Annotated in this window: 117 protein-coding genes, 1 tRNA gene and 2 pseudogenes (2 of these 120 only partly in view); 92 read left to right on the top strand and 28 right to left on the bottom strand. The window is 66.7% G+C overall.

The window, feature by feature from the left end:
- A protein-coding gene (gene rpoC, locus F1599_RS07115) for a DNA-directed RNA polymerase subunit beta' (protein ID WP_149319751.1) crosses the window boundary here: on the top strand, positions 1 to 726 show its 3' portion. The gene continues 3525 nt to the left of window position 1, outside the view; 726 of the gene's 4251 nt are visible here — the last part of the coding sequence; its start codon lies off the left edge, out of view; it ends in the stop codon at positions 724 to 726.
- 177 nt (positions 727 to 903) lie between these two features.
- Here the strand turns inward: rpoC and F1599_RS07110 are convergent, their stop codons facing one another.
- Positions 904 to 1326: a hypothetical protein gene (locus F1599_RS07110; protein WP_150082629.1), complete on the bottom strand. Its 423-nt coding sequence runs from the start codon at positions 1324 to 1326 to the stop codon at positions 904 to 906.
- Between the two features lie 598 nt (positions 1327 to 1924).
- On the opposite strand from F1599_RS07110, the gene recQ reads away from it, so the two are divergent.
- The 36 genes from recQ (at position 1925) to dsbD (ending at position 26584) form a co-directional block, all read left to right on the top strand.
- Positions 1925 to 3775 carry a DNA helicase RecQ gene (recQ, locus tag F1599_RS07105; protein ID WP_150082628.1) on the top strand — a complete coding sequence of 617 codons (1851 nt, stop codon included), beginning with the start codon at positions 1925 to 1927 and terminating at the stop codon, positions 3773 to 3775.
- A gap of 428 nt (positions 3776 to 4203) precedes the next feature.
- On the top strand, positions 4204 to 4581 hold the full coding sequence (gene rpsL, locus F1599_RS07100; protein ID WP_006576501.1) for a 30S ribosomal protein S12: 378 nt from the start codon (positions 4204 to 4206) through the stop codon (positions 4579 to 4581).
- 203 nt (positions 4582 to 4784) lie between these two features.
- Entirely contained in the window at positions 4785 to 5255 is a 471-nt protein-coding gene (gene rpsG, locus F1599_RS07095; RefSeq protein ID WP_006576502.1) for a 30S ribosomal protein S7, read from the top strand.
- A gap of 119 nt (positions 5256 to 5374) precedes the next feature.
- Positions 5375 to 7483 (top strand): elongation factor G, encoded by a 2109-nt coding sequence (gene fusA / locus F1599_RS07090; RefSeq protein WP_149319748.1) that lies wholly within the window; start codon positions 5375 to 5377, stop codon positions 7481 to 7483.
- Positions 7484 to 7565: 82 nt separating this feature from the next.
- Positions 7566 to 8756: an elongation factor Tu gene (gene tuf, locus F1599_RS07085; protein WP_053822680.1), complete on the top strand. Its 1191-nt coding sequence runs from the start codon at positions 7566 to 7568 to the stop codon at positions 8754 to 8756.
- Positions 8757 to 8839: 83 nt separating this feature from the next.
- Positions 8840 to 9148, top strand: a complete 309-nt coding sequence (gene rpsJ / locus F1599_RS07080; protein WP_006576248.1) for a 30S ribosomal protein S10 — start codon at positions 8840 to 8842, stop codon at positions 9146 to 9148.
- 339 nt (positions 9149 to 9487) lie between these two features.
- Positions 9488 to 10138, top strand: coding sequence for a 50S ribosomal protein L3 (rplC, locus tag F1599_RS07075; protein WP_006576247.1), 651 nt, complete (start codon positions 9488 to 9490; stop codon positions 10136 to 10138).
- A gap of 11 nt (positions 10139 to 10149) precedes the next feature.
- Complete coding sequence (gene rplD / locus F1599_RS07070; RefSeq protein WP_149319747.1) at positions 10150 to 10770, top strand: 50S ribosomal protein L4; 621 nt, start codon at positions 10150 to 10152, stop codon at positions 10768 to 10770.
- On the top strand, positions 10767 to 11081 hold the full coding sequence (gene rplW, locus F1599_RS07065; RefSeq protein ID WP_006576245.1) for a 50S ribosomal protein L23: 315 nt from the start codon (positions 10767 to 10769) through the stop codon (positions 11079 to 11081). The genes rplD and rplW overlap by 4 nt, the downstream gene beginning before the upstream one ends.
- Before the next feature lie 2 nt (positions 11082 to 11083).
- Positions 11084 to 11914 (top strand): 50S ribosomal protein L2, encoded by an 831-nt coding sequence (gene rplB / locus F1599_RS07060; RefSeq protein ID WP_149319746.1) that lies wholly within the window; start codon positions 11084 to 11086, stop codon positions 11912 to 11914.
- 22 nt (positions 11915 to 11936) lie between these two features.
- The gene (gene rpsS / locus F1599_RS07055; RefSeq protein ID WP_006576244.1) at positions 11937 to 12212 is read left to right on the top strand and encodes a 30S ribosomal protein S19; all 276 of its coding nucleotides are present in this window, start codon (positions 11937 to 11939) and stop codon (positions 12210 to 12212) included.
- A 9-nt stretch (positions 12213 to 12221) separates the two neighbouring features.
- Positions 12222 to 12551, top strand: a complete 330-nt coding sequence (rplV, locus tag F1599_RS07050; RefSeq protein ID WP_061956552.1) for a 50S ribosomal protein L22 — start codon at positions 12222 to 12224, stop codon at positions 12549 to 12551.
- A 9-nt stretch (positions 12552 to 12560) separates the two neighbouring features.
- Entirely contained in the window at positions 12561 to 13358 is a 798-nt protein-coding gene (rpsC, locus tag F1599_RS07045; RefSeq protein ID WP_023264853.1) for a 30S ribosomal protein S3, read from the top strand.
- A 2-nt stretch (positions 13359 to 13360) separates the two neighbouring features.
- Entirely contained in the window at positions 13361 to 13777 is a 417-nt protein-coding gene (rplP, locus tag F1599_RS07040) for a 50S ribosomal protein L16 (protein WP_006576240.1), read from the top strand.
- A gap of 11 nt (positions 13778 to 13788) precedes the next feature.
- Positions 13789 to 13983, top strand: coding sequence for a 50S ribosomal protein L29 (gene rpmC, locus F1599_RS07035; protein WP_006576239.1), 195 nt, complete (start codon positions 13789 to 13791; stop codon positions 13981 to 13983).
- A complete protein-coding gene (gene rpsQ, locus F1599_RS07030) occupies positions 13980 to 14258 on the top strand; it encodes a 30S ribosomal protein S17 (RefSeq protein ID WP_149319745.1) in 279 nt (92 codons plus the stop codon). Before rpmC ends, rpsQ begins: the two co-directional genes overlap by 4 nt.
- 291 nt (positions 14259 to 14549) lie before the next feature.
- The gene (gene rplN / locus F1599_RS07025; RefSeq protein WP_006576237.1) at positions 14550 to 14918 is read left to right on the top strand and encodes a 50S ribosomal protein L14; all 369 of its coding nucleotides are present in this window, start codon (positions 14550 to 14552) and stop codon (positions 14916 to 14918) included.
- Positions 14919 to 14927: 9 nt separating this feature from the next.
- A complete protein-coding gene (gene rplX / locus F1599_RS07020) occupies positions 14928 to 15236 on the top strand; it encodes a 50S ribosomal protein L24 (RefSeq protein WP_006576236.1) in 309 nt (102 codons plus the stop codon).
- Between the two features lie 25 nt (positions 15237 to 15261).
- Entirely contained in the window at positions 15262 to 15804 is a 543-nt protein-coding gene (rplE, locus tag F1599_RS07015; protein WP_006576235.1) for a 50S ribosomal protein L5, read from the top strand.
- Between the two features lie 9 nt (positions 15805 to 15813).
- Positions 15814 to 16119, top strand: a complete 306-nt coding sequence (rpsN, locus tag F1599_RS07010; protein WP_006576234.1) for a 30S ribosomal protein S14 — start codon at positions 15814 to 15816, stop codon at positions 16117 to 16119.
- A gap of 27 nt (positions 16120 to 16146) precedes the next feature.
- Complete coding sequence (gene rpsH, locus F1599_RS07005; RefSeq protein WP_006576233.1) at positions 16147 to 16542, top strand: 30S ribosomal protein S8; 396 nt, start codon at positions 16147 to 16149, stop codon at positions 16540 to 16542.
- A 9-nt stretch (positions 16543 to 16551) separates the two neighbouring features.
- Positions 16552 to 17085 (top strand): 50S ribosomal protein L6, encoded by a 534-nt coding sequence (gene rplF / locus F1599_RS07000; protein ID WP_149319744.1) that lies wholly within the window; start codon positions 16552 to 16554, stop codon positions 17083 to 17085.
- Positions 17086 to 17096: 11 nt separating this feature from the next.
- Complete coding sequence (rplR, locus tag F1599_RS06995) at positions 17097 to 17453, top strand: 50S ribosomal protein L18 (RefSeq protein ID WP_149319743.1); 357 nt, start codon at positions 17097 to 17099, stop codon at positions 17451 to 17453.
- Between the two features lie 20 nt (positions 17454 to 17473).
- Positions 17474 to 17992: a 30S ribosomal protein S5 gene (rpsE, locus tag F1599_RS06990; protein WP_006576230.1), complete on the top strand. Its 519-nt coding sequence runs from the start codon at positions 17474 to 17476 to the stop codon at positions 17990 to 17992.
- A gap of 14 nt (positions 17993 to 18006) precedes the next feature.
- Positions 18007 to 18189 carry a 50S ribosomal protein L30 gene (rpmD, locus tag F1599_RS06985; protein WP_006576229.1) on the top strand — a complete coding sequence of 61 codons (183 nt, stop codon included), beginning with the start codon at positions 18007 to 18009 and terminating at the stop codon, positions 18187 to 18189.
- Positions 18190 to 18221: 32 nt separating this feature from the next.
- The gene (gene rplO / locus F1599_RS06980) at positions 18222 to 18656 is read left to right on the top strand and encodes a 50S ribosomal protein L15 (protein WP_006576228.1); all 435 of its coding nucleotides are present in this window, start codon (positions 18222 to 18224) and stop codon (positions 18654 to 18656) included.
- A 46-nt stretch (positions 18657 to 18702) separates the two neighbouring features.
- Positions 18703 to 20046 (top strand): preprotein translocase subunit SecY, encoded by a 1344-nt coding sequence (secY, locus tag F1599_RS06975; RefSeq protein WP_149319742.1) that lies wholly within the window; start codon positions 18703 to 18705, stop codon positions 20044 to 20046.
- A 22-nt stretch (positions 20047 to 20068) separates the two neighbouring features.
- Positions 20069 to 20287, top strand: coding sequence for a translation initiation factor IF-1 (gene infA / locus F1599_RS06970; protein ID WP_006577442.1), 219 nt, complete (start codon positions 20069 to 20071; stop codon positions 20285 to 20287).
- A 32-nt stretch (positions 20288 to 20319) separates the two neighbouring features.
- Positions 20320 to 20436 carry a 50S ribosomal protein L36 gene (rpmJ, locus tag F1599_RS06965; RefSeq protein WP_006160433.1) on the top strand — a complete coding sequence of 39 codons (117 nt, stop codon included), beginning with the start codon at positions 20320 to 20322 and terminating at the stop codon, positions 20434 to 20436.
- Positions 20437 to 20455: 19 nt separating this feature from the next.
- A complete protein-coding gene (rpsM, locus tag F1599_RS06960) occupies positions 20456 to 20821 on the top strand; it encodes a 30S ribosomal protein S13 (protein WP_006577443.1) in 366 nt (121 codons plus the stop codon).
- 25 nt (positions 20822 to 20846) lie between these two features.
- Positions 20847 to 21248, top strand: coding sequence for a 30S ribosomal protein S11 (gene rpsK, locus F1599_RS06955; protein WP_023264857.1), 402 nt, complete (start codon positions 20847 to 20849; stop codon positions 21246 to 21248).
- A gap of 283 nt (positions 21249 to 21531) precedes the next feature.
- Positions 21532 to 22155: a 30S ribosomal protein S4 gene (gene rpsD, locus F1599_RS06950; RefSeq protein ID WP_006577444.1), complete on the top strand. Its 624-nt coding sequence runs from the start codon at positions 21532 to 21534 to the stop codon at positions 22153 to 22155.
- A 178-nt stretch (positions 22156 to 22333) separates the two neighbouring features.
- Positions 22334 to 23314 carry a DNA-directed RNA polymerase subunit alpha gene (locus tag F1599_RS06945; protein ID WP_149319741.1) on the top strand — a complete coding sequence of 327 codons (981 nt, stop codon included), beginning with the start codon at positions 22334 to 22336 and terminating at the stop codon, positions 23312 to 23314.
- Between the two features lie 163 nt (positions 23315 to 23477).
- Positions 23478 to 23873 (top strand): 50S ribosomal protein L17, encoded by a 396-nt coding sequence (gene rplQ, locus F1599_RS06940; RefSeq protein WP_006577446.1) that lies wholly within the window; start codon positions 23478 to 23480, stop codon positions 23871 to 23873.
- Positions 23874 to 24005: 132 nt separating this feature from the next.
- Positions 24006 to 24347 carry a divalent-cation tolerance protein CutA gene (cutA, locus tag F1599_RS06935; RefSeq protein ID WP_149319740.1) on the top strand — a complete coding sequence of 114 codons (342 nt, stop codon included), beginning with the start codon at positions 24006 to 24008 and terminating at the stop codon, positions 24345 to 24347.
- A 329-nt stretch (positions 24348 to 24676) separates the two neighbouring features.
- Entirely contained in the window at positions 24677 to 26584 is a 1908-nt protein-coding gene (dsbD, locus tag F1599_RS06930) for a protein-disulfide reductase DsbD (RefSeq protein ID WP_223819520.1), read from the top strand.
- A 91-nt stretch (positions 26585 to 26675) separates the two neighbouring features.
- Here dsbD and F1599_RS06925 read toward each other — a convergent pair whose 3' ends face one another.
- The 3 genes from F1599_RS06925 to yihA all read right to left on the bottom strand — a co-directional run bounded on the left by F1599_RS06925 (position 26676) and on the right by yihA (position 30090).
- A complete protein-coding gene (locus F1599_RS06925; RefSeq protein WP_149319739.1) occupies positions 26676 to 27998 on the bottom strand; it encodes a magnesium transporter CorA family protein in 1323 nt (440 codons plus the stop codon).
- Positions 27999 to 28008: 10 nt separating this feature from the next.
- Entirely contained in the window at positions 28009 to 29001 is a 993-nt protein-coding gene (gene hemB, locus F1599_RS06920; protein WP_150082627.1) for a porphobilinogen synthase, read from the bottom strand.
- A 297-nt stretch (positions 29002 to 29298) separates the two neighbouring features.
- Positions 29299 to 30090, bottom strand: coding sequence for a ribosome biogenesis GTP-binding protein YihA/YsxC (yihA, locus tag F1599_RS06915; protein ID WP_223819519.1), 792 nt, complete (start codon positions 30088 to 30090; stop codon positions 29299 to 29301).
- Positions 30091 to 30370: 280 nt separating this feature from the next.
- Between yihA and F1599_RS06910 the strand changes: the two genes are divergently transcribed.
- The 6 genes from F1599_RS06910 (at position 30371) to msrQ (ending at position 37283) form a co-directional block, all read left to right on the top strand.
- Positions 30371 to 31030, top strand: a complete 660-nt coding sequence (locus tag F1599_RS06910) for a c-type cytochrome (RefSeq protein WP_149319737.1) — start codon at positions 30371 to 30373, stop codon at positions 31028 to 31030.
- 147 nt (positions 31031 to 31177) lie between these two features.
- Positions 31178 to 33394 (top strand): cytochrome c biogenesis protein ResB, encoded by a 2217-nt coding sequence (locus F1599_RS06905; RefSeq protein ID WP_150082626.1) that lies wholly within the window; start codon positions 31178 to 31180, stop codon positions 33392 to 33394.
- A 10-nt stretch (positions 33395 to 33404) separates the two neighbouring features.
- Positions 33405 to 34613: a c-type cytochrome biogenesis protein CcsB gene (ccsB, locus tag F1599_RS06900; RefSeq protein ID WP_223819518.1), complete on the top strand. Its 1209-nt coding sequence runs from the start codon at positions 33405 to 33407 to the stop codon at positions 34611 to 34613.
- A 161-nt stretch (positions 34614 to 34774) separates the two neighbouring features.
- Entirely contained in the window at positions 34775 to 35236 is a 462-nt protein-coding gene (locus F1599_RS06895; protein ID WP_150082625.1) for a COG4315 family predicted lipoprotein, read from the top strand.
- 213 nt (positions 35237 to 35449) lie between these two features.
- Positions 35450 to 36454 (top strand): protein-methionine-sulfoxide reductase catalytic subunit MsrP, encoded by a 1005-nt coding sequence (gene msrP, locus F1599_RS06890; protein ID WP_150082624.1) that lies wholly within the window; start codon positions 35450 to 35452, stop codon positions 36452 to 36454.
- 52 nt (positions 36455 to 36506) lie between these two features.
- Positions 36507 to 37283 (top strand): protein-methionine-sulfoxide reductase heme-binding subunit MsrQ, encoded by a 777-nt coding sequence (msrQ, locus tag F1599_RS06885; protein WP_150082623.1) that lies wholly within the window; start codon positions 36507 to 36509, stop codon positions 37281 to 37283.
- Positions 37284 to 37317: 34 nt separating this feature from the next.
- On the opposite strand, the gene lysA is transcribed toward msrQ, so the two are convergent.
- Positions 37318 to 38577 (bottom strand): diaminopimelate decarboxylase, encoded by a 1260-nt coding sequence (lysA, locus tag F1599_RS06880; protein ID WP_150082622.1) that lies wholly within the window; start codon positions 38575 to 38577, stop codon positions 37318 to 37320.
- A 429-nt stretch (positions 38578 to 39006) separates the two neighbouring features.
- On the opposite strand from lysA, the gene cyaY reads away from it, so the two are divergent.
- Positions 39007 to 39342 carry an iron donor protein CyaY gene (gene cyaY / locus F1599_RS06870; protein ID WP_149319730.1) on the top strand — a complete coding sequence of 112 codons (336 nt, stop codon included), beginning with the start codon at positions 39007 to 39009 and terminating at the stop codon, positions 39340 to 39342.
- Between the two features lie 162 nt (positions 39343 to 39504).
- On the opposite strand, the gene F1599_RS06865 is transcribed toward cyaY, so the two are convergent.
- A complete protein-coding gene (locus F1599_RS06865; protein WP_149319729.1) occupies positions 39505 to 41883 on the bottom strand; it encodes a penicillin-binding protein 1A in 2379 nt (792 codons plus the stop codon).
- A 481-nt stretch (positions 41884 to 42364) separates the two neighbouring features.
- On the opposite strand from F1599_RS06865, the gene F1599_RS06860 reads away from it, so the two are divergent.
- The 9 genes and pseudogenes from F1599_RS06860 to F1599_RS06820 all read left to right on the top strand — a co-directional run bounded on the left by F1599_RS06860 (position 42365) and on the right by F1599_RS06820 (position 57115).
- The gene (locus tag F1599_RS06860; protein ID WP_150082621.1) at positions 42365 to 43303 is read left to right on the top strand and encodes a PilN domain-containing protein; all 939 of its coding nucleotides are present in this window, start codon (positions 42365 to 42367) and stop codon (positions 43301 to 43303) included.
- Positions 43290 to 44492, top strand: a complete 1203-nt coding sequence (locus F1599_RS06855; RefSeq protein ID WP_150082620.1) for a pilus assembly protein PilP — start codon at positions 43290 to 43292, stop codon at positions 44490 to 44492. Before F1599_RS06860 ends, F1599_RS06855 begins: the two co-directional genes overlap by 14 nt.
- 401 nt (positions 44493 to 44893) lie before the next feature.
- Positions 44894 to 46285, top strand: a pseudogene (locus F1599_RS06850) (type IV pilus secretin PilQ); the annotation flags it as partial.
- 227 nt (positions 46286 to 46512) lie between these two features.
- Positions 46513 to 47130 carry a shikimate kinase gene (locus F1599_RS06845; RefSeq protein ID WP_150082636.1) on the top strand — a complete coding sequence of 206 codons (618 nt, stop codon included), beginning with the start codon at positions 46513 to 46515 and terminating at the stop codon, positions 47128 to 47130.
- Complete coding sequence (gene aroB / locus F1599_RS06840; protein WP_149319725.1) at positions 47117 to 48223, top strand: 3-dehydroquinate synthase; 1107 nt, start codon at positions 47117 to 47119, stop codon at positions 48221 to 48223. The genes F1599_RS06845 and aroB overlap by 14 nt, the downstream gene beginning before the upstream one ends.
- Positions 48224 to 48283: 60 nt before the next feature.
- On the top strand, positions 48284 to 49420 hold the full coding sequence (locus F1599_RS06835; protein ID WP_149319724.1) for a deoxyguanosinetriphosphate triphosphohydrolase: 1137 nt from the start codon (positions 48284 to 48286) through the stop codon (positions 49418 to 49420).
- A 155-nt stretch (positions 49421 to 49575) separates the two neighbouring features.
- Complete coding sequence (locus tag F1599_RS06830) at positions 49576 to 50292, top strand: transposase (RefSeq protein WP_150082618.1); 717 nt, start codon at positions 49576 to 49578, stop codon at positions 50290 to 50292.
- Positions 50293 to 50804: 512 nt separating this feature from the next.
- The gene (locus tag F1599_RS06825) at positions 50805 to 55514 is read left to right on the top strand and encodes a glutamate synthase-related protein (protein WP_149319767.1); all 4710 of its coding nucleotides are present in this window, start codon (positions 50805 to 50807) and stop codon (positions 55512 to 55514) included.
- Positions 55515 to 55651: 137 nt separating this feature from the next.
- Positions 55652 to 57115 carry a glutamate synthase subunit beta gene (locus tag F1599_RS06820; protein ID WP_149319722.1) on the top strand — a complete coding sequence of 488 codons (1464 nt, stop codon included), beginning with the start codon at positions 55652 to 55654 and terminating at the stop codon, positions 57113 to 57115.
- A gap of 69 nt (positions 57116 to 57184) precedes the next feature.
- Here the strand turns inward: F1599_RS06820 and F1599_RS06815 are convergent, their stop codons facing one another.
- Entirely contained in the window at positions 57185 to 57715 is a 531-nt protein-coding gene (locus F1599_RS06815) for a GNAT family N-acetyltransferase (protein WP_149319721.1), read from the bottom strand.
- A 332-nt stretch (positions 57716 to 58047) separates the two neighbouring features.
- Here F1599_RS06815 and F1599_RS06810 point away from each other — a divergent pair, with 332 nt between their 5' ends.
- The 26 genes and pseudogenes from F1599_RS06810 to F1599_RS06685 all read left to right on the top strand — a co-directional run bounded on the left by F1599_RS06810 (position 58048) and on the right by F1599_RS06685 (position 79056).
- Positions 58048 to 59229: a Bug family tripartite tricarboxylate transporter substrate binding protein gene (locus F1599_RS06810; RefSeq protein WP_150082617.1), complete on the top strand. Its 1182-nt coding sequence runs from the start codon at positions 58048 to 58050 to the stop codon at positions 59227 to 59229.
- Between the two features lie 299 nt (positions 59230 to 59528).
- Positions 59529 to 60377: an ABC transporter ATP-binding protein gene (locus F1599_RS06805; RefSeq protein ID WP_255650892.1), complete on the top strand. Its 849-nt coding sequence runs from the start codon at positions 59529 to 59531 to the stop codon at positions 60375 to 60377.
- 26 nt (positions 60378 to 60403) lie between these two features.
- Entirely contained in the window at positions 60404 to 61165 is a 762-nt protein-coding gene (gene mlaE / locus F1599_RS06800) for a lipid asymmetry maintenance ABC transporter permease subunit MlaE (protein ID WP_150082635.1), read from the top strand.
- 49 nt (positions 61166 to 61214) lie between these two features.
- Positions 61215 to 61694 carry an outer membrane lipid asymmetry maintenance protein MlaD gene (gene mlaD / locus F1599_RS06795; RefSeq protein ID WP_006575761.1) on the top strand — a complete coding sequence of 160 codons (480 nt, stop codon included), beginning with the start codon at positions 61215 to 61217 and terminating at the stop codon, positions 61692 to 61694.
- A complete protein-coding gene (locus F1599_RS06790; protein ID WP_150082616.1) occupies positions 61691 to 62524 on the top strand; it encodes an MlaA family lipoprotein in 834 nt (277 codons plus the stop codon). The genes mlaD and F1599_RS06790 overlap by 4 nt, the downstream gene beginning before the upstream one ends.
- Before the next feature lie 230 nt (positions 62525 to 62754).
- Complete coding sequence (locus F1599_RS06785; RefSeq protein ID WP_149319718.1) at positions 62755 to 63378, top strand: MlaC/ttg2D family ABC transporter substrate-binding protein; 624 nt, start codon at positions 62755 to 62757, stop codon at positions 63376 to 63378.
- A 164-nt stretch (positions 63379 to 63542) separates the two neighbouring features.
- Positions 63543 to 63950 (top strand): annotated as a pseudogene (locus F1599_RS26590) (STAS domain-containing protein); the annotation flags it as partial.
- A 301-nt stretch (positions 63951 to 64251) separates the two neighbouring features.
- Complete coding sequence (locus F1599_RS06775; RefSeq protein ID WP_149319716.1) at positions 64252 to 65301, top strand: ABC transporter ATP-binding protein; 1050 nt, start codon at positions 64252 to 64254, stop codon at positions 65299 to 65301.
- Between the two features lie 77 nt (positions 65302 to 65378).
- Positions 65379 to 66149: an ABC transporter permease gene (locus F1599_RS06770; RefSeq protein ID WP_149319765.1), complete on the top strand. Its 771-nt coding sequence runs from the start codon at positions 65379 to 65381 to the stop codon at positions 66147 to 66149.
- 67 nt (positions 66150 to 66216) lie between these two features.
- Entirely contained in the window at positions 66217 to 66489 is a 273-nt protein-coding gene (locus F1599_RS06765) for a BolA family protein (RefSeq protein ID WP_149319715.1), read from the top strand.
- A gap of 16 nt (positions 66490 to 66505) precedes the next feature.
- On the top strand, positions 66506 to 67759 hold the full coding sequence (gene murA / locus F1599_RS06760; protein ID WP_150082614.1) for a UDP-N-acetylglucosamine 1-carboxyvinyltransferase: 1254 nt from the start codon (positions 66506 to 66508) through the stop codon (positions 67757 to 67759).
- 15 nt (positions 67760 to 67774) lie between these two features.
- Positions 67775 to 68437: an ATP phosphoribosyltransferase gene (gene hisG / locus F1599_RS06755; protein ID WP_149319713.1), complete on the top strand. Its 663-nt coding sequence runs from the start codon at positions 67775 to 67777 to the stop codon at positions 68435 to 68437.
- Positions 68438 to 68468: 31 nt separating this feature from the next.
- On the top strand, positions 68469 to 69797 hold the full coding sequence (hisD, locus tag F1599_RS06750) for a histidinol dehydrogenase (RefSeq protein ID WP_149319712.1): 1329 nt from the start codon (positions 68469 to 68471) through the stop codon (positions 69795 to 69797).
- 54 nt (positions 69798 to 69851) lie between these two features.
- Positions 69852 to 70952 (top strand): histidinol-phosphate transaminase, encoded by a 1101-nt coding sequence (gene hisC, locus F1599_RS06745; RefSeq protein ID WP_150082613.1) that lies wholly within the window; start codon positions 69852 to 69854, stop codon positions 70950 to 70952.
- Between the two features lie 4 nt (positions 70953 to 70956).
- The gene (gene hisB, locus F1599_RS06740) at positions 70957 to 71544 is read left to right on the top strand and encodes an imidazoleglycerol-phosphate dehydratase HisB (RefSeq protein WP_150082612.1); all 588 of its coding nucleotides are present in this window, start codon (positions 70957 to 70959) and stop codon (positions 71542 to 71544) included.
- 144 nt (positions 71545 to 71688) lie between these two features.
- Positions 71689 to 72342 (top strand): imidazole glycerol phosphate synthase subunit HisH, encoded by a 654-nt coding sequence (gene hisH, locus F1599_RS06735; protein WP_150082611.1) that lies wholly within the window; start codon positions 71689 to 71691, stop codon positions 72340 to 72342.
- 90 nt (positions 72343 to 72432) lie between these two features.
- On the top strand, positions 72433 to 73179 hold the full coding sequence (gene hisA, locus F1599_RS06730; protein WP_149319709.1) for a 1-(5-phosphoribosyl)-5-[(5-phosphoribosylamino)methylideneamino]imidazole-4-carboxamide isomerase: 747 nt from the start codon (positions 72433 to 72435) through the stop codon (positions 73177 to 73179).
- 80 nt (positions 73180 to 73259) lie between these two features.
- Positions 73260 to 74030: an imidazole glycerol phosphate synthase subunit HisF gene (gene hisF / locus F1599_RS06725; RefSeq protein WP_149319708.1), complete on the top strand. Its 771-nt coding sequence runs from the start codon at positions 73260 to 73262 to the stop codon at positions 74028 to 74030.
- 2 nt (positions 74031 to 74032) lie between these two features.
- Positions 74033 to 74440: a phosphoribosyl-AMP cyclohydrolase gene (gene hisI / locus F1599_RS06720; RefSeq protein WP_149319707.1), complete on the top strand. Its 408-nt coding sequence runs from the start codon at positions 74033 to 74035 to the stop codon at positions 74438 to 74440.
- Entirely contained in the window at positions 74440 to 74832 is a 393-nt protein-coding gene (locus tag F1599_RS06715) for a phosphoribosyl-ATP diphosphatase (protein WP_150082610.1), read from the top strand. Before hisI ends, F1599_RS06715 begins: the two co-directional genes overlap by 1 nt.
- Before the next feature lie 85 nt (positions 74833 to 74917).
- Positions 74918 to 75325 (top strand): DUF4870 family protein, encoded by a 408-nt coding sequence (locus F1599_RS06710; protein ID WP_223819515.1) that lies wholly within the window; start codon positions 74918 to 74920, stop codon positions 75323 to 75325.
- A 74-nt stretch (positions 75326 to 75399) separates the two neighbouring features.
- On the top strand, positions 75400 to 75756 hold the full coding sequence (locus F1599_RS06705; protein ID WP_149319705.1) for a histidine triad nucleotide-binding protein: 357 nt from the start codon (positions 75400 to 75402) through the stop codon (positions 75754 to 75756).
- A 151-nt stretch (positions 75757 to 75907) separates the two neighbouring features.
- A complete protein-coding gene (gene tatA / locus F1599_RS06700) occupies positions 75908 to 76150 on the top strand; it encodes a Sec-independent protein translocase subunit TatA (protein WP_149319704.1) in 243 nt (80 codons plus the stop codon).
- A gap of 145 nt (positions 76151 to 76295) precedes the next feature.
- Positions 76296 to 76811 carry a Sec-independent protein translocase protein TatB gene (tatB, locus tag F1599_RS06695; RefSeq protein ID WP_150082609.1) on the top strand — a complete coding sequence of 172 codons (516 nt, stop codon included), beginning with the start codon at positions 76296 to 76298 and terminating at the stop codon, positions 76809 to 76811.
- Between the two features lie 125 nt (positions 76812 to 76936).
- Entirely contained in the window at positions 76937 to 77725 is a 789-nt protein-coding gene (gene tatC / locus F1599_RS06690) for a twin-arginine translocase subunit TatC (protein WP_149319702.1), read from the top strand.
- 236 nt (positions 77726 to 77961) lie between these two features.
- Positions 77962 to 79056 (top strand): porin, encoded by a 1095-nt coding sequence (locus tag F1599_RS06685; RefSeq protein ID WP_149319701.1) that lies wholly within the window; start codon positions 77962 to 77964, stop codon positions 79054 to 79056.
- A 501-nt stretch (positions 79057 to 79557) separates the two neighbouring features.
- Here F1599_RS06685 and F1599_RS06680 read toward each other — a convergent pair.
- Positions 79558 to 80748, bottom strand: coding sequence for a Do family serine endopeptidase (locus F1599_RS06680; RefSeq protein WP_150082608.1), 1191 nt, complete (start codon positions 80746 to 80748; stop codon positions 79558 to 79560).
- 19 nt (positions 80749 to 80767) lie between these two features.
- Here F1599_RS06680 and F1599_RS06675 point away from each other — a divergent pair, with 19 nt between their 5' ends.
- Positions 80768 to 81514 (top strand): Nif3-like dinuclear metal center hexameric protein, encoded by a 747-nt coding sequence (locus F1599_RS06675; RefSeq protein WP_150082607.1) that lies wholly within the window; start codon positions 80768 to 80770, stop codon positions 81512 to 81514.
- A gap of 76 nt (positions 81515 to 81590) precedes the next feature.
- Here the strand turns inward: F1599_RS06675 and mscL are convergent, their stop codons facing one another.
- Positions 81591 to 82022 (bottom strand): large conductance mechanosensitive channel protein MscL, encoded by a 432-nt coding sequence (gene mscL, locus F1599_RS06670; RefSeq protein WP_149319698.1) that lies wholly within the window; start codon positions 82020 to 82022, stop codon positions 81591 to 81593.
- Between the two features lie 232 nt (positions 82023 to 82254).
- On the opposite strand from mscL, the gene petA reads away from it, so the two are divergent.
- From petA to F1599_RS06640, 6 genes are all read left to right on the top strand, one after another.
- A complete protein-coding gene (gene petA / locus F1599_RS06665) occupies positions 82255 to 82872 on the top strand; it encodes a ubiquinol-cytochrome c reductase iron-sulfur subunit (protein WP_149319697.1) in 618 nt (205 codons plus the stop codon).
- 2 nt (positions 82873 to 82874) lie between these two features.
- The gene (locus tag F1599_RS06660) at positions 82875 to 84278 is read left to right on the top strand and encodes a cytochrome b (protein ID WP_149319696.1); all 1404 of its coding nucleotides are present in this window, start codon (positions 82875 to 82877) and stop codon (positions 84276 to 84278) included.
- 26 nt (positions 84279 to 84304) lie between these two features.
- A complete protein-coding gene (locus tag F1599_RS06655) occupies positions 84305 to 85048 on the top strand; it encodes a cytochrome c1 (protein ID WP_150082606.1) in 744 nt (247 codons plus the stop codon).
- 236 nt (positions 85049 to 85284) lie between these two features.
- Positions 85285 to 85896 (top strand): glutathione S-transferase N-terminal domain-containing protein, encoded by a 612-nt coding sequence (locus F1599_RS06650; RefSeq protein ID WP_006575790.1) that lies wholly within the window; start codon positions 85285 to 85287, stop codon positions 85894 to 85896.
- A gap of 54 nt (positions 85897 to 85950) precedes the next feature.
- On the top strand, positions 85951 to 86445 hold the full coding sequence (locus tag F1599_RS06645; protein WP_150082605.1) for a ClpXP protease specificity-enhancing factor: 495 nt from the start codon (positions 85951 to 85953) through the stop codon (positions 86443 to 86445).
- An 80-nt stretch (positions 86446 to 86525) separates the two neighbouring features.
- A tRNA-Thr gene (locus F1599_RS06640) sits at positions 86526 to 86601 on the top strand.
- 85 nt (positions 86602 to 86686) lie between these two features.
- On the opposite strand, the gene F1599_RS06635 is transcribed toward F1599_RS06640, so the two are convergent.
- Positions 86687 to 87382, bottom strand: coding sequence for a FadR/GntR family transcriptional regulator (locus F1599_RS06635; RefSeq protein WP_150082604.1), 696 nt, complete (start codon positions 87380 to 87382; stop codon positions 86687 to 86689).
- Positions 87383 to 87515: 133 nt separating this feature from the next.
- Complete coding sequence (locus tag F1599_RS06630) at positions 87516 to 88847, bottom strand: MFS transporter (RefSeq protein WP_150082603.1); 1332 nt, start codon at positions 88845 to 88847, stop codon at positions 87516 to 87518.
- A gap of 201 nt (positions 88848 to 89048) precedes the next feature.
- Between F1599_RS06630 and F1599_RS06625 the strand changes: the two genes are divergently transcribed.
- Positions 89049 to 89612 carry an ureidoglycolate lyase gene (locus F1599_RS06625; protein ID WP_150082602.1) on the top strand — a complete coding sequence of 188 codons (564 nt, stop codon included), beginning with the start codon at positions 89049 to 89051 and terminating at the stop codon, positions 89610 to 89612.
- Positions 89613 to 89735: 123 nt separating this feature from the next.
- Here the strand turns inward: F1599_RS06625 and F1599_RS06620 are convergent, their stop codons facing one another.
- Positions 89736 to 90128: a hypothetical protein gene (locus F1599_RS06620; protein ID WP_150082601.1), complete on the bottom strand. Its 393-nt coding sequence runs from the start codon at positions 90126 to 90128 to the stop codon at positions 89736 to 89738.
- On the bottom strand, positions 90121 to 90354 hold the full coding sequence (locus F1599_RS06615; RefSeq protein WP_149319763.1) for a DUF2164 family protein: 234 nt from the start codon (positions 90352 to 90354) through the stop codon (positions 90121 to 90123). The genes F1599_RS06620 and F1599_RS06615 overlap by 8 nt, the downstream gene beginning before the upstream one ends.
- 476 nt (positions 90355 to 90830) lie before the next feature.
- Here F1599_RS06615 and F1599_RS06610 point away from each other — a divergent pair, with 476 nt between their 5' ends.
- The 3 genes from F1599_RS06610 to F1599_RS06600 all read left to right on the top strand — a co-directional run bounded on the left by F1599_RS06610 (position 90831) and on the right by F1599_RS06600 (position 93407).
- On the top strand, positions 90831 to 91715 hold the full coding sequence (locus F1599_RS06610) for a glycosyltransferase family 2 protein (RefSeq protein ID WP_150082600.1): 885 nt from the start codon (positions 90831 to 90833) through the stop codon (positions 91713 to 91715).
- Positions 91716 to 91878: 163 nt separating this feature from the next.
- Positions 91879 to 92154 (top strand): type II toxin-antitoxin system Y4mF family antitoxin, encoded by a 276-nt coding sequence (locus tag F1599_RS06605; protein WP_150082599.1) that lies wholly within the window; start codon positions 91879 to 91881, stop codon positions 92152 to 92154.
- Complete coding sequence (locus F1599_RS06600; RefSeq protein WP_150082598.1) at positions 92154 to 93407, top strand: type II toxin-antitoxin system HipA family toxin; 1254 nt, start codon at positions 92154 to 92156, stop codon at positions 93405 to 93407. The genes F1599_RS06605 and F1599_RS06600 overlap by 1 nt, the downstream gene beginning before the upstream one ends.
- 12 nt (positions 93408 to 93419) lie before the next feature.
- On the opposite strand, the gene F1599_RS06595 is transcribed toward F1599_RS06600, so the two are convergent.
- Positions 93420 to 93656, bottom strand: a complete 237-nt coding sequence (locus F1599_RS06595; protein WP_150082597.1) for a hypothetical protein — start codon at positions 93654 to 93656, stop codon at positions 93420 to 93422.
- Positions 93657 to 93937: 281 nt separating this feature from the next.
- Here F1599_RS06595 and ettA point away from each other — a divergent pair, with 281 nt between their 5' ends.
- Positions 93938 to 95605, top strand: a complete 1668-nt coding sequence (gene ettA / locus F1599_RS06590) for an energy-dependent translational throttle protein EttA (RefSeq protein WP_150082596.1) — start codon at positions 93938 to 93940, stop codon at positions 95603 to 95605.
- 88 nt (positions 95606 to 95693) lie between these two features.
- Here the strand turns inward: ettA and F1599_RS06585 are convergent, their stop codons facing one another.
- The 14 genes from F1599_RS06585 to F1599_RS06520 form a co-directional block, all read right to left on the bottom strand.
- Positions 95694 to 96470, bottom strand: a complete 777-nt coding sequence (locus tag F1599_RS06585; RefSeq protein ID WP_150082595.1) for an enoyl-CoA hydratase/isomerase family protein — start codon at positions 96468 to 96470, stop codon at positions 95694 to 95696.
- Positions 96471 to 96508: 38 nt separating this feature from the next.
- A complete protein-coding gene (locus F1599_RS06580; protein WP_150082594.1) occupies positions 96509 to 98065 on the bottom strand; it encodes a class I adenylate-forming enzyme family protein in 1557 nt (518 codons plus the stop codon).
- A gap of 28 nt (positions 98066 to 98093) precedes the next feature.
- On the bottom strand, positions 98094 to 99866 hold the full coding sequence (locus F1599_RS06575) for a long-chain-fatty-acid--CoA ligase (protein WP_150082593.1): 1773 nt from the start codon (positions 99864 to 99866) through the stop codon (positions 98094 to 98096).
- Between the two features lie 140 nt (positions 99867 to 100006).
- Complete coding sequence (locus F1599_RS06570; protein WP_150082592.1) at positions 100007 to 101173, bottom strand: acyl-CoA dehydrogenase family protein; 1167 nt, start codon at positions 101171 to 101173, stop codon at positions 100007 to 100009.
- 19 nt (positions 101174 to 101192) lie between these two features.
- Positions 101193 to 102017, bottom strand: a complete 825-nt coding sequence (locus F1599_RS06565) for an SDR family NAD(P)-dependent oxidoreductase (protein ID WP_150082591.1) — start codon at positions 102015 to 102017, stop codon at positions 101193 to 101195.
- Between the two features lie 58 nt (positions 102018 to 102075).
- The gene (locus tag F1599_RS06560) at positions 102076 to 102495 is read right to left on the bottom strand and encodes a MaoC family dehydratase (protein WP_150082590.1); all 420 of its coding nucleotides are present in this window, start codon (positions 102493 to 102495) and stop codon (positions 102076 to 102078) included.
- 13 nt (positions 102496 to 102508) lie between these two features.
- On the bottom strand, positions 102509 to 102952 hold the full coding sequence (locus F1599_RS06555; protein ID WP_150082589.1) for a MaoC family dehydratase N-terminal domain-containing protein: 444 nt from the start codon (positions 102950 to 102952) through the stop codon (positions 102509 to 102511).
- A 3-nt stretch (positions 102953 to 102955) separates the two neighbouring features.
- Positions 102956 to 104140, bottom strand: coding sequence for a lipid-transfer protein (locus F1599_RS06550; protein ID WP_150082588.1), 1185 nt, complete (start codon positions 104138 to 104140; stop codon positions 102956 to 102958).
- Positions 104141 to 104287: 147 nt separating this feature from the next.
- Positions 104288 to 105280 carry a tripartite tricarboxylate transporter substrate binding protein gene (locus F1599_RS06545; RefSeq protein ID WP_149319679.1) on the bottom strand — a complete coding sequence of 331 codons (993 nt, stop codon included), beginning with the start codon at positions 105278 to 105280 and terminating at the stop codon, positions 104288 to 104290.
- Between the two features lie 210 nt (positions 105281 to 105490).
- On the bottom strand, positions 105491 to 106519 hold the full coding sequence (locus F1599_RS06540; protein WP_149319678.1) for an AraC family transcriptional regulator: 1029 nt from the start codon (positions 106517 to 106519) through the stop codon (positions 105491 to 105493).
- Positions 106520 to 106837: 318 nt separating this feature from the next.
- Positions 106838 to 107977: a metallophosphoesterase gene (locus F1599_RS06535; RefSeq protein ID WP_150082587.1), complete on the bottom strand. Its 1140-nt coding sequence runs from the start codon at positions 107975 to 107977 to the stop codon at positions 106838 to 106840.
- 237 nt (positions 107978 to 108214) lie between these two features.
- The gene (locus F1599_RS06530; RefSeq protein ID WP_150082586.1) at positions 108215 to 109546 is read right to left on the bottom strand and encodes an MATE family efflux transporter; all 1332 of its coding nucleotides are present in this window, start codon (positions 109544 to 109546) and stop codon (positions 108215 to 108217) included.
- Between the two features lie 199 nt (positions 109547 to 109745).
- Positions 109746 to 110267, bottom strand: a complete 522-nt coding sequence (locus F1599_RS06525) for a winged helix-turn-helix transcriptional regulator (RefSeq protein WP_150082585.1) — start codon at positions 110265 to 110267, stop codon at positions 109746 to 109748.
- 141 nt (positions 110268 to 110408) lie between these two features.
- Positions 110409 to 111332: a LysR family transcriptional regulator gene (locus F1599_RS06520; protein WP_150082584.1), complete on the bottom strand. Its 924-nt coding sequence runs from the start codon at positions 111330 to 111332 to the stop codon at positions 110409 to 110411.
- A 159-nt stretch (positions 111333 to 111491) separates the two neighbouring features.
- Here F1599_RS06520 and F1599_RS06515 point away from each other — a divergent pair, with 159 nt between their 5' ends.
- Positions 111492 to 111631 carry the 5' portion of an acyl-CoA synthetase gene (locus F1599_RS06515; protein ID WP_150082583.1) on the top strand. Its footprint extends 1366 nt past the window's final position, so the window shows 140 of its 1506 coding nt (coding positions 1-140); the start codon lies at positions 111492 to 111494; the stop codon falls past the right edge of the window.

Genomic DNA, 111631 nt, shown 5'->3' with positions numbered 1-111631 from the left:
ACCAAGGGCAAGCAGCGTCTGGTCATTACCGACCTCGACGGCAATGCGCACGAGTTCCTGATCGCCAAGGAAAAGCAGGTGCTGGTCCACGACGGTCAGGTGGTGAACAAGGGCGAGATGATCGTCGAGGGTCCGGCGGATCCGCACGACATCCTGCGCCTGAAGGGCATCGAGGAGCTGGCGCACTACATCGTCGACGAGGTGCAGGACGTCTATCGTCTGCAGGGCGTGAAGATCAACGACAAGCACATCGAAGTGATCGTGCGTCAGATGCTGCGCCGTGTGCAGATTGTCGATGTCGGCGACACCAAGTTCATCCCGGGTGAACAGGTGGAGCGCTCGGAGCTGCTGGACGAGAACGACCGCGTGATCGCGGAAGGCAAGCGTCCGGCAACCTACGAGAACCTGCTGCTCGGTATCACCAAGGCGTCGCTGTCGACCGACAGCTTCATCTCGGCGGCATCGTTCCAGGAAACGACGCGCGTGCTGACCGAAGCCGCGATCATGGGCAAGACCGACGACCTGCGTGGTCTGAAGGAAAACGTGATCGTGGGTCGTCTGATCCCGGCCGGTACGGGCCTGGCCTACCACCGCGCCCGCAAGGCGCGCGAGGCGGCCGAGCGCGAACGCGCCCAGGCGATCTCCGAAGAAGAGCAGTCGCTCTTCATGGAGCCGTCGGAGGTGCATGCCACCACCGAGAACGGCGGCGATACGCCGGCGGTCTGAGGCCGATGCGGTAACGCTGCGGCAAAGAGGCTGTAGCGAGGCCGCTGTAGTACGGTCGCTGCAGTACGGTCGCAGCAGCAAGCCAGTAGTGAAAAGCCCGGTGCGAGAAATCGCACCGGGCTTTTTTTTGGCCGCCTGACGTTGGAGTCAACGCCAGGACCAAACGCGCGATGCCGCCTACACGTAGGCGCGCGCCGCTACGGTGATCGCCGCCGACTGCGCCGGGACCGCATCGCCGGCGGCGAAGCCAACCGGCTTCTCCAGCGTCTCCATGATCAGGTCGGACAGCACGCCGAACTGGCGCGAGCCCAGCTTCTGGCCATATTGCTTCAGGAGGGCATCGATCGGCACGCCCGCGTTGCGCAGCGACTTGATCTCCGAATCGCTCAGCGTCGCGGTTTCGTAGTTGCCGCTCTGCTGCGACAGCTTCGCCAGTTCATCGGCCTTTTCGCGGTAGAACTTCGCGGCGGCGAACAGGTCCAGGTCGCCGCCGGCGCTGACGGCAGCCGCCTCGGCGGCGCCGACGAGGTTCGACTCCTGCGCCGCGGTCGCGAGCGGCTGGACCGGGTGTTGGGGATGGGAAATGGGCGAGACAAGCATGGGAAAGCTCCAGGAAACTCCAAAAGGCCGCGTCCAAAAGACCGCGTCCAAAACACTGCGATGGTTCTGATCGTCGTCATCGTTGCTTGAACAACGATTGGACGAGGCAGATCTTCGTCGTCGCAACGGGGCGCTGTCTTACGGTTTCCGGAGCCGACTTGGGATTCTCGAATACATCACCGTCCGCCACGCAAGCACCAGACGAAAATCGAAAATCCGCGACGTTGGGGTGTGATACGGCGAAGACCTGATTCCGGCGGCCGTATCCACGTGGCAGCCGACGCGCGCGGCAGGGGCGCGGCAGGGGGCGCGGCAAGAGCACGGCCGGGGGCACGGCAGGAGCACGGCAGGAGCACGGCAGGAGCACGGCAGGAGCACGGCAGGAGCACGGCAGGAGCACGGCAGGGGCACGGCAGGAGCACGGCAGGAGCACGGCAGTGGCGCAGCAGTGGCGCAGCAGGGCGCGGCGAGGCGGGATGCCACGCCGGCGCGGCGATGGCCGACGATGGCGGGCGCCGTCACGATTCGAAGCGATCGGAAGCCGGTGCGGTGGTATGGTTACGCCTTTCCGACACCTTGCCCCGTTTCCGCAGTTGCTATGTCCCTTGCCCTGGCGATTCTGAAGGATGTTTTCGGCTATCACGCCTTCCGCGGCCGCCAGGCGGAAATCATCGAGCACGTGGCCGAGGGCGGCGATTGCCTGGTGCTGATGCCGACCGGCGGCGGCAAGTCGCTGTGCTACCAGATTCCGGCGCTGCTGCGCCAGCGTGCCGGCCACGGCGTCGGCATCGTCGTGTCGCCGCTGATCGCGCTGATGCAGGACCAGGTCGCCGCGCTGACCGAAGCCGGCGTGCGGGCCGCGGTGCTGAACTCCACGCTGACCGGCGCGGAGGCGTCGGCGGTCGAGCGCGACCTGCTGGCCGGGCGCCTCGAGATCCTGTACGTCGCGCCGGAGCGGCTGATGACGCCGCGCTTCCAGGACCTGCTCGACCGCACCCGCGTGGGCCTGTTCGCGATCGACGAGGCGCACTGCGTGTCGCAGTGGGGCCACGACTTCCGGCCGGAATACATCCAGCTGTCGGTGCTGCACGAGCGCTTCCCGCAGGTGCCGCGCATCGCGCTGACCGCGACGGCGGATGACGTGACGCGGCAGGAGATCGTCGAGCGCCTGGCGCTGGACGATGCGCGCGTCTTCCTGTCGAGCTTCGATCGTCCCAATATCCGCTATCGCATCGTCGAGAAGGACAACGCCCGCCAGCAGCTGCTGGCCTTCATCAAGGCCGAGCACATGGCCGCGGACGGCACGCACGACAGCGGCATCGTCTACTGCCTGTCGCGCCGCAAGGTCGAGGAGACCGCCGACTGGCTGCGCGGCCACGGCATCAATGCGCTGCCGTACCACGCCGGCATGGACGCGGCCGTGCGGCAGCAGCACCAGGCGCGCTTCCGCGACGAGGAAGGGCTGGTGATGGTGGCCACGATCGCCTTCGGCATGGGCATCGACAAGCCGGACGTCCGCTTCGTCGCCCACCTCGACCTGCCCAAGAGCATGGAGGGCTATTACCAGGAGACCGGCCGGGCCGGGCGCGACGGCCTGCCGGCCAATGCCTGGATGGCCTATGGCCTCGGCGACGTGGTGCAGCAGAAGCGGATGATCGACGAATCGGAGGCCGACGAAGCGCACAAGCGCGTGTCGTCGGCCAAGCTCGACGCCTTGCTGGGCCTGTGCGAGACCGCCGGCTGCCGGCGCGTGCGCATCCTCGCGTATTTCGGCGAGGCGAGCGAGCCCTGCGGCAACTGCGATACCTGCCTGGAGCCGCCGGCCACGTGGGACGGCACGCGCGAGGCGCAGATGGCGCTGTCCTGCGTCTACCGCACCGCCCAGGCCAGCCGCGTGCACTTCGGCGCGACGCATCTGATCGACGTGCTGCGCGGCAACGCCACCGAGAAGATCCGCCAGTGGGGCCACGACAAGGTGTCGACCTTCGGCATCGGCGCGGACCGGTCGGTGTCCGAATGGCATGCCATCTTCCGCCAGCTGATCGCGCACGGCCTGCTGGTGATCGACCATGGCGGCCACGGGGCCCTGCTGCTGGGCGAATCGGCGCGCGCGGTGCTCAAGGGCGAGACCAGCATCACGCTGCGCCGCCAGGTCAGCAAGCCGGCCCGGGGCGAGCGCGGCAGCACCGGGCGCGGCAACCGCGTCGACCATACCGCGCAGATGGACGAACAGGCGCTGGCCAACTGGGAGGCGCTGCGGCGCTGGCGCGCCGAAACCGCGCGGGAGCACGGCGTGCCGGCCTATGTGATCTTCCACGATGCGACGCTGGCCCAGTTGGCGCGCAGCGCGCCCGACAGCATGGCGGAACTGGCGGAGGTGCCGGGTATCGGCGCGGCCAAGCTGGAACGCTATGGCGACGAGCTGCTGGAAGTGCTGCAGAAGGCATGAACTGCGGCCCGGCCGCAGGCGGGTTGCCGGATCCCGGAGGTCCTACACGACACCGGCGGGGGCGGCCGTCTCATAAAGCGATTTGCTCGAGGTAAACCGCTTGACCGCTGATCGGTGCGCTGCTAGCATGCCGGATTCGAGTTTTTGGCTTCGGATTTCGCTCGCGCGTCGTTTGGTGGCACCCAGTGTCCGGCGATCGCCCCGGCAGACAGGTCATCGCCGACCTGGCCGGCCCAGCGGGATCCCAGGCGAGCTCGCGCTCTTTGGCAAGCCTGGTTGTTCACACAGTCCCGTCCCAGAGCGTTCTGCTCACCTGCTCCCGCCCAAAACCCGTCCTACCGTTTCGTCGATCGTCGTCGCGCTTGCTGGCGTGCCGCCGGTTCGTCGCCGAAGCGGTGTTTTTTTGTAAAACCAAGCTGGATTGAACAATGCCAACTATCAACCAACTGGTTCGCAAGCCGCGCGTCTCTGAAGTCATCAAGAGCAAGAGCCCGGCGCTTGAGAACTGCCCCCAACGCCGTGGCGTGTGCACCCGCGTGTACACCACCACGCCGAAGAAGCCGAACTCGGCACTGCGTAAGGTCGCCAAGGTGCGCCTGACCAACGGTTTCGAGGTCATCTCGTATATCGGCGGTGAAGGCCACAACCTGCAGGAACACTCGGTCGTGCTGATCCGCGGTGGTCGTGTCAAGGACTTGCCGGGTGTGCGTTACCACATCGTGCGCGGCTCGCTCGACCTGCAAGGCGTCAAGGACCGCAAGCAAGCGCGTTCGAAGTACGGCGCGAAGCGTCCGAAGGCTGCCTGAGCCAGCAACACAAGCGATGGTGGCTGGCGCCCAGCGTCATGTTGCTGTCAACAAGCGGCGGTACAACGGCCAGTTTGCTGCGCCGTGCCGTCGAGTAAGTGGTCCACCCGGCGAATTTGCCGCGCCCCTGGCGCAGGAAGGCAAGCTAGTTGGTGGCCAGAGCGCGGAAGAACCCGCACTCAACTGAATCCAAAGGAAAGAAGATGCCACGTCGTCGTGAAGTCCCCAAGCGGGAAATCCTGCCTGATCCGAAGTTCGGTAACGTCGAAGTTGCCAAGTTCATGAACGTGCTGATGCTGGACGGCAAGAAGTCGGTTGCCGAGCGCATCGTTTATGGCGCGTTCGACCAGATCGAAAAGAAGGCAGGCAAGGCCCCCATCGAAGTGTTCTCCGTTGCGATCAACAACGTGAAGCCGGTGGTGGAAGTGAAGAGCCGCCGCGTCGGTGGCGCCAACTATCAGGTTCCGGTCGAAGTCCGTCCGTCGCGTCGTTTGGCATTGGCGATGCGTTGGCTGCGTGAGGCCGCGAAGAAGCGTAGCGAGAAGTCGATGGCGCTGCGCTTGGCTGGCGAACTGCTTGAGGCAGCGGAAGGTCGTGGCGGCGCGATGAAGAAGCGCGACGAAGTGCACCGCATGGCCGAAGCCAACAAGGCGTTCTCGCACTTCCGCTTCTAAAGCGCGCGGGATTCGCAGTTGGTTGCCGGGCGGGCTGTGTTTTTACACATCTCGCCCGTTTGTGTTAGGGGCGTAGGCCAAGAGATGCCGGCGCCTCACTGACGAATTAGAGGATTAAAGTGGCTCGTAAGACTCCCATCGAGCGTTACCGCAATATCGGTATCTCGGCTCACATTGACGCGGGTAAAACCACCACCACCGAGCGCATCCTGTTCTACACCGGTGTGAACCACAAGATCGGTGAAGTGCACGATGGCGCCGCCACGATGGACTGGATGGAGCAGGAGCAGGAGCGTGGTATTACCATCACCTCCGCTGCCACCACCGCCTTCTGGAAGGGCATGGCCGGCAACTACCCCGAGCACCGCTTCAACATCATCGACACCCCGGGCCACGTGGACTTCACCATCGAGGTGGAGCGTTCCATGCGCGTGCTGGACGGCGCCTGCATGGTGTACTGCGCCGTGGGCGGCGTGCAGCCGCAGTCGGAAACCGTCTGGCGTCAGGCCAACAAGTACGGCGTGCCGCGTCTGGCCTTCGTCAACAAGATGGACCGTACCGGTGCCAACTTCTTCAAGGTCTACGAGCAGCTGAAGACCCGCCTGAAGGCCAACCCGGTGCCCGTGGTGGTGCCGATCGGCGCTGAAGACGGCTTCCAGGGCGTGATCGACCTGCTGGAAATGAAGGCGATCATCTGGGACGAAGCCAGCCAGGGCGTGAAGTTCGAATACAAGGACATCCCGGCCGAGCTGCAGGCGACCGCTGACGAATGGCGCGAGAAGATGGTCGAGTCCGCCGCCGAAGCCAGCGAAGAGCTGATGGAAAAGTACCTGGGCGGCGAAGAGCTGACCCGCGCCGAGATCGTCAAGGCGCTGCGTGACCGTACCATCGCCTGCGAAATCCAGCCGATGCTGTGCGGCACCGCGTTCAAGAACAAGGGCGTGCAGCGCATGCTCGACGCCGTGATCGACTTCCTGCCGTCGCCGGTCGATATTCCGCCGGTCAAGGGCGTGGACGAAAGCGACGACGAGAAGAAGCTCGAGCGCAAGGCCGACGACAACGAGAAGTTCTCGGCGCTGGCGTTCAAGATCATGACCGACCCGTTCGTCGGCCAGCTGATCTTCTTCCGCGTCTACTCGGGCAAGATCAATTCGGGCGACACCGTGTACAACCCGGTGAAGCAGAAGAAGGAGCGTCTGGGCCGTATTCTGCAGATGCACGCCAACCAGCGCGAAGAAATCAAGGAAGTGCTGGCCGGCGACATCGCCGCCGCGGTGGGCCTGAAGGATGCCACCACGGGCGACACGCTGTGCGATCCGTCGGCACCGATCGTGCTCGAGCGCATGGTGTTCCCGGAGCCGGTGATCTCGCAGGCGGTCGAGCCGAAGACCAAGGCCGACCAGGAAAAGATGGGCATCGCCCTGAACCGCCTGGCCGCCGAAGACCCGTCGTTCCGCGTGCGTACCGATGAAGAATCGGGCCAGACGATCATTTCGGGCATGGGCGAGCTCCACCTCGAAATTCTGGTCGACCGCATGAAGCGCGAATTCGGCGTGGAAGCCAACATCGGCGCGCCGCAGGTGGCCTACCGCGAAACCATCCGCAAGAAGGCCGAGGACGTCGAAGGCAAGTTCGTCAAGCAGTCGGGCGGCCGCGGCCAGTACGGCCACGCCGTGATCACGCTGGAACCGCAGGAGCCGGGCAAGGGCTTCGAGTTCGTCGACGCCATCAAGGGCGGTGTGATTCCTCGCGAATACATCCCGGCGGTCGAGAAGGGTATCAGCGACACGCTGCAGGCCGGTGTCCTGGCGGGCTTCCCGGTGGTGGACGTGAAGGTCACGCTGACGTTCGGTTCGTACCACGACGTGGACTCGAACGAAAACGCGTTCCGCATGGCCGGCTCGATGGCTTTCAAGGAAGCCATGCGCAAGGCCAGCCCGGTTCTGCTCGAGCCGATGATGGCCGTGGAAGTGGAAACGCCGGAAGACTACACCGGTACCGTGATGGGCGACCTGTCGTCCCGCCGCGGCATCGTGCAGGGCATGGACGACATGGTTGGCGGCGGCAAGATCATCAAGGCCGAAGTCCCGCTGTCGGAAATGTTCGGTTATTCGACCGCGCTGCGCTCGGCCACGCAAGGCCGCGCCACCTACACCATGGAATTCAAGCACTACGCCGAGGCACCGAAGAACATCGCCGAAGCAGTGATGGCGGCCAAGGGCAAGTAAACAGGCTGTATGCCGCTGCGCCCGCCAGGGCGTGGCGGCGTGATGAATCCACAAGACTGCATTCCATTAGGAGCTGAAGAAAATGGCAAAGGAAAAGTTCGAGCGGACCAAGCCGCACGTGAACGTTGGTACGATTGGTCACGTTGACCACGGCAAGACGACGCTGACGGCGGCGATTGCGACGGTGCTGGCTTCGAAGTTCGGCGGTGCCGCGAAGAAGTACGACGAAATTGATGCGGCGCCGGAAGAGAAGGCACGCGGTATTACCATCAACACCGCGCACGTCGAGTACGAGACGGCCAACCGCCACTACGCGCACGTTGACTGCCCGGGCCACGCAGACTACGTCAAGAACATGATCACCGGCGCTGCGCAGATGGACGGCGCGATCCTGGTGTGCTCGGCCGCTGACGGCCCGATGCCGCAGACGCGCGAGCACATCCTGCTGGCCCGTCAGGTCGGCGTGCCGTACATCATCGTGTTCCTGAACAAGTGCGACATGGTGGACGACGCCGAGCTGCTCGAGCTGGTGGAAATGGAAGTGCGCGAGCTGCTGTCGAAGTACGAGTTCCCCGGCGACGACACCCCGATCATCAAGGGTTCGGCCAAGCTGGCGCTCGAAGGCGACAAGGGTGACCTGGGCGAAGAGGCGATCATGCGCCTGGCCGAGGCACTGGACACCTACATCCCGACGCCGGAGCGCGCCGTGGACGGCACGTTCCTGATGCCGGTCGAAGACGTGTTCTCGATCTCGGGCCGCGGTACCGTGGTGACCGGCCGTATCGAGCGTGGCGTGATCAAGGTCGGCGAGGAAATCGAAATCGTCGGCATCCGCCCGACGGTCAAGACCACCTGCACCGGCGTGGAAATGTTCCGCAAGCTGCTGGACCAGGGCCAGGCTGGCGACAACGTCGGTCTGCTGCTGCGCGGCACCAAGCGTGAAGACGTCGAGCGCGGCCAGGTGCTGTGCAAGCCGGGTTCGATCAAGCCGCACACGCACTTCACCGGCGAGGTGTACATCCTGTCGAAGGACGAAGGTGGCCGTCACACCCCGTTCTTCAACAACTACCGTCCGCAGTTCTATTTCCGCACGACCGACGTGACCGGCTCGATCGAGCTGCCGAAGGACAAGGAAATGGTCATGCCGGGCGACAACGTGTCGATCACCGTCAAGCTGATCGCCCCGATCGCGATGGAAGAAGGCCTGCGCTTCGCCATCCGTGAAGGCGGCCGCACCGTCGGCGCCGGCGTCGTCGCCAAGATCCTGGACTAAACCAGGCTGTCGGGACGGGTGGCCTCCGCCCGTCCCTGCTACCACCGGGCCGTGACGGCCCATCGCTCTTTTAAGGAAAAATCATGCAGAACCAGAAGATCCGTATCCGCCTGAAGGCTTTCGACTATCGCCTGATCGACCAGTCGGCCGCCGAAATCGTGGATACCGCCAAGCGCACCGGCGCGATCGTCAAGGGCCCGGTTCCCCTGCCGACCCGCATCGAGCGCTTCGACATCCTGCGTTCGCCGCACGTGAACAAGACCAGCCGCGATCAGTTCGAGATCCGCACCCATCAGCGTCTGCTGGACATCGTCGACCCGTCGGAAAAGACCGTCGACGCGCTGATGAAGCTGGACCTGCCGGCTGGCGTGGACGTCGAGATCAAGGTGTAATCGATCCGACGAGACCGGCCGCCCCGCGCGGCCGCTCTGCAGTGGAACGGCGAACGCAAGTTCGCCGTTTTCCTTTTTCGGTGCCGGAACGCCGAAATAGCGACGTATCAACCACGTTGCAACAGCAAAACCCCATTTGCTGAACCCCTTGCCAGATTGCAGTTGCCCTTTCCAGGACGCTGCGATATAGTGTAAGGCTACCCATCTATCTATGGGTATTGGGCTGGCCGTTTTGGCCGCGCGCCGTCTCTTTTGCGCAAGCCCCCGACACCAGAAACACTCAACACGTTTCGTGTATCAATCAGCCCCGGCCAATCGCAGCCGGGAATGGAGCAAACCATGAGCCTTGGCCTTGTAGGTCGCAAGGTTGGCATGACCCGTATTTTCACGGACGACGGTGAAGCAATTCCCGTGACCGTGATCGAGGTCGGCGACAACCGCGTGACGCAAATCAAGACGGACGAGACCGACGGTTATACCGCGGTGCAAGTCACCTTCGGCGCCCGGCGCGCAAGCCGCGTCACCAAGCCGCTGGCGGGTCACCTCGCCAAAGCCGGTGTGGAAGCGGGCGAAGTCATCAAAGAATTCCGCGTGGATGCAGCCAAGGCTGCCGAGCTGCAAGCCGGCGGCACGCTGTCGGTCGACCTGTTCGCGGTCGGCCAGAAGATCGACGTGCAGGGCGTGACGATCGGTAAGGGCTACGCCGGTACCATCAAGCGCTACCACTTCGCGTCGGGCCGTGCCACGCACGGTAACTCGCGTTCGCACAACGTGCCGGGTTCGATCGGTATGGCGCAGGATCCGGGCCGTGTGTTCCCGGGCAAGCGCATGACCGGCCACCTCGGTGACGTCACGCGTACCGTCCAAAACCTGGTCATCGCCAAGATCGACGCAGAGCGCAAGCTGCTGCTGGTCAAGGGCGCGATCCCGGGTTCGAAGGGCGGCAAAGTCATCGTTACCCCGGCCGTCAAGGCCAAAGCTGCGGCTTAAGGAGCGGACACATGGAACTTAAGCTCCTCCAGGACAACGGCCAGATCGGTGCAGGCGTCTCCGCCTCGCCCGAAGTCTTCGGCCGCGATTACAACGAAGCTCTGGTTCACCAGATCGTCGTCGCTTACCAGGCCAACGCGCGTAGCGGCAACCGGAAGCAGAAGGACCGCGAAGAGGTCAAGCACACCACGAAGAAACCGTGGCGTCAGAAGGGTACGGGCCGTGCTCGTGCCGGTATGTCCTCGTCGCCGCTGTGGCGCGGGGGCGGCCGTATCTTCCCGAACTCGCCGGAAGAGAACTTCAGCCAGAAGGTCAACAAGAAGATGTTCCGTGCCGGCATGCGCTCGATCTATTCGCAGCTGGCCCGGGAAGGTCGTATCAACGTGGTAGAGGGTTTCTCCGTCGACGCGCCCAAGACCAAGCTGCTGGCCGACAAGTTCAAGGCCATGGGTCTGGACTCGGTGCTGATCATCACCGACAACCTCGACGAAAACCTCTACCTGGCTTCGCGCAACCTGCCGCACGTGGCGGTTGTCGAGCCGCGCCACGCCGATCCGCTGTCGCTCGTGCACTACAAGAAGGTGCTGGTGACCAAGGCGGCCGTCGCGCAGATCGAGGAGTTGCTCAAATGACGCAAGTAGCCAAGAACGATCATCGTTTGATGCAGGTGCTGCTCGCGCCGGTGGTTTCCGAAAAGGCAACCCTGGTCGCCGACAAGAACGAACAAGTGGTGTTCGAAGTCGCTCGCGACGCCAACAAGGCGGAAGTGAAGGCGGCGGTCGAACTGCTGTTCAAGGTCGAGGTGCAGTCCGTTCAGATCCTGAACCAGAAGGGCAAGCAAAAGCGTTTCGGTCGCTTCATGGGTCGTCGCAACCATGTGAAGAAGGCCTACGTGTCGCTGAAGCCGGGTCAGGAAATCAATTTTGAAGCGGAGGCCAAGTAATCATGGCACTCGTCAAGACCAAGCCGACTTCCCCGGGTCGCCGCTCGATGGTGAAGGTTGTCAACCGCAACCTGCACAAGGGCGAACCGTACGCGCCGCTGCTGGAAAAGCAATTCCAGAAGTCGGGCCGTAACAACAATGGCCACATCACCACCCGTCACAAGGGCGGTGGCCACAAGCATCACTACCGTGTGGTCGACTTCAAGCGCAACGACAAGGACGGCATCCCCGCCAAGGTCGAGCGCCTGGAATACGATCCGAACCGCAGCGCCAACATCGCGCTGGTGCTGTTCGCCGACGGCGAGCGCCGCTACATCATCGCCACCAAGGGCATGGTTGCCGGCCAGCAGCTGATGAACGGCGCGGAAGCCCCGATCAAGGCCGGCAACAACCTGCCGATCCGCAACATCCCGGTCGGTACCACGATCAACAACGTGGAAATGCTGCCGGGCAAGGGCGCCCAGATCGCGCGTGCCGCCGGCGGTTCCGCCGTGCTGCTGGCTCGCGAAGGCGTCTACGCCCAGGTGCGTCTGCGCTCCGGTGAAGTGCGCCGCGTGCATATCGAATGCCGCGCCACCATCGGTGAAGTGGGCAACGAAGAGCACAGCCTGCGCGTGATCGGCAAGGCCGGCGCGACGCGCTGGCGCGGTATTCGCCCGACCGTCCGCGGCGTGGTGATGAACCCGATCGACCACCCGCACGGTGGTGGTGAAGGCCGTACCGCTGCTGGTCGCGATCCTGTGTCGCCGTGGGGCACCCCGACCAAGGGTTACCGCACCCGCAGCAACAAGCGCACTGCCAGCATGATCGTGCAGCGCCGCCACAAGCGTTAATCGGTAGGTAGGAGCTAAACACATGACTCGTTCTGCAAAAAAGGGTCCTTTCTGTGACGCCCACCTGCTGAAGAAGGTGGAAACGGCTGTCAGCGGCAAGGACAAGAAACCCATCAAGACGTGGTCGCGCCGCTCGACCATTCTGCCGGAGTTCATCGGCCTGACGATCGCCGTCCACAACGGCCGTCAACACGTGCCGGTGTACGTCACGGAAAACATGGTCGGCCACAAGCTCGGTGAATTTGCGCTGACGCGCACGTTCAAGGGCCACGCGGCTGACAAGAAAGCGAAGAGGTAAGGTGCCATCATGGAAGTGAAAGCGATTCATCGCGGTGCCCGCATCTCCGCCCAGAAGACGCGCCTGGTCGCCGACCAGATCCGTGGTCTGCCGATCGAGCGCGCGCTCAACATCCTGGCGTTCAGCCCGAAGAAGGCCGCCGGGATCGTGAAGAAGGTGGTCGAATCGGCCATCGCCAACGCCGAGCACAACGAAGGCGCCGACATCGACGAGCTGAAGGTCAAATCGATCTACGTCGACAAGGCAACCTCGCTCAAGCGCTTCACCGCACGGGCAAAGGGCCGCGGCAACCGCATCGAGAAACAAACCTGTCACATCACTGTGACGCTCGGCAACTAAGGAGTCACGATGGGACAGAAGATTCATCCGACTGGCTTCCGTCTGGCCGTCAGCCGTAACTGGGCTTCGCGTTGGTACGCCAACAACACGAAGTTCGCCGGCATGCTGAAGGAAGACATCGAAGTTCGCGACTTTCTGAAGAAGAAGCTCAAGAACGCTTCGGTGGGCCGCGTCGTCATCGAGCGCCCCGCCCGCAATGCCCGTCTCACCATCTACAGCTCGCGTCCGGGCGTGGTGATCGGCAAGAAGGGTGAGGACATCGAACTGCTGAAGGCCGAGCTGCAGCGTCGCATGGGCGTGCCCGTGCACGTGAACATCGAGGAAATCCGCAAGCCGGAAACCGATGCTCAGCTGATCGCCGACTCGATCACCCAGCAGCTCGAGCGCCGCATCATGTTCCGCCGCGCGATGAAGCGCGCGATGCAGAACGCGATGCGCCTGGGCGCCCAGGGCATCAAGATCATGAGCTCGGGCCGTCTGAACGGTATCGAAATCGCACGTACCGAGTGGTACCGCGAGGGCCGCGTGCCCCTGCACACCCTGCGTGCCGACATCGACTACGGCTTCTCCGAAGCGGAAACCACCTACGGCATCATCGGTGTCAAGGTGTGGGTCTACAAGGGTGATCACCTCGGCCGCAACGACGCGCCGGTGGTGGAAGAGCCGCAAGACGAACGTCGTCGTCGCCCGGGTCGTCCGGACGGTCGTCGTCGTGACGGTGAAGGCCGTCCGGGTGGCAACCGCCGCGGTGGCGCTGGTGCCGGTCGCCGCGCTGCGCCTGGCGCAGACGCGAAGAGTGGAGAATAACGATGCTGCAACCGAAGCGCAGAAAATATCGCAAGGAGCAGAAAGGCCGCAACACGGGTAAGGCTACCCGTGGCAACGCCGTGTCTTTCGGCGAATTCGGCCTGAAGGCAATGGGCCGTGGCCGTCTGACGGCTCGTCAGATCGAGTCGGCACGTCGTGCGATGACCCGCCACATCAAGCGTGGCGGCCGCATCTGGATCCGGATCTTCCCGGACAAGCCGATCTCGAAGAAGCCCGCCGAAGTCCGTATGGGTAACGGCAAGGGCAATCCGGAATACTACGTGGCTGAAATCCAGCCGGGCAAGATGCTGTACGAAATGGATGGCGTGAGCGAAGAGCTGGCGCGTGAGGCGTTCCGCCTCGCGGCGGCCAAGCTGCCGATCGCGACCAATTTCGTGGTGCGCCAGGTCGGGACGTAAGGAGAGCAGGGATGAAAGCATCCGAACTTCGCGGCAAGGACGCCGCAGGCCTGAACCAAGAGCTCTCCGAGCTCCTGAAGGCCCAATTTAGCCTGCGCATGCAAAAGGCCACCCAACAGCTGCAGAACACCAGCCAGCTGAAGAAGGTGCGCAAGGACATCGCGCGGGTGCATACCGTGCTGAACGAAAAGGCGAACTCGAAATGACTGAAACTGCACAAACGGAATCGTCGCTTCGCCGTACCCTGGTCGGCCGCGTGGTAAGCGACAAGATGGACAAGACCGTGACGGTCCTGGTCGAAAACCGTGTCAAGCACCCGCTGTATGGCAAGTACGTGCTGCGCTCGAAGAAGTACAAGGCGCATGACGAAGCCAACCAGTACAAGGAAGGCGACAAGGTCGAGATCCAGGAAGGCCGTCCGATCTCGCGGACCAAGTCCTGGGTCGTTTCCCGGCTGGTCGAAGCAGCGCGCGTCATCTAAGAACCAACAGGTTCTCGGTTGACTTGCAGGTCCAGGGTTATGTGCTATAATCCTGGACTTCCGCTTTATTGCGGCCGTCTCTTGTAACACCACCCGGGCGGTCCGTTAAAGCGAACCCCAGGCCTAGCGGCTCCTGACTTGTCACATCGTTCAGACCGCCTGGCACACCGACTTCAAGTTGATCAACCCAAACGGTGACTGGCGCAATGCCGGTGGCCGACGGGACCAAGACTGACCGGCGGGCGTACCTTTTTCGTGGGCCCGGTGGATTAAGTTGGGAAGACAAACACCATGATTCAGACAGAAAGCCGGCTCGAAGTGGCCGATAACACGGGTGCGCGCGAAGTGCTGTGCATCAAAGTGCTGGGTGGGTCCAAGCGCCGCTATGCGAGCGTAGGCGACATCATCAAGGTGACCGTCAAGGACGCAGCGCCGCGCGGTCGCGTGAAGAAGGGCGATATCTACAACGCCGTCGTGGTTCGCACCGCCAAGGGCGTGCGCCGCGCGGACGGTTCGCTCGTCAAGTTCGACGGCAATGCCGCTGTCCTGCTGAACAACAAGCTCGAGCCGATCGGCACCCGTATCTTCGGGCCGGTGACTCGTGAACTCCGTACCGAGCGCTTCATGAAGATCGTGTCGCTCGCACCGGAAGTGCTGTAAGGAGCCGCCATGAACAAGATTCGCAAAGGCGACGAGGTCATCGTCCTGACCGGCAAGGACAAGGGCAAGCGCGGCAAGGTCCAGGCCGTGCTGGGCGACAAGGTCGCCGTCGAGGGCGTGAACGTCGCGAAGAAGCACGCACGTCCGAACCCGATGCTGGGCACGACCGGTGGCGTGATCGACAAGGTCATGCCCCTGCATATTTCCAACGTTGCGCTCGTGGATGCCAATGGCAAGCCGTCGCGCGTCGGCATCAAGCTGGTGGAAGGCAAGCGCGTGCGCGTGCTCAAGACCACCGGCGCCGTCGTCGCCGCTTGATTCTGGGCACGGATAGGAGTTGAGCATGGCAGCACGTCTGCAAGAGCAGTACAAAGAACAGGTCGTTCCGGCCCTGATGAAGAAGTTCGGCTACAAGTCGGTCATGGAGGTGCCCCGCATCACCAAGATCACGCTGAACATGGGTCTGGGCGAAGCCATCAATGACAAGAAGGTCATCGAGCTGGCAGTGGGCGACCTGACCAAGATCGCTGGTCAGAAGCCGGTCGTGACGAAGGCCCGCAAGGCCATCGCCGGCTTCAAGATTCGCCAGGGCTATCCCATCGGTGCGATGGTGACCCTGCGTGGCGAACGGATGTGGGAATTCCTCGACCGTTTCGTCACCGTGGCCCTGCCGCGCGTGCGCGATTTCCGTGGTGTGTCCGGCAAGTCGTTCGACGGCCGTGGCAACTACAACATCGGTGTGAAAGAGCAGATCATCTTCCCCGAAATCGAGTACGACAAGATCGACGCGCTGCGCGGTCTGAACATCAGCATCACGACGACGGCGAAGAATGACGAGGAAGCCAAGGAGCTCCTCGCCGCATTCAAGTTCCCGTTCCGCAATTAAGGGGTAACCGTGGCTAAATTGGCTCTGATTGAACGTGAGAAGAAGCGCGCGAAGCTCGCGGCGAAGTACGCCGAGAAGCGCGCTGCCCTCAAGGCCATTATCGACGACCAAGCGAAGTCGGAAGAAGAGCGTTACGAAGCGCGCCTGGAGCTGCAACAGCTGCCGCGCAACGCCAATCCGACCCGCCAGCGCAATCGCTGCGCGATCACCGGTCGTCCCCGCGGTACCTTCCGCAAGTTTGGCCTGGCGCGTAACAAGATCCGCGAGATCGCCTTCAAGGGCGAAATTCCGGGTCTGACGAAAGCCAGCTGGTAATTACGCACAGGCTACAGGAGAAACAGTATGAGCATGAGCGATCCTATCGCCGATATGCTGACGCGCATCCGCAACGCCCAGGGCGTGCAGAAGGCGTCGGTTGTCATGCCGTCGTCGAAGCTGAAAGTGGCGATCGCCAAGGTCCTGAAGGACGAAGGCTATATCGACGACTACGCTGTCGCCGAGGAAGGCGGCAAGGCACAACTGACCATCGGTCTGAAGTACTACGCCGGCCGTCCGGTGATCGAGCGCATCGAACGCGTGTCGAAGCCCGGTCTGCGCGTGTACAAGGGCCGCAGCGAAATCCCGCAAGTGATGAACGGCCTGGGCGTCGCGATCATCTCGACCCCCAAGGGTCTGATGACCGATCGCGCGGCACGTGCCACGGGCGTGGGCGGCGAAGTCATCTGCTACGTCGCGTAAGGAGTAACCATGTCCCGTGTAGGTAAGGCTCCCATCGCGCTGCCGAAAGGCGCGGAAGTGAATGTGGCGGCCGGCGTGCTCACCGTCAAGGGCCCGCTCGGTACGCTGTCCCAGCCGATTCACAGCCTGGTCAAGGTCAACGTCGAGAACGACACTCTGACCTTCGCCGCCGCTGACGAATCGCGCGAAGCAAACGCTCTGCAGGGCACCATGCGTGCTCTGGTGGCCAATATGGTCAAGGGCGTGACCACCGGTTTCGAGCGCAAGCTGACCCTGGTAGGCGTGGGCTATCGTGCCCAGCTGCAAGGCGCTGCGCTGAAGCTCCAGCTTGGTTTCTCGCACGACGTGATCCATGAGATGCCGGAAGGCGTGAAGGCGGAAACGCCGACGCAGACCGAGATCATCATCAAGGGTGCGGACAAGCAGAAAGTCGGTCAGGTTGCCGCGGAAGTCCGCGCGTACCGTCCGCCCGAGCCCTACAAGGGCAAGGGTGTTCGCTACGCAGACGAGCGCGTCATCCTGAAGGAAACCAAGAAGAAGTAAGGGGTGCAGTGATGAACAAGAAAGACGCTCGTTTGCGCCGTGCACGTCAGACCCGCGCCAAGATTGCCGAGCTGAAGGTCAATCGTCTGACTGTGTTCCGTACGAATACGCATATTTACGCTCAGGTCTACTCGCCGTGCGGCACCCAGGTGGTGGCGTCGGCTTCGACCGTCGAAGCAGAAGTGCGCAAGGAACTGGCCGGCAGCGGTGCCACCACCGCTGCTGCCACCGTGGTCGGCAAGCGCATCGCCGAGAAGGCGAAGGCTGCCGGCGTGGAAACCGTCGCGTTCGATCGCGCCGGCTTCCGCTTCCACGGTCGCGTGAAGGCCCTGGCTGACGCTGCCCGCGAAGCCGGCCTCAAGTTCTAAGCGCTTAAGAGAGATACGTCATGGCAAAGATGCAAGCAAAAGTCCAGCAGGACGAACGCGACGACGGCCTCCGCGAGAAGATGATCTCGGTCAACCGCGTCACCAAGGTGGTGAAGGGCGGCCGGATCCTCGGTTTCGCTGCGCTGACCGTGGTCGGTGACGGCGATGGCCGCATCGGCATGGGCAAGGGCAAGGCGAAGGAAGTGCCGGTGGCCGTGCAGAAGGCAATGGACGAAGCCCGTCGCAAGATGGTCAAGGTCCCGCTGAAGAACGGCACGCTGCAGCACGAAGTCGTTGGCAAGCACGGCGCCGCCAAGGTGCTGATGATGCCGGCGAAGGAAGGTACCGGCGTGATCGCCGGCGGCCCGATGCGCGCGATCTTCGAGGTGATGGGCGTGACCAACGTGGTCACCAAGTCGCACGGCTCGACCAACCCGTACAACATGGTTCGCGCCACGCTGGACGGTCTGCAGAAGATGAGCACGCCGGGCGAAATCGCCGCCAAGCGTGGCAAGTCTGTCGAAGACATCCTCGGTTAAGGCAGGTGAACGAAATGTCGCAGAAAACCGTAAAAGTGCAACTCGTGCGCAGCCTGATCGGCACGCGCGAGGATCATCGCGCCACCGTTCGTGGTCTTGGCCTGCGCCGCCTCAACTCGGTGTCGGAACTGCAGGATACGCCGGCCGTGCGCGGCATGATCAACAAGGTCTCGTACCTGGTGAAGGTCATCGGCTGAGCCTGGACCAAGATCGGGATATGGAGAGCAATATGCAACTGAACAACCTGAAACCGGCCGCCGGTTCGAAGCACGCCAAGCGTCGCGTCGGCCGCGGTATCGGCTCCGGCCTGGGCAAGACCGCCGGTCGCGGTCACAAGGGTCAGAAGTCGCGTTCGGGCGGCTTCCACAAGGTGGGCTTCGAAGGCGGCCAGATGCCGCTGTACCGTCGTCTGCCGAAGCGCGGCTTCACGTCGCTGACCAAGGCGTTCACCGCCGAAGTCACGCTGCGTGATCTGGAGCGCCTGGAAGCGGCCGAAGTCGACCTGCTGGTTCTGAAGCAGGCCGGTCTGGTCAGCGACCTGGTCAAGAGCGCCAAGGTCATCAAGGCCGGCGAGCTGACCCGCAAGGTGACGATCAAGGGTCTGGGCGCCACCGCTGGCGCCAAGGCAGCGATCGAAGCCGCGGGCGGTCAGATCGCGGAGTAAGTAAGCAGATTTCGCAGCATAGGCGAGTCACAAGTCGGAGCATCGTTTGGCCACGGCGAAACCCAATGCAAGCGCACAGGCCAGGAACACGGCGAAGTACGGCGATCTCAAGCGCCGGCTGATGTTCCTGGTGCTGGCCCTGATCGTCTACCGCATCGGTGCGCATATTCCGGTGCCGGGAATCGATCCGGAGCAACTGGCGCAGCTGTTCCAGAGTCAGTCGGGTGGCATCCTCGGGATGTTCAACCTGTTCTCGGGAGGCGCGCTGTCGCGCTTCACCGTGTTCGCGCTCGGCATCATGCCGTACATCTCGGCGTCGATCATCATGCAGTTGCTGACGATCGTGCTGCCGCAGCTGGAATCGCTGAAGAAGGAAGGGCAGGCCGGACAGCGGAAGATCACCCAGTACACCCGTTACGGGACCGTGCTGCTGGCGACCTTCCAGGCGTTCTCGATCGCGGTCGCGCTCGAGTCGCAACCGGGCCTGGTGATCGACCCCGGCATGATGTTCCGCGCTACCGCGGTGATCACGCTGGTGACCGGCACGATGTTCCTGATGTGGCTGGGTGAGCAGATCACCGAGCGCGGACTGGGCAACGGCATCTCGATCATCATCTTCGGCGGTATCGCGGCGGGCTTGCCCAATGCGATCGGCGGGCTGTTCGAACTGGTTCGTACCGGCTCGATGAGCATCATCGCGGCGATCTTCATCGTGGCGATCGTGATCGCGGTGACGTTCGCGGTGGTGTTCGTCGAACGCGGCCAGCGCAAGATCCTGGTGAACTATGCCAAGCGTCAGGTCGGCAACAAGGTGTACGGCGGCCAGTCGTCGCACCTGCCGCTGAAGCTGAACATGGCAGGGGTGATTCCGCCGATCTTCGCATCGTCGATCATCCTGTTCCCGGCGACGATCGCGGGCTGGTTCACGTCGGATTCGACCGGCGCCGTGGGCAGGTTCATCAAGGACCTGGCCGCGACCCTGTCGCCCGGCCAACCGGTGTACATCCTGCTCTATGCTGCGGCAATCGTGTTCTTCTGCTTCTTCTATACGGCGTTGGTGTACAACAGCCGGGAAGTCGCGGACAACCTGAAGAAAAGCGGTGCCTTCATTCCGGGCATCCGTCCTGGCGAGCAGACGACGCGCTATATCGACAAGATTCTGGTGCGACTGACGCTGGCTGGTGCGATCTACATCACACTGGTCTGCCTGTTGCCGGAATTCCTGGTGCTGCGCTGGAACGTGCCGTTCTATTTCGGCGGAACTTCGCTACTGATCATCGTGGTCGTCACGATGGACTTCATGGCCCAGGTTCAGTCCTATGTCATGTCGCAGCAGTACGAGTCGTTGCTGAAGAAGGCCAATTTCAAAGGTAACCTGACTTTGCGCTGAGCCGGGTCAGGACAGGCTAGGTATGGCTAAAGACGACGTCATCCAGATGCAGGGTGAGGTAATCGAAAACCTGCCCAATGCGACCTTCAGGGTGAAGCTGGAAAATGGCCATGTCGTACTGGGCCATATCTCCGGGAAGATGCGGATGCACTACATCCGCATCCTGCCGGGGGACAAAGTTACGGTCGAATTGACGCCATACGATCTGTCACGCGCGCGCATCGTCTTCCGGACGAAGTGAGCCGAAACAGGAATTGAAGGAAGAGGAAAATCATGAAAGTGCTGGCTTCTGTTAAGCGCATTTGCCGCAACTGCAAAGTTATCAAGCGCAACGGTGTCGTGCGCGTGATCTGCTCGTCGGATCCCCGCCACAAGCAACGCCAAGGCTAATCGTAAAGAGGATTGACGAATGGCACGTATCGCAGGGGTTAACATCCCGAATCACAAGCATACCGAGATCGGCCTGACGGCGATTTACGGTATCGGCCGCTCGCGCGCTCGCAAGATTTGCGAGGCCACTGGCGTTCCTTTTGACAAGAAGGTCAAGGATCTGACCGACGCCGACCTGGAAAAGCTTCGTGACGAAGTGGGCAAGGTCACGGTCGAGGGTGACCTGCGTCGTGAAACCACGATGAACATCAAGCGTCTGATGGACCTTGGTTGCTATCGTGGCCTGCGTCACCGCCGCGGCCTGCCGCTGCGTGGCCAGCGCACCCGCACCAACGCCCGTACCCGCAAGGGTCCGCGTAAGGCCGGCGTGGCTCTGAAGAAGTAACGCCCAAGGCAGAGGAAGATAACTAATGGCAAAAGGTCCGAACAACGCCGCCCAGCGCGCGCGTAAGAAGGTCAAGAAGAACGTCGCCGACGGCATCGCGCACGTCCACGCCTCGTTCAACAACACGATCATCACGATCACCGACCGTCAGGGCAATGCCCTGTCGTGGGCGACCTCGGGTGGCCAGGGCTTCAAGGGTTCGCGCAAGTCGACCCCGTTCGCAGCCCAGGTTGCTGCCGAGAACGCCGGCCGCGTCGCGCAAGACCAGGGCATCAAGAACCTGGAAGTGCGCATCAAGGGCCCGGGCCCGGGCCGTGAATCGGCTGTGCGCGCGCTGAACGCGCTGGGCATCAAGATCGCCGTGATCGAAGACGTCACGCCGGTGCCGCACAACGGCTGCCGTCCGCCGAAGCGCCGCCGTATCTAAGCGCCAGGCATCGCCGGACCCGCGTCGGATTTTCCGGGCGCGGGTCCTGTCGTTCTTGTTGTGATAGAATGCCGCGTTTTGTCGGCGAGGCATCCGCGCCAGCGGCTGCTGCCGGACAGATCGTCGGAATTCCGTGCGAATTCATTGTGTGGCGCGCAGCCGTTCGGCCGCGCGCGTTGGATAAGCCCACCGTTCGCCGTCACCGCCCCTCAAGGCGGATGCAGCAGGCGGACTCGCGGCGCGTCGATCCTGGCGCCGCGATCGAATCAGTAAGGAAGATAAAGTGGCACGTTATACCGGCCCGAAGGCCAAACTTTCCCGCCGTGAAGGCACCGACCTGTTCCTGAAGAGCGCGCGCCGCTCGCTCGCCGACAAGTGCAAGCTGGACAGCAAGCCGGGCCAGCACGGCCGTACCTCGGGCGCCCGTACCTCCGACTACGGCACCCAGCTGCGTGAAAAGCAGAAGGTCAAGCGCATCTACGGCGTGCTCGAGCGCCAGTTCCGCCGCTACTTTGCCGAGGCCGACCGCCGCAAGGGCAATACCGGCGAAAACCTGCTCCAGCTGCTGGAAACCCGCCTGGACAACGTCGTGTACCGGATGGGCTTCGGCTCGACCCGTGCCGAAGCGCGCCAGCTGGTGTCGCACAAGGCGATCCTGGTCAACGGCCAGACCCTGAACGTGCCGTCGGCGCAGATCAAGGTCGGTGACGTGGTGTCGATCCGCGAACAGGCCAAGAAGCAGGCTCGTATCGCCGAGTCGCTGTCGCTGGCCGAGCAGTCGGGTTTCCCGAGCTGGGTGGCCGTCGATGCCAAGAAGTTCGAAGGCACGTTCAAGCAAGTGCCGGATCGCGCCGATATCTCGGGCGACATCAACGAGAGCCTGATCGTCGAATTGTATTCGCGTTAATCGCCCGGACCCGTTCGCCTACAACGGCCGCGGCTTGCGATTTCTCGTCGAGCTCCATCTTCAGCCCGGCGCGCTTCGGCGCGCCGGGCTTATTGCCCATCGTACGATGGGTTTTTTCGGGTTCCAGAACTCAGCCTTATCGGTGTAACGAGCCGAGGGTATTGAAAAGGACAACCTAATGCAAACAGCACTCCTCAAGCCAAAAATCATCGCCGTCGAGCCGCTGGGCGATCATCACGCCAAAGTCGTGATGGAGCCGTTCGAGCGCGGCTACGGCCATACGCTCGGTAACGCCCTGCGTCGCGTGCTGCTGTCGTCGATGGTCGGCTATGCCCCGACCGAAGTGACGATCGCTGGGGTGGTCCACGAATATTCCACCATCGACGGCGTGCAGGAAGACGTCGTCAACCTGCTGCTGAACCTGAAGGGCGTCGTCTTCAAGCTGCACAACCGCGACGAAGTCACGGTGTCGCTGCGCAAGGAAGGCGAAGGCGTGGTGACGGCCGCCGATATCGAGCTGCCGCACGATGTCGAGATCATCAATCCCGGCCACGTGATCGCCCATCTGTCGGCCGGCGGCAAGCTGGACATGCAGATCAAGGTCGAACAGGGCCGCGGCTATGTGCCGGGCAACGTTCGCAAGTTCGGCGACGAGTCGAACAAGGTGATCGGCCGCATCGTGCTGGACGCCTCGTTCTCGCCGGTGCGCCGCGTCTCGTACGCGGTCGAGTCGGCCCGTGTCGAGCAGCGTACCGACCTGGACAAGCTGGTGATGAACATCGAAACCGACGGCGTGATCTCGCCCGAGGAAGCGATCCGTCAATCGGCCCGCATCCTGGTCGACCAGCTGTCCGTGTTCGCCGCGCTGGAAGGCACCGAGTCGTCGGCGGAAGCCGCTTCGAGCCGCGCGCCGCAGATCGATCCGATCCTGCTGCGTCCGGTCGACGACCTGGAGCTGACGGTGCGCTCGGCCAACTGCCTGAAGGCCGAGAACATCTACTACATCGGCGACCTGATCCAGCGTACCGAGAACGAGCTGCTGAAGACCCCGAACCTGGGTCGCAAGTCGCTTAACGAGATCAAGGAAGTCCTCGCTTCGCGTGGCCTGACGCTCGGCATGAAGCTCGAGAACTGGCCGCCCGCAGGCCTGGAGAAGTAATCTGCGCGGCGGGCGCCAGCCGGCGTCCGCTGCCAGTCCCTGCCGCCCGGCCAGCGATGGCCAGTCGGCGCAAACCGACTACCGGCCCGCGCCGGCGCGCTCCCGACGGGAATGCGCTGGCGATAGAAGAGCTGGTCAAACACTGATCTAGAAAGGAATCATCATGCGTCACCGTCATGGTTTGCGGAAACTGAACCGCACCTCGTCGCACCGTCTCGCGATGCTGCGCAACATGTCCAACTCGCTGTTCCAGCACGAGCTGATCAAGACCACGCTGCCGAAGGCCAAGGAACTGCGCAAGGTCGTCGAGCCGCTGATCACGCTGGCCAAGAAGGACACCGTCGCCAACCGCCGTCTGGCTTTCGCCCGCCTGCGCGACCGCGACATGGTCACCAAGCTGTTCAACGAACTGGGCCCGCGCTACGCCACCCGTCCGGGCGGCTACACCCGCATCCTGAAGTTCGGCTTCCGTCAGGGCGACAACGCGCCGATGGCGCTGGTCGAGCTGGTCGATCGTCCCGAAGTGACCGAGGCCCCGGCCGAGGAAGCTGCGGAGTAAGACCTTCGCCCCTTCGCCGATCCGACGCGGCGGCCGCCACGGGCGCCGCGGATTGGCGAACCGCTTACAATCGAGCCAGGCAATTGCCTGGCTCTTTTGTTTTTGGGCCGGCGTCATGCAGGAGCGATATCGATGGACGCATCGCAGGTATTGGTGGTGATCACCACGCTGCCGGACGAGGACAGTGCCGCCGCGCTGACCCGCGCGCTGCTGGAGGCCCGGGTGGCCGCGTGCGTGAACCGTTTGCCGGCATGCGAGTCGCAGTACTGGTGGCAAGGGGCGGTCGAGACGGCGCGCGAATTGCCGCTGCTGATCAAGACCACGCGGGCGCGCTACGACGCGCTCGAAGCCGTCATCCGCCAGCACCATCCCTACGATGTGCCCGAGATCGTCGCGCTGCCGGTCGCAGCGGGCCTGCCGGCCTATCTCGACTGGGTACGCGAGCAGACGGCAGGGCCGGACGGCGGCGCGTGAGCCGGCCGCAGGACAGGTCAGGGAAAGACGCGGCGGGACGCCGCCGAACGTAGAGAGATAGGGCAACCGCATAACGCAGGCGTATAGCGCAACCGCATAGTGCAACCGCATGGCGCAACGACCTGGCGCTGCGGCATAGCGCAAACGCAAAGCGCAACGACACAGCGCAACGACATAACGAATAACAGCAGGAACCGACGATGGGCAGCAGCTTGGGGTCGATGGACATGGTCACGGGGCAGGGCGCTCAGCGCTCGCAGCATTCGCAGGGCCTGCGAAGCTGGCAAGGCTGGCAAGCCTGGCAATCGCTGGCCGCGATCGCCCTGGCGATGCTCGCCGTTTGCCTGTGCCTCGGCGCCGGCCCGGCCCGCGCGGCCGACCAGGACGACTTCCTGCCGCCGGAGCAGGCCTTCCGCTTCGCCGCGCGCACCATCGACCCGCGCACCGTCGAGGTCCGCTTCGATGTCGCGCCGGGCTACTACCTCTACCGCGAACGCTTCGCCTTCGCCGCGCAACCGGCGCAGGTCAAGCTCGGCGCGCCCGACCTGCCCGCCGGCAAGGTCAAGTTCGACGAGACCTTCGGCAAGGAGATGGAGACCTACCGCGACACGGTGACGATCCGCGTGCCGGTCGAGTCCGCGCCGGCCGACGGCAAATGGACGCTGATCGTGACCTCGCAGGGCTGCGCCGACAAGGGCCTGTGCTATCCGCCGATGGAGAGCGTGTACGAGGTTGGCGGCGCCGGCATCGGCGCGCTGCTCGGCGGCCGCTCCAATGCGACGCCGGCCAACGCGACATCAACCAACGCGACGCCGGCCAACGCCACATCAACCAACGCCACCTCCGCCATCGCCGCCGCCACGCCGCTGCCCGCCGGCACCGGAACCCGTAGCGCCGCCGCGCAGGCCGACCCCGGCAAGGCCATCGACGACAGCGGCCGCATCGCCGCGACGCTCGCCGGCGGCCACCTGCTGACGATCGTCGCGCTGTTCTTCGGCCTCGGCCTGCTGCTGACCTTCACCCCTTGCGTGCTGCCGATGGTGCCGATCCTGTCGTCGATCGTGGTCGGCGAGCATCTGCATCGCGGCCGCGCCTTCGTCGTGTCGCTGGCCTATGTGCTCGGCATGGCGGTGGTCTACACCGCGGTCGGCGTCGCCGCCGGGCTGATCGGCGAAGGGCTGGCGGCAACGCTGCAAAAGCCCTGGGTGCTGGCGCTGTTTGCCGCGCTGATGGTCGCGCTGGCCCTGTCGATGTTCGGCCTCTACGAACTGCAACTGCCGCAGCGCTGGCAGACGCGCCTGACCGACTCCGCCAATCGCCGCCCCGGCGGCCAGATCGCCGGCGCCGCCGCGATGGGCGCGATCTCGGCGCTGATCGTCGGTCCCTGCGTGACCGCGCCGCTGGCCGGTGCGCTGGCCTATATCGCGCAGAGTGGCGACGCCTGGACCGGCGGCGCCGCGCTGTTCTCGATGGCGATCGGCATGGGCGTGCCGCTGCTGCTGGTCGGCGTCGGCGCCGGCAACCTGCTGCCGCGCGCGGGCCGCTGGATGGAGGCGACCAAGCGCGTGTTCGGCTTCCTGCTGCTCGGCGTCGCGCTGTGGATGATCGGGCCGGTGCTGCCAGCCTGGCTGTCGATGCTGGGCTGGGCGACGCTGCTGCTGGTCGGCGCGGTGTTCCTGCGCGCCTTCGACGGCCTGGGCGCGGACCCGCATCCGGTGGCGCGGCTGGGCAAGGGGCTCGGCGTGCTGTCCGCGCTGGCGGGCGCGATCCTGCTGGTGGGCCTCGCCTCGGGCAGCCGCAATCCGCTGCAGCCGCTGTCGCATCTGGTGGCGGGCGTGCGCGACGGTGCGCCGGCGGCCGAGGCGGTGCGCTTCGAGCGGATCCGCTCGGTGGCCGAGCTCGATGCCCGCATCGCGCAGGCCAGCGCCGCCGGCAAGCCGGTGCTGCTGGACTTCTATGCGGACTGGTGCGTCAGTTGCAAGGAGATGGAGCGCTTCACCTTCAGCGACCCGCGCGTGCAGGCGCGGCTGGCCGACGTGGTGATGCTGCAGGCCGACGTGACCGCCAACAACGCCGACGACAAGGCCCTGCTGAAGCGCTTCGGCCTGTTCGGCCCACCGGGCATCATCCTGTTCGGCGACGACGGGCGCGAGCTGCCGGTGCGGGTGATCGGCTATCAGGCGGCGGGACGCTTCCTGGCGAGCCTGGAACGCGCGTTCGGGCCGGCGGGCGCCTGACGCAAAGACGGGCCCAAAGCTGGGCCCAAAGCTGAGCCCAAAGCTGAGCCCAAAGCTGAGCCCAAAGCCGGGGCCGGCCAGCCGCCCCGAATCACTCCCGCCACAACCAGCGGCCGACCGCCCACATCGCGCCGATTCCCACCACCACCGCACCCATCAGCGAGATCGACCACCAGAAACCGCTGGGCTCCTGCAGCCACGGCATGCGCTCGAAGTTCATGCCGAACACGCCGGTGATCAGCGTCAGCGGCATGAACAGCGCGGTGATCATCGTCAGCATCCGCATGGTGCGGTTGGTCCGGTGCGCGACCGCCGAGAAGTGGATCTGCACCGCGGATTCGATCGAATCCTCGAGGCGCCGCGCATGCGCCAGCACGCGGAGGATGTGTTCCATCACGTCGTTGATTCGCACCAGCAGCACTTCGTCGCGATCGTTGGCAGTGGCGCCGGCCGGGTCGCTGTAGGTGTTGTCGAGCAGGCTGTCGCGGAATTCCTGCAGCGCGTCGCGCTGTTCCTCGCACAGATGTTCCAGCCGGCGCAGCTGGATGCGCGCATCGAGCAGGCCCTCCCAGCTGGAAAAGCCGCTGCGCGCATTGAGCAGCGCACGCTGCCAGCGGTCGAGTTGGCGCGTCAGCGGCGCGCGCAGTTCGAGATAGCGGTCGACCATCGCGTTCAGCAGCCGCAGCATCAGGTCCTCGGGACGCGTCGGCGGACGGATGCCGTGCACCAGCGCCGTGCCGCCATTGGTGCGGACCTCGGGCCGAGGCCCGCGCGTCAGCTCGAGCAGCCGCTGGCGGACCTGCTCGATCGTGCGCGACTGCCCGGGCCGCACGGTGGCCAGCACGTGGTCGAACACGAAGAACGTCACCGGCTGCGTGTCGATGCGGGCGAGCGCGGGCAGGAAGCCGGGCGGATGGCGGCGCGGCTTTGTTGCCGGGGCCGAGGCGCCGGAGGGACCGGCGGTGCCCGCCGCCCCCGTCGCCGCCGACGTCCCCGATGTCCGCGCCGCGGTGTCCGCTCCGCCGTTGTGCGGCGCGCGACTGTTGCCGGCACCCGTGCCGGCGTCGCTCGCATTGCCGCCCACCGCCGCCGGTCCCTCGCTGCCGGCCTCGGCAATCAGCCGGCTGGTCTCGAACGTCAGCTTGCGGAAGATCACCATGTCGTAGGCATGCGTCGTATCGAAGAACGACGGATGCGCGGCATTGGTGGCGTCGGCCAGATGCAGGTCCAGCACCGGTGCGCCGGTCAGCGTCTGCAGGTTGTCGCGCCAGGCCGACGGCGCCGCGCTGACTTCGGCGAGCGTGCAGTCGACCCAGACGAAGCGCGGCGCGGCCTGTTCGGCGAGAAAGGCGCGCGCGGCCTCGAGCGAATCGAGCGGATGGACCTGGCTGGCGGAAAAACCGAGCAGCTGCATGCGCGAGGGATCAGCGCGCCAGCAGGCGGGCGGCGTCGAGGGCGAAATAGGTCAGGATGCCGTCGGCACCGGCGCGGCGGAACGCCAGCAGCGATTCCATCATGACCTTGTCGTGGTCGAGCCAGCCGTTCTGCGCGGCCGCCTTCAGCATCGCGTACTCGCCGCTGACCTGGTAGACGTAGGTCGGGAAGCGGAACTCGTCCTTGACACGCCGGACGATGTCCAGATACGGCATGCCGGGCTTGACCATCACCATGTCGGCGCCTTCCATGATGTCCTGCGCGACTTCGCGCAGCGCCTCGTCGGTGTTGGCCGGATCCATCTGGTAGGTCATCTTGTTGCCCTTGCCCAGATTGGCGGCCGAGCCCACCGCGTCGCGGAAGGGGCCATAGAACGCCGACGCGTACTTGGCCGAGTACGCCATGATGCGGGTGTGGATGTGGCCGGCATCCTCGAGCGCATTGCGCACGGCACCGATGCGGCCGTCCATCATGTCCGACGGCGCGACGATGTCGACGCCGGCCGCGGCCTGCGTCAGCGCCTGGCGCACCAGGATCTCGACGGTCTCCTCGTTCAGCACGTAGCCGTCGGCATCGAGCACGCCGTCCTGGCCGTGGCTGGTGTACGGGTCGAGCGCGACGTCGGTCAGCACGCCCAGTTCGGGGAAGCGGTCCTTCAGCGCGCGCACCGCGCGCGGGATCAGTCCGTCGTCGCGGGTCGCCTCGATGCCGTCGGGCGTCTTCAGCGAGGGATCGATGACCGGGAACAGCGCGATCACCGGGATGCCCAGCTGCACGCATTGCTCGGCCACCGGCAGCAGCAGGTCCACCGACACGCGCTCGACGCCCGGCATCGAGGCGACGGTCTGGCGCTGGCCCTGTCCGTCGAGCACGAACACGGGGTAGATCAGGTTGTCCGGCGACAGGCGGTGCTCGCGCATCAGCCGGCGCGAGAAGTCGTCACGGCGCATGCGGCGGGGGCGGAATTCGGGGAAGGTCGACATGGTGGGATCGTCAGTCAGGGGGACGGCGGAGCGCGGCCGGCCACGATACCTGGGCGATCGCAGCGTCACGGCGAAGGGACCGGATGTGGCAGGGGCTTGGCCTGCCGGGCGGCGGCGTCCCGCGTCCAATAAAAAACTAAACTTTTGTGCGTGCCCGCTATCATACTCGCGGACCCTTTGCGTTGCGCCCCGTGCGTGGCGCGAGGTCCCCCGCTACTCCTCCCTGAGCGGGTACCCGCCTCGCGGCGGGAATATTCCCCCCCGTTGCTTGCAGCGGGGTTTTTTTTGCGCGCTCGCTTACGACGGGGTGCCGTCGCCGCCCGGCTTGCGGTCGGACTCGCCGGGAGGCGTGCTGTCCGGCGCGTCGTCGCCGGCGGCCTCCGGCGCTGCATCGTCCGTTGGCGATGCAGCGGCCGCCGGTGCATCGTTGGTCGCCGGCGCCGCGGCAGGCTGCGCCTCGGGCAGCCCCAGCCATCCGGCGATATGGCGCTGCGCCTCCTCGATGCCGCGGCGCTTCAGGCTCGAGAACAACTGCGCGGTCAGCAAGGGCGGGTTCTCCAGCTGGGATGCATAGTCCGCCAGCACGCGGCGCGTCTCGCGCAGCGCCAGCGCATTCTCGCTGCTGGTTAGCTTGTCCGCCTTGGTCAGCAGCACATGGATCGGCTTGCCGGTGGGCAGAAACCACTCGACCATCTGGCAATCGAGATCGGTGAAGGGCCGGCGCGCATCCATCATGATCACCAGCCCGGCCAACTGCTGCCGGGCCTGCACGTAGTCGCTCAGCAGCGATTGCCAGTGGTACTTGGCCGAGCCCGACACCTGTGCGTAGCCGTAGCCCGGCAGGTCGACCAGGAAGGCCAGCGGATCGGGTGCCTTGACCGGCGCCACTGCAAAGAAATTGATGTGCTGCGTGCGGCCGGGGGTCTTGGACGAGAACGCCAGCCGCTTCTGGTTGCACAGCACGTTGATGGCGGTCGACTTGCCCGCATTGGACCGTCCGGCAAAGGCGACCTCGGGCACGGCGGTGGCCGGCAGGTCGCGCAGATGGTTGACGGTGGTGAAGAAGCGGGCCTGGTGTAGGAGAGACATGAGGGAGAGGCAGGGTCGGGGAGGCCCGCGCGGGAGTGCGCCAAGCGTCTATCCGAGAAGCGATTTATTGTACAATACCGCGGTTAACGGCCTCCCGGCCGGGTGGCGTTCGACGTTCTTTTGGCCTTGTTGGCGGCCGGCATGACCTGATATTGCCGGCCGGCAGTGGTCTGCCAACGGGTCTGTCCCGTCTTTTCGCCCCAATGCGCGTCCTCACCGCAGGCCGGAGGCTGACCGGCACGCGATAGCGAATTCAAAACAATTCAGACAAGGTGTGCGAATGAATGGCATTGCGAAACTTGTGGCTGTCGTAGCACTGGCCTTGCCGGCAACGGCCTTCACGGGTCTGGCCTCGGCCGCCGAGCAAGCCGCCGTCAAGGCGGACCCGGCCAAGGGCGAGACCCTCTACACGCAGGGCGCGCCGGATCGCAATGTTCCCGCCTGTCTGAGCTGCCACGGCGCCAACGGCAACAGCGGCGCCGCGGTCAATCCGAAGCTGGCCGCGCAGCATCCCGAATACAGCGACAAGCAGCTGGCCGACTTCAAGGCCAAGGTGCGCAACAACCCGATCATGACGCCGATCGCCTCGCAGTTGACCGCCCAGGAAATGCGCGACGTCGGCGCCTACCTGGCCCGCCAGACGCTCAAGCCCGCCAGCGCGAAGAACAAGGACACGATCGAGCTGGGCCAGAAGATCTACCGCGCCGGCATCGCCAACAAGGGCGTTCCCGCCTGCGCGGCCTGCCATGGGCCGGCCGGCGCCGGCATCCCGGCGCAGTATCCGCGCATCGGCGGCCAGTTCTCCGAGTACACCGAGGCCCAGCTGGTGGCCTTCCGCCAGGGCGGCCGCAAGAACAACGCGGTGATGGCCGAGGTCGCGGCGCGGATGTCCGATGCCGAGATCAAGGCGGTGGCGGACTACGTCGCCGGCCTGCGCTAAGCTCACCGGTAGCCCCGGGCCGGCCGGCCCTCGCCGGCGCGGTGCGGGGGCGCAACCAACCGGACCGGCGATAATCGAAGAGGGTGGCCCGCGTCAGCGCGCCTCCCTCTTTGTCTTTTGCGCCCCGCGCCTTCAGCCTTTCCTGCCATGCCGACCGCTTCCACTTCGGGCCTGCGCCTGAAGACCCCCCACCGCCTGCTGCGCGATACCGTCGAGCTGGTCTCGTCGATGCGCTTTGCGATCGCGCTGCTGTCGGTGATCGCGATCGCCAGCGTGATCGGCACCGTGCTCAAGCAGAACGAGCCGTACGCCAACTACGTGAACCAGTTCGGCCCGTTCTGGGCCGAGCTGTTCCACGCGCTATCGCTGCAGAAGGTCTACGGCTCGTGGTGGTTCCTGCTGATCCTGGCCTTCCTGGTGGTGTCGACCTCGCTGTGCCTGGTCCGCAATGCGCCGAAGATGGTGGCCGACATGCGCTCGTGGAAGGACCATGTGCGCGAGCGCAGCCTGCGCGCCTTCCACCACCGCGTCGAGTTCGATGCCGCGCCGTCGCGCGCCGGCGCGGTGCAGCGCCTGGGCGCGCTGCTGGCCAACCGTGGCTATCGCGTGCGCCAGGTCGAGCACGACGGCGCCACGCTGCTGGCGGCCAAGGCCGGCGCGGCCAACAAGCTCGGCTATATCCTCGCGCACGCGGCGATCGTGGTGATCTGCATCGGCGGGCTGCTCGATGGCGACATGCTGATCCGCGCGCAGATGTGGTTCGGCGGCAAGACGCCGATCCGCGGCAACGCGGTGATCAACGAGATTCCGCCGCAGCACCGGCTCTCCAGCAGCAACCCGGGCTTTCGCGGCAACGCCTTCGTACCCGAGGGCGCGACCGTGTCGACCGCGATCCTGAACGTTGCCGACGGCGCGCTGGTGCAGGACCTGCCGTTCACGCTGACGCTGAAGAAATTCATCATCGAGCATTACTCGACCGGCATGCCGAAGCTGTTCGCCTCGGACGTGGTCGTCACGGACCGCGCCACCGGCAAGCAGACCGCCGCCACCATCAAGGTCAACGAGCCGCTGATCGTCGACGGCATCGCGATCTACCAGTCCAGCTTCGAGGACGGCGGCTCGCGGCTCAAGTTCGTCGGCTATCCGATGCAGGGCAGCTCGGCGAAGTCCTTCCCGTTTGCCGGCACGGTCGGCAACAGCGCGCCGCTGCAGGGCACCGGCACCGCGGTCGATGCGCAGGGGCTGGCGGTCGAGTTCAGCGACTTCCGGCTGATGAACATCGAGAACGTGACCGATGCCTCGGGCAAGGCCGATGCGCGCGGCGTGGCGACGCGCCCGCTGAACGAGCGCATCGAGGCGCGCCTGGGCGCGGCCGCCAATCCCGAGCGCGAGAAGCAGCTGCGCAATGTCGGCCCATCGGTGCAGTACAAGCTGCGCGACCGCAACGGCCAGGCACGTGAATTCCACAACTACATGGTGCCGGTCCAGCTCGACGGCCAGTCGGTGTTCCTCGCCGGCACGCGCGAAACGCCGAACGAGCCGTTCCGCTATCTGCGCATTCCGGCCGACGAGCAGGGCAGCGTGGCCGACTGGATGCGGCTGCGCGCGGCGCTGCAGGACAGCGCACTGCGCGGCGAGGCCGCCCGCCGTTTCGCGCTGGCGTCGATGCCGGGCGACGACAAGGCCGAGGTGCGGGCGCAGTTGGCCGAGAGCGCGCGCCGCGCACTGGACCTGTTCGCCGGTGCGGCGCGGCACGATGCCGATGCGCCGCCGGGCGGCTTCGCCGCGATCGCGGCCTTCCTCGAGCGCTCGGTGCCGCAGGCCGAACAGCAGAAGGCCGCCGACGTGCTGCTGAAGATCCTGAACGGCTCGATGTGGGAGCTGTGGCAGCTCGCGCGCGAACGCGCCGACCTGCCGGTGGTCGCCAACAGCGCGCAGAGCGGTGCCTTCCTGCAGCAGGCGATCAACGCGCTGTCGGACAGTTTCTTCTACGTCGCGCCGGTGTTCCTGCAGCTGGACGACTTCCAGGAGGTCAAGGCCAGCGTGTTCCAGATGACCCGTGCGCCTGGCAAGAACATCGTGTATCTTGGCTGCCTGCTGCTGGTGCTGGGCGTGTTCGCGATGCTCTATATCCGCGAGCGCCGCGTGTGGGTCTGGGTCAAGGATGCGCAGCCGAATGCGGCCCAGGATGCCGCGCCGGACGATGGCGTGCCACGCGCCGCCGGCAGCCACGTGCTGATGGCAATGTCGACCCAGCGTCGCACCCTGGACTTCGAGAAGGAATTCGCCGCGCTGCGCGAGGACGTGCAGCGTGCCGCGGCGGCAGCGCAGGACGCGCCGCCCGCGGCGCCGGCGACACGGTAGGGATTTCGTCATGTCTTCCAATTCTTCCAAGCTGCACGCCCCCGCCAACCCCACGGCGAACGAAGGGCACGCCCCGGCGGCAGTGGACACCTCATACCTGGAGCCCTCGTTCCTGGGCCGGCTGTCGTGGCTGGACTGGCTCTACGCGCTGTTGCTCGTGGTCGGCGCCGGCATCGGCCTGGCCCGCTACGGCCAGTGGATGGACGGCTACGACAAGGCGGTGCTGATCGGCGCCGTGCCGACCTTCGCGCTGCTGGGCTGGCACTGGAAGCCGGTGCGCGCGCTGATGGCGGGCCTGGCCGTGCTGGCGCTGCTGGCCGTGCAGCTCTACCACGGTGAACTGGCGCGCGCCGAGCAAGCCTTCCTGCTCAAGTACCTGCTGTCGAGCCAGTCGGCCATCCTGTGGATGTGCGCGCTGGTGTTCCTGTCGACGCTGTTCTACTGGGGCGGCCTGCTGGCGCGCTCGCAGACCGGCTACGGCATCGGCCACAAGCTGGCCTGGGCGGCGGTGGTGCTCGGCTTTACCGGCATGCTGGTGCGCTGGTACGAGTCCTACCTGATCGGCCCCGATATCGGCCATATCCCGGTGTCGAACCTGTACGAAGTGTTCGTGCTGTTCGTGCTGATCACCACGCTGTTCCACCTGTACTACGAGGGCCGCTACCGCACCGGCGCGCTGGGCCCGTTCGTGATGCTGGTGGTGTCGGCGGCCGTCGGCTTCCTGCTGTGGTACACGGTCAGCCGCGATGCGCACGAGATCCAGCCGCTGGTGCCGGCGCTGCAGAGCTGGTGGATGAAGATCCATGTGCCCGCCAATTTCATCGGCTACGGCACCTTCGCGCTGGCCGCGATGGTCGCGGTGGCCTACCTGCTGAAGCAGCGCGGCATCCTGGCCGAGCGCCTGCCCGCGCTGGAGCTGCTCGACGACGTGATGTACAAGGCGATCGCGGTCGGCTTCGCCTTCTTCACCATCGCCACCATCCTGGGCGCGCTGTGGGCGGCGGAGGCCTGGGGCGGCTACTGGAGCTGGGACCCGAAGGAAACGTGGGCGCTGATCGTCTGGCTGAACTACGCCGCCTGGCTGCACATGCGCCTGATCAAGGGCCTGCGCGGCGCGATGGCGGCGTGGTGGGCGCTGATCGGGCTGTTGATCACCACCTTCGCTTTCCTTGGCGTCAACATGTTCCTGTCCGGGCTGCACAGCTACGGCGAATTGTGATCGTTGTGATCTGAAGCGCGCTTTTACTGCGTGGAAGCGAGGAAACCTGCCCTTTCGGGCAGGTTTTTTTGATTGGAAAGGGAATAAAGCGGCGCCTGAGGGTGTTTACTGGGAAACACGGCGCCGGTGGGCGGCGCCGACCTTTCCTGGAGACAGACATCATGGCCCTCTCGCGCCTTACCGCTTCCGGTCGTCTTGGCCTTCCCGTCACCGTCGCCGCCGCCATCCTGCTGACCGCCTGTTCCGGCATGGGGATGGGCTCGGGCAGCAGCAGTGCCAGCGCCAGCAGCTCGGCCAGCACCAGCGGCAACATGCCGCCGACCGTCAAGGTCAGCAACGGCGTGCTGACCGACCCGCAAGGCCTGACGCTGTACACCTTCGACCGCGATACCGCGGGCAGCGGCAAGAGCGTCTGCAACGGGCAATGCGCGGTCAACTGGCCCCCGCTGCTGGCGCAGCCCGGCACCTCGGCCACCGGCCAGTACACGATCATCACGCGCGACGACGGCAGCCGGCAGTGGGCCTATCGCGGCAAGCCGCTGTACCGCTTCGCCAAGGACACCAAGCCGGGCGACCGCACCGGCGACAAGGTGATGAACGTCTGGCACATCGCCACGCCGTGAGGTGACTTAACGCGGTGCCGTAACGCGGTGACGTGACCCGGTGCCCTGACCCGGTGACGTACCGCGGCGACGTAAGGCGGTGCCATAAGCCATCGGCGACGGGCGCCGCGGCCCGCCGCACCAAAGGCCGGCCGGCCGGTCCAAACTGTGCCGGCCCGGCGCGATCCGTGGGACCGCCCGGCGCGCCGGTGCTCCGCCAAGCAAGGAACGACGATGTGGATTCCCTCTCCGAAATGGCTGCGCGGCGACGACATTCCGTCCAGCGAGATCACGCCGCCCGAAGCGTTCGCCGCGCGCCGGCGCTGGCTGGCGATGGTCGCGGCCGGCGCGGCCGGCAGCACGCTGGCACCGTGGGCCGCGCGCCAGGCGCTGGCGCAGCAGCCGGGCCGCGGGCAAAAGCTGCCCGCCACGCCCAATCCCGGCTACGTGGTGACCGACAAGCGCACGCCCTACGAGGACGTCACCACCTACAACAATTTCTATGAGTTCGGCACCGACAAATCGGACCCTTCCCGCAATGCGGGTACGCTGCGGCCGCGTCCGTGGCAGGTCAAGGTCGAAGGGCTGGTGCGGCAACCGAAGACGTATGACATCGACGGCCTGATGCGGATGGCGGCGATGGAGGAACGCGTCTACCGGCTGCGCTGCGTGGAGGGCTGGTCGATGGTGATTCCGTGGGTCGGCTTTCCACTGGCCGAACTGATCCGGCGCGCCGAACCCCTGGGCAGCGCCAAGTACGTCGAATTCGTGACGCTCGCCGACAAGAAGCAGATGCCGGGGCTCGGCAGCCCGGTGCTTGACTGGCCGTATCGCGAGGGCCTGCGCCTGGACGAGGCCATGCATCCGCTGACCCTGCTGACCTTCGGCCTGTACGGCGAGGTGCTGCCGAACCAGAACGGCGCGCCGGTGCGCATCGTGGTGCCGTGGAAATACGGCTTCAAGAGCGCGAAGTCGATCGTCGCGATCCGCTTCGTCGACAAGCAGCCGGCCACCAGCTGGAACCTGGCCGCGCCGCAGGAGTACGGCTTCTATTCGAACGTCAATCCGGAAGTCGATCATCCGCGCTGGAGCCAGGCCACCGAGCGCCGCATCGGCGACGACAAGGGCGGCGGCTTCGCAGCGCTGTTCGCGCCCAAGCGCAAGACGCTGCCGTTCAACGGCTATGCGCAGCAGGTCGCCTCGCTGTACCAGGGCATGGATCTGCGCAAGTTCTTCTAGGACGCCAGCCCGGGTCTGCCCAGCCTCCGCCAACGTTCGCCTACGCCGCCGCATGCCTTCCACCGACACGACGCCTGCCGCGCCCCCGGGCGCGACCCATGCCGCCGCGCAGGCAGCGTCGCCGACAGGCGCCCGCCGTTCCGCCGCCACGCCCGGCACGCTGCCGCCGGCGCGGCTGCGCGCGCTGAAGGCGCTGATCTGGGTACTGGCGCTGCTGCCGTTCGCACGGCTCGTGTACCTGGGCGCGACCGGCCAGTACGGCGCCAATCCGCTGGAATTCGTCACGCGCTCCACCGGCACCTGGACGCTGGTGATGCTGTGCGCGACGCTGGCGGTGACGCCGCTGCGGCGCCTGAGCGGCTGGAACTGGCTGCTGCGGATACGGCGCTTGCTGGGCCTGTTCGCCTTCTTCTACGGCACGCTGCATTTCATGCTGTGGCTCGGCGTGGACCGCGGCTTCGATCTGGCCTATATGGCCAAGGACGTGTTCAAGCGTCCGTTCATCACGATGGGGTTTGCCGCGTTCGTGCTGATGGTGCCGCTGGCCGCGACCTCGACGCATGCGATGGTGCGGCGGCTGGGCGGCCGCCGCTGGCAGGCCCTGCACCGCAGCATCTATGCGATCGCGGTGCTGGCGATCCTGCATTACTGGTGGCACAAGGCCGGCAAGAACGATTTCGGCGAGGTGTCGATCTACGCCGCCGTGGTGGCGGCGCTGCTCGGCGCGCGGCTGTGGTGGTGGTGGCGCGGGACGGCGCGCGCCGCTACCACTGCTGCCGCGCCGAGGGAATCCTCGCGGCAGTCGTCGCCGCAGCAGTCGCGGCAGTAGCCGCGGCAGTAGTCGCGCGGCAGTCGTCGGCGCCTTAGCGCGGCAGCAGCTTCTCGTCGCGGAACAGGTCCTCGACGCGCTCGCGGGCGCGCACCAGGTGCACCGCCTCGCCGTCGACCATCACCTCGGCCGCGCGCGCACGAGTGTTGTAGTTCGAGCTCATCACGAAGCCATAGGCGCCGGCCGACATCACGGCCAGCAGGTCGCCGGGTGCGACCGCCAGCGCGCGATCGCGGCCCAGCCAGTCGCCCGATTCGCACACCGGCCCAACGACGTCATAGGTCACGGCCTCGCCCGCATGCGGCACCACCGGCTCGATGCGGTGGAAGGCCTCGTACATTGCCGGGCGCGCCAGGTCGTTCATCGCCGCATCGACGATGCAGAAGTTCTTGGCCTCGCCGGGCTTGAGGAATTCGACGCGCGTCAGCAGCACGCCGGCATTGCCTACCAGCGAACGGCCCGGCTCGAACAGGACCTCCCGATGGCCGTGGCCGCGCTGCGCCACGCGCTCGAGCAGCGTGCGCGCGAAGCCGGTGATATCGGGTGGAGTCTCGTCGTCATAGGTGATGCCCAGCCCGCCGCCGACATCGATATGCGACAGCACGATGCCTTCGCGCTCGAGCGCCTCGACCACGTCGAGCACCTTGTCCAGCGCTTCGATGTAGGGCGAGACCTCGGTGATCTGCGAACCGATATGGCAGTCGATGCCGGTGATCTCCAGGTGCGGCAGCGCGGCGGCCGCGCGGTAGGTCGGCAGCACGTCGTCGAAGGCGATGCCGAACTTGTTGCCCTTGAGTCCGGTGGAGATATACGGATGGGTGCGCGCGTCGACGTCCGGATTGATCCGCAGCGACACGCGCGCGCGCTTGCCGACGCGGCCGGCGACCGCGTTCAGGCGGTCGAGCTCGGGAATCGATTCGACGTTGAAGCACAGCACGTCGTGCGCCAGCGCCAGTTCCATTTCCGCCTCGGACTTGCCCACGCCGGAGAACACGACCTTGCGCGGATCGGCGCCCACCGCTAGCACGCGCTGCAGCTCGCCGCCGGAGACGATGTCGAAGCCCGCGCCAAGCTGTGCGAACACCTGCAGCACGGCCAGATTCGAATTGGCCTTCATCGCGTATTGCACGCGGGCGCGATGGCCCGCGCAGGCGGCGGCGTAGGCCTGGTAGGCGGCGGTCAGCGCCGCGCGCGAATAGACGTAGGTCGGCGTGCCGAACTGCTCGGCGATACGCGCGAGCGGCACCTGTTCGACGGCGAGGGCGCCGTCGCATCGATGGAAAAATGCGGTCATGTTATCGAGCGGCAGGGGCGGCAGGGGCCGCAGGAGCGGACGCAGGCGCGAAGGACGAAGGCGTGCGGGCCGCCGGCGTGCGCGCGGGCATCGGCGCGGCGTCCGGCTGCGACAGGCCGGGATCGGGGACGCTGGGCTGCACCGGCGCGGGCGGGCGCTGCGGCATCACCAGCGGCCCGCGAATGCCGCATCCGCCGAGCAGGGGCATCGCTAGGCCGGCGGCAAACGCCGCTACAATCGCAACACGACGCAACATCGGGTCGTCCTTGGAAACAGGGGTCGAACGGGAGGCGGACCGGAGCAGCCGGGGCCGGGCAACGGTGCCCGCGGGCACTCGGGTCGGCGCCCGGATCGGCCCGCAGAACAATGCATCAGCCCGGAACGGGTCCCGGCAGGGACCGGCCGCGGCTGGCGGTCTTGGAGTGTAGCATGTCCCTTTTGAGCGAAAGCGAGTTCCTGGCGCTGGCGACCGGCGAGCTGGATCGGCTGGAAAGCGCGATCGAGCAGGCCGCCGATTCGGCCGACGCCGATATCGAAATCAACCGCAGCGGCAATGTGATGGAGCTCGAGTTCGAGGACGGCTCGAAGATCATCATCAACAGCCAGGCGCCGATGCAGGAACTGTGGGTCGCGGCGCGCGCCGGCGGCTTCCATTTCCGCCGCGACGGCGAGCGCTGGGTCGACACGCGCGAGGGCACCGAGCTGTACCAGGCGCTGTCGCGCTACCTGAGCCAGCAGGCCGGGACCGCGCTGACGCTGGGCTGATTTTCCGCATAGCGGCGTATCGGCACAACCGCATAACCGCATAACCGCATACCTGCCCCCGTGGCAAGCAAAAAGGCCAGCCCATCGGGCTGGCCTTTTCGTTGTGCGATCGCGCTTTTGCGAGGGCGTTGTGCGATCGCGTCTTGCCATCGGTCGGCCGCATCAGCCGCCGCCGAACATCTCCAGGATGCGGCGCTTTTCCTGCTCCAGATCCGCCGGCGATGGCGCGCCCGGATCGGGCGCCTTGCCGGGCCACGGATCGCCCAGGCCCACCGAGGCCACGCCGGCGCCGCCGGCATTCTCTTCCAGCGTCCAGTCGCCGGCCACCATGACCACGCCTTCCGGCGGCTGGCGGTCCGGGCTCTCGGGCACGCCCTTGAGCATCTTCGACATGTAGCTGATCCAGATCGGCAGCGACAGGCCGCCGCCGGTCTCGCGCACGCCCAGGCTCTTGGGCTGGTCGTAGCCCATCCAGGCCACCGCCACCAGCTTCGGCGTATAGCCGGCGAACCAGGCGTCGACCGCGTCGTTGGTGGTACCGGTCTTGCCCGCCAGGTCGTTGCGCCCCAGGCGCTGCTTGGCACTGTAGGCGGTGCCGGTGCGCACCACGTCGCGCAGCATGCTGTCGGCGATGAAGGCCGTGCGCGCGTCGAGCACGCGTACCGCGTCCTCGCCGGCGCGCTGCGGCTTGGTCTCCGACAGTACGTTGCCGCGCGCGTCGACCACCCGCTGGATCAGGTACGGGTTGATGCGATAGCCGCCGTTGGCGAACACCGAATAGGCGCCCGCCATCTGCAGCGGCGTCACGCTGCCCGAGCCCAGCGCCATCGGCAGGTAGGCCGCATGCTTGTCGGCATCGAAGCCGAAGCGCGTGATGAACTCCTGCGCATACTGCGTGCCGATCGCGCGCAGGATCCGCACCGACACCAGGTTCTTCGACTTGGCCAGCGCGCGGCGCATCGTCATCGGGCCTTCGAAGCGGCCGTCGTAGTTCTTCGGCTCCCACACCTGGCCGCCGGTATCGGGGCCGATCGACAGCGGCGCGTCGTTGATCACGGTCGCCGGCGAGAAGCCCTTTTCCAGCGCGGCCGTATAGATGAAGGGCTTGAAGCTCGAACCCGGCTGGCGCCACGCCTGGGTGACGTGGTTGAACTTGTTGCGATTGAAATCGAAGCCGCCGACCATCGCGCGGATCTCGCCGTCCTCGGGGTTCAGCGAGATGAAGGCCGCCGCCACCTCGGGCAGCTGCGCCACCGACCACGCGCCTTTCTCGTTCTGCACCACGCGGATGATCGCGCCGGGACGGATCTTGACCTTGGGCTGGGCGTTGGCCGCCAGCGACGGCGCGATATAGCGCAGCGCCTGGCCCTCGATCACCACTTCCTCGCCGGACAGCAGCACCGCGCGCACCTGCTTGCTCGATGCCGCGGTGACCACCGCCGAGCGCATGTCGTCGCTGGCCGGATGCTCGACCAGCGCGTCGTCGATGGCCTGCTCGCGCTCGGCCGGATCGGACGGCAGGTCGATGAAGGCCTCGGGGCCGCGATAGCCGTGCTTGCGCTCGTAGTTCATGATGCCGGTGCGCACCGCCTCGTAGGCCGCGTCCTGGTCGGCCTTGGTCAGCGTCGTGTACACCGTCAGGCCGCGCGTGTAGGTCTCCTCGCGGTATTGGGCGTACATCAGCTGGCGCACGATCTCGGCCACGTACTCGGCGTGGGTCGAGAACTCGTTGCCCTCGTTGCGGACCTTCAGCTCTTCGTGCACCGCCTCGTCGTACTGCTGCGGCGTGATATAGCCCAGGTCGCGCATGCGCTGCAGGATGTATTCCTGCCGCACCTTGGCGCGCTTGCGGTTGACCACCGGGTTGTAGGCCGACGGCGCCTTCGGCAGGCCGGCCAGCATCGCGGCCTCGGCCACGGTGACGTCCTTGATGGACTTGCCGAAGTAGACGCGCGCGGCGCTGGAGAAGCCGTAGGCGCGCTGGCCCAGATAGATCTGGTTCATGTACAGCTCGAGGATCTGATCCTTGCTCAGATTCGCCTCGATCTTGTACGCCAGCATCATCTCGTAGATCTTGCGGGTGTAGGTCTTCTCGCTGGACAGGAAGAAGTTGCGCGCGACCTGCATCGTGATAGTCGACGCGCCCTGCGACAGCCCGCCGCGCAGATTGGCCAGGCCCGCGCGCAGCACGCCGATGAAATCGACGCCGCCATGCTCGTAGAAGCGATCATCCTCGATCGCCAGCACGGCTTTCTTCATCACGTCGGGGATCTCGGCGATCGGCACGAAATTGCGCCGCTCCTCGCCGAATTCGCCGATCAGCACGTTGTCGGCGGTGTAGATGCGCAGCGGAATCTTGGGACGGTAGTCGGTCAGTGTGTCGAGCGACGGCAGATTCGGCGCCGCCACCAGAAGCGCGTAGCCGAGCAGCAGGGCCACCGTGACGACACCCGCGGCCATCAGGCCCAGCGCCCAGTAGCTGGCGCGTATCCACAGCGGGCGGCGAGCCGGTTTAGCCGGCTTCTGTTGTGCAGTAGCCATTGGGTAATACCTAGTTGGAGGTGCCCGGATTATATCGCTCGCCTTCGCGGCTCCCGGGCGGGTAGTGCCGTGGCGGGCGCATCCATGCTGTTACAAGATGTAAGGCCAAAAAACGTCGCCGCTCATCGTCGCCGCTCATATCAGTCTGGGCGCCTGCGGCCCAAGCGCAATCGCGCCGTGACTTGCGAAAACCGGCTCGATGGGCATGGCCTCGCATTGCCGGTGCCATGTCCGCCTGCCGAGAATCGGTCCATCGTCGCGCCATCCCGGCGTGCGTGCGGCGTGCGGGCAGCATGCGGGCGGCATGTGAACCGCATGTGTGCCGCATGTGTGCGGGATGTGTGGGACGCGTGGGGCCATGCAGGCAGCACGCGTGCGGCAGGCGCGCGTCGTCGGTCGTGGCGCGGATCGGCGTGATGGGCGAGAACGGGGCAGGCAAACGGGCAGGGCAGGGCGGCGGATTTCGGACAGGCGGTCAGCAGTGGAAGCGCCGGTTAGAGCCGCGATCGCGCCGTCGAGTTCAACGCCGTGCCGGATCGACGAGGGGAGAGGCATCGTGCGGGGGCAGGGAATCTGGCGGAGGGGATGGCATCGCGCGGCGCGTCTGGCACGGCGTCTGGCGCCGCCATCGGTGCGCGATCTGGCGTCGCGATGGGTCCGGGATCGGGCGCCGGATTTGAAGGATCTGGCGCCGCGGCTTGCGCCCCTTTTTGCGCGGCTGCCCGACTCGCTGCGGCCAGGCTGGCGCACCGCAGCCGGCGTGGCCGGGGCGGCCGTGCTGGTCGGCGGCTATGTGCTCGATCGCCGCATCGCGGCCGTCGAGGCAGACAACCGCGCCCTGGCCGAGCGGGCGCGGCAATGGGAGGCGCCGGCGCGCCAGGCCGCCCGGCTGCGGCAGGAAATCGCGGCGGTCAGCCGGCGCGGCGGCGCGCTCGATGCGCTGCTGCACCACCGTGGCCGGCCCGCACGACTGCTCGATGCGCTGGCCCGCCAGGTACCGCGCGGCGTCCATCTGCGCAGCGTCAGCCAGCAGGACGACACGGTGACGATCGAAGGGGTGGCGCGCCATCACGAGCGGGTGGCGGCATTGGTGCGCCAGCTCGCGCCGTTGCCGTGGCTGGCGCGCGCCGAACTGATCGAGTCGCGCTCGGCATCCGTCGGGGCGGGCACGGGCGTCGATCCGACAGCGGCATTTGCGTTCTCGGTGCGGCTGGTCTATCGCCCTGTCGACACGGCAAGCGCGGCAAGCGCGGCAAGCGCGGCAAGCGCGGCAAGCGCGGCAAGCACGGCAAGCACGGCGGCAAGCACGGCAAGCACGGCCGCCAGAGCAGGCAGGGCCGGCAGGGCGGGCGCGGTTGGAACTGGCGCCTCCACGGCAACATCGCCACCGACGGACAGGAGCCCACATGGCGCCGGATGACGAAGACGAGAGCCCGGCCGCCTCGGCATCCTGGCTTGGCCAGTGGGTCGAACGCGATGCGGGAGCGCTGCGCGGGTTTGCCGCAGGGTCCCCGCTGTGGCCCGTCCTCGCCGCCTGCGCGGTGCTGGCGGCCGGCTGGCAATGGCATTGGCGCGACAAGCTGGACTTGCTCGACAGCCGGCAGGCCGAGCACGCGGCGCTGCGCGAGTCCGCCGGGCGACAGGCGGCCGAGGCGGCGAGCGCCGAGCCGTTGCGGCGGCGCCTGGCCGAACTGACGCAGGCGCTGACGAGGCGGGAGCGCCATCTGCCCGACCATGGCGGCATCGACGACCTGCTGGTCACGTTGAGCGCGCTGGCCACCGCCCGCGGGCTGCGGATCGTGCTGTTCCAGCCGCAGGCCGCGGAGGCAGGCGAGGAATTCGCCCGGATTCCGCTGAGGCTGCGCGTCGACGGCGGCTATCGCGAGATCGCGGCCTGGCTGGCCGATATCGCGGCCTTGCCTCGGCTGGTGACGCTGCAGTCGATGCAGTTGGCGGCCGCCAAGGAGGGCAGGGAAAGCAGGGAGCGCAAGGACGGCGGGGACGGCAGGGAAAGCAGGGAGCGCAAGGACGGCGGGGACGGCAGGGACGGGAGGGACGCCGGCGAGTTGACGATGGAGGCGGTCGCGCTGGCCTACCGGGCGCTCGACGTTGGAGAACGCGCCGCGCAGCAGCGGGCGGCGCGTACCTCGCGCGGGAAAGCCGGAAGCCAGCCCCCGCCTTCGATGGCGTGGACGCCCGCGCCGCTGGACGTCGCGCTGCGCCTGCCGTTGCTTGGCGCCCGCCATGCGGGCGACACCGATCCGGCGGCAATCGACCCCTTCGCTTACGCTCGGCTGGCCGCACCGTCATTCGCGCCGCCGGACGATGCGCTCGCGGCGCGTCCGCGCGAGCCGCTCGAGGCGTATGCCCTGGAGCAGATCCGCATGGTCGGCAGCCTGCATAGCGCGGGCCGCGCCTACGGCGTGATACGCGTGGATGGCGCCGATGGCATGGTGGCGGCGTTGCAGGTCGGCCAGCGTCTGGGCCGCCGCGATGGCGTCGTGGTGCGCATCGGCCGGGACGAGATCGTGCTGCGCGAGCGCGTCTGGAACGGAGAGGATCGATGGATCGAGACGACGGCTCGCCTTGCGCTGGATGCGCCGGCATGACGGGGCGCATGCCGCGGCGGCGCGCGTCGTGGACGCTGGCGTTCGCGCTCGCCCTCGCTATCCCGCTCGCCGCTCCGCTGCGCGCGCTCGGCGCGGCCGCGCCTGCCACGCCTGAGCCCGACCCCACCCCCACGTCCGCGCCGACGCTTGCGCCCGTACCCGCGCCCACCACGTCCACCACAACCGCCACGACCGCCACGACCGCCACAACCGCCACGACCGCCACGACCGCCACGACCGCCACAACCGCCACAACCGCCACAACCGCCACAACCGCCACAACCGCCACAACCGCCACAACCGCCACGACCGCCACGACCGCCACGGCCGCCACGGCCGTCAGACCCAGAACGGCCGCAACGCCCGCGTCGCGGCCCGCCGCCGCGGCTTCACCCATGCGCGACCGCCTGTCCCTCAATTTCCAGCGCGTCGATATCCGCGCCCTGCTGCAGGTATTCGCCGATTTCACCGACCTGAACGTGGTGGCCAGCGACAGCGTGCAGGGCAATCTGACGCTGCGGCTCAGGGACGTGCCGTGGGAGCAGGCGCTGCGGATCGTGCTCGATGCGAAGGGGTTGGCGTCGCGGCGCGAGGGCAATGTGCTGTGGGTCGCGCCGCGCGCGGAGCTGGCGGCGCGGGACAGGCAGGAGCTGGAGGCGCGGCAGCAGCTGGCAGATCTCGAGCCGGTCGGCAGCCAGGTGTTCCAGCTGAACTACCAGCGTGCCGACGATGTTCGCCGGCTGCTGCTCGGCAGCGCAACGAGCGCGCCCGCGGCCAGCCTTGGGCCGTATGGCGGATCGCTCGGGCACGGCGGTGCTGCTGGGATATCGGGTGGGGGATCGTCCGGGGGATTTGTTGGAGGATCGGTGGGCGCATCTGCTGGGCGCCTGCTGTCCCGCCGCGGCAGCCTGACGGCGGACGCCCGCACCAACCAGCTGTTCGTCTCCGACCTGCCCGAGCGGCTGCAGCAGATCGCCGCCTTTCTGGCGCGTATCGACGTGCCGGTGCGCCAGGTCATCATCGAGGCCCGCATCGTCGAGGCCGACGACAAGTTCAGCCGCAATCTGGGCGTCAAGCTGGGCTTTGCCGCGCAGTACGGGCGCGGCCGCGTCGCCGATACCTGGACCGACGTGCTGCCCGGCGCGGCCGGCGAGCCCGGGCCCTTGCTCAGTCTGCCGGCCGGCGCGCTGCATGGCGCCGACCCGGGCCATCTGGCGGTCAGCCTGTTCAACAGCGCGGCCAGCCGTTTCGTTGCGCTGGAGCTGTCCGCGCTGGAGGCGGACGGCAAGGGCAAGATCGTCTCGAGCCCGCGCGTGGTGACCACCAACAATATCAAGGCGCTGATCGAGCAGGGCACGGAGCTGCCCTATCAGGCGGCCACCTCCAGCGGCGCGACCTCGGTGCAGTTTCGCAAGGCCAACCTGAAGCTGGAGGTAACGCCGCAGATCACGCCCGAGGGCCAGGTGCTGCTGGACGTCGACGTCAGCAAGGACAGCGTTGGGGTGCAGACCACGCAGGGCTTCGCCATCGACACCAGGCACGTGCAGACCCAGGTGCTGCTCGAGAACGGCGGCACCGCGGTGATTGGCGGCATCTATACGCGCGCCGAGCGCGGCGATGTCGCCAAGGTGCCGCTGCTGGGCGATATCCCGGTGCTCGGCCGGCTGTTCGGCAGCCGCTCGGTCTGGCGCGATCGCACCGAGCTGCTGGTCTTCCTGACCCCACGCATCCTGCGCGATGCCGTCGCGCCGGCACGGGGCCATTCGGGCGCCCCGTTCGGCGGGATGCAGTAGACTGAGGCCCGCAAATGCAGCGGCGGCGCCGGCATGCGGCAGGATCGGGCGATTTTCGCCGGGGATTTGCCTTCCGCGCCGGCCCCGCGCCTGCACGGGTCTTGCCCCGCCGGGCCCGACATAAGAAGATGATGCCGTTTCCAACCCGCGAGCCGCCTGCAGAGCGCCGATCGGCTCGCCGCGAATCCGTGACCGCTTCCCGTCCGAACCTTTTTTTCGTCGGCCTGATGGGCGCCGGCAAGACCACTGTCGGCCGCACCGTGGCCCGCCGCCTCGGCTATGCCTTCGTCGATTCCGACCATGAGATCGAGGCGCGCTGCGGCGTGCGCATCCCGGTGATCTTCGATCATGAAGGGGAGAGCGGCTTTCGCGACCGCGAGGCGCAGATGATCGACGAGCTGACGCAGCGCGAGCGCATCGTGCTCGCGACCGGCGGCGGCGCGGTGCTGCGGCCCGAGAACCGCAGCCGGCTGAAGGCGCGCGGCACGGTGGTCTATCTGCGCGCCAGCCCGCATGACCTGTGGCTGCGCACGCGGCACGACCGCAACCGCCCGCTGCTGCAGACGCAGGATCCGAAGGGGCGTCTCGAGGCGCTGTACGCCGAGCGCGACCCGCTCTATCGCGAGGTCGCCGATTTCGTCATCGAGACCGGCAAGCCCTCGGTAGCGCAGCTTGCTAATATGGTGCTGATGCAACTCGAGATGTCCGGCTGGATCGCCGCGGCCGGCGGCAACGATATCCACGGCGACGCCCGGAGCGATGTCCGCGGCGACGGCGCCGGCGATCCCCACCACGATGCCGACATCGAGCCGGCGCAAGATACCAAGACCGATGATCACGCTTGAAGTCGACCTGGGAGAGCGCAGCTATCCCATCCATATCGGTGCCGGCCTGCTCGACCGCGCCGACCTGCTGGCTCCGCATGTCCGTGGCCGCCACGCCGTCATTGTCACCAACGAGACCGTGGGCCCGCTGTACGCGGCGCGGGTCGAGGCCACGCTGACCGGCCTGGGCAAGATCGTGCGCACGGTGACCCTGCCCGACGGCGAGTCCTTCAAGCACTGGCAGACGCTGAACCTGATCTTCGATGCGCTGCTCGGCGCCGGGGCCGACCGCAAGACCACGCTGATCGCGCTGGGCGGCGGCGTGGTCGGCGACATGACCGGGTTTGCCGCGGCCTGCTACATGCGCGGCGTGCCGTTCGTGCAGATGCCCACCACGCTGCTGGCCCAGGTCGATTCGTCGGTGGGCGGCAAGACCGGCATCAACCATCCGCTCGGCAAGAACATGATCGGCGCCTTCCACCAGCCGCAGGCGGTGATCGCCGATATCGGCACGCTGAAGACGCTGCCGCCGCGCGAACTGGCCGCGGGCCTGGCCGAGGTGATCAAGCATGGCGCGATCGCCGACGCGGACTACTTCGCCTGGATCGAGCAGCATATCGGCGCGCTCAACGCCTGCGACGCCGACATGTTGGCGCTGGCGGTGCAGCGCTCCTGCGAGATCAAGGCCGCGGTGGTGGCCGCCGACGAGCGCGAGGGCGGCATCCGCGCCACGCTCAATTTCGGCCATACCTTCGGCCATGCGATCGAGGCCGGCATGGGCTACGGCGAGTGGCTGCACGGCGAGGCGGTGGGCTGCGGCATGGTGATGGCCGCGGACCTGTCGCTGCGGCTGGGCTTCATCGACATCGAGACGCGCTCGCGCATCGAGCGGCTGGTGGCCGCCGCGATGCTGCCGGTGGTGGCGCCCGACCTGGGCGTGGACCGCTATATCGAGCTGATGAAGGTCGACAAGAAGGCGGAGGCCGGCCAGATCAAGTTCATCCTGCTCAGGAAGCTCGGCGAGGCGCTGATCACCAGCGTGCCCGATGCCGACCTGCGCGCCACGCTGCAGCACGCCGTATTGAAACGTCCCGTCGAGGCACCGGTCGCGTAAGCGGTCGGCCATGCCTCGCAACCCTCAGACGATGCCCGCATCGCCCAACCGGATTGCCGCATGACCGACCTCGAAAGCCATCTCGCCCCCTATGCCGCGCACTCGGCGCAGTCGCGCGGGCGTGTCCATGTCGAACCGGCGTCGTCCTCGCGCAGCGAGTTCCAGCGCGACCGCGACCGCGTGATCCACAGCACCGCGTTCCGCCGGCTCGAATACAAGACGCAGGTGTTCGTCAACCACGAGGGCGACCTGTTTCGCACGCGGCTGACGCACAGCCTCGAGGTGGCGCAGATCGCGCGCTCGATCGCCCGCAACCTGCGGCTGAACGAGGACCTGGTCGAGGCCATCTCGCTGGCGCACGACCTCGGCCACACGCCGTTCGGCCACGCCGGCCAGGATGCGCTGAACGCCTGCATGAAGAACCACGGCGGCTTCGAGCACAACCTGCAGAGCCTGCTGGTGGTGGACGAGCTGGAGGAGCGCTACGGCGGCTTCAACGGCCTGAACCTGACCTTCGAGACGCGCGAGGGCATCCTCAAACATTGCTCGCGCGTCAACGCCGCCGCGCTGGGCGAGCTGGGGCGGCGCTTTCTCGAAGGCACGCAGCCGTCGCTGGAGGCGCAGCTGGCGAATCTGGCCGACGAGATCGCCTACAACAACCACGACATCGACGACGGGCTGCGCTCGGGACTGCTGACGCTGGAGCAGATGGACGAGGTGCCGATGTGGGGCCGCCATCGCGCGGAGGTCATGGCGGCCTATCCGGGCATCAACGGCCGCCGGATGATCAACGAGACGGTCCGCCGGATGATCAACACGCTGATCGTCGACCTGATCGAGACGACCCAGCGCAATATCGCCGCCGCCCGGCCGGCCGATATCGACGCGGTGCGCGCGGCGGGTCCGCTGGTCGCCTTCAGCCCGGCGGTCAGGGAGGAGGCGCAGGCCCTCAAGCGCTTCCTGTTCCGCCATCTGTACCGCCACTACCTGGTGATGCGGATGTCGGCCAAGGCCCAGCGCATCATCAGCGACCTGTTCGAGGCCTTCATGGGCGACCCGCGCCTGCTGCCGCCCCAGTACCAGGCGTCCCATGGCGGCGACCAGCCGCGGCTGATCGCGCACTACATCGCCGGCATGACGGACCGCTACGCGATCCGCGAGCATCGGCGGATGTTTGCGGTCGGCGAGCAGAACTGACGACCGGCCACCAAGCCCGCGCACCAAGCCCGCGTACCGAGGCCGGGCACCAAGCCCGCGCACCAAGCCCAGCAGCTCGCGCACACCAGGTCCGCGCATCAAAAAATAGGGACAGATCAGTTATCATCGCGCCATCGCTCTGACACGATGGCGCCATGGCACGACTTCCCCGCTTCTCCCCGACCGGCCTGCCGGCACTGGTGTTGCAACGTGGCAACAACCGCCAGCCGGTCTTCCTGGGCCCCGACGACTACCGCTTCTACCTCGACTGCCTGCGCATGGCGGCGCGCGAGCACGATCTGGCGGTGCATGCCTATGGGCTGCGGCCCAACCATATCCATCTGGTAGCGACGCCGCGCCGCGACGACGCGCTCAGCCTGACCATGCAGGCGGTGGGCCGCCGCTACGCCCGTTACTTCAATCGCGTGGCCAACCGCACCGGCACGCTGTGGGAAGGGCGCTTCCGCTCGGCGGTGCTGGAGCCGGACGCCTGGATGCTGCCGGCCATGCTCTACGTCGAAGGCAACGCCGTACGGGCGGGCGAGGCCAACACGCCGGACGAGGACCGATGGAGCAGCCACCGCCATCACGTCGGCCTGGAGGCGAGCCCCTTTGTGAGCGATCACTCCGCCTACTGGGCGCTCGGCAACACGCCCTTCGAGCGCCAGTCGCGTTACCAGTCGCTGGCGGCGGAAGGGCTGTCGTCGTCCACGCTGGCCGTGCTGCGCAAGCACGCGCACAGCGGCTGGCCGCTGGGCAGCGAAGCCTTCCTGCGCGGCCTGGAACGGCATGCGGAACGGCGTGTGCAGCCGCTGCCGAAGGGGCGGCCGAAGCGTGCGTCGGCCGAACCCGATGCTGCGGAAGCGTCATGATTCGTGCCTGTCGACGGCAGCCGATGGCGGCCGCGATAGCGGTCTGCAGCAGCGGTGGGCGGTCCCATGGCATGCACAATCGCGATGCCGCGTCCGCCCCGAAATGGTGCAATATTAATGTGTCCCCAATTAATGACCATCACCAAAACAGGGCATGGATTAATATGATCTGACCCCATTTTATTTTTTTGCGGGCCTCGGACGATTCTTTTATATTTGCTCCACCCACATTCATTGTGCGGCGCGTCACGTCCTGTGTACGCCGCTGCGGTCCCCTTCGCTGCCCACCACGTCCGTCCGGACTGCACGCGAACGCCGTTCCGGCAGATGCCACGCGAGGCGCGCTGCCCTCACCGGAATCGAAGCCCGTGGACCAATCGCAAATCCCGCCGGCCGAGCAGGCCCAGTCGCTGATGGCCCAGCAATCGGCTCAGCAAACGGCCCAGCAAACGGCCCAGCAAACGGCCCCGCAACTGGCCGAAGCGCCCGCCGGGCGCCCGCAGGCGCAAGGCATGTACGACCCCGCCAACGAGCATGACGCCTGCGGCGTCGGCATGGTCGCCCATATCAAGGGCAAGAAGAGCCACGAGATCGTCCTGCAGGGCCTGAAGATCCTGGAGAACCTGGATCACCGCGGCGCGGTGGGCGCGGACCACCTGATGGGCGACGGCGCAGGCATCCTGATCCAGATTCCCGACCAGTTCTATCGCGAGGAAATGGCAAAGCAGGGCGTGACCCTGCCGCCGGCCGGCGAGTACGGCGTCGGCATGATCTTCCTGCCGAAGGAACACGCCTCGCGCCTGGCCTGCGAACAGGAGCTCGAGCGCACCGTCCGCCTGGAAGGCCAGGTCGTGCTGGGCTGGCGCGACGTGCCGGTCGACGCGACCATGCCGATGTCGCCGACCGTGCGCAAGACCGAGCCGGTGATCCGCCAGATCTTCATCGGCCGCGGCCGCGACATCATGACGACGGACGCGCTGGAGCGGAAGCTGTACGTGATCCGCAAGACCGCGAGCCACGCCATCCAGGCGCTCAAGCTCAAGCACGGCAAGGAATACTTCGTGCCGTCGATGTCGGCGCGCACCGTGGTCTACAAGGGCCTGCTGCTGGCCAACCAGGTCGGCCAGTACTACCGCGACCTGCAGGACCCGCGCGCCGTGTCGGCGCTGGCGCTGGTCCACCAACGCTTCTCGACCAACACCTTCCCGGCCTGGGAGCTGGCGCACCCGTACCGGATGGTCGCCCACAACGGCGAAATCAACACCGTCAAGGGCAACGTCAACTGGATCAACGCGCGTACCGGCGCGATCTCGTCGCCGGTGCTGGGCGACGACCTGCCCAAGCTGTGGCCGCTGATCTATCCGGGGCAGTCCGATACCGCGTCGTTCGACAACTGCCTCGAGCTGCTGACGATGGCCGGCTATCCGCTGGTCCACGCGATGATGATGATGATTCCGGAAGCGTGGGAGCAGCACACGCTGATGGACGACAACCGTCGCGCCTTCTACGAATACCACGCCGCGATGATGGAGCCGTGGGACGGCCCCGCGGCCATCTGCTTCACCGACGGCCGCCAGATCGGCGCGACGCTGGACCGCAACGGCCTGCGTCCGGCGCGCTTCTACGTGACCGAGGACGACGTCGTGGTGCTGGCCTCCGAGGCCGGCGTGCTGCCGTTCCCCGAGTCGCGCGTGGTGCAGAAGTGGCGCCTGCAGCCGGGCAAGATGTTCCTGATCGACATGGAGCAGGGCCGCATCATCGACGACAAGGAACTGAAGGACAACCTGGCCAACGCCAAGCCCTACAAGAGCTGGATCGACGCCGTGCGCATCAAGCTCGACGAGATCGACGCGAAGCCGGAAGACGTCGCCTCCGAGGCCAAGCCCGCCGCCAAGCTGCTGGACCGCCAGCAGGCGTTCGGCTTCACGCAGGAGGACGTCAAGTTCCTGATGGCGCCGATGGCGCTGTCCGGCGAAGAGGCGACCGGCTCGATGGGCAACGACTCGCCGCTGGCGGTGCTGTCGTCGAAGAACAAGACGCTGTACCACTACTTCAAGCAGCTGTTCGCCCAGGTCACCAACCCGCCGATCGATCCGATCCGCGAGAACATGGTGATGTCGCTGGTGTCCTTCATCGGGCCGAAGCCGAACCTGCTCGAGCTGAACAACATCAACCCGCCGATGCGCCTCGAAGTGTCCCAGCCGGTGCTGGACTTCAAGGACATCGCCAAGATCCGCAACATCGAGCACTACACCGGCGGCAAGTTCCGCTCGTACGAGCTCGACATCTGCTATCCCGCCGAGTGGGGCAAGGAAGGCATCGAGGCGCGCCTGGCCTCGCTGTGCGCCGAGGCCGTCGACGCGGTGAAGTCGGGCTACAACATCCTGATCGTGTCGGACCGCCGCGTCGATCCGTCGCACGTCGCGATCCCGGCGCTGCTGGCCACCTCGGCCATCCACCATCACCTGGTGGAGAAGGGCCTGCGCACGTCCACCGGCCTGGTGGTCGAGACCGGCTCGGCGCGCGAGGTCCATCACTTCGCGCTGCTGGCCGGCTACGGCGCCGAGGCGGTGCATCCGTACCTGGCGATGGAGACGCTGGCCGAGATGGCCGGCGGCCTGTCGGGCGACCTGTCGGCCGAGAAGGCGATCAAGAACTTCATCAAGGCGATCGGCAAGGGTCTGCAGAAGGTGATGTCCAAGATGGGCATCTCGACCTACATGTCGTACACCGGCGCGCAGATCTTCGAGGCCATCGGCCTGTCGCGCGAGCTGGTGCAGAAGTACTTCCACGGGACCGCGTCGAACGTCGAGGGCATCGGCATCTTCGAGGTCGCCGAGGAAGCGCTGCGCCTGCACCGCGACGCCTTCGGCGACAGCCCGGTGCTGGAGAACATGCTCGACGCCGGCGGCGAATATGCCTTCCGCATCCGCGGCGAAGAGCATATGTGGACCCCGGATTCGATCGCCAAGCTGCAGCACTCGGTGCGCGCCAACGAGGGCCAGGGCGCCTACCAGACCTACAAGGAATACGCGAACCTGATCAACGACCAGAGCCGCCGCCACATGACGCTGCGCGGCCTGTTCGAGTTCAAGGTCGATCCGGCCAGGGCGATCCCGCTGGAGGAAGTCGAGCCGGCCAAGGAAATCGTCAAGCGCTTCGCCACCGGCGCGATGTCGCTCGGCTCGATCTCGACCGAGGCGCACACCACGCTGGCGATCGCGATGAACCGCATCGGCGGCAAGTCGAACACCGGCGAGGGCGGCGAGGACGAGAAGCGCTACCGCAACGAGCTGCGTGGCATTCCGATCAAGAACGGCGACACGCTCAAGAGCCTGCTCGGCGACGACGTGGTCGAGCGCGACATCGAGCTCAAGGACGGCGATTCGCTGCGCTCGAAGATCAAGCAGGTCGCCTCGGGCCGGTTCGGCGTGACCGCCGAATACCTGGCCTCGGCCGACCAGATCCAGATCAAGATGGCGCAGGGCGCCAAGCCCGGCGAGGGCGGCCAGCTGCCCGGCCACAAGGTGTCGGACTACATCGGCAAGTTGCGTTATTCGGTGCCGGGCGTCGGCCTGATCTCGCCGCCGCCGCACCACGACATCTATTCGATCGAGGATCTGGCGCAGCTGATCCACGACCTGAAGAACGTCAATCCGCAGGCCGACATCTCGGTCAAGCTGGTGTCCGAAGTGGGCGTCGGCACGGTCGCGGCCGGCGTGGCCAAGGCCAAGGCCGACCACGTGGTGATCGCCGGCCATGACGGCGGCACCGGCGCCTCGCCGTGGTCCTCGATCAAGCACGCCGGCACGCCGTGGGAGCTGGGCCTGGCCGAGACGCAGCAGACGCTGATGCTCAACGGCCTGCGCAACCGCATCCGCGTGCAGGCCGACGGCCAGATGAAGACGGGCCGCGACGTCGTGATCGGCGCGCTGCTGGGCGCGGACGAGTTCGGCTTCGCCACCGCGCCGCTGGTCGCCGAGGGCTGCATCATGATGCGCAAGTGCCATCTGAACACCTGCCCGGTCGGCGTCGCCACGCAGGACCCGGTGCTGCGCAAGAAATTCCAGGGCAAGCCCGAGCATGTCGTCAATTTCTTCTTCTTCGTCGCCGAGGAAGCGCGCGAGATCATGGCGCAGCTGGGCATCCGCAGCTTCGATGAGCTGATCGGCCGCGCCGACCTGCTCGACACCCGTGCCGGCATCGAGCACTGGAAGGCGCGCGGCCTGGACTTCTCGCGCATCTTCTACCAGCCGCCGTTCCCGGGCGACCAACCGCGTTTCCACACCGATACGCAGGATCACGGCCTGGCGCCGGAATCGGGCAAGGCGCTGGACCACGTGCTGATCGCCAAGTCGCGTGCGGCGATCGACAAGGGTGAGCGCGTGTCCTTCATCCAGCCGATCAAGAACGTCAACCGTACCGTCGGCGCGATGCTGTCGGGTGTGGTGGCGCGCCAGTACGGCCATGAAGGCCTGCCGGACGACACCATCCACATCCAGCTGCAGGGCACCGCGGGCCAGTCGTTCGGCGCGTTCCTGGCGCACGGCATCACGCTGGACCTGGTGGGCGACGCCAACGACTACGTCGGCAAGGGCCTGTCGGGCGGCCGCGTGATCGTGCGCACGCCGCACGAGTTCCGCGGCGATCCGACCCGCAACATCATCGTCGGCAATACCGTGCTGTACGGCGCGATCGCGGGCGAGGCCTTCTTCAACGGCGTGGCCGGCGAGCGCTTCGCGGTGCGCAACTCGGGCGCCGTCGCGGTGGTCGAGGGCACCGGCGACCATGGCTGCGAGTACATGACCGGCGGTACCGTGGTGGTGCTGGGCGCCACCGGCCGCAACTTCGCGGCCGGCATGTCGGGCGGCGTGGCCTACGTCTACGACGAGGACGGCCTGTTCGACAAGCGCTGCAACACCTCGATGGTCGCCCTCGAAGCGGTGCTGGGCGCCGCCGACCAGGAGAAGGGCCAGAGCGCGGCGAGCTGGCACAAGTTCGGCGGCAAGCGCCAGCTGGACGAGGTGATCCTGCGCGGCCTGATCGAGCAGCACTTCCGCTTCACCGGCTCGGAGCGCGCCAAGGCGCTGCTGTCGGACTGGACCACGGCGCGCCGCAAGTTCGTCAAGGTCTTCCCGACCGAGTACAAGCGGGCGCTGGGCGAGATGTACGCCAAGGAACAGGCCGCGCGCGACAGCGACCGCGAGGCGATCGCCGCCTGAGGGCGGACACCGCAGCCGGGACGGCGAGGCGGCAACGGTGGCGAATCGCTGCCGCCGCGCCGTCCACCACACCACAATGACCTCACAACGGGGCGCGCGCATCGCGCTGCGCCCCGAGCACAACCCAAGGAAGCGACATGGGCAAGGCGACTGGCTTTCTCGAATTTCCGCGCCAGAGCGAGAGTTACGAACCGGCACCGAAGCGGGTCCGGCATTACAAGGAATTCGTATTCCGGCTGAGCGACAACGAAGCCAAGGTGCAGGGCGCGCGCTGCATGGACTGCGGCATCCCGTTCTGCAACAACGGCTGCCCGGTCAACAACATCATCCCCGACTTCAACGACCTGGTGTATCGCCAGGACTGGAAGTCGGCGATCGACGTGCTGCACCAGACCAACAACTTCCCCGAGTTCACCGGCCGCATCTGCCCGGCCCCCTGCGAGGCCGCCTGTACGCTGGGCATCAATGAAGATCCGGTCGGGATCAAGTCGATCGAGCGCGCGATCGGCGACAAGGCCTGGGAAGAGGATTGGGTCAAGCCGCAGCCGCCGGCGCACAAGACCGGCAAGACGGTGGCCGTGGTCGGCTCGGGCCCCGCGGGCCTGGCCGCCGCACAGCAGCTGGCGCGCGCCGGCCACGACGTCACGGTGTTCGAGAAGAACGACCGCATCGGCGGCCTGCTGCGCTACGGCATCCCCGACTTCAAGCTGGAGAAGGCGCTGATCGACCGCCGCATGGCGCAGATGCAGGCCGAGGGCGTGACCTTCCGCGCCGGCGTGATGGTGACCGACGGCAAGCTGCCGGCAGGCATCAAGAACTACGCGAGCGAAACGATCTCGGCGCAGGAGCTGATGGACCAGTTCGACGCCGTCGTGCTGGCCGGCGGCGCCGAAGTGCCGCGCGATCTGCCGGTGCCGGGGCGCGACCTGCAGGGCGTGCATTTCGCGCTGGAATTCCTGATTCCGCAGAACAAGGAAGTGGCCGGCGACGGCCCCAACGAGATCCGCGCCGACGGCAAGCATGTCGTGGTGATCGGCGGCGGCGATACCGGCTCGGACTGCGTCGGCACCTCCAACCGCCATGGCGCGGTGTCGGTGACCCAGTTCGAACTGCTGCCGCAGCCGCCGGAGGAAGAGAACAAGCCGCTGGTGTGGCCGTACTGGCCGATCAAGCTGCGCACCTCGTCGTCGCACGAGGAAGGCTGCGAGCGCGACTGGTCGGTGGCGACCAAGGAATTCATCGGCGAGAACGGCAAGGTCACCGCACTGAAGGCCTGCCGCGTCGAATGGAAGGACGGCCGCATGCAGGAAGTGCCGGACAGCGAGTTCGTGCTGAAGGCCGACCTGGTGCTGCTGGCGATGGGCTTCACCAATCCGGTGGGCTCGATGCTGGAGGCGTTCGGTGTCGACACCGACGCGCGCAAGAACGCCAAGGCCTCGACCGAAGGCGAGCGCGCCTACTTCACCAATGTGCCGAAGGTGTTCGCCGCGGGCGACGTGCGCCGCGGCCAGTCGCTGGTGGTCTGGGCCATCCGCGAAGGCCGCCAGGCCGCGCGCTCGGTCGATGCCTTCCTGATGGGGCATTCGGAGCTGCCGCGCTGAAGTTGTTCTGTATCGTCCCTCTTCCGCAACGGGAGAGGGACGAATCCCCGGCGGCATCGCCCCGCAGGGCTACGCCCCGAGCTGCCTGCCCATCACCACCGCCCCTTCCCCATAGCGCGACAGCTTCGTCGCCGCTTCCCCGGCCAGCGCCACCGGCGCATACCCCAGCCCCTGCCACCAGCGCGCCGCGCTCTGTACCGCGATCAGCCGGGAGCAGCGCAGGCCGGCCTGCATCGCACCGTGCCTGGCCTTCTCGTACAGCCGTTTCGCCAGCCCTTGCCCCTGTCCGGCGGGCGCCACCGCCATGTCGTGGATGAACCAGGTCAGCGGCGTTTCGTCGGCGGCGAAACCGTCGTGCCGCAGCACGCGGTCGAGCGGCGGCAGCGTCTCGCGCGGCCATGGGTGGGTCAGCAGATAGGCGGCGAGCCGGCGCGGCGCCTCGGCGTGCGCGGCGACCCAGCACAGCGCCGGCGCCAGCGCCAGGCGGCTGGCCAGCGCGTCGGCCGATTCGATCAGTTCGGGGCGGTAGCACTGCGCCTGCACTGCCAGCACATCGGGCAGATCGGCCGCCGCCATCGGCCGCAACAGGAATTCGGACATGGCGCGGATTATAGGGCTCGGCAATCGGCGAGCCGCTTTGCAATGGACGACCGGTCCGCAACGGCGAACGCTTGGTACAAGGGACCGCTCCGCAACAGGGACCACTCCGCAACAGGGACCACTTCGCAACAGGGACCACTCCGCAACAGGGGACCACTCCGCAACCAGGCGGCCGCCCGATGTGCGTCGGGGTTGACCCGGCTATGGTTAACGCGGTCTGTGCTCGCCGGAACCGACTCCGTACAATCGTCCACAGCAAGAACAACGCTGCCTCGCTCACCCCTGTCTGCCAATCCAGGCGCCCCGCCAGCGCGGCGCCCCGGAGGATCTCGATGCCCGAAGTACGCATGCTTGCGCGGCTTTGGCGAGGTAAGGCGACGTTGCACTTCCCCGCCGTGACGGCGACCGGCGCGCGCACTGCGCGGCCGGGCGCGGCTTCCGGCCCCGGGCGCGCGGCGGTCATGATGTGCCTTCTGTCGGCTCTCCTCGGCCCGGCCAGCGACGCGCTGGCCGCACCCCCGGTCGCGCGATCCGCCGCGCCATCCACCGCGCCCGCCACCGCGCCCGCCACCGCGCAATCTGCGGCGCCATCCTCCGCCGCACGCTCCGCCCCGATGTCGTTCCCCGCCCGCCCATTGCGGCTGGTCGTGCCGTTTCCCGCCGGCGGCGTGCCGGACGCCATCGCCCGCACGCTGGCCGAGAAGCTGACCGCCAAGCTGGGCGTGCCGGTCGAGGTCGACAACCGTCCCAGCGCCAATGGCACCACCGCCGGCGACGTGGTCGCCAAGGCCAGCTCCGACGGCCACACGCTGCTGCTGCACCAGTCCACCATGCTGATCCAGTCCGGCGTGGAGCCGCTGCCCTACGACGTGGTGCGCGACTTCACGCCGGTGGCGCGGGTCGCGGCGATGCCGCTGTTCCTGGTGATCGACGCGCGGCTGCCGATCCGCACGGCGCAGCAGTGGCTGGCGGCGGTGCGCGCCAACCCGGGTGCCTACAGCGTCGGCACGGCGCAGGCCGGCACTCCGGCCCATCTGTATGCGGAATACGCGGTGCGCGGCATCCCCAATGGCGTGCCGCTGGTGACTGCCAAGGGCGAGGCGGCGCTGGTGCAGGAGATGCTGGCCGGCCGCATCAGCGCGTGCTTCTGCAACTTCGCGGCGGTCCAGCAGCATGTGCGCGAGGGCACCCTGCGGCTGCTCGGCGTGGCCGGCTCGGCGCGTTCGTCGCTGGCGCCCGGCGTGCCGACACTGCACGAGAGTGGACTCGACGGCTACGGCGCAGGGCCGTGGCTTGGCGTGCTGGCGCCCGCCAAGACCCCGCGCGCGATCGTGGCGAAGCTGGCCACGGTGCTCGACGAGGTGGTGCGCGAGGGGGACGTCGCGCGCCGGCTGGAATCGGTCGGGCTGACGCCGCTGCGCGACTCGCCCGAGGCCTTCGCCACCTCGATCCGCTCGGAATCGATCCAGTGGCAGGTGATCCTGCGGCAGGCCGGCGGACCGGTCGAACCTTGAGTCTCCTCCCACGGCCGGCGTTGCGGGGAAGGGCATCAGGAGGGCGTCAACTGGGAGGGCGTCAACTGGGAGGGCGTCAACTGGAAGGGCGTCAACTGGAAGGGCGCCAACTGGGAGGCGCCAACTGGGAGGCGTCAACTGGGAGGGCGCCGGGCCGCGGGGCACTGCCATGCCTTGGCCCGGAACGCAACCGATTCCGCTTCGTCGCCCGATAGCGCACGTCGCGCCGCGTTGCAGCATTTCATCGCGGGCGCATTGCCCGGCACGCGCCCGGACGAGTATAGGTATTAGCACTTATAATGCCGACCGTCCCTAGCGATGCCAACGTGACTGAAACCACACCCAACCTCGTCGAGCTGCAAGCGGTCGACTTCGCCTATGCGGCGGGCGGCAAGCCCATCCTGTCGGGCCTGTCCATGCGGATTCCGCGTGGCAAGGTCGTCGCGGTCATGGGCGGCTCCGGCTGCGGCAAGACCACCGTGCTGCGGCTGATCGGCGGCCAGGTCCGGCCGCAGCGCGGCCATGTCCGCTTCGACGGCGCCGATATCCCGGCGCTGGACCGCGCCGGCCTGTATGCGGCACGGCGGCAGATGGGGATGCTGTTCCAGTTCGGCGCGCTGTTTACCGACCTGTCGGTGTTCGACAACGTCGCCTTCCCGCTGCGCGAACACACCGACCTGCCCGAGTCGATGATCCGCGACCTGGTGCTGATGAAGCTCAACGCGGTGGGCCTGCGCGGGGCGCGCGACCTGATGCCCGCGCAGATCTCGGGGGGCATGGCGCGCCGCGTGGCGCTGGCCCGGGCCATCGCGCTGGACCCCTCGCTGCTGATGTACGACGAGCCCTTTGCCGGGCTCGATCCGATTTCGCTGGGCCTGACCGCGCGGCTGATCCGCACGCTGAACGACGCGCTCGGCGCCACCACGATCATCGTGTCGCACGACGTGCACGAGACCTTCCAGATCGCCGACTACGTGTATTTCATCGCCGAAGGCCGCATCGCGGCGGAAGGGGAGCCCGAGGCGCTGCGCGCCTCGACCGATCCCTTCGTCCACCAGTTCGTGCATGCCGAGGCCGACGGCCCGGTGCCGTTCCACTACGGCGGGCCGTCGCTCGCCGAGGACTTCGTCGGCGGGGCGGGGCGGTGATGGGCGCACTCTACAACGCAATCGCGATGGTCGGCTCGGCGGTGCGCCAGAGCGTCGAGGGCCTGGGCATGGCCACGCGCATGTTCTTCGCGATGCTGGCGATGTCGCCGTCGATGCTGCGCCGCTTCCGGCTGGTGTCGGACCAGATCTTCTTCGTCGGCAACCTGTCGCTGGTGATCATCGCCGTGTCCGGGCTGTTCGTCGGCTTCGTGCTCGGCCTGCAGGGCTACTACACGCTGAACCGCTACGGCTCCGAGCAGGCGCTAGGGCTGCTGGTGGCGCTGTCGCTGGTGCGCGAGCTGGGGCCGGTGGTGACCGCGCTGCTGTTCGCGGGGCGCGCCGGCACTTCGCTGACCGCCGAGATCGGCCTGATGAAGGCGGGCGAGCAGCTGACCGCGATGGAAATGATGGCGGTGAACCCGCTGCAGCGCGTGGTCGCGCCGCGCTTCTGGGCGGGCGTGATCGCGATGCCGGTGCTGGCGGCGATCTTCAGCGCGGTCGGCATCCTGGGCGGCTACATCGTCGGCGTGCAGCTGATCGGCGTCGACGCCGGCGCCTTCTGGTCGCAGATGCAGGGCGGCGTCGATGTGCGCGACGACGTGCTGAACGGCGTCATCAAGAGCTTTATCTTCGGCATTGCCGTGACGTTTATCGCCTTGTACCAGGGCTACGAGGCCAAGCCGACGCCCGAGGGCGTGTCGCGCGCCACCACCCGCACCGTGGTGATCGCGTCGCTCGCCGTGCTGGGGCTCGATTTCCTGCTGACGGCGCTGATGTTCAGTACCTGAGCCCCGCATGGGCGCCGTCGCATCCCGCTGGTTGAACTAGAGAATTCCGATGAGAAAGAACGCACTCGATTTCTGGGTGGGGCTGTTCGTGGTGGCCGGCTTCGTGGCCCTGCTGTTCCTCGCGCTGAAGGCCGGGAACATGAGCGCCTTCACCTTCGAGGACACCTACACCGTGCAGGCCCGCTTCGACAATATCGGCGGGCTGAAGGCACGTGCTCCGGTCAAGAGCGCCGGCGTGGTGGTGGGCCGCGTCGCGCAGATCAGCTTCGACGACAAGAACTACCAGGCCACGGTGACGATGCACCTGGAGCAGCGCTACCAGTTTCCCAAGGACACGTCGGCCAAGATCCTGACGTCGGGGCTGCTAGGTGAGCAATACATCGGCCTCGAAGCGGGCGGCGATACCGCCATGCTGGCCGACGGCGCGCGGATCACGATGACCCAGTCGGCCGTGGTGCTGGAGAATTTGATCGGGCAGTTCCTATACAACAAGGCGGCCGACGCGGGCGGCACGGGAGCGGAGAAATGAGGGGTTCGGGAGTTCACGGGCGCTGGCTGCTGGCCGGCGCGATGGCGGTCGCCCTGGCGGGCTGCGCGACGGGGCCGGACGCCAATCCGCGCGACCCGCTCGAGCCGTTCAACCGCGAAGTCAACAAGATCAACGAGGACTTCGACAAGGGCGTGATGCGCCCGATCGCCGAGGTCTATGCCGACTACGTGCCGTCGCCGGTGCGCACCGCGGTCAGCAACGTGTTCTCCAACGTCAGCGACGTCTACTCGGCGCTGAACAACCTGCTGCAGGGCAAGCCGACGCGCTTCGCCGAGGACACCATGCGGGTGGCGATCAACACCGTGCTGGGCATCGGCGGCCTGATCGACATCGCCACGCCGGCCGGCCTGCCCAAGTACAAGGAAGACTTCGGCCAGACGCTGGGCGTGTGGGGCGTGCCGCCCGGCCCGTACCTGGTGCTGCCGCTGTTCGGTCCGAGCACGGTGCGCGACACCGGCGGCATGCTGGTCGACCGGCAGGCCGACCCGTCGGCCTACCTGCATCCGGTCTGGATGCGCAATACGCTGATCGGCGTGCGCGTGGTCAGCGCCCGCGCCGAGCTGCTGGGCGCCAGCAGCCTGGTCGAGATGGCCGCGCTGGACCGCTACTCGTTCATGCGCGACGCCTATCTGCAGCGCCGCGAGTACCTGGTCTACGACGGCAATCCGCCGGACCGCGAGGACGATGGCATCGACGGCGACGCCAAGCCGACGCCCCCGAGCTCCGGTTCGGGCGAAAGCCTGCCCGGCCAGACCATGCCGGTGCCGCCGGTGGCGCCGTCGCTGTCGCCCGGGCGGCTTGGCCTGTGAGGGATTGCTGAACACCGACGCTGACCCTGACGCTGAGAGGCGCCGGCGTCACCGCGGTCGACGGGCGGCCCGCCGGCTTTGTGAGCGCCCGGTCACCGCTGCAACAAACTGTGATAACCGGTGCCAGCGCCCCGCGCCCCCGGCACCATGAACTTGCCCGGGGTGCGCGCTCTCCAACTCAACGCACCCCCCCGCCGCCCCCGGCGGAACAAGATAGACAAGGAAAAACCATGTTCAAGCGACTGTTGCTTCCCTTCATCGCCGCCTTCGCCATGGCCGGCGCGGCCATGGCCCAGAGCCCGGACACCTCGACCCCGGACGGCCTGATCAAGGCGCTGGTGGACGACGTGATGGCCACCGTCAAGGCCGACAAGGAAATGCAGGCCGGCAGCATCCCCAAGATCACCGCGCTGGTCGAGCAGAAGATCCTGCCGAACGCCAACTTCCAGAAGACCACGCAGATCGCGATGGGCCGCAACTGGGCGAAGGCGACGCCGGAGCAGCAGAAGCAGATCGTCGAGGAATTCAAGATGCTGCTGATCCGCACCTATGCGGGCGCCGTCTCCCAGATCCGCGACCAGACCGTGCAGTTCCGCCCGTTCCGCGCGGCGCCGGAAGACACCGAGGTCACCGTGCGCACCCAGGTCATCAACAAGGGCGAGCCGATCCAGATGGACTACCGCCTGGAGAAGACGCCGCAGGGCTGGAAGGTCTACGACATCAACGTGCTGGGCGCCTGGCTGACCGAAGCCTACAAGGGCAGCTTCAACACGATCGCCAGCCAGCAGGGTATCGAAGGCGTGATCAAGACCCTGCAGGACCGCAACCGCCAGTTGGCCAGCGCGAAGGGCTAAGCCCGCTGAGCCAGCAGAGCAAGTCGAGCCCTGGCGCGGCTGCCATGCCGTGACGACGCGGCGCAGCACGTGGATGCTGCGCCGCGTTACAATGCCGGCCCGGTGCCAAGCTTCACCCGCACCGGCCGTTTTGCCCCGACCAAGCCCCTTACCGACCGACCGCCTCGATGCTTTCACTCGGAACCTCGCTGACCAACCGCAACGCCGCCGCCGTGCTGCGCGATGCGGCCGCGCGCGTCGCGCAAGGGGAAGCGCAGGTCGATTGCAGCGCGCTCGGACAGGTCGATTCGTCGGCGGTGGCCGTGATGCTGGCGCTGCATCGCGATGCCAGCGCGCGCGGCCGGACCCTGGCGTTCGTCGGCGTGCCGCAGCAACTGGCCGCGCTCGCCAGCCTGTACGGGGTCGATACGCTGCTGGCGCTGTCGCCGCAGGACCCGGCATCGGTGCCGGCGCAAGCGGTTGCCGACATTGCGGCCGAACCTGTCGCCGAACCCAGGGCCGAATCCAGGGCCGAATCCGCGCCTGCTTCGGCCGCCGCCCCCCTCGAGCAAGCCGGCTTGCATCGACATTGAACCGGCATCCGCGGTGAGCGCGAGGCGATGGCCCGCGCCGGCACCGTCGCGATGCCTCGGCGCCGGCCGCCAGCCGACGCCGCGTCCCAAGCGGGGACCTCCTCGCATCCCCTATAATTCCGGGTTATTCGTTCGTCAGCACCGCCCGCGCGCCAACGCGCGATGCGCCTGCCACGCCGGCAGCCGGCAAGCCAGGCGGGCGACCAGTCCGGCAGCTGTATCACCCTCAGGCGGTCCCCGCCATTTCCAGGAGCCCGGCGCGGCAGCGCGACGCTCGCACGCCCGCCAGACGATATCGGCCATGAAAGCCATCGAAATCCAGGATGTCCGCAAGCGCTACCGCAATCTGCAGGCGCTCAAGGGCGTCAGCTTCAGCGTCGAGCGCGGCGAATTCTTCGGCCTGCTCGGCCCCAACGGCGCGGGCAAGACCACGCTGATCTCGATCCTCGCCGGACTGAACCGGGCCGACTCGGGCCAGGTGCGCGTGCACGGCCACGACGTGGTCGGCGATTACCGGGTGGCGCGCCGCATGCTGGGCGTGGTGCCGCAGGAGCTGGTGTTCGATCCGTTCTTCACCGTGCGCGAGACGCTGCGGCTGCAGTCGGGCTATTTCGGCCTGACCCGCAATGACGACTGGATCGACGAGATCATGGCCAACCTGGACCTGACCGACAAGGCCGACGCCAACATGCGGCAACTGTCGGGCGGCATGAAGCGCCGCGTGCTGGTCGCGCAGGCGCTGGTGCATCGTCCGCCGGTGATCGTGCTCGACGAACCGACCGCGGGCGTCGACGTGGAGCTGCGCCAGACGCTGTGGAAATTCATCTCCCGGCTGAACCGCGAAGGTCATACCATCATCCTGACCACCCACTATCTGGAAGAGGCCGAGGCCCTGTGCGACCGCATCGCGATGCTCAAGTTCGGCGAGGTGGTGGCGCTGGACCGCACCAGCAGCCTGCTGAGCCAGTTCGCCGGCCTGCAACTGGTGCTGACGCTGTCGGCCGGCCGTCTGCCGGCCTCGCTGGAGCCGCTGCGGATGCCGTCCAATCCGGGCGAGCGCGCGATCCGGCTGCGGTTGTCCGGCTACCAGGTGGTCGAACCGATCCTCGCGGCTTGCCGCGAGGCGGGCTGCGAAATCGAAGACATGGAAATCAACAAGGCCGACCTCGAGGACGTATTCGTGCAGATCATGGGGAGAGAAGGGCGCAAGCCGGCTTCGCGTGACGCCGGAGCGGACCGCGACGCGGACAGGGACGCTGACGGCGGCGCGAGCGGCGACGGCGGCAAGCGCGCCGCGGCCCCGACCGAACCGGTCAATGCCACCCCTTCCTCGCTGGAGAGCCCGGTATGAAACATCCTGCCGGACTCGATCAGGCGCAACAGGACGCCCGTCACGGCGGCGGCGACGACAGCCGGCACCTGGCGCCGATGGCGGTGGGCGGCCTGGTGGGCTTTCGCACGCTGCTCTACAAGGAAGTGCTGCGCTTCTGGAAGGTCAGCTTCCAGACCGTTGCCGCGCCGGTGCTGACCGCGATCCTCTATCTGCTGATCTTCGGCCATGTGCTGGAGGACCGCGTCCGCGTCTACGACCAGATCAGCTACACCGCCTTCCTGGTGCCCGGGCTGGTGATGATGAGCATCCTGCAGAACGCGTTCGCCAACAGCTCGTCGTCGCTGATCCAGTCCAAGATCACCGGCAACCTGGTGTTCGTTCTGCTGCCGCCGCTGTCGCACTGGGAGATGTTCGGCGCCTACGTGACCGCCGCCATCGTGCGCGGGCTGGCGGTCGGCCTGGGCGTGCTGCTGGTGACGGTTTGGTTCGCCGACCTGCATGTGGCCAATGTCGCCTGGATCGTCGTCTTCGCGCTGCTCGGCGCCGGCATGCTCGGCACGCTGGGCCTGATCGCCGGCATCTGGGCCGAGAAGTTCGACCAGCTGGCCGCCTTCCAGAATTTCCTGATCATGCCGGCGACCTTCCTGTCCGGCGTGTTTTATTCGATCCACTCGCTGCCCGCGTTCTGGCAGACGGTGTCGCACGCCAACCCGTTCTTCTACATGATCGACGGGTTCCGCCATGGCTTCTTCGGCGTCTCCGACGTGTCGCCGTGGTTCAGCCTGGCCGTGGTGGCGAGCGCCTTCGCGGTCGTCGCGGCCATCGCGCTGCGGCTGCTGCAGACCGGCTACAAGCTGCGGCACTGATCTTGCGAGACCAGGCCGGGCCGACACGCGCGAGAGCGGGACGCACACAGACGAAACGAGATTCACCATGCTGCCTACACCGGAACAAGTCAGGGACTACATCGCCCAGGGGCTGCCCTGCGAACACCTCGAAGTGGAGGGCGACGGCCAGCACTTCTTTGCCACCATCGTCAGCGCCGAGTTCGAGGGCAAGCGGCTGATCCAGCGCCATCAGCGCGTCTATGCCGCGCTCGGCGACCGCATGCGGGCCGAGATCCACGCGCTGTCGATGAAGACGCTGACGCCGGCCGAATGGCAAGGCGGGCAGGGCGAACATGCCGGCCAGCCCGGCCAGCGCTGAGCGGCCGCGCATCCTCATGGATCAACTCGAAATCCACGGCAACGGACCGCTGCGCGGCGAAATCCGCGTCTCGGGGGCGAAGAACGCCGCCCTGCCGATCCTGTGCGCGAGCCTGCTGACGGCCGACACGCTGACCCTGGACAACGTGCCTGATCTGCAGGACGTGCGCACCATGCTGGCGCTGCTGCGCCAGATGGGCGTGCAGGTCGAGCAGGACGGCACGCACCTGACGCTGAACGCGGGCGCGATCCTCTCGCCCGAGGCGCCCTATGAAATGGTCAAGACCATGCGCGCGTCGATCCTGGTGCTCGGGCCGCTGGTCGCGCGCCTGGGCGAGGCGCGGGTATCGCTGCCCGGCGGCTGCGCCAGCGGTGCGCGGCCGGTCGACCAGCACATCAAGGGCCTGCAGGCCATGGGCGCCGACATCGCGATCGAGCACGGCTTCATCCACGCGCGTGCGCGCCGGCTCAAGGGCGCGCGCATCGTCACGGACATGATCACGGTGACGGGCACCGAGAACCTGCTGATGGCGGCCACGCTGGCCGAGGGCGAGACCGTGCTGGAGAACGCGGCGCGCGAGCCCGAGGTCACCGACCTGGCCAACCTGCTGGTGAGCATGGGCGCCCGCATCGAGGGCATCGGCACCGACCGGCTGGTGATTCACGGCGTCGAGCGCCTGCACGGGGCCGAGCATCGCGTGATTGCCGATCGCATCGAGGCCGGCACGTTCCTGTGCGCCGCCGCGGCGACGCTGGGCGAGGTGGTGGTGCGCGATGTCCCGCCGGTCATTCTGGACGCGGTGCTCGACAAGCTGGTTGAAGCCGGTGCATCGATCGAGCGCGGCGCCGACTGGGTGCGGCTGTCGATGCGCCAGCGCCCACGGGCGGTCAGCTTTCGCACCTCCGAATACCCGGCCTTTCCGACCGACATGCAGGCGCAGTTCATGGCGCTCGATTGCGTGGCCGACGGCACGGCGCGGGTCACCGAGACGATCTTCGAGAACCGCTTCATGCACGTGCAGGAGCTGAACCGGCTCGGCGCCAATATCGCGGTCGAAGGCAATACCGCGGTGGTGACCGGCGTGCCGCGCCTGTCGGGCGCGCGCGTGATGGCGACCGATCTGCGCGCCTCGGCCAGCCTGGTGATTGCCGGCCTGATCGCCGACGGCGAAACGGTGATCGACCGCATCTACCACCTGGACCGCGGCTACGACCGCATGGAAGACAAGCTGTCCGCCGTCGGTGCGCGCATCCGCCGCATCGCCGGCTGACCCACGAACAAGACGATGAGCCCTTCTCCGAACCAGCTGACCCTGGCCCTATCCAAGGGCCGGATCTTTACCGAAACCATGCCGCTGCTGGCGGCCGCGGGCATCGAGGTCACCGAAGACCCGGAAACCTCCCGCAAGCTGATCCTGCCGACCACCGACCCGGACGTGCGCGTGATCATCGTGCGCGCCTCCGACGTGCCCACCTATGTGCAGTACGGCGCCGCCGACTTTGGCGTGGCGGGCAAGGACGTGCTGATGGAGCATGGGATGGCCGGCCTGTATGCGCCGATCGACCTGAATATCGCCCGCTGCCGCATGTCGGTGGCGGTGCCGGCGGGCTTCGACTATGTCCGCGCGGTACGGCAGGGGGCGCGGCTGGCGGTGGCGACCAAGTATGTGCAGACCGCGCGCGAGCATTTCGCCAAGAAGGGCGTCCACGTCGATCTGATCAAGCTGTACGGCTCGATGGAGCTCGGTCCGCTGGTCGGGCTGGCCGATGCGATCGTCGACCTGGTCAGCACCGGCGGCACGCTGCGCGCCAACAATCTGGTGGAAGTCGAGGAGATCGTGCAGATCTCGTCGCGCCTGGTGATCAACCAGGCCGCGCTCAAGCTCAAGCGCGAGCGGCTGGCGCCGATCCTCGAAGCGTTTGAACGGGCCTCCGCGGCCGTGGCGTGATGCCATGGCCGACGGCCCGGGGAATGGAGTCATGAACGAACAAAGCCTGAACATCCGCCGACTGGACTCGGCCAGCACGGACTTCCCCGTGCGGCTGCGCCAGCTGCTGGCCTTCGAGGCCGGCGAGGACGAGGCCATCGAGCGCGCCGTTGCGCAGATCCTGGCCGACGTCAAGGTGCGCGGCGATGCCGCGGTGCTCGAATACACGATGCGCTTCGACCGTGTCGAAGCCGAATCGCTGGCCGCGCTGGAACTGTCGCCGGCCGAGATGGACGCCGCGCTCGAGGAGCTCGAGCCCAAACGCCGCGCCGCGCTCGAGGCGGCCGCGGCGCGCGTGCGCGCCTACCACGAGAAGCAGAAGATCGAATGCGGCAGCCATAGCTGGGAATACGCGGAGGCCGACGGCACCGTGCTCGGCCAGAAGGTGACGCCGCTCGATCGCGTCGGCCTCTATGTGCCGGGCGGCAAGGCGGCCTATCCGTCATCGGTGCTGATGAACGCGATTCCGGCCCGCGTCGCCGGCGTCAAGGAAGTGATCATGGTGGTGCCGACCCCGGGCGGCGTGCGCAACCCGCTGGTGCTCGCAGCCGCGGCGATCGCCGGCGTCGACCGCGTGTTCACCATCGGCGGTGCCCAGGCGGTCGGCGCGCTCGCATACGGTACCGAGACGCTGCCGCAGGTCGACAAGATCGTCGGCCCGGGCAACGCCTATGTCGCCGCGGCCAAGCGCCGCGTGTTCGGCACGGTCGGCATCGACATGATCGCCGGCCCGTCCGAGATCCTGGTGATCTGCGACGGCAGCACCGACCCGGACTGGGTCGCGATGGACCTGTTCTCGCAGGCCGAGCACGACGAGATGGCGCAGTCGATCCTGCTGTGCCCGGATTCCGGCTATCTGCTCAAGGTCGAGGACAGCATCCGCCGCCTGCTCGACGACATGCCGCGCCGCGACGTGATCGCGGCCTCGATCGGCGGCCGCGGCGCGCTGATCAAGGTACGCGACATGGACGAGGCCTGCGACATCGCCAACGCGATCGCGCCCGAGCACCTGGAGATCTCCGCGCTCAATCCGCGCCAGTGGGCCGAGAAGATCCGCCACGCCGGCGCGATCTTCCTGGGCCAGTTCACCAGCGAATCGCTGGGCGACTACTGCGCGGGGCCGAACCACGTGCTGCCGACCTCGCGCACCGCGCGCTTCTCGTCGCCGCTGGGCGTCTATGACTTCCAGAAGCGCTCGAGCCTGATCGAGGTCAGCGAGGCGGGCGCGCAGATGCTGGGCCAGATCGCCGCGGAACTTGCCTATGGCGAGGGCCTGCAGGCGCATGCCCGCAGCGCCGAATACCGCCTCAAGCGCAGTTGATTTGCCGGGGCGGCCCGCGTGCCGTCCCTTTACTCCCCAACCGAAGAGGAATCCATGTCAGCAGTCGAGCCTTCCCTGATCGAGCGAATCATCCGTGACGACGTCCGCGCCATGGGCGCCTATCACGTGGCCGATTCGCACGGTCTGATCAAGCTCGACGCGATGGAGAACCCGTACCAGTTGCCTGCGCCGCTGCGCGAGCAGCTCGGCAAGCGGTTGGCCGAGGTCGCGCTGAACCGCTATCCGGTGCCGACCAGCGAGGCGCTGCGCGCGCGCCTGAAGCACGTGATGGATGTGCCCGCCGGCATGGAGATCCTGCTCGGCAACGGCTCGGACGAGATCATCAGCATGCTGGCGCTGGCGGTCGCACGGCCGGGCGCCAAGGTGATGGCGCCGGTGCCGGGCTTCGTGATGTACGCGATGTCGGCGCAGTTCACCGGCCTCGAGTTCGTCGGCGTGCCGCTGCGCGCGGACTTCACGCTGGACCGCGCCGCGATGCTGGCCGCGATGGCCGAGCACAAGCCGGCGGTGATCTACCTCGCCTATCCGAACAATCCGACCGGCACGCTGTTCGACGAGCAGGACATGGAGGCGATCGTGCGCGCCGCGCAGGGCGAGGTCTGCCACAGCCTGGTGGTGGTCGACGAGGCCTACCAGCCGTTCGCGCAGCACAGCTGGATGCCGCGGCTGCCGGAGTTCGGCAATCTGCTGGTGATGCGCACCGTGTCGAAGCTGGGCCTGGCAGGCATCCGGCTCGGCTACCTGGCCGGCGATCCGGCCTGGCTCGCGCAGATCGACAAGGTGCGCCCGCCGTACAACGTCAACGTGCTGACCGAGGCGACGGCGCTGTTCGTGCTCGAGCATGTCGACGTGCTCGACGAACAGGCCGCGCAATTGCGTGCCCAACGCGCCAGCGTGGCCGCGGCGATGGCCGCGCATCCGGGCGTTACCGTGTTCCCCAGCGCCGGCAATTTCCTGCTGGTGCGCGTGCCCGATGCCGCGCGAATCTTCGATCGGCTGCTCGCGCGCAAGGTGCTGATCAAGAACGTGAGTAAAATGCACCCATTGCTGGCCAACTGTCTGCGCGTGACGGTCAGCACCCCCGAAGAAAATGCGCAGTTTCTCGAGGCGTTTGCCGCCTCGCTGCAGGATTAGCACCATGCGTGTTGCCGAGGTCACCCGCAATACCTCCGAGACCCAGATCCGCGTCGCGCTGAATCTGGACGGCACCGGACGCCAGCTGCTGGCTTCCGGCGTTCCCTTCCTGGACCACATGCTGGACCAGATCGCCCGCCATGGCATGTTCGACCTCGAGGTCGAGGCCAAGGGCGACACCCATATCGACGACCACCATACGGTCGAGGATGTGGGCATCACGCTGGGACAGGCGGTGGCCAAGGCCATCGGCGACAAGAAGGGCATCAGCCGCTATGGGCACAGCTACGTGCCGCTCGATGAATGCCTGTCGCGCGTGGTGATCGATTTCTCGGGCCGCCCGGGGCTGGAGTTCCACGTGCCGTTCACCCGGGCGCGCGTCGGCAGCTTCGATGTCGACCTGACCATCGAGTTCTTCCGCGGCTTCGTCAATCATGCCGGCGTGACGCTGCATATCGACAATCTGCGCGGCATCAATGCCCACCATCAATGCGAAACGGTATTCAAGGCCTTCGGCCGGGCGCTGCGCATGGCGGTAGAGCTGGACCCGCGCGCGGCCAATACGATTCCGTCGACCAAGGGCACGCTCTGATTTCGATACCGGTCCGATGAAGGGTGGCGGGGTTTTCCTGCTGCCGCCCACGCCGACCGGTTTCTACCGATCTCTACCGGACTCCACCACCCTCCACCGTTTCCGAGGGGACGGCCACGCGATGCCACGGCCGTTTCCAACATCATGACTACGATTGCAATTGTGGATTACGGCATGGGCAACCTGCGCTCGGTGGCGCAGGCGCTGCGCCGTGCGGCGCCCGACGCCGATGTGCGCGTCGTCGATGCGCCCGAGGGCATCCGCGCCGCCGAGCGCGTGGTGCTGCCCGGCCAGGGCGCGATGCCCGACTGCATTGCGGCGCTCAATGCCTCGGGGCTGCGCGAGGCCGTGCTCGAGGCCGCGGCCAGCAAGCCGCTGCTGGGCGTGTGCGTTGGCGAACAGATGCTGTTCGAAGCGAGCAGGGAAAGTAGGGCCGGTGCGGACAGCACGCCATGCCTGGGCCTGATGCCGGGCGAGGTGGTCCGCTTCGAGCTCGACGGCATGACGCAGCCGGACGGCTCGCGCTACAAGGTGCCGCAGATGGGCTGGAACCGCGTTCGCCAGACCCGCCCGCATCCGCTGTGGCAGGGTATTCCCGATCAGAGCTGGTTCTATTTCGTCCACAGCTACTATGTGCAGCCGCGCGATTCCGCCCATACTGCCGGGGAAACCGAATATGGCGTCGTGTTTACCAGCGCGGTGGCCCGGGATAATATTTTTGCCACGCAGTTCCACCCGGAGAAAAGCGCCGCACTCGGCTTGCAGCTCTACCGGAATTTCGTGGACTGGAAGCCCTGATTCACCAAGCCGTTCGACGCAGGCAAGGCCGGGCCGGCAGCGCCGGTCCCGCCAGGACAACCTTTTTACTTCAACACGCTCGTCACGCTTATGTTGCTCATTCCGGCCATCGACCTGAAGGACGGTCAATGTGTACGCCTCAAACAAGGCGATATGGACCAGGCCACCGTCTTCTCCGAAGAGCCCGCCGCCATGGCACGACATTGGGTGGAACAGGGCGCGCGGCGTCTGCACCTGGTCGACCTGAACGGCGCCTTCGTCGGCAAGCCCCGCAATGAGGCCGCGATCAAGGCCATCATCGCCGAGGTCGGCGAAGAGATCCCGGTCCAGCTCGGCGGAGGCATCCGCGACCTGAACACGATCGAGCGGTGGCTGGACGACGGCCTGTCGTACATCATCATCGGCACCGCCGCGGTCAAGAATCCGGGCTTCCTGAAGGATGCATGCTCGGCGTTCGGCGGCCACATCATCGTCGGTCTCGATGCCCGCGACGGCAAGGTCGCCACCGACGGCTGGAGCAAGCTGACCGGCCACGAGGTGATCGACCTGGCGCGCAAGTACGAGGACTACGGCGTCGAGGCGATCATCTACACCGACATCGGCCGCGACGGCATGCTGCAGGGCATCAACATCGATGCCACCGTCAAGCTGGCCCAGTCGGTGTCGATTCCGGTGATCGCGAGCGGCGGCCTGTCGAACATGAGCGATATCGACCGGCTGTGCTCGGTCGAGAGCGAAGGCGTCGAAGGGGTGATCTGCGGCCGCGCGATCTACTCCGGCGACCTGAATTTCGCGGACGCGCAGGCGCTCGCGGACAAACTCGGCGCCGGCCAGTAAGCCGTCGCCATTGCGCCCCCGGGGGGGCGCTGCTGCCCGCGTCGCGCCGTGCCTGCGCGCGCCGCGTGGCAAGGATTCCGATGCTAGCCAAACGTATCATCCCCTGCCTGGACGTGACCAACGGGCGGGTGGTCAAAGGGGTCAACTTCGTTGAATTGCGCGACGCGGGCGACCCGGTCGAGATCGCGCGCCGCTATGACGAGCAGGGCGCGGACGAAATCACATTCCTCGACATCACCGCGACCAGCGACGGCCGCGACCTGATGCTGAACATCATCGAGGCGGTGGCCTCGCAGGTGTTCATTCCGCTGACGGTCGGCGGCGGCGTGCGCACCGTCGAGGACGTGCGCCGCCTGCTCAATGCTGGCGCGGACAAGATCAGCGTCAATTCGTCGGCGATCAGCAATCCGCAGCTGGTGTCGGACGCCACCGCGCGCTACGGCTCGCAATGCATCGTGGTAGCGATCGACGCCAAGCGCAGCTCGGCACCGGGCGAGCCGCCGCGCTGGGAAGTGTTCACCCACGGCGGGCGCAAGGCCACCGGCCTCGACGCGGTCGAGTGGGCGCGCGAAATGGCGCGCCGCGGCGCCGGTGAGCTGCTGCTGACCAGCATGGACCGCGACGGCACCAAGAGCGGCTTCGATCTCGAACTGACCCGCGCGGTCAGCGACGCGGTCGGCGTGCCGGTGATCGCCTCGGGCGGCGTCGGCGGGCTGCAGGACCTGGCCGACGGCATCCGCATCGGCCATGCCGACGCGGTGCTGGCGGCGAGCATCTTCCACTACGGCCAGCACACGGTGGCCGAGGCGAAGGCATTCATGGCCCGCGAGGGCATTCCGATGCGGGTTTGACGATGCAAAAGAAGTGGCTCAACAAGGTCAAATGGGACGACCACGGCCTGGTGCCGGTGATCGTGCAGGAAGTCGGCTCCAACGACGTGCTGATGTTCGCCTTCATGAATCGCGAGGCGCTGCAGCGCACCGTCGAGCTCGGCGAGGCGGTGTTCTGGTCGCGTTCGCGCAAGCGGCTGTGGCACAAGGGCGAGGAGTCAGGCCATGTGCAGAAGGTGCATGAGATCCGGCTCGATTGCGACGAGGACGTGGTGCTGCTGAAGGTCACGCAGGCCGGCGACATCGCCTGCCACACCGGCCGCCATTCCTGCTTCTTCCAGAAATTCGAGGGCGACGTCGAGGACGGCGACTGGCAGACCGTCGAACCGGTGCTGAAGGACCCCTCGTCCATCTACGGCAGCAATCACTGATGAGCGACTCTTCTGCGAACCAGGCCGACGCGCTGGCCGACGTGCTCGCGCGCGTGGCCGCGGTGCTCGAATCGCGCAAGCCCGAACACGGCGGCGATCCCGACAAATCCTATGTCGCGCGGTTGTTTCATAAAGGCGACGACGCGATCCTGAAGAAGATCGGCGAGGAAGCGACCGAAACGGTAATGGCAGCCAAGGACGCGCGCGCCGCCGGCCTGGCCGGCCCCGCGCTCGACAAGGTCGTCTACGAGGTCGCGGACCTGTGGTTCCACAGCATGGTGCTGCTGGCCCGCTTTGGCCTGAGTCCGGCCGACGTGGTGGCCGAACTGGCGCGCCGCGAGGGGCTGTCGGGACTGGCCGAAAAGGCCGCGCGCACGGCCGAGCCGAAGTGAGCGCCGGCGCCCCTCGGCGGGCGGCGGTGTATCGTGTGGCACAGTATCGTCTGGACCGAACCGTGCGCACACGCAAGGAGGTGCAATGAGCAACGACTATCCCGGCCAGGACTATCCCGGCCAGGTGGTGCCCAGCAGCGGCGGCGCGCAGCTCGACAGCCTGCGCAAGCTGACCCATATCCTGTACGGGCTGTATGCGATTTTCTGGCTGACCGGCGGCATCACCGCGCTGATCGCGATCATCATCAACTACGTCAAGCGCGACGATGCGCGCGGCACACTCTATGCATCGCACTTTGCGTGGCAGATCCGCTCGTTCTGGTGGTCGGTCGCGTGGACCGTGCTGGGGGGCGTGCTGTTTGCCACCGTGGTCGGCATCGCACTGGCCTTCATCGTCTGGGGCCTGTTGTCGCTGTGGATTCTTTACCGTATTGTCAAAGGCTGGTTGTATTTGAACGACAGCAAGCCGATGTACCCGGAGCAGCGTTTCTAGATTTCCAGACGGCGCGAACCGGGCCAGGCTGAATTCCGGCTTGCCGGTGTCCTTCACTTCGCAATGAAACTTTCATGAACGCACACGAGAATTGCATCTTCTGCAAGATCGTCGCCGGCCAGATACCGTCGCGCAAGGTGTACGAGGACGCCGACATGCTGGCGTTCCACGATATCCATCCGAAGGCGCCGGTGCACTTCCTGATCATTCCGAAGGTGCATGTAGACTCGCTCGCCGACTGCGGCCCGGGCGAAGGCGACGTGCTTGCTAAAATGCTGCTCAAGGCGCCGCAGCTGGCCCGCGAGGCGGGCTGCGGCAATGGCTTCCGCACCGTGATCAACACCGGTTCGGACGGCGGCCAGGAGGTCTATCACCTGCATCTGCACGTGATGGGCGGGCCGCGGACCGAATGGAAGGTCGCGCTGCCGTAGGCCGCCGCGGCAAGCCTGGAGTAAAGAATGACGTCCTGCCGCTCGCGGCGGACGGAACAGCGCCGGCTACCGTCGCCCGGCGTGCGAGCTCGGACGGAACAACGGGTCCGCGTGGCAAGGTGCCGCGCGGGGCTTCATCAGGAGCAGGAAAATGGGTTCGTTTAGCATTTGGCATTGGCTGATCGTGCTGGTGATCGTCATGCTGGTCTTCGGTACGAAGAAGCTGCGCAATATCGGCCAGGATCTGGGCGGCGCGGTCAAGGGCTTCAAGGACGGCATGAAGGATCCCAACGCCCCGGCGGGCGAGGACACCGCCGCCGGCACGCCCAAGGAACTGCGCGACTCGACCACGATCGACGTGGACGCCAAGGAAAAGTCGCGCCAGCAGCAGTAATCCGCATCATGCAGTCAGTCGGCGTCCGGCCGGCGCGGCCCCGCATCGGCCGGGCCGGCCCCCGGTACACTGATTCCCTCCTTCCTCCGGGCGGCGGCGCAGGGCATTGCGCCCGGCCGCGCCCGGCACTGGCATTGAATCCCGCATGATCGATCTGGGCATTTCCAAGCTGGCGCTGATCGGCGCGGTCGCGCTGATCGTGATCGGTCCCGAGCGGCTGCCCAAGGTCGCCCGCACCGTCGGCGCGCTGGTCGGGCGCGCGCAACGCTATATCAGCGATGTGAAGGCGGAGGTCAGCCGCGAGGTCGAGCTGGACGAACTGCGCCGCATGCGCACCGAATTCGAGGAAGCCGCGCGCGATGTCGAGCGGACCATCCACAAAGAGGTCAACGAGCAGGCGCAGTCGCTGAACGAGGCGTTGTCCGGCGACACCAGCGAGATCGGTACCCCCGCCGGCACCGATGTGCCTGCCTCGTATGTGCCGAGCTGGGACAGCGCGCACAAGATGCACAACGGCCGCAAGAGCTGGCGCGTCAAGCAGGCCGCCGTGCCGAAGTGGTACAAGCGCCAGAACAACGTCCGCGTCTGGGCGCAATCCGGCGCTGCCCGCGTCAAGCGGCACCGTCCGGCGACGCGTCCCGCCCGTTCTTTCTTCGAGTGACCATGCGGCAGTCCGCCCCGATGCCGGCGGCCGACCGGTCCGCACGTTCGTCGCGCGCCTTGCCGCGCGCGATGTCGCTTTTCTCTTCCCTGTTGTCCGCCCACCGCTGCTGAGCGGCTGCCGCCATGAGCGAATCGCGTTCCCCCGATCCCCAAGACGAATCCCCGCAGGAAACCTTTATCTCCCACCTGGTGGAGCTGCGCGAGCGCATCGTCAAGGCCGTCGCCGGCGTGCTGGTGGTATTCGTCAGCCTGGTGTACTGGGCGCCGGATATCTTCAACCTGTTTGCGCGGCCGCTGATGGAGTCGTTGCCCAAGGGCGGCAAGATGATCGTGACCGACGTGACCGGCTCGTTCTTCGTGCCGATGAAGGTCACGTTGCTGGTCGCTTTCCTGATCGCGTTGCCATGGGTGCTGTACCAGGTCTGGCAATTCGTCGCGCCCGGGCTCTATCAGCACGAGAAGCGGCTGATCATGCCGCTGGTCACGAGCAGCTATCTGCTGTTCCTGTTCGGCGTCGCCTTTGCCTACTTCCTGGTGTTTCCGACGGTGTTCCACTTCATGGCGCACTACAACGCGCCGCTCGGTGCCGAAATGTCGACCGACATCGACAAGTATCTCGGCTTCGCGATGACGACGTTCCTGGCGTTCGGCATCACCTTCGAGGTGCCGGTGGTCGTCATCGTGCTGGTGCGCTTCGGCGTGGTGGAGCTGGAGAAGCTCAAGCAGATCCGCCCGTATGTGATCGTTGGCGCCTTCATCATCGCCGCCATCGTCACGCCGCCCGATGTGCTGTCGCAGCTGTTGCTGGCGATCCCGCTGATCCTGCTCTACGAGCTTGGCCTGCTGATGGCCAAGGTCATCGGCCGTCCGCTGCCCAATGACGGCGCCGCAAAAGAGTCGCAAGCCGACTGATGAGGGCAAGAGAGCGCAAACCTTGCGTCCTTTTTGCACCAAAATGGGGAAAATCACCGTTTCTCCTGTTGCTGTTCAGCAACAAAAGCCGCCCTCAGGAACGGTTTACGACGAAAAAGCCTTCTGAGCGCGCGGGAGCCTGACACATAATACGCAGCAGACGTGATGGTGAATGCGTCGCCCATGCACTTGGGCAACCCAAGATTTCCCAATCAGTTGACAAGGAAAGTGTCGATATGAAGATGAAACTGTTTGCAGCTGCAGTCGCCGCCCTGGCCGCTGGTGGTGCCTACGCCCAGTCGAGCGTGACCCTGTACGGCGTGGTCGACGCTGGTATCGAGTACAACAACAACGCTGGCCCGAACGGCGACAACCTGTTCCGCATGCAGTCGGGTGGCCAGTCGGGCTCGCGTTGGGGCCTGCGTGGCGTGGAAGACCTGGGCGGTGGCCTGAAGGGTCTGTTCGTGCTGGAAAGCGGTTTCGACATCGATACCGGTCGCTCGGGCCAAGACAATCGTCTGTTCGGCCGTGCTGCCTACGTCGGTCTGCAGAACCAGTTCGGCACCCTGACCCTGGGCCGTCAACAGACCGTGATGTATGACTTCGGTCTGCAATTCGACCCGATGGCGATCGCTCCGCGTTACTCGATCACGTCGATCGCTCCGGAATTCCAATCGCGTGCGGACAACACCGTCAAGTACGTCGGCAAGTTCGGTGGCCTGACCGCGTCGGCCATGTACTCGTTCCGTAACGAAGGGCAGGAAGAGGCTGGTGCCTTCCGCCGCGGCCAAGAGTACGGCGCGCTGCTGAGCTACGCTGCTGGCCCGTTCGCGGTCGGTGCTGCGTACGACGAAACCCATGGCACGACCGTTGCTGTGCCGGGCGCTCCGGCTGGCACCGTGGTTGACGCCAGCGGCCGTCGTATCCGCCGCGCGACTGTCGCCGGTTCGTATGCTTTCGGCCCGGCCAAGGCATTCGTGGGCTACCGTTGGGCGAAGGCTGCTGACGGCGCCGTTCTGCCGGGTGCACCGAGCGTCGACAACAGCACGTCGAACCTGTATTGGGCCGGCCTGGCTTACCAGCTGACCCCGGCCTTCTCGGTTACCGGCGCTGCGTACTACCAAGACTTCCGCCGCACCGGTGCGGATCCGTGGCAGTTCGCGCTGACCGGCGACTACGCCCTGTCGAAGCGCACCGACATCTACGCATCGGTGTCGTACGCTCTGAACAAGGACGGTTCGCAGCTGGGCGTTGCTGGCTACGGTCCGGCGAATGTTCAAGCCGACAAGGACCAGATCGGCGCCATCGTTGGCGTGCGTCACAAGTTCTAATTTGACGCGAGCGATCGCATCAAGTTAGCTTGATCGAAACGCCGGCATCCTTCGGGATGCCGGCGTTTTGTTTTGTGGTGTCCTGATCGTTGTTGTTATGGGCTTCGAGAAGGCGTCCGGCCAGGAAGCCGAGCTGGCCACGTCGGCGACCAGCGCGCGATCGGACGGTAGGGCCGCGGCGGGAGTCAGGCCAAGCCCGCGTCCACGAAAAGACGCGCCGTCAATAGCGTTGTCCGCGCCCGTCCCGCCCGCGGGATAACGCACCCGCCCGTGGAGGTGGCCTTGCCCAGTGGCCGGCGACAATGCAACGCGCGCTTCAGAAGGAGCCGGGTTCCGAAACGTCCCACCGCCACGGTGCCGCGCGCGCTACAGCCTGCGGTGGCCAATTGGTGCGGGCACAATGGTACCTCCCCGCGCTCGGCTCCCCGATCCATAGACGCCAATAAAAAGCCCCTTGGCAACACCAAGGGGCTTTCGCTTTATCGCGCCTTCCGAACGTCCTCAATCTTCCTCGTCGTACGGCAACACGCGCCGCGGTGGAGGAGGGCGCTTGCCGATCGTCACCGTCACCTCGGTCGGCTTGCCACGGCGTACCACCTTCATTTTCACTTCAGTACCCGGCTTGAGTTGCGCGATCGCATTGAGCAGTGCTGTGGTATCCGTGATCGGTTGATCCTGCACGGCAACCAGCACATCGCCCGGCCGCACGCCGGCCTTGTCTGCGGGGCCGCCTTGCACGATCGCGGCAATCAGCGCGCCTTCCTTGGCCTCGAGCCCGAACGATTCGGCGATCTCCGGCGTCATGTCCTGCGGCTCGACGCCGATCCAGCCGCGCGTCACCGAGCCGGTCGAGATGATCGATTCCATCACCTGCTTGGCGGTGGACACCGGAATCGCGAAACCGATGCCCAGCGAGCCGCCCGAACGCGAGTAGATCGCCGTATTGATGCCCAGCAGATTGCCCTGCGCGTCGACGAGCGCGCCGCCCGAATTGCCCGGGTTGATCGCCGCGTCGGTCTGGATGAAGTTCTCGAAGGTATTGATACCGAGATGGCTGCGGCCCAGCGCGGACACGATACCCATCGTCACGGTCTGGCCGACGCCGAACGGGTTGCCGATCGCCAGCACCACATCGCCGACCTTGACGTTCTCGAGGCGTCCCAGCGTGATGGCCGGCAGATCCTTCAGCGTGATCTTGAGCACCGCGAGATCCGTTTCCGGGTCCGAGCCCACCACCTTGGCGTTGGCCTTGCGGCCGTCGGTCAGCGCGACCTCGATCTCGTCGGCGCCGTCTACCACATGATGGTTGGTTAGAATGTAGCCCTCGGCGCTGACGATCACGCCCGAGCCCAGGCTCGACACCGGCTCCTGCCGCTCGGGCAGCCGGTCACCGAAGAAGAAGCGGAACCACGGATCGTCGGCCTGCGGGTTGCCGCGGCGCGCGCCGTTCTTGCTGGTGAAGATATTGACCACCGCCGGCATCGCCAGCTGCGCCGCCTCGCTATAAGAACGTTCCGCGGATGGGCCTGTGACGTTCGGCACCACTTCCTTGAGCGCGACGATTGGCGAACCGGATTGGACCGCGACGCGCCCGCGTTGCAACCATTCCGGTTTCAATGTCGCCACGACAAACCAGATGGCCAGCACAACCGTGACGGCCTGGGCAAAGAACAGCCAGAAGCGGCGCAACATATTGGAGTTTGGGCTGAAAATGAAAACAAAAGAGCTTGAATTGTACTTGAACGACCTGTTGGAAGTCCCCCGCTACAAGGACTATTGCCCGAACGGTCTGCAAGTACAAGGTCGGCCGGAAGTCACCCGCATCGTGACGGGAGTGACGGCCAGTGCCGCGCTGCTCGATGCCGCCATCGAAACCGGTGCCGATGCGATCCTGGTCCATCACGGCTATTTCTGGCGCGGCGAAGACGCTCGCGTCATCGGCCAGAAGCATGGCAGGCTGCGCCGCCTGCTGGTGTCCGATACCAATCTGCTGGCCTATCACCTGCCGCTGGACGGCCATCCCGAACTAGGCAACAACGCGCAGCTGGGGCACGAACTCGGGCTGAATCCGACCGGCCGCTTCGGGGACGACCAGCTCGGCTGGACCGGCACGTTGCCGCAATCGATGACGCTGCGCATGCTGGCCGACCACATCGCGGGCGTGCTCGGGCGTGAGCCCCTGGCGATCGGCGATCCGGACCAGCCCGTTCGGACAGTGGGCTGGTGCACCGGCGGCGCGCAGGGCTATTTCGGCGCGGCGATCGCCGCCGGAGTCGATGTCTATCTGAGCGGGGAGGTCTCCGAGCAGACCACGCACCTGGCGCGCGAGAGCGGCGTCGGCTATATCGCCGCCGGCCATCACGCCACCGAGCGCTATGGCATTCAGGCGCTCGGCACCCATCTGGCGCAGCAGTTCGGCCTGCGCCATACCTTCATCGACATCCCGAATCCGGTCTGAGCGAGGTGCGAACGCGGTCTGACCGAATGGTCCGCCCGCGACGCCGCAACGCCGGGGCGCCGCGGCCCCCGGGGCCTCAGGCCCGCGTCGTCTTCAGGCTGTCGCGGATCTCGCGCAGCAGCTTGATGTCTTCCGGATCTTCGGGCGCCGGTGCCGGCGGCTCGGCAGCGCGCAGGCGATTGATCGCGCGCACCATCATGAAAATGATGAAGGCCAGGATCAGGAAGTTGACCAGGATGGTCAGGAAATTGCCGTAGGCAAATACCGGTACGCCGGCCTTTTTCAAGGCATCGAGCGTCATTGGCGTTCCGGCCGGCGGGTCGGACAACACCAGAAACAGATTCGAAAAGTCGAGTTTGCCGATGATGCGGCCGACCAACGGCATGATCAGGTCATTGACCACGGAATCCACGATTTTTCCGAAAGCTGCGCCGATAATCACGCCGACCGCGAGGTCGACCACGTTCCCGCGCATCGCGAAGGTCTTGAATTCCGACATCATGCTCATGGCTTAACTCCTTGCTGTTGTTCATTTTTCACCACGGACCGCAGCGCAAGACTGCCGCAAGGATGCCGCAAACGCAAGCCTGTCGCGGCATTCGGGCCGATCGGCGGGGCTGCCTTGCACGCTCGCGCGATGACCGAACACCCCCGGGTTACCGCGCTTTCACTGCCCAATGTGCCTAAGGTACAATTTACGGTTGACGCAAAATCTAAATTGACTTCCCCTGGGGTTTGGAATGAATGACCAGCAAAGCGTGAAGAGCGTGGATAAGGGGCGTCGCAACTGGTTGATCGCGACGTCTGTGGCTGGCGGCATCGGAGGAGTGGCGGTTGCGGTGCCGTTTGTCAGTACCTTTGCACCGTCGGAAAAGGCCAAGGCGGCAGGTGCGCCGGTCGAGGCCGACATCAGCGGGCTCAAGCCCGGCGAAATGATGACGGTCGAATGGCGCGGCAAGCCCGTCTGGATTCTGCGTCGCACGGAGGAGATGCTGGCGTCGCTGAAAAAGACCGACGCCGAAGTGGCCGACCCGAACTCGGAAATTCCGTTCACGATGGAAACCCCCGAGTATTGCAAGAACGAAACCCGTTCCCGGCCCGAGCACAAGGACATCCTCGTCGTCGTCGGTATCTGTTCCCATCTCGGTTGCTCCCCGTCCGGCCCGTTCGCGGCTGGCGCCAATCCCACCCTCGGTTCCGACCCCGGTTTCCTTTGCCCGTGCCACGGCTCGACCTTCGACCTGGCAGGCCGCGTCTTCAAGAACAAGCCGGCACCGCAGAACCTTGACGTTCCCCCATACCAGTTCCTCACCGACACCACGATCGTGATCGGCAAAGACGAAAAAGGAGAGGCTTGATCATGGCGGCGGAAAAGCAAGTCAAGACGACCGGCCTGCTGGGCTGGATCGACGCGCGCTTCCCGGCGACGCAGCTGTGGGAAGACCATCTGTCCAAGTACTACGCGCCGAAGAACTTCAACTTCTGGTACTTCTTCGGCTCGCTGGCGCTGCTGGTGCTGGTGATCCAGATCGTCACCGGCATCTTCCTGGTGATGAACTACAAGCCGGATGGCACGCTGAACGCCGCCGGCATCCCGGTGGCGTACGCCAGCGTCGAATTCATCATGCGCGAGGTGCCCTGGGGCTGGTTGATCCGCTACATGCACTCGACCGGCGCCTCGGCGTTCTTCGTGGTCGTCTACCTGCATATGTTCCGCGGGCTGCTGTACGGTTCGTACCGCAAGCCGCGCGAGCTGGTCTGGATCTTCGGCTGCCTGATCTTCCTGACGTTGATGGCCGAGGCCTTCATGGGCTATCTACTGCCGTGGGGCCAGATGTCGTACTGGGGCGCCCAGGTGATCGTCAACCTGTTCTCGGCGATCCCGGTGATCGGCCAGGACCTGTCGCTGTTCATCCGCGGTGACTACGTGGTCAGCGACGCGACGCTGAACCGCTTCTTCTCGTTCCACGTGATCGCGGTGCCGCTGGTGCTGTTGGGCCTGGTCGTCGCCCACATCATCGCGCTGCACGAGGTGGGCTCGAACAACCCGGATGGCGTCGAGATCAAGGCCAACAAGGACGAAAACGGCGTGCCGCTCGACGGCATCCCGTTCCACCCGTACTACTCGGTGCACGACCTGATGGGCGTGGGCGTGTTCCTGATCATCTTCTCGGCCGTGATCTTCTTCTTCCCGGAGATGGGCGGCTACTTCCTGGAACACAACAACTTCTTCCCGGCTGATCCGCTGAAGACGCCGCCGCACATCGCCCCAGTCTGGTACTTCACGCCGTTCTATTCGATGCTGCGTGCCACCACGGCCAACTTCCTGCCGATCCTGTGGATCTTCTTCGCCGTGCTGCTGGGCATCCTGTTCCTGCGCAGCAAGAGCCTGAAGGTCAAGGGCATCGCGGTCGCGATCGCGGTACTGCTGGCGCTGGGTTTCTACTTCATCGACGCCAAGTTCTGGGGCGTGGTGATCATGGGCGGTTCGGTGATCATCCTGTTCTTCCTGCCCTGGCTCGACCATTCGCCGGTCAAGTCGATCCGCTACCGTCCGGCTTTCCACAAGACGATCCTGATGGTTTTCGTCGCGTTCTTCCTGATCCTGGGCTACCTCGGCGTGCAGCCGCCGTCGCCGGTTGGCGAAAAGGTGTCGCAGCTCGGTACGCTGCTGTACTTCGCCTTCTTCCTCGCCATGCCGCTGTGGAGCCGCGTCGGCACCTTCCAGCCGGTGCCCGACCGCGTGACGTTCAAGCACCACTAAGCCAGGCCCAAGGACAAGGAACAACGATGAAAAAGCTGCTTTCCATTCTCGCGCTGGCCGGCGCGTGCTTTGCCGGTGCGCCCGCCATGGCTGCCGAAGGGGGCTATCCGCTCGAGCCGGCGCCGGTCAACACCAGCGACCTGTTCTCGCTGCAGCGTGGCGCCAAGCTGTTCGTCAACTACTGCCTGAACTGCCACGGCGCGTCGATGATGCGCTACAACCGCCTGCGCGATATCGGCCTGACCGAAGACCAGATCCGCGAAAACCTGATGTTCACCGCGGACAAGGTCGGCGAAACGATGACCATCGCGATGCAGCCGAAGGACGCCAAGGCCTGGTTCGGCGCGGCGCCGCCGGATCTGTCGGTGATCGCCCGCGCCCGCGGCGACGCCTGGCTGTATACGTATCTGCGTACCTTCTACCGCGACGACACCCGCGCGACCGGCTGGAACAACCTGGTCTTCCCGAGCGTCGGCATGCCGCACGTGCTGTGGGAGCTGCAGGGCCAGCGCGCCGCCAAGTTCGCCGACGTGGAAGAGCACGGCGAAAAAGTGCACAAGTTCGTCGGTTTCGAACAGCTGACGCCGGGCAGCATGACGCCGCTGCAGTACGATACCGCCGTCGCCGACCTGGTCGCCTACCTGGACTGGATGGCCGAGCCGGCGCAGAACCATCGGCGCCGCCTCGGCGTGTGGGTGCTGCTGTTCCTGGGCATCTTCACCGTGTTCGCCTGGCGCCTGAACGCCGCCTACTGGAAAGACATCAAGTAATCCCGGTAGACCGCCCGAGGGCTAGCGCGGAGTTGCGTATGCGACACCGCCTGGCCCTTTTTCCTTTGTGACGGAATGAAATGGATACGGCATGGAGGGGCCGCATGCGCCGCCCGCCAAGCCACCGATCCGACATTCCGTTACGCTATTTGTAACGAATTTGCTTTCCGATGGTGGGTTCTGACAGAATGTTTGACCCAACTTCGGCCTAGCGCCGCCTCCAAGGAATCCCAACCATGATGGTGTTGTATTCGGGCACCACCTGCCCGTTCTCTCAGCGTTGCCGCTTGGTCCTGTTCGAAAAGGGCATGGACTTCGAAATCCGCGACGTCGACCTGTTCAACAAGCCGGAAGACATCTCGGTGATGAATCCCTACGGCCAGGTGCCCATCCTGGTCGAGCGCGACCTGATCCTGTACGAATCCAACATCATTAACGAGTACATCGACGAGCGCTTCCCGCACCCGCAGCTGATGCCGGCCGACCCGGTCCAGCGCGCCCGCGCCCGCCTGTTCCTGTTCAACTTCGAGAAGGAACTGTTCACCCACGTCTACGTGCTGGAGAACGAAAAGGGCAAGACCGCGGAAAAGAGCCACGAGCGTGCCCGCGGCGCGATCCGCGATCGCCTGACGCAACTGGCGCCGATCTTCGTCAAGAACAAGTACATGCTCGGCGAAGAGTTCTCGATGCTGGACGTCGCCATCGCGCCGCTGCTGTGGCGCCTGGACCACTACGGCATCGAGCTGTCGAAGAATGCCGCCCCGCTGCTGAAGTACGCGGAACGGATCTTCAGCCGCCCCGCCTATATCGAAGCGCTGACCCCGTCGGAAAAGGTGATGCGCCGCTAAGCCGGCCCGGCCCGAGTCCGCTCGGGCCACCGGCGCGACGCCACTGGAAGTCTTATGCCTGAAACCTCGACCAAGCCCTACCTGATCCGCGCCATTTACGAATGGTGCACGGACAACGGCTTCACTCCGTATATCGCCGTGTTCGTCGACGCGAACACCAACGTGCCGCGCGAGTTCGTCAAGAACAACGAGATCGTGCTGAACGTCAGCTTCGACGCGACCAGCGGTCTGGAAATGGGCAACGAGTGGATCAGCTTCAGCGCCCGCTTCGGCGGCGTCTCGCGCAAGCTGGACGTGCCGGTCGATAACGTGCTGGCGATCTACGCGCGGGAAAATGGCCAGGGCATGGCGTTCCCGGTCGAGCGCAGCGTGCCGGAAACCCAGGCCGCAACCGAACGCGAACTGAATCCGCCGCCGAAACTGGCCCCGGTCGAAAGCGACGGCGCCGCGCAAGCCGACAGCGCCGAGGCTTCGGACGACGACGATCCGAATCCGCCGCCGGTCCCGCGGATCGGTACGCGCAAGCCTTCGCTGAAGGTCGTCAAGTAAGCCCCTTCGACCGGTCAGCTCTGACGGGTCGACCATCGCCAACGCAGGCCGCATGCAGTAGAATCGCGGTCTGCATTTATGCCGGCTTAGCTCATCAGGTAGAGCAGTTGATTTGTAATCATCAGGTGGCGGGTTCGAGTCCTGCAGCCGGCACCATATATAAAAGGGTCACGCAAATAATCGCGTGACCCTTTTTCATTCCCAGCCCCTCAAAACCACAGTCCAAGTACTGCGGTCGTCTTCAACCAGGATCAAGACTCGTCGGAAAATGCACCCCCGCCCGCTGCGCCGCCTGAACGATATGCTCCGCCATCGCCCGCTGCGCCAGTGAAGGATCCCCCGCCGCCAGCGCATCGATAATCGCCGTGTGCTCGTTGAACGTCGCCCGCCGCGCGCCGCGCTTGTAGAACGGCAGTCGCTGGCTCTCCTGAATGATCTCGGCGCTGTTGCGCAGAATCTCCGCAATCGCGCGGTTGCCGGAGATCGCGATGATCTGCATGTGGAAATCGAAATCGAGCTGGGCCGCCTGCGTGAAGTCCGATGCTTCGATGCAGGCCTGCATCGCTTCCGCATTGGCACGCAGCGCGTCGATGTCGGCGGGCTCGACCACTAGTGCAGCGAGCCGCGCGGTGAAATTCTCCAGCGCGAAGCGCAGCTGGTAGATGTCGGTCAGCGAATGCGAGTCGGCGAAGCGCCAGGGATGGGCAGAGGGCGCAGGGCCTTCCGCGACGTACACGCCCTTGCCGGGGCGCGCTACGATCAGACCCAGTCCCTGTAAGGTGGAGAACGCCTCCCGCAGCGAAGTCCGGCTGATGCCGAGGCGCTCGGAGAGTTCGCGCTGGGAGGGCAGCAGCGAGCCTGCGGGGTAGGTGCCGTCGTTGATCCATTGCTGGATCAGCCGGGCGGCATTGGCGGCGACTGCGGTCGAGTTGAACATGCCTGATGTCTGAACGAGGAAGAGCGCCGAGGCAGGATCGGGCTAGGACGCGCCGGTCGCGCATCGCAGCGGAGGGGCGCCGCTCAGGCAGACGATTGTACCCGAGCGTCGGCGCGCCCCCGCGCGGCGGCGCCTACTTGTTGACCAGCTTGGCGGGCACCGTGTAGGTCAGCAGGGCGCCCATCAGCAGCACGCCGGCCAGCACGAACATCGCCAGGTTGGTGCTTTGCGTCGCATCCTTGATGAGCCCGATCATGTAGGGGCTCAGGAAGCCGGCGAGGTTGGCGAAGGAGTTGATCATGGCGATGCCCGCGGCCGCGCCGGCGCCGGACAGGATCGCGGTCGGCAGGCTCCAGAACAGCGGCGAAGTCGCGAGGCTGCCGCCGGCTGCCAGCGCCAGGGCGGCGAGGGACCATGCCACGTTGTCGCTGAACACGGCGCTGAGCACCAGGCCGGTGGCGCCGCAGCAGAACGGCACGATCAAGTGCCAGCGGCGTTCGCGCATGCGGTCGGAGCTGCGGCTGACGAGAATCATCGAGCAGACCGCAACCGAGAACGGCACGGCGGTCAGCAGGCCGATATGCAGCGCGCTCGATACGCCGGACTGCTTGACCAGCGTCGGCAACCAGAACGTCAGCCCGTACTGGCCCATCACCGTGCAGAAGCAGATGAAGGCCATCTTGACGATGCGCGTATCGGCGAACAGCGCGCGCAGCGTCGGGTGCGCGTCCTTGGTCTGGCGTTCGTTGGCGATATTGCGTTCGAGCAGGGCCTTCTCCGATTCGGTCAGCCACTTGGCGGCACGGATATTGTTGTCGAGGTAGAACATCACCGCCACGCCGACCAGCAGCGAGGGGATGGCCTCGAGCAGGAACATCCATTGCCAGCCGCGCAGCCCCGATACGCCCTGCATCGATTCCATGATCCAGCCCGACAGCGGTCCGCCGAAGATGCCCGATACCGGGATCGCGCACATGAACAGCGCCACCATCTTCGCGCGGCGGTGCGACGGAAACCAGTAAGTCAAATACAAGATCATGCCGGGATAGAAGCCGGCCTCCGCGGCGCCGAGCAGCAGGCGCAGCACGTAGAACTGCGTCGGCGTGGTGACGAACATCATCGCCGCCGAGATCAGCGCCCAGGTGATCATGATGCGGGAGATGGTCGCCTTGGCGCCGATCCTGTGCATCAGCATGTTGCTGGGCACCTCGAAGAAGAAGTAGCCGATGAAGAAGAGACCCGCACCCAGCCCGTACATCGCTTCGCTGAACTGCAGGTCGGCGAGCATGTGCAACTTGGCGAAGCCGACGTTCACGCGATCGAGGTAGGCGACGACGTAGCACAGCATCAGGAAGGGGAGCAGTCGCCAGGCCACCTTGCGGTAGAGCGCGTTCTCATGCGCGACGGCCGGGATGTCGGCCGCGGACGCCGGCGTAATTGCCGGGCCGGCTTGGTAGGGTGTCATGGCGGTCTCCTCGTGTTTGTTGTGTCGCCGGGTCGGATTGCAACTGGTATGACCAGTATGATTTTTGCATCAGGGCGCAACAATAACGCCCTGCATGCACCGCCATAAATCAGCGTTTACCCGCCGCTTTCCCGCATTGACACGGATAGGCCATATCGTAATACTGGTAAGACCAGTATGTGAACCTGATTCTGCCTAGCCATGCCTATTCCGACTGAACCGCTGTCCTTGATCGCACAACCGCTGAGCGCCGATGCCTTTGCCCCGTTCGGCGACGTCATCGAGAGCGATGGCCGCGCGCCCATCGCCATCAATCGCGGCATGTGTCATCGCTTTCACGACCTTGCCGAGGTCGACGTGTCCTCGAACGACGGACGCCCGCTGATCAATCTGTTCGAATCGCAACCCTATGCGGTGCCGCTGGTACTGACCTCGTTCGAGCGGCACCCGCTCGGCAGCCAGGCGTTCATTCCGCTGGGGGATGCGCGGTTCCTCGTCGTGGTGGCGCCGCCTGGCGACACGGTCGAGCCGCATGCGGTGCGGGCCTTCGTCACCAACGGCCGGCAAGGCGTCAACTATCGCAAGGGCGTGTGGCACCACTCGCTGATCGTCACGGAAGGCGTGGCGCGGTTCATCGTCGTGGACCGCGGCGGGCCCGGGAACAACTGCGACGAAGTGGAGCTGTCAGGAGGCGCCACGCTGCGGCTGGACTTGCCGCGGACCGAGCGGGAAGGGGCGTCGGGAATGGAAGCCACGTTGTTTTGAATGCCTGGCCGCCGTAAGCGATGTCCGTCGGTGGCAATCGCCGCGGAAGCATCAGAGGCGGGGCCAGCGTCCGCCCTCGCGTTAGCGCCAGCGCCTCGCCGTCATGCCGGCCGGCAGTCAAGGTCATGCCGCCCCTGCATGCTCGATATCCCCGATACAGAGGGACGCAATCTGCCATCGGCCCCCCACGATCAGCCATAACTCGAGAAATTCGAACTGGTGGACGATCTTCCCATCCCTCTTCAGGCATGCCGATCCCGTTACCGTGGCCCAACTCTTGTGCTGCTGGATCTCGATGCCGGTTTCCTTGAACTGTGCCTCGCCGGCCCGCTTGTTCGGAAACTTCTTCCGGCTGCGTTCGATGTAGGCAATCTGATTGGCTTTGGAAACCAGTTCGCCATTCGCCTTCAAGAAGAACGTCGGCGCCTCCAGATAGTCGAGCCAGTCCACCTCGCCGTTCAAGCGGGCGTTGACCCAGACCTCCCTGACCTGCGTCAGCGAATACTTGCTATTCATACTGCAGCAAGATATCCAGCTGCTCCGAAACATCCGCCAGCTTGCGTTCCATCACGCGCTTCGCGTCGAGCACGCCCTCGTTGTAGGCATGCGACCTCACCAGCTTGTACAGCTTTTCGGCAAAGGGCACCACTTCCATATTGCCGACCGATACCTGAAGCTCGCTGTCCAATAGATCGCGAACCGCGGAGGAAAATTGGATCAGGTCGAATTTGTCGTTGTGCATGAGATTCCCGGATCGTTGAAATTGGAGTGGTCCCATCCTCAGCCTTGCTCCCGGAAATGTAATTCATCTGACGGCGCCGAAGGCATTGACGAGCCAGGCGGGTCGCCGCCGCTTGACCGCGAGCTCGCTGGTCGGCATCGTCGGCCCGAGCGGCATGGACCGAATATCGTCAAGACCGTGCACGACGCCTTCAGAAACGCGACGCAGGATCCGACATACCTGAGGTCGTTGGAGGCCATCGACCTGGAACCGTCTACCTGAGCAGCGACCAATATGCGAAGTCCGCCGCCGAGGAGTTCGAGGTCGAGAGACGGACCGTCCAGCAGCTCGATATCAAGCTGAACTAACGAGGGTTAGGCGGAACCAGCGGCACGACCGAAACCGAGCACGCCGAGCGGCGATGGCCAGGTTTTCCAGGGCCGTCACGGTCGGTATGCGATCATTGGCCGCAACCGCAGAACCCGCTTTCCCCATTAATGCTGTTGAAGTCTCTTTCCAGATTCCGCCGTTCGCAAACCGATCCAGCGCCAGAAGTCGCCATCATCGTCCCCTGCTACAACCAGGCGGGCGTGATCGCCGACACGCTGAAATCGGTGCGGCGCCAGAGCTACCGGCACTGGCGCTGCATCGTGGTCGATGACGGCTCCACCGACGATACCGCGCAGCGCGTGCAGTCCTTCGTGCAGAAGGACCGCCGCTTCACCTATATCCGCAAGCAGAACGGCGGCGTGGCGTCGGCGCGCAATCTCGGTATCCGGCTTACCGGCGGCGAATACATCGTGCCGCTGGACGGAGACGACAAGATCCATCCCGACTACCTGCGCCGCGCGCTAGCGCATTTCCGCAGGCATCCGGACACCGCGCTGGTCTACTGCCAGGTCAAGCGATTCGGCGCGAAGAAGGGGAAATGGCGGCTGCCCGAATACAGCTATCAGCGGCTGCTGTTCGAGAACATGATTCACAACTGCGCGGTCTATCCGCGCGCGTTGTACGAGCGGACCTCGGGCTATTCCGAAGCGATGAAGCACGGCTTCGAGGACTGGGAGTTCTATATCCGTCTGCTGGAGCCCGAGGCCAAGGTGCATCGGATCGATGCGCCGCTGTTCTACTACCGCATCAGCAAGCGTTCACGCACGACGCAGCAGCTGACGGGCGGACATGAGCGCGAGTCATTGGCGACGATCTATCGCAACAACACCGAGGCGTATTCCGACGTCGTGGCCGATCCGATTTCCAGCTTCAAGACGGCACGCCAACTGTTCCTGCCGGACGTCGTGCGTCGCTACAAGCGGCAGCGCACGCGCATGCATCTGGGCTATCTGGCGGTGATTTTGCTGCTGGCGGTGCAGGCGTTCGATTGAACGGCGGGGCTGATGCCCTCCCACGCCGTCGACCCATTCGTTCCCGGGAACTACAGCACCGCACCAAGCCTGCGATCAGTGGTATTACCGAGCGGTAATCTTTTTCCTTGACGATGCGTGGTTCCAATATAAAATTACCGAGCGGTAATATCAGGGGCGCAAGATGGCAACGGAGAAACAAAACTTCCCGAGCGGTAACTCAGCCGCCAGCGGCATCGTGGTTCACAGCTCGGCCGAACTCGGCGCCGCCATCCGCCGGCGGCGCGAGCAACTCGAACTGAAGCAAACCGATCTCGCCGGTCTCGGCGGTACCGGCAACCGCTTTGTCGTCGAACTCGAGCGGGGCAAGCCGACGGTCCAGCTGCAGAAGGTTCTCGACATCATGGACTTGCTGGGGCTGGAAGTGGTCGTGAAGCCCAAGACCAGCGGAGGCTTGTGATGGCCCGGCCCGAACGGCTCAGCGTCCTGTGGGGCGATGAAGTGGTCGGCACCATCCACGATACCGCGCGATTGGCCTTCGCCTATTCGCCCGCATGGCTCGCCAGGGAGGACCGCTTCCCGGTCGCCGCCATTCCGCTGATGCCGGGATTGCAGGACGCCGAGGTCGTGCAGGCCTTCTTCGAGAACCTGCTGCCCGAGGGGGAATTGCGCGACTATCTCGCGCAGCAGAAGAAGGCGTCCACCTTGTTTTCGATGCTCCTGGAGGTGGCGGGGGACACGGCCGGGGCCTTCGTCATCGTACCGGAAGGCGAAACGCCGAAGCCTCCCACGTACCAGGCGACCTCATGGCAGGCGCTGGGCGCGGCGCTGAGCAAGCCGTCTGCGGCCGCCGTCGATCTGAAAGGCGCCCGTGCACGGATCTCGCTCGCGGGCGCACAGGACAAGACGAGCCTGGCGATCTTCGACGATGGCGTCCCGCGTCTTCCTCGCGGCGTCGCGCCGTCCACGCATATCCTGAAGCCGGACATCAAGCGCCTCGCCAAGGTATGGCAGTCGGCCGCGAACGAAACCATCGTGATGCGCGTTGCCGCGGAGTGTGGTTTGCCTGCCGCCGAGGTTTTCTATGAACCGATGACGCGAGCATGCGTCGTGCGGCGCTTCGACAGGTACCAGCGGCCGGATGGAACGTTGGGACGGCTGGTCCAGTACGACCTGTGCCAGTTGGCCGGCACCGTGTCCGACCGCAAGTACGAAAAGGAGGGCGGCCCTGGCATCGCGGCCTGCGCCGCTCTGATCCGGCAACGCAGCATCCAGCCCGCGGTAGATCTGCGCCACTTCCTGAACTGGATCTTCTTCAACCTCTACGTCGGCAACAACGACAGCCACGCGAAGAATCTGTCGCTGTACGTGCTGCCTGGGCAGGGCGTGAGGCTGACCCCGTTCTACGATCTGATGTGCACCCGGCTGTATGCCGGGCTGTCAGGGGAGTTCGCGTTCTCGATCGGGGGAGAAAACCGGCCGGGCGAGATTGCGCGCCAGCACGTGGTGGCGATGGCCGAAACCCTTGGCATGCAGCCGCGCTTCGTATTGGGCCAGGCGGCGGAACTGGCGCAACGGATCCCGGGCGCAGTGGCGCGCGCGGTGGAGCACACCTTGCCGTCGTTGCCGCATGGCGCGCGAGATCTCGCGGACCGCCTCGGCCGGTTCATTCAGTCCACGACGCGCAAGGTCTCCGCCCGCATCGTGGCCTGAACACGCCATCGCTCAATGATGGTGATGATGGTGATGATGGTGATGCGCCCAGTGAATATCGTTCGACTCCACGAACGACGCCACCGCGTCCTTGTCCCCGGTGGCGTGGCGCATCATCTCGCCGCACTTGCAGAAGCCCTGGTATGGCGTGATATGCGAGCAGGCCGATACCTTCTGCAGGTACAGGGTCACGGGCTTGTTGCACTTCTTGCACTTGAAGGTCAGCGTGCGGGCGGGTTTGGGGCTCATGGTGGTACTCGGTCGGCAGGAATTTGCCCGAAGGCGAAGGGCACGATGATACCGCGCCTCGGCCCGCGCTTCGGTCGGTACATCGGCCGGTACGCCGGCCGGCGCGTGGGCCCGTGCAGCGGTCGCCGTGTCGGCCAGCGGGCAGTGCATGGGCCGGTCCAGGAGCAGTGCATGGACCCGTGCATGGGCCAGCGCATCGGCCACCCCGTCCGTCCGCCGCCCCCGGTTTGCTACACTGCGCCATCCCCCTCCCAACACAGTCATTTCACTGGGTAAGCCGCATGGCACAGTACGTCTATACGATGAATCGCGTGGGCAAGATCGTTCCGCCCAAGCGTCAGATCCTGAAGGATATTTCGCTGTCCTTTTTCCCCGGCGCCAAGATCGGCGTGCTCGGCCTGAACGGTTCGGGCAAATCGACGCTGCTCAGGATCATGGCCGGCGTCGACAAGGACATCGAGGGCGAAGCGATCCCGATGCCGAATCTGAACATCGGCTATCTGCCGCAGGAGCCGCAGCTCGATCCCGAGCAGACCGTGCGTGAAGCAGTCGAGGGCGGTCTGGGCGAGGTGTTCGAGGCGCGCAAGAAGCTCGAGGAAATCTACGCGGCCTACGCCGAGCCGGATGCCGACTTCGACCAGCTGGCCGCCGATCAGGCCAAGTACGAGGCAATCCTGGCCGCCAGCGACGGCAACAATGCCGAGCAGCAGCTGGAAGTTGCGGCCGACGCGCTGCGGCTGCCGCCGTGGGACGCCAAGGTCGGCCATCTGTCCGGCGGCGAGAAGCGCCGCGTCGCGCTGTGCCGGCTGCTGCTGTCGCGTCCCGACATGCTGCTGCTGGACGAGCCGACCAACCACCTCGACGCCGAATCGGTCGAGTGGCTGGAGCAGTTCCTGACGCGCTTCCCGGGCACGGTGGTCGCGGTCACCCACGATCGCTACTTCCTCGACAACGCGGCCGAGTGGATCCTGGAACTGGACCGCGGCCACGGCATTCCCTGGAAGGGCAACTACAGCTCGTGGCTGGACCAGAAGGAAAACCGGCTGAAGCAGGAAGAGTCCAGCGAGTCGGCGCGGCAGAAGGCGCTGAAGAAGGAGCTGGAGTGGGTCCGCCAGAATCCGAAGGGCCGGCAGGCCAAGTCGAAGGCGCGTCTGGCGCGTTTCGACGAACTGAACAGCCAGGAATACCAGAAGCGCAACGAAACCCAGGAGATCTTCATTCCGGTCGGCGAGCGGCTCGGCAATGAGGTGATCGAGTTCGAGAACGTGTCGAAGGCCTACGGCGATCGGCTGCTGATCGACAACCTGAGCTTCAAAGTGCCGCCGGGCGCGATCGTCGGCGTGATCGGTCCGAACGGTGCCGGTAAATCGACGCTGTTCCGCATGCTGACCGGCAAGGAGCAGCCGGACAGCGGCACGATCAAGATCGGGCCGACCGTCAAGCTGGCCTATGTCGACCAGAGCCGCGACGCGCTCGACGGCAGCAAGACGGTGTTCGAGGAAATCTCCGGCGGCGCGGACGTGCTGACCGTGGGCCGCTACGAGACGCCCTCGCGCGCCTATATCGGCCGCTTCAACTTCAAGGGCTCGGACCAGCAGAAGCACGTCGGCACGCTGTCCGGTGGTGAGCGCGGGCGCCTGCATCTGGCCAAGACGCTGATCGCCGGCGGCAACGTGCTGCTGCTGGACGAACCGTCGAACGACCTCGACGTCGAAACGCTGCGCGCGCTGGAAGACGCGCTGCTGGAGTTCGCCGGCTGCGTAATGGTGATCTCGCACGATCGCTGGTTCCTGGACCGGATCGCGACGCATATCCTGGCCTTCGAAGGCGACTCGCACGTCGAGTTCTTCGCCGGCAACTATCAGGAGTACGAGGCCGACAAGAAGCGCCGCCTGGGCGAGGAAGCGGCCAAGCCCAAGCGCATCCGCTACAAGCCGATCGCGCGCTGAAGGCGAAGCGCTTTCCCTGTCCCCCGGCCCCTCTCTCGCCTCGCGGGAGGGGGGGGAAAACCGGCGAGACTACCCCGAAACCTCCCCATTAGGTCGGCCACCGAAACGGAGCCGGCCGCTTCTCCAGAAACGCCTCGACCGCCTCGCGATTGTGCGCCGTGCCCATCGCCAGCGCCTGCGCATTGGCTTCCAGCTCGAGCGCGGTCGCAAGATCCCCGTCCGCGGCCACCGCACGCTTGATCAGGCTGACCGCCATCGGCGAGGCCCCGACAAAGGTGCGAGCAATTGCATGGGCGCGCTGCGCCAATGCCTCGGGGGGATGAATCTCCATCGCGATTCCCAGCCGCAGCGCTTCCTCGGCCCCGACCTCACGCGCCGACAGCATCAGCTCCTTGGCCCGCTGCACGCCGACCACGCGCGGCAGCGTGTGGAAGATCCCGCAATCGGGCACCAGGCCGACCTTCAGGAAGGACACGCAGAAGCGCGCCCGCGGCGTGGCGAGCAGGAAGTCGGCCGTCAGCGCCAGTCCGAACCCGGCGCCGAAGGCCGCGCCATCGACCGCCGCAATGACGGGCTTGTCGAGGCCGATCAGGTCGCGCAGCCATCGATGCAGGTCGCCGAGCCGCTCGCGCCAGCCCTGGTTGTCCAGACCGGCGCTCGCGATATTGCGCAGGTCGCCGCCCGAGCAGAAGTGTCCGTCGGCGCCGGTCAGCACCAGCGCGCGAATGCCGCGGTCGGTCGCGACCACGTGCACGGCCTCGGCGATTTCTTCGCGCATCGCGGGCCCGAGCGCATTGCGCGTCTTCGGATCCTTCAGCGTCAGCGTGGCGACGCCGTCCCGCACCTCGAAGTCGATTCGTTCCATCGGAATTCCTCTCGCTGATGGGTTCGCGGCGCCGACGATCAGCGCCCGCCGGCTGCCACCGCGCCGCGGTAGCGCTGCCGCAATTCGTTCTTCAGCACCTTGCCGGCCGCCGACAGCGGCAGCCCATCGACATAGGCGAAACTGCGCGGGCACTTGTAGCCCGCCAGCCGTTCGCGGCACCACTGCGTCAGCTCGGCCGACAGCGCGGCGTCGTCCTGTGGCTCGCCTCCCTCCACGACCACCACCGCATGCACGCGCTCGCCCCAGCGCGCGTCCGGCACGCCGATCACCGCGGCCTGCGCCACGCGCGGATGGCTGCGCAGCGCGGTCTCGACTTCGCCCGAGTACACGTTCTCGCCGCCGGAAATGATCATGTCCTTGAGCCGGTCGGCGATGAACAGATAGCCATCCTCGTCCATCCAGCCGCCGTCGCCGGTATGCAGCCAGCCATCGCGCAGCGCCTGCGCGGTGGCGTCCGGCTGGTTCCAGTAGCCGCGCATCACCATCGGCCCGCGCACGACGATCTCGCCGACGGTGCCACGCGGCACTTCCTCGCCTTGCGGATCGACCACGCGGATCTCGGTGCCCAGCCCGGCGCGGCCGACCGAATGCCGGTGGCGTTCGGCACCCGGGCCCGGACGATGATTGGCCGGCGGATTGATGCAGACCGCGGCGGCGGTCTCCGTCATGCCATAGGCCTGGAAGAACTCCGCGTTGGGCCACGCGTCGAGCGCGCGCGCCAGCAGGTCCGGCGGCATCGGTGCGGCGCCGAAGGCGATGCGGTTCAGGCTCTGCAGCCGCGCCGCGTCGAAGGCGGGATGATCGAGCAGCGACTGCAGCATGGTCGGCACCACGATGATGTCGGAGATCCGATGTGTCTCGATGGCGGACAGCACGATGTCGGCGCGAAACTGCGGCAGCGTCACGCAGCTGCCCCCGGCGATCAGCTGCCCGATCAGCCGGCCCAAACCGGCGACATGGAACAGCGGGGCAACCAGCAGCGATACGCTGTCCGGCGCATTGTTCAGTTCCGCGGCGCGCGAGATCGACGCGGCCCAGAAGTTGGCGTGCGACAGCATCACCCCCTTGGCGCGACCGGTGGTGCCGCCGGTGTAGAGGATCGCGGCCAGCGCATCGCCGCCGGTGCGCGTATCGTCGAGCGATTCCGCGCCGGCCGCCGCCGGGGCGGCGGCATCGGCCAGGAAGGTGTCGATCGGCACCACCGTGGCGAGGTCGTCGAGTTCCTCCGCCATCGCGGTCAGTTGGCGATCGGGCAGCAGCAGCCGGGCGCCGCAGTCGCCGATCGCATGGCGCAGCTCGGGCACGCTCCAGCGCGTATTGAGCGGACACGCCACCGCGCCGCGCCACCAGCAGGCCAGCAGCATCGCGATCAGGCCGTCGCCGTTCTGCGCGAGCAGCGCGACGCGGTCGCCGGGTCCCACGCCGTGACGCTTCAGCGCCGCGGCGGCACGCGCCACCCGCGCACCCAGTTCAGCGAAATCGGTGGTACGCGTGTGGCCGTCGGCCACGTGGCAAAGCGCAATCTTGGCGGGATGGCGCTGTATCGCGCGGTGCAGTCCCTGGGTCAGGTACATCGCGTGGGTCTCCGAAGCGGAAAACGGATCAGGCTTGCTGAAGCGGCTTGTCGAGGCGGCCGGCGTTGGCTTCGCCCAGAGCCGGCGCATCCACGGCCTCGGCTCCTGTCTCCACCGCACGGCACTGCTCCGCCTGAATCTCCCGCCAGAGCACCTTGCCCGTACCGGACTTCGGCAGCGCACTGCGGAACTCCACGGCCCGCGGCGCCTTGTACGCCGCCATCCGCTCCCGGCACCACGCGATCAGCTCGGCCGGCTCCAGCGTCGTGCCGGGCTTGAGGACGACGACCGCCTTCACCGATTCGCCCTGCCGCCTGTCGGGCACCGCGACGATGCAGGCTTCGTGGATCGCGGGATGCTGGTACAGCATGGTCTCGACCTCGGCGGGCCAGACCTTGTAGCCGCTGACGTTGATCATCCGTTTGAGCCGGTCGCGCATGAAGAAGTAGCCTTCCTCGTCGACGCTTGCCAGGTCGCCGGTGCGGAAGAAGCGCTTGCCGTCGCGCTCGAAGAACGACTCGCGGTTCGCGGCCTCGTCGTTCCAGTAGCCGAGCATCAGCTGGTCGCCGCTGGTCACCAGTTCGCCGACCTCGCCGGGTGGCAGCGGCGCCAGCGTGGCCGGGTCGACGATGCGCGAGTCGACGCCGAAGGCCGGAATGCCGAGGCACTGCCGCTTCGGTCGGTGCAGCGGATTGCAATGCAGGAACGAGGCGGTCTCCGTCATGCCATAGCCCTCGATATAGCCGAGGTCGAAGCGCGACTTCAGCATCGCGGCCACCGCCTCCGGCATCGCGGCGCCGCCGCCGTTCAGCAGCGTCAGGCTGGACAGGTCGCGCGCGCTCGCTTCCGGGTGCGCGAAAAAGTCGATCAGCATCGCCGGCGGCGCGCCCCAGGTCGTCACGCGATGGCGTTCGATCAGCCGCGCCGCGGTGGCGGCGTCCCAGCGCGGCAGCATCACCACCGTCGCGCCGATCGCGATCGGCATCAGCATCGCGTTCTGCATGCCGAGCAGATGGAACAGCGGCGCCACGCCCATCACCACCGCCTCGGCATGCAGGCCGCGCCAGAGCACCGCGGAGAAGGTCGACGCCAGCAGCGTGCGGTGCGTATGCATGCAGCCTTTTGGATGGCCGGTGGTGCCGGAGGTATAGGGCAGCACGCAGAGGTCGTCCGGGCTGGCCTGTATGTCGGGCGCGGGCAGCGCGGCGGCCAGCGCATCGGCCCAATATGCCAGGCGCGCATCGTCCAGCGCCGCGCGCGGGGCGCGCACCCAGGCGGGCACGTCGAGATCGGTATCGGCGTCGATGGCGTCGGCATAGTTGTGCACCACCACATGCCGCAGCCGATCGCCCGCCAGCGCGGGCCGCAGCGCCGGCAGCAGTTCCTGCGCGACCAGCGCGACCTGCGCGCCGCTGTCGCGCAGATAGTGATCCAGCTCGTTGGCGGTGCACATCGCATTGACCGGCACCACCACCGCGCCGCAGCGCACGATCGCCTGGAAGGCGACGACGAACTGCGGGCAGTTCTGGCTCATCAGCAGCACGCGCTCGCCCGGCCGCACACCGGCGTGGCGATGCAGATGGCCGGCCAGCGCCTCGGTCTGGCGGCGCAGTTCGGCGTAGCTCAGCTCGCGGCCGTAGAAGACGATCGCGGGCTTGTCGGGATAGCGGTCGGCCTGCACCGACAGGTTGTGGCACAGCGTGACGCGCGGCACGCGGATGCGATGCGGCAGCCCGCGCGGCCAGCTGCCGAACCACGCCGCCTGTGCCGATGGGCTGGATGGCACTGCTTCGGATGTCATTGCCTGCTGGTCTCCTGTGGTTGGTCAGGCGGCCGCTCCGCGGCGACGCGCGCCATTCGCCCCGATACCACGATACGCAGATGCACCGATGCACCGATGCACCGATGCACCGATGCACCGATGCACGATGCACCGCTGCCTCAGTCTTCCATCGCCCGCGCCACGATTTCCTTCATCACCTCGTTGGCGCCGCCATAGATGCGGCCCACGCGCGCATCGGTGTACATCCGCGCGATCGGGTATTCGTTCATATAGCCGTAGCCGCCATGCAGCTGCAGGCATTCGTCGATGACCTGGCACAGCGTCTGCGTGCTCCACCACTTGGCCATCGCGGCGGTCGGCACGTCGAGCTCGCCGCGCTGCAGCCGGCCGATGCAGTCGTCGACGAAGCTGCGCGCGATGGTGGCATGGGTCTGGCACTCGGCGAGCTTGAAGCGCGTGTTCTGCATCGCCATCAGCGGCTCGCCGAACACGTGGCGCTGCGTCACATAGGCGAGGGTGTCGTCGACGGCCCGCTGCATCGTGGCCGCGGCGCCGATCGCGATCAGCAGCCGCTCGCGCGGCAACTGCTGCATCAGCTGCCGGAAGCCGCGGCCTTCCTCGTTGCCGAGCAGGTTCTCGGCCGGCACCATCACGCCGTCGAAGAACAGCTCGACGGTGTCCTGCCCGCGCTGCCCGATCTTGTCGAGCAGGCGCCCGCGCTGGAAGCCCGGCAGGTCGCGCGTTTCGATCATCAGCAGCGACACGCCGCTGGCGCGCGCCTCGGGATCGGTCTTGACCGCCAGGCAGATCAGGTCCGCGTGCCAGCCGTTGGTGATGAAGGTCTTGGCGCCGTTGACCAGATAGTGCCGGCCATCGCTGCCGAGGATCGCGGTGGTCTTGATCCGCTGCAGGTCGGTGCCCGCACCCGGCTCGGTCATGCCGATCGCCGCCACCATCTCGCCGCGCGCCATTGCCGGCAGCCAGCGCTGCTTCTGCGCCTCGCTGCCGTAGGCGAGCAGATAGTGCGCGACGATGCCGCTGTGCACGTTGATGCTGAAGCTGGTGACCAGCGCGCGCTGCTGCTCTTCGCAGATCACCGCTTCGTGCAGGAAGCTGCCGCCGCCTCCGCCGTAGGCCTCGGGAATGCCCGAACACAGCAGGCCGAGCTCGCCCGCGCGGCGCCATATCTCGCGGTCGCAATGCTTCTGCTCGACCCACGCGGGCTGGCGCGGCACGCATTCGCTCTCGAAGAAGCGCCGCGCGGTATCGCGCAGCACCTCCAGTTCGCTGTTCATCCACGGACGGGACGCATGCTGGATCGTCATGGCGCGGTTCCGGTGCGAATTACGGGCGCCCGCCGCCGCAGACCAGCACCTGGCCGCTGACGTAGTTGGACTCGGGGATGCAGAACAGGTAGACCGCGCCGGCCGCTTCCTCGGGCGTGCCGCCGCGTCCCAGCGGAATCAGCGCCTCGGCGTTCTTCAGGATCTGCGGATTGACGCCGACCTTGATCTTGCGCCCCGCGATGTCGATGCTGGCGTCGGCCTGCGCATCGGCCTCGGTCAGCCGCGTCTTGATCAGGCCGAACGCGATGCTGTTGACATTGACCTTGTAGCGGCCCCATTCCTTGGCCATCGCGCGCGTCAGGCCGTTGATGCCGGCCTTGGCGGCGGCGTAGTTGGCCTGCCCCGCGTTGCCGTAGACACCGGACGTCGACGAGATATTGACGACCTTTCGGAACACCGGCGTGCCGCGCTCGGCCTCCTGCCTGGCGGCCTCGCGAATGAAGCCCGACGCGGCGCGCAGGATGCGGAAGGGCGCGGTCAGGTGCACCGCCAGGATGTCCTCCCACTGCTCGTCGCTCATCTTCTGGATCACGTTGTCCCAGGTATAGCCGGCGTTGTTGACGATGATGTCGAGGCCGCCGAACTGCTCGAGCGCGGTATTGACGAAGCGGTCCGCAAAGCCCGCCTCGGTCACGCTGCCGACGCAGGCCGCCGCCTTGCCGCCGCTCGCGCGGATCGTCTCCACCACGTCCAGCGCGGGCGCCTCGTCAAGGTCGTTGACCACCACGCGGGCGCCTTCCGACGCGAGCTTCAGCGCGATCTCGCGGCCGATGCCCCGTCCCGAGCCCGATACCAGTGCCACCTTGTCCTGCAGCTTGTTCATGCGTCTGCTCCTCGCTGTATCTGTGTTATCCGTGCTATTCCGCCCCGGCTGCCTGTCGTCAGGGCAGCGCCACCACCGCGTCGCCGGCCACCTTGACCTCGCCGTTCTGGTCCACGGTGCTCAGTTCGATCCGCACGCGCTTCTCGCCGTGCGCCTCCATCTTCTCGACCACGGTGCCGCGGCAGGTCAGCCGGTCGCCCACCTGCGTGATGGCGACGAAGCGCACGCCGAAGTCGCGCAGCGCCTGCTGTGGAACCCAGTTGGTCAGCAGCCTGCCGAGATAGGCCATCGACAGCATGCCGTGCGCGAACACGTCGGGCTGGCCCGCGGCGTGCGCAAAATCGGTGTCGACGTGGATCGGGTTGTGGTCGCCCGAGGCGCCGCAATAGAGCGCCAGCGTCAGCCGCGACACCGGTTCGGTCTCGAAGGCGGGCAGGGCATCGCCCACCTGCAGGGCGTCGTAGCGCAGCGTTGGCATCGGTCGGGCTCCCTTATCCATGGCGCATCACCGTGACCGTGCGCAGGTCGGCGACATGCGTCCCGTGCTGGTTGCTGACGCGCGTGCGGCGGACGACGAATTCGAGCGCGCCGCCCTTCTTGTCGTAGATGTCCTCGATGCATTGCTCGAAGGTCAGCCGGTCGCCCGCATAGGTCATCGCGTGATAGGTAAAGCGCTGTTCGCCGTGCAGCAGCCGGCGATAGTCCAGGCCCAGCAGTTCGCGGATCGCGGCCGGGTTGGGCGCGTCCATCTCCAGGCAGAACAGGAAGGTGGGCGGCACCGGCAGCCCCGGGTGGCCGGCATCGTGGGCGGCGGCCTCGTCGGTGTAGACGGGATCGTGCTGGCCGGTGGCCTTGGCGAACAGGCGCAGCCGGCCCGCCTCCACCGGCACGGTGAAGGGTGCCATCCGGTGCCCGATGTATTGGCGATCGATCATGGTTCAGGCCGCCTGATAGAGCGTCACCACGCAGGCGCCGCCAAGTCCGAGGTTGTGCTGCAGCGCGAGCCGCGCGCCGTCGACCTGGCGCTGGTCGGCCTGGCCGCGCAGCTGCCAGGTCAGTTCCGCGCACTGCGCGAGGCCGGTGGCACCGAGCGGATGGCCCTTCGACAGCAGGCCGCCGGACGGGTTGGTCACCACGCGGCCGCCGTAGGTGTTGTTGCCCTCGAGAATGAATTTCTCCGCGGTGCCCTCGGGGGTCAGGCCGAGCGCCTCGTAGGTGATCAGCTCGTTCGCGGTGAAGCAGTCATGCAGTTCGACCACGTCGATGTCCTCCGGCCCGATGCCGGCCATCTCGTAGACCTGCGCGGCGGCGGCACGGCTCATGTCGTAGCCGACCAGCTGGCGCATGTCGCGCTGGGCGAAGGTGCTCGGCGTATCGGTGGTCATCGCCTGCGCGGCGATGGTGACGCGCATGTCGAGCCCGTGGCGGCGGGCAAAGTCTTCGGAACACAGGATCGCCGCCGCGGCGCCGCACGTTGGCGGGCAGCATTGCAACCGCGTCAGCGGCTCGAACACCATCGGCGCGGCCATCACCTCGTCGAGCGTCACGGTGTCGCGGAAGACCGCCAGCGGATTGCGCGCGGCGTGCTGGCGCGCCTTGACCGAGATGCGGGCGAAGGTGGCGGGGCGGATGCCGTGCTGCCTGATGTAGTCGCGTCCCGCGCCGCCGAAGAACTGCGCGGCCCGCGGGGCGTTCGCATCAATGCCCTGCAGCTCGCCCATGGTCTCGGCGAAGCGCGCCATCGGCGAGGGGCGGTCGTCATAGGCGCCCTTGAGCGCGCCGGGCACCATCTGCTCGAAGCCGAGCGCAATCGCACATTCGACCGCGCCGCTCTGCACCGCCTGGCGCGCCAGGAACAGCGCGCTCGATCCGCTCGAGCAGTTGTTGTTCAGGTTGAAGACCGGGATGCCGGTCAGGCCGACGCGGTAGATCGCCGCCTGACCCGCGGTCGAATCGCCGTAGACGTAGCTGACGTAGGCCTGCTGCACCGCGTCGTACGGCACGCCGGCGTCGTCGAGGGCCAGGCGCGCGGCCTGCTCGCCCATGACCATATAGGGCTCGCTCTTGCCCGGCTTGCTGAAGGGAATCATGCCGACACCGGCGACATGGACTTTGCGTGTCATGGTCTGGTCCTCGTTGTTTGCCTGCTGCGTGGTCCCACTGTGCCCCTCGCGCCGCGATGCGCCAATGGCCCGCGCAACCAAAGTGCCTGGCCGAAACGATCAGCGCCGCCTGCGTTTGCCGCGTGCCTGGCTGCAGCGCATTGCCTGTTATTGCAGCTTGACGCCGATCTGGCTCAGGAACACCTTCTCGCGCGCGAACTGGTCGATCGCGTACTGCCGATACTCGGCGCTGCTCATGTACATGTCGACCTGGTCGTAGTCCGCCAGCATGCGCTGGTAGTCGGGGTCGCGCATCGCCTTGCGCAGCGCGTCGTGCAGGGTCTTCAGCACGGCCGGTTCCATGCCCTTGGGCGCGACGATGCCCACCGGCGAATTGACCGTGATGTCGTAGCCCAGCTCCTTCAGCGTCGGTACATTGGGGCGGCGCGGCAGCCGCGTGTTGCCCAGCGTCGCGAGCAGCCGGGCCTTGCCGCCATCGACCAGCGCGCCCCAACCGGGGTCCGAGATCACGTCGAGATGGCCGCCGAGCAGCGCGGTGGTTTCCTCGGCCATGCCCTTGAAGGGAATGAAGTTGAACTTGACCCCGGCCGCAAGCGCGAGCCGTTCCATCGCCACGTGGCCGCCGCTGCCGATGCCGGTGGAGCCGTAGCTGATCTGGCCGGGCCGCGCCTTGGCGTCGGCGAACAGGTCCTGCAGCGTCTTCCACGGCGCGTCCGCGCGTACCACCAGGCCGTTGGTGTAGCCGGTCAGGCAGATCACATAGGTGAAGTCGCTGAGTGGATCGAAATTGACCTTCTGCAGATGCGGCAGGCGGAACAGCGTGGCCGGGGCCACCGAGAACGTATAGCCGTCGGGCGCCGCACTGCGCGCCATCGCGGCCGGGCCCATGGTGCCGGCGACGCCGGGCTGGTTGACCACCACCACCTGCTGCCCCATTTCCCTGGACAGCGCGTGCGCCAGCGCACGCATCTGCACGTCGGTGGCGCCGCCCGGCGGGAACGGCATGATCATCGTCAGCGTGCGGGAGGGATAGCTGTCGGACTTGGCCAGCGCCACGGCGGGCCACGGTGACCAGGCGCCCAGCGCGCCGCCGGCCAGGGCCCACAGTGCGCGCCGGCGCGACTTCGATGTGTCTGCCATGTCTGTCTCCTGTTCTGTGTCCGCTGGTCGACGGTCCTGCCGCCACGGTGACCACAGTCTAGGAAGGCAGCGCGCACCGATACATGGCCGAAGCGCTGAATCGCATTGGCATGAACGATCAAGCCGGAGCGCGTGCGAACGCAGCGCGGCGCGCAGGTCCTTGCGGCTACGGGGAAACCCGCAGAGCAAGCGCCGATGCGCGAAGGCGGCTCAGTGCTCGCGCAGATGCGCCTGGCGATATTGGCCGGGCGCGACCCCGGTCCAATGCTTGAAGGCGCGGTGGAAGGTGCTGGCCTCGGAGAAGCCCAGCAGGCTGGCGATCTCGGGCAGCGTCAGCTCGGGGCGCGCCAGGTATTCGATCGCGGCGTCGCGGCGCAGGTCGTCCTTGATGCCGCGAAAGCCCTGGCCTTCCTCGCGCAGCCGGCGGCGCAACGTCTGCGGCGTCATCGCCAGCTGCTCCCCGACGTCCTCGAGCGTGGGCAGCTCGCCGGTCAGGTTGCGGCGCAGGATGCGGCGGATGCGTTCGGTGATGCTGGTCTGGTCGCGGTACTTGATCAGCAGGCTGGCCGGCGCGTGCCGCAGGAATTCGCGCAGGCTGGCCTCGTTCTGCACCACCGGCAGATCGAGCCAGCGCGACTCGAAGCGCCAGCCGGTGTAGTCGTGGCCGTAGGACGCCGGCGCCTGGAACAGCAGCGCGGCGTCGGGGCTGGGGCCCAGCTCCGAATCGGGGTAGTCGACGCCGATCAGCGGCACGCGGCGCGCCGCCAGCCAGCAGGCCAGGCCGTAGCCGAGAAACGCGAAGGCACGGGCCGCGTAGGCCAGGCGCGCATCGTAGGGGACGCGCGGCGACAGCGACAGCATCGCGATCTCGCCATGGCGGCGCAGCCGCGGCACGAAGTCGTCGATCAGCAGCCGGTAGTAGCGCAGCCCCGCCTGCATCGCCTCGCCCAGCGTGCGCATGCGGACCAGCATCTGGCAGCACTGCGCAAAGCTGCCCAGCGGAAGTGGCCGGCTGCACAGGCCCCACATCTCGTCGCGCATCGCGCGCCGCATCGCGAACGCCAGCGCCGCGTACTGGCCCTGCGTGACGCGCGCCACCGGCGAATCGAGCAGCGCCGGCGCGATGCCGGCCCGGCGCAGCAGCGCGGCGATGTCGGCGCCGCGATGGCGCGCGCCCAGCAGCGTCTGCTGGACCTGCTGGATGGCGATCGTGTGGTGGGTGAAACTGGCAGTGTTCATGGGACCGGACCGGAGACCATGGATGCTGCTGGCTCGCACGGGGACTGCGTTCGAAGGAGGGCCGCGGCGGCCGCATGCCGCGGCAAGGCTCTGCCGCCGCGCGCGGCACGCAGGACCGCAGGCGCGGCGGGGTGCGGCGATTATAGACCGGCGTCGGATGGGGTCGGCCGGCGCTCGGGGCTTGCTCTGGCCATGCTCAGGCCATGCTCTGGCCGCGCTGCGCCCGCGAGCTCAGCGCTTGCCCTGGCCTTGCCCAGACATTGGTCATGCCGCTTCACGCGGTGCTCAAGCCGTGCCCAGGCCGCGCTCGTTTCCCCGCTACGCCGTTGGCCGCCGCAGCCGTATCCGCGTGATCTCCGACGGCGCGCCGAAGCGCTTGGGCGGTCCCCAGTAGCCGGTGCCGCGGCTGACATAGACCCACATGTTCCGGTGGCGGTGCAGCCCGGCGACGTAGGGCTGCTGCATCGGCACGAACAGGTTCCACGGCAGGAACTGCCCGCCGTGCGTATGCCCCGACAACTGCAGATCGAAGCCGGCCTCGGCCGCCGCGATCGCGCTGCGCGGCTGATGGGCTAGCAGCACGCGCACCGCCGCATCGGCCGGCGCGCCCGCCAGCGCCGCCTTGGGATCGCTGCGATGCGCGGGATCGAAATGCCCGGCGCTGAAGTCGGTGACGCCGGCCAGCACCAGCCTGGCGCCGTCGCGTTCGATCGCCACGTGTTCGTTCAGCAGGACGCGCAGCCCCAGCCGCCGCAGCTCGTCGATCCACGCGTGCGCGCCGGCGTAGTACTCGTGGTTGCCGGTGACGACGTAGACCCCATGTGGGGCGCGCAGCGAGCCCAGCGGCGCCGTGTGTTCCCTCAACTCCGGCACCTTGCCGTCGACCAGGTCGCCGGTGATCGCGATCGCATCGGCGCCGAGCGTATTGACGCGTTCGACGATGCGCTGCAGGTACGGCCGCTTGATGGTCGGGCCGACATGGATGTCGCTGAGCTGCGCGATGGTGAAGCCGTCGAGCGCGGCGGGCAGTCCGGCGATCGGCACCTCGACGTCGACCACGCGCGCGACCCGCCGCGCGTTCCAGTAGCCGAGCAGCGAGACCAGCAGCGCCAGCGCGACGGTGCCGACGGCGCTCCAGACCGGCAGCGCGGGCGGATACCAGCCGGCCAGCGCGCAGGCCAGCAGCACCAGTTCGCGCAGCACCGTCAGGATCAGCAGCGTCGAGAACAGCCCCATCGCCAGCATGCCGAGCCACGAGAGGCGATCGCCCCACGGCGGCTCGAAGCGGCGCGCCAGCAGCGCGGTCGGCATCGAGACGGCGGAGATGGCGAGCCACAGCGCGGCCAGCGCTTTTGCCGCCAGCGGCCACGGCAGCGCGGGCAGCAGGCGCACGCCGATATAGCAATGCAGCAGGGCGACGATCAGCGCGGCCGTCAGGATCGATCGGCGAGGGGTCATGGTGCTCCGGACAGGCGTGCCGCGTCGGCACGATAAGCCGCACGATACCGGGGATACGGCGTGCGCGCATGCGCGGGGCGCCGAGCCGCGATGGCGGCCGCGTTCCAGCCTCGCCGCATTGGCGGTGTCAAGCGCCGCCTTGCCCCCGCCTTAGCGCCGCCTCACCGCCGCCGCACTACCGCCCTGGCTCTACCTCAGCGCCGCCTCGTCTCAACCCCATCCCGGCCCATCGCCTCGCTACCTTCCCGACCACACCTCGCGCCGCACGCCCATCGCCGTCACCGCGCCGTAGGCCGTGATGCCGAGCGCCACGCCGAGGAAATGGCCGTCCAGCCCCATGCCGCCGACATGCGCCAGCAGCCAGCCGCCGCCGGCGGCGAGGCCAATCCGGGCGATGCCGGCGGCAATGGGCCAGCGCATCCGGCCCGCGCCCATCGACGCGAAATACAGCGCCATGCCGAGGCCGAAGCCGCCGAAGGCCGGCGCGATCCACGACAGCGCGCGCGCGGCGATCGCCGCCACTTCCGCGTCGCTGGTGAACCAGCTGGCAAAGCGAGCCGGCGCGAGCCCCACCGCGATGCCGATGGTGCCGGCCAGCGCCAGCGCCAGCAGCGCGCCGATCCAGGCGGTGCGCCGCGCCCCGTCCCAGTCGCCGGCGCCGACCGCACGGCCGACCAGCGCGGTCAGCGCCGAGCCCACGCCGAAGGCCAGCGGGATCATCAGGAATTCGAGCCGCGCGGAGATGCCATAGGCCGCCACCGCCGCGGTGCCGTAGGGGCGCAGCTGCGCGGTCACCAGGATCGTCGCCAGATTGGCCAGCGCGGCCAGCCCGCAGGCGACCAGCCCGACCGACAGGATGCGCTGGAACAGCGCCGCGTTCGGGCGCACGCGCAGCACCGGTACGAAGCCCGCGCCGCCGCGCATCACCACCACCGCCATGCCCAGCGCCGCGGCCCACGACACAAGCGCGAAGGCGGCGCCGATGCCGGCCAGGCCCATGCCGGCCGGCTCAGCCAGCGCCCACGCCAGCAGCGGGAAGGCGATCCACATCAGGGACAGCACGCGCGCCGCCAGCGCATGGCGGCCGCCGCCGCGCAGCACCGACGCCATCGTGTTGGACAGCCAGGCCGGTACCGCGCCGGCGCCGAACAGCCAGATCGCATAGCCGGCGGCGGCTTCGGCGGCCGTTTCCCCGGCCACCGCGCCGAGCACCGCATGCGGAAAGCCCGCCAGCGCGATGGCGAACGCCAGCCCGGCCAAGGCCGCGATGATCAGCGCGTGCAGCACCAGCGCGGAGGCGTCCTCGCGCTTGCCGGCGCCGAGCGCGCGGGCGATCGCCGACACCACACCGCCGCCCATCGCGCCGGTCGACATCTGCTGCAGCAGCAGCGCGAATGGCAGCACCACGGCCCAGCCGGCCAGCGCCGCGGTGCCCTGGCGCGCGGCCAGCCAGGTCTCGATCAATTGCGCGACGGCCTGCAGCAGCGCGATCAGGCTGGTCGGCGCGGCCAGCTTGACGATGGCCCGCGGCACCGCGCGCGGCGCGGCCGCGCCAGGCGCAGCCGCCATTGCGGCGCCCCGCGCCGCGGGTCCGGCGGTGGGAGCGGAAGTGGGCTCGCAGGAAGCGCGAGCGGAAGTGGGCTCGCAGGAAGCGCGAGCGGAAGTGGGATCGGAAGGGGAGGCAGGAGCGGAAGCAGCAGCGGAAGGCGGGGTCAGCGTCGGGGCGCGGGCCGGAAACGCCCCGGCAGGGCCCGCAACGCGGACGGCGTCATGCAGTTCGGTCATTGCCTGCCTCCGTGGCTTCGACGGTATCGGTTTCGGGCGCGAAGCGGCGGCGCAGGTGGTTGCCGGCGGCCGGGCCGGCGGTGACGCGCAGGTCGTCCAGCGTCACGGGGCTGCCGTCGGCGCGGGTCAGCGCCGGTGCGGCGATCTCGTCGCCGGTGCGGCGGTCCAGCAGCACCGTCATCGGGCCGCGGTCGGTCATCCAGCGATCGGCCCAGGCCTTCAGCGCGACGAAGGCCGGGAAGAAATCGCGGCCCTTGTCGGTCAACAGGTAATGGTGGCGCGCGCCGCCGTCGGCCGGCACGCGCTCGAACATGCCGTGCTCGACCAGCGTCTTCAGCCGCGCGCTGAGGATATTGGGCGCGATGCCCAGGTTGCGCTGGAATTCGTCGAAGCGCGTGCTGCCATAAAAGGCCTCGCGCATCAGCAGGATCGCCCAGCGCTCGCCCAGCACCGCCATCGAGCGGGCGATCGGGCAGGGCATGCTGGCAAAGTCGGTGTGGCCCACGTCTCCTCCGTCTGTTTCCGATTGGTCTTGCCAATGACTTCTACTTTCAATTTGCAAGCATTCTAGCTTGCAAATTGAAAGTGCGTGAGGATCGGATGGGCGGACTGGCTCGCCGCCGTCCGGCGCCGGGCCGGACGCGGTTCAGACTGAACCGTCGGGCGCGTCCCGGAACACCGGCAGCGCGGGAATCTGCTCGCGCAGGAAGTCGATCAGCGCCCGCGTCGCCATCGGCGGATGCGGGTTTGGCGTGGTGATCAGATAGAGCCGGTCGCCCAGCCCCTCGGGCCGCCAGTCGGGCAGCACCTGCACCAGCCGGCCCGCGTGCGCGTCCTGCCAGCCGGCATAGACCGGCAGCAGGCAGACGCCGTGTCCGGCCTGCACCGCGCGGATCAGGAAGGGGAAGTGCTCGGACTGCAGGCGCGGCAGCAGCTGCACCGCATCGCGTTCGTCGCCGCGCATCAGATGCAGCTCGAACGGGCGAGCGAAGTAGGGCGGGCACAGGAAGTCGGTCGCGGCGAGGTCCGCCGGCACCCGGATCGGTCCAAACCGTTCCAGATAGGACGGCGCCGCATAGAGGCCCCATTCGATCGCGCAGACGTCGCGCGCCACATGGTCCAGCGGCGGCTGCGAGGTGACCTTCAGCGCCACGTCGATCTCGGCGGCGATCAGGTCGTTGACGCGATTGTTGAAGAACACGCGCAGCGTGATGCCCGGATGCCGCTCGGCGAAGGCCAGCAGCAGCGGCGCGACGAAGGTGTCGCCCAGACCGGTGGGCACGCTGAGCCGTACATGGCCGCGCAGCGTCTTTCCAAGGCTGTCGATTTCAGCCTGCGCCGACGCGACCTCGCGCAGGATCGCCAGCCCGTGGCGGTACAGCGCGTGGCCGGGCTCGGTCAGCTCCAGCCGCCGCGTGGTCCGGCGCATCAATTGCGCGCCCGCCTGGACCTCCAGCTCGCGCAGCTGCCGGCTGACCTGCGAGCGCGTGACGCCGCGCCGGCGGCCGGCTTCGGCCAGATTGCCCGCGTCGACGATATCGACGAAGGCCTGGATCAGGTTCAGGTCCATGGTGCGTCCATCGGGGATTGCCTGGGGGATTGTCGCGCTGGGCTCAACATTGTGCTGCGCGGCCAGGCAATTGTCGATGGCGGTGCCCGCCGTTACAGTGACCGCTCAATATGACGGCGCCCGTGCCCGCACGCGCGCCTTGCGCACAGGAGCACTCGAATGGCGGCGGACCTCTGGTTCCAGGATCTACATCGCAGCGGCGACGAACTGCTGTCGCGCGGCAGCCGGCTGGCCAGCGGGCTGCGCGCGCTCGGCGTGGCGGAGGGCGACGTGATCGCGGTGCTGCTGCGCAACGACGC

It is taken from the genome of Cupriavidus cauae, assembly GCF_008632125.1.
Classification (GTDB): Bacteria; Pseudomonadota; Gammaproteobacteria; order Burkholderiales; family Burkholderiaceae; genus Cupriavidus; species Cupriavidus cauae.
This window is presented reverse-complemented; position numbering and strand designations above follow the sequence as displayed.

Coding starts and splice junctions, on each gene's coding strand:
- rplO (WP_006576228.1), top strand. CDS start 18,222: ATGCAACTGAACAACCTGAAACCGGCCGCCGGTTCGAAGCACGCCAAG.
- tuf (WP_053822680.1), top strand. CDS start 7,566: ATGGCAAAGGAAAAGTTCGAGCGGACCAAGCCGCACGTGAACGTTGGT.
- F1599_RS06765 (WP_149319715.1), top strand. CDS start 66,217: ATGCTGCCTACACCGGAACAAGTCAGGGACTACATCGCCCAGGGGCTG.
- hisI (WP_149319707.1), top strand. CDS start 74,033: ATGCAAAAGAAGTGGCTCAACAAGGTCAAATGGGACGACCACGGCCTG.
- F1599_RS06835 (WP_149319724.1), top strand. CDS start 48,284: ATGACCGACCTCGAAAGCCATCTCGCCCCCTATGCCGCGCACTCGGCG.
- F1599_RS06660 (WP_149319696.1), top strand. CDS start 82,875: ATGGCGGCGGAAAAGCAAGTCAAGACGACCGGCCTGCTGGGCTGGATC.
- F1599_RS06625 (WP_150082602.1), top strand. CDS start 89,049: ATGCCTATTCCGACTGAACCGCTGTCCTTGATCGCACAACCGCTGAGC.
- dsbD (WP_223819520.1), top strand. CDS start 24,677: ATGCTCGCCGTTTGCCTGTGCCTCGGCGCCGGCCCGGCCCGCGCGGCC.
- rplQ (WP_006577446.1), top strand. CDS start 23,478: ATGCGTCACCGTCATGGTTTGCGGAAACTGAACCGCACCTCGTCGCAC.
- F1599_RS06785 (WP_149319718.1), top strand. CDS start 62,755: ATGTTCAAGCGACTGTTGCTTCCCTTCATCGCCGCCTTCGCCATGGCC.
- rpmC (WP_006576239.1), top strand. CDS start 13,789: ATGAAAGCATCCGAACTTCGCGGCAAGGACGCCGCAGGCCTGAACCAA.
- tatA (WP_149319704.1), top strand. CDS start 75,908: ATGGGTTCGTTTAGCATTTGGCATTGGCTGATCGTGCTGGTGATCGTC.
- F1599_RS06710 (WP_223819515.1), top strand. CDS start 74,918: ATGAGCAACGACTATCCCGGCCAGGACTATCCCGGCCAGGTGGTGCCC.
- rpsH (WP_006576233.1), top strand. CDS start 16,147: ATGAGCATGAGCGATCCTATCGCCGATATGCTGACGCGCATCCGCAAC.
- yihA (WP_223819519.1), bottom strand. CDS start 30,090: ATGTCTCTCCTACACCAGGCCCGCTTCTTCACCACCGTCAACCATCTG.
- rpsE (WP_006576230.1), top strand. CDS start 17,474: ATGGCAAAGATGCAAGCAAAAGTCCAGCAGGACGAACGCGACGACGGC.
- F1599_RS06540 (WP_149319678.1), bottom strand. CDS start 106,519: ATGAACACTGCCAGTTTCACCCACCACACGATCGCCATCCAGCAGGTC.
- F1599_RS06925 (WP_149319739.1), bottom strand. CDS start 27,998: ATGCAGCTGCTCGGTTTTTCCGCCAGCCAGGTCCATCCGCTCGATTCG.
- F1599_RS06705 (WP_149319705.1), top strand. CDS start 75,400: ATGAACGCACACGAGAATTGCATCTTCTGCAAGATCGTCGCCGGCCAG.
- F1599_RS06610 (WP_150082600.1), top strand. CDS start 90,831: ATGCTGTTGAAGTCTCTTTCCAGATTCCGCCGTTCGCAAACCGATCCA.
- F1599_RS06830 (WP_150082618.1), top strand. CDS start 49,576: ATGGCACGACTTCCCCGCTTCTCCCCGACCGGCCTGCCGGCACTGGTG.
- rplN (WP_006576237.1), top strand. CDS start 14,550: ATGATTCAGACAGAAAGCCGGCTCGAAGTGGCCGATAACACGGGTGCG.
- F1599_RS06815 (WP_149319721.1), bottom strand. CDS start 57,715: ATGTCCGAATTCCTGTTGCGGCCGATGGCGGCGGCCGATCTGCCCGAT.
- F1599_RS06615 (WP_149319763.1), bottom strand. CDS start 90,354: ATGCACAACGACAAATTCGACCTGATCCAATTTTCCTCCGCGGTTCGC.
- F1599_RS06790 (WP_150082616.1), top strand. CDS start 61,691: ATGAGGGGTTCGGGAGTTCACGGGCGCTGGCTGCTGGCCGGCGCGATG.
- F1599_RS06945 (WP_149319741.1), top strand. CDS start 22,334: ATGCAAACAGCACTCCTCAAGCCAAAAATCATCGCCGTCGAGCCGCTG.
- F1599_RS06845 (WP_150082636.1), top strand. CDS start 46,513: ATGGGCGCCGGCAAGACCACTGTCGGCCGCACCGTGGCCCGCCGCCTC.
- ettA (WP_150082596.1), top strand. CDS start 93,938: ATGGCACAGTACGTCTATACGATGAATCGCGTGGGCAAGATCGTTCCG.
- rpsL (WP_006576501.1), top strand. CDS start 4,204: ATGCCAACTATCAACCAACTGGTTCGCAAGCCGCGCGTCTCTGAAGTC.
- F1599_RS06635 (WP_150082604.1), bottom strand. CDS start 87,382: ATGTTCAACTCGACCGCAGTCGCCGCCAATGCCGCCCGGCTGATCCAG.
- rpsS (WP_006576244.1), top strand. CDS start 11,937: ATGACTCGTTCTGCAAAAAAGGGTCCTTTCTGTGACGCCCACCTGCTG.
- F1599_RS06545 (WP_149319679.1), bottom strand. CDS start 105,280: ATGGCAGACACATCGAAGTCGCGCCGGCGCGCACTGTGGGCCCTGGCC.
- F1599_RS06560 (WP_150082590.1), bottom strand. CDS start 102,495: ATGCCAACGCTGCGCTACGACGCCCTGCAGGTGGGCGATGCCCTGCCC.
- F1599_RS07110 (WP_150082629.1), bottom strand. CDS start 1,326: ATGCTTGTCTCGCCCATTTCCCATCCCCAACACCCGGTCCAGCCGCTC.
- aroB (WP_149319725.1), top strand. CDS start 47,117: ATGATCACGCTTGAAGTCGACCTGGGAGAGCGCAGCTATCCCATCCAT.
- lysA (WP_150082622.1), bottom strand. CDS start 38,577: ATGACCGCATTTTTCCATCGATGCGACGGCGCCCTCGCCGTCGAACAG.
- F1599_RS06535 (WP_150082587.1), bottom strand. CDS start 107,977: ATGACCCCTCGCCGATCGATCCTGACGGCCGCGCTGATCGTCGCCCTG.
- rplP (WP_006576240.1), top strand. CDS start 13,361: ATGCTGCAACCGAAGCGCAGAAAATATCGCAAGGAGCAGAAAGGCCGC.
- F1599_RS06530 (WP_150082586.1), bottom strand. CDS start 109,546: ATGGCGGCTGCGCCTGGCGCGGCCGCGCCGCGCGCGGTGCCGCGGGCC.
- F1599_RS06715 (WP_150082610.1), top strand. CDS start 74,440: ATGAGCGACTCTTCTGCGAACCAGGCCGACGCGCTGGCCGACGTGCTC.
- rpmJ (WP_006160433.1), top strand. CDS start 20,320: ATGAAAGTGCTGGCTTCTGTTAAGCGCATTTGCCGCAACTGCAAAGTT.
- petA (WP_149319697.1), top strand. CDS start 82,255: ATGAATGACCAGCAAAGCGTGAAGAGCGTGGATAAGGGGCGTCGCAAC.
- F1599_RS06645 (WP_150082605.1), top strand. CDS start 85,951: ATGCCTGAAACCTCGACCAAGCCCTACCTGATCCGCGCCATTTACGAA.
- F1599_RS06855 (WP_150082620.1), top strand. CDS start 43,290: ATGGCGCCGGATGACGAAGACGAGAGCCCGGCCGCCTCGGCATCCTGG.
- msrP (WP_150082624.1), top strand. CDS start 35,450: ATGTGGATTCCCTCTCCGAAATGGCTGCGCGGCGACGACATTCCGTCC.
- tatB (WP_150082609.1), top strand. CDS start 76,296: ATGATCGATCTGGGCATTTCCAAGCTGGCGCTGATCGGCGCGGTCGCG.
- cutA (WP_149319740.1), top strand. CDS start 24,006: ATGGACGCATCGCAGGTATTGGTGGTGATCACCACGCTGCCGGACGAG.
- F1599_RS06585 (WP_150082595.1), bottom strand. CDS start 96,470: ATGGAACGAATCGACTTCGAGGTGCGGGACGGCGTCGCCACGCTGACG.
- F1599_RS06620 (WP_150082601.1), bottom strand. CDS start 90,128: ATGAATAGCAAGTATTCGCTGACGCAGGTCAGGGAGGTCTGGGTCAAC.
- F1599_RS06575 (WP_150082593.1), bottom strand. CDS start 99,866: ATGACATCCGAAGCAGTGCCATCCAGCCCATCGGCACAGGCGGCGTGG.
- hisD (WP_149319712.1), top strand. CDS start 68,469: ATGAACGAACAAAGCCTGAACATCCGCCGACTGGACTCGGCCAGCACG.
- hemB (WP_150082627.1), bottom strand. CDS start 29,001: ATGTCGACCTTCCCCGAATTCCGCCCCCGCCGCATGCGCCGTGACGAC.
- murA (WP_150082614.1), top strand. CDS start 66,506: ATGGATCAACTCGAAATCCACGGCAACGGACCGCTGCGCGGCGAAATC.
- F1599_RS06520 (WP_150082584.1), bottom strand. CDS start 111,332: ATGGACCTGAACCTGATCCAGGCCTTCGTCGATATCGTCGACGCGGGC.
- recQ (WP_150082628.1), top strand. CDS start 1,925: ATGTCCCTTGCCCTGGCGATTCTGAAGGATGTTTTCGGCTATCACGCC.
- F1599_RS06580 (WP_150082594.1), bottom strand. CDS start 98,065: ATGTACCTGACCCAGGGACTGCACCGCGCGATACAGCGCCATCCCGCC.
- F1599_RS06655 (WP_150082606.1), top strand. CDS start 84,305: ATGAAAAAGCTGCTTTCCATTCTCGCGCTGGCCGGCGCGTGCTTTGCC.
- rplC (WP_006576247.1), top strand. CDS start 9,488: ATGAGCCTTGGCCTTGTAGGTCGCAAGGTTGGCATGACCCGTATTTTC.
- F1599_RS06570 (WP_150082592.1), bottom strand. CDS start 101,173: ATGACGATCCAGCATGCGTCCCGTCCGTGGATGAACAGCGAACTGGAG.
- F1599_RS06630 (WP_150082603.1), bottom strand. CDS start 88,847: ATGACACCCTACCAAGCCGGCCCGGCAATTACGCCGGCGTCCGCGGCC.
- rplF (WP_149319744.1), top strand. CDS start 16,552: ATGTCCCGTGTAGGTAAGGCTCCCATCGCGCTGCCGAAAGGCGCGGAA.
- rpsJ (WP_006576248.1), top strand. CDS start 8,840: ATGCAGAACCAGAAGATCCGTATCCGCCTGAAGGCTTTCGACTATCGC.
- F1599_RS06595 (WP_150082597.1), bottom strand. CDS start 93,656: ATGAGCCCCAAACCCGCCCGCACGCTGACCTTCAAGTGCAAGAAGTGC.
- rplE (WP_006576235.1), top strand. CDS start 15,262: ATGGCAGCACGTCTGCAAGAGCAGTACAAAGAACAGGTCGTTCCGGCC.
- mlaD (WP_006575761.1), top strand. CDS start 61,215: ATGAGAAAGAACGCACTCGATTTCTGGGTGGGGCTGTTCGTGGTGGCC.
- hisA (WP_149319709.1), top strand. CDS start 72,433: ATGTTGCTCATTCCGGCCATCGACCTGAAGGACGGTCAATGTGTACGC.
- rpsM (WP_006577443.1), top strand. CDS start 20,456: ATGGCACGTATCGCAGGGGTTAACATCCCGAATCACAAGCATACCGAG.
- F1599_RS06825 (WP_149319767.1), top strand. CDS start 50,805: ATGTACGACCCCGCCAACGAGCATGACGCCTGCGGCGTCGGCATGGTC.
- rpsC (WP_023264853.1), top strand. CDS start 12,561: ATGGGACAGAAGATTCATCCGACTGGCTTCCGTCTGGCCGTCAGCCGT.
- ccsB (WP_223819518.1), top strand. CDS start 33,405: ATGTCTTCCAATTCTTCCAAGCTGCACGCCCCCGCCAACCCCACGGCG.
- hisF (WP_149319708.1), top strand. CDS start 73,260: ATGCTAGCCAAACGTATCATCCCCTGCCTGGACGTGACCAACGGGCGG.
- F1599_RS06905 (WP_150082626.1), top strand. CDS start 31,178: ATGCCGACCGCTTCCACTTCGGGCCTGCGCCTGAAGACCCCCCACCGC.
- F1599_RS06820 (WP_149319722.1), top strand. CDS start 55,652: ATGGGCAAGGCGACTGGCTTTCTCGAATTTCCGCGCCAGAGCGAGAGT.
- tatC (WP_149319702.1), top strand. CDS start 76,937: ATGAGCGAATCGCGTTCCCCCGATCCCCAAGACGAATCCCCGCAGGAA.
- msrQ (WP_150082623.1), top strand. CDS start 36,507: ATGCCTTCCACCGACACGACGCCTGCCGCGCCCCCGGGCGCGACCCAT.
- F1599_RS06565 (WP_150082591.1), bottom strand. CDS start 102,017: ATGAACAAGCTGCAGGACAAGGTGGCACTGGTATCGGGCTCGGGACGG.
- F1599_RS06865 (WP_149319729.1), bottom strand. CDS start 41,883: ATGGCTACTGCACAACAGAAGCCGGCTAAACCGGCTCGCCGCCCGCTG.
- F1599_RS06600 (WP_150082598.1), top strand. CDS start 92,154: ATGGCCCGGCCCGAACGGCTCAGCGTCCTGTGGGGCGATGAAGTGGTC.
- rpsK (WP_023264857.1), top strand. CDS start 20,847: ATGGCAAAAGGTCCGAACAACGCCGCCCAGCGCGCGCGTAAGAAGGTC.
- mscL (WP_149319698.1), bottom strand. CDS start 82,022: ATGAGCATGATGTCGGAATTCAAGACCTTCGCGATGCGCGGGAACGTG.
- rplW (WP_006576245.1), top strand. CDS start 10,767: ATGACGCAAGTAGCCAAGAACGATCATCGTTTGATGCAGGTGCTGCTC.
- rplV (WP_061956552.1), top strand. CDS start 12,222: ATGGAAGTGAAAGCGATTCATCGCGGTGCCCGCATCTCCGCCCAGAAG.
- mlaE (WP_150082635.1), top strand. CDS start 60,404: ATGGTCGGCTCGGCGGTGCGCCAGAGCGTCGAGGGCCTGGGCATGGCC.
- F1599_RS06805 (WP_255650892.1), top strand. CDS start 59,529: ATGCCGACCGTCCCTAGCGATGCCAACGTGACTGAAACCACACCCAAC.
- rpsG (WP_006576502.1), top strand. CDS start 4,785: ATGCCACGTCGTCGTGAAGTCCCCAAGCGGGAAATCCTGCCTGATCCG.
- F1599_RS06775 (WP_149319716.1), top strand. CDS start 64,252: ATGAAAGCCATCGAAATCCAGGATGTCCGCAAGCGCTACCGCAATCTG.
- rplB (WP_149319746.1), top strand. CDS start 11,084: ATGGCACTCGTCAAGACCAAGCCGACTTCCCCGGGTCGCCGCTCGATG.
- F1599_RS06555 (WP_150082589.1), bottom strand. CDS start 102,952: ATGATCGATCGCCAATACATCGGGCACCGGATGGCACCCTTCACCGTG.
- F1599_RS06650 (WP_006575790.1), top strand. CDS start 85,285: ATGATGGTGTTGTATTCGGGCACCACCTGCCCGTTCTCTCAGCGTTGC.
- F1599_RS06895 (WP_150082625.1), top strand. CDS start 34,775: ATGGCCCTCTCGCGCCTTACCGCTTCCGGTCGTCTTGGCCTTCCCGTC.
- hisG (WP_149319713.1), top strand. CDS start 67,775: ATGAGCCCTTCTCCGAACCAGCTGACCCTGGCCCTATCCAAGGGCCGG.
- rplX (WP_006576236.1), top strand. CDS start 14,928: ATGAACAAGATTCGCAAAGGCGACGAGGTCATCGTCCTGACCGGCAAG.
- rpmD (WP_006576229.1), top strand. CDS start 18,007: ATGTCGCAGAAAACCGTAAAAGTGCAACTCGTGCGCAGCCTGATCGGC.
- hisH (WP_150082611.1), top strand. CDS start 71,689: ATGACTACGATTGCAATTGTGGATTACGGCATGGGCAACCTGCGCTCG.
- cyaY (WP_149319730.1), top strand. CDS start 39,007: ATGTCCCTTTTGAGCGAAAGCGAGTTCCTGGCGCTGGCGACCGGCGAG.
- F1599_RS06680 (WP_150082608.1), bottom strand. CDS start 80,748: ATGTTGCGCCGCTTCTGGCTGTTCTTTGCCCAGGCCGTCACGGTTGTG.
- F1599_RS06770 (WP_149319765.1), top strand. CDS start 65,379: ATGGCGGTGGGCGGCCTGGTGGGCTTTCGCACGCTGCTCTACAAGGAA.
- rplR (WP_149319743.1), top strand. CDS start 17,097: ATGAACAAGAAAGACGCTCGTTTGCGCCGTGCACGTCAGACCCGCGCC.
- F1599_RS06810 (WP_150082617.1), top strand. CDS start 58,048: ATGCCCGAAGTACGCATGCTTGCGCGGCTTTGGCGAGGTAAGGCGACG.
- F1599_RS06550 (WP_150082588.1), bottom strand. CDS start 104,140: ATGACACGCAAAGTCCATGTCGCCGGTGTCGGCATGATTCCCTTCAGC.
- hisC (WP_150082613.1), top strand. CDS start 69,852: ATGTCAGCAGTCGAGCCTTCCCTGATCGAGCGAATCATCCGTGACGAC.
- F1599_RS06675 (WP_150082607.1), top strand. CDS start 80,768: ATGAAAACAAAAGAGCTTGAATTGTACTTGAACGACCTGTTGGAAGTC.
- F1599_RS06685 (WP_149319701.1), top strand. CDS start 77,962: ATGAAGATGAAACTGTTTGCAGCTGCAGTCGCCGCCCTGGCCGCTGGT.
- rplD (WP_149319747.1), top strand. CDS start 10,150: ATGGAACTTAAGCTCCTCCAGGACAACGGCCAGATCGGTGCAGGCGTC.
- hisB (WP_150082612.1), top strand. CDS start 70,957: ATGCGTGTTGCCGAGGTCACCCGCAATACCTCCGAGACCCAGATCCGC.
- infA (WP_006577442.1), top strand. CDS start 20,069: ATGGCTAAAGACGACGTCATCCAGATGCAGGGTGAGGTAATCGAAAAC.
- F1599_RS06910 (WP_149319737.1), top strand. CDS start 30,371: ATGAATGGCATTGCGAAACTTGTGGCTGTCGTAGCACTGGCCTTGCCG.
- rpsQ (WP_149319745.1), top strand. CDS start 13,980: ATGACTGAAACTGCACAAACGGAATCGTCGCTTCGCCGTACCCTGGTC.
- F1599_RS06605 (WP_150082599.1), top strand. CDS start 91,879: ATGGCAACGGAGAAACAAAACTTCCCGAGCGGTAACTCAGCCGCCAGC.